Annotated in this window: 86 protein-coding genes and 1 pseudogene (2 of these 87 cut by a window edge); 38 read left to right on the top strand and 49 right to left on the bottom strand. The window is 47.0% G+C overall.

Going from position 1 to position 115,343, the window contains the following annotated elements:
* A protein-coding gene (locus KWJ01_RS14770; protein WP_224997355.1) for an LVIVD repeat-containing protein crosses the window boundary here: on the bottom strand, nucleotides 1-570 show its 5' portion. The gene continues 186 nt to the left of window position 1, outside the view; 570 of the gene's 756 nt are visible here — the first part of the coding sequence; the start codon lies at nucleotides 568-570; its stop codon lies off the left edge, out of view.
* Nucleotides 571-595: 25 nt separating this feature from the next.
* Nucleotides 596-1,138, bottom strand: coding sequence for a hypothetical protein (locus KWJ01_RS14765; RefSeq protein WP_224997354.1), 543 nt, complete (start codon nucleotides 1,136-1,138; stop codon nucleotides 596-598).
* 79 nt (nucleotides 1,139-1,217) lie between these two features.
* Between KWJ01_RS14765 and KWJ01_RS14760 the strand changes: the two genes are divergently transcribed.
* Nucleotides 1,218-2,090 (top strand): phosphatase, encoded by an 873-nt coding sequence (locus KWJ01_RS14760; protein ID WP_224997353.1) that lies wholly within the window; start codon nucleotides 1,218-1,220, stop codon nucleotides 2,088-2,090.
* A gap of 66 nt (nucleotides 2,091-2,156) precedes the next feature.
* Here the strand turns inward: KWJ01_RS14760 and ppk1 are convergent, their stop codons facing one another.
* From ppk1 to KWJ01_RS14730, 6 genes are all read right to left on the bottom strand, one after another.
* Complete coding sequence (gene ppk1, locus KWJ01_RS14755) at nucleotides 2,157-4,349, bottom strand: polyphosphate kinase 1 (RefSeq protein WP_224997352.1); 2,193 nt, start codon at nucleotides 4,347-4,349, stop codon at nucleotides 2,157-2,159.
* A gap of 105 nt (nucleotides 4,350-4,454) precedes the next feature.
* Nucleotides 4,455-6,413 carry a DNA topoisomerase (ATP-hydrolyzing) subunit B gene (gyrB, locus tag KWJ01_RS14750; RefSeq protein WP_224997351.1) on the bottom strand — a complete coding sequence of 653 codons (1,959 nt, stop codon included), beginning with the start codon at nucleotides 6,411-6,413 and terminating at the stop codon, nucleotides 4,455-4,457.
* A 261-nt stretch (nucleotides 6,414-6,674) separates the two neighbouring features.
* Complete coding sequence (locus KWJ01_RS14745; RefSeq protein ID WP_224997349.1) at nucleotides 6,675-7,043, bottom strand: CoA-binding protein; 369 nt, start codon at nucleotides 7,041-7,043, stop codon at nucleotides 6,675-6,677.
* Nucleotides 7,044-7,077: 34 nt separating this feature from the next.
* Nucleotides 7,078-8,667, bottom strand: coding sequence for an NAD(P)/FAD-dependent oxidoreductase (locus KWJ01_RS14740; RefSeq protein WP_224997348.1), 1,590 nt, complete (start codon nucleotides 8,665-8,667; stop codon nucleotides 7,078-7,080).
* Between the two features lie 31 nt (nucleotides 8,668-8,698).
* The gene (locus tag KWJ01_RS14735; RefSeq protein ID WP_224997346.1) at nucleotides 8,699-10,606 is read right to left on the bottom strand and encodes a toxin-antitoxin system YwqK family antitoxin; all 1,908 of its coding nucleotides are present in this window, start codon (nucleotides 10,604-10,606) and stop codon (nucleotides 8,699-8,701) included.
* A 55-nt stretch (nucleotides 10,607-10,661) separates the two neighbouring features.
* Entirely contained in the window at nucleotides 10,662-11,633 is a 972-nt protein-coding gene (locus KWJ01_RS14730; protein ID WP_224997344.1) for a tryptophan 2,3-dioxygenase family protein, read from the bottom strand.
* A 66-nt stretch (nucleotides 11,634-11,699) separates the two neighbouring features.
* Here KWJ01_RS14730 and KWJ01_RS14725 point away from each other — a divergent pair, with 66 nt between their 5' ends.
* Together KWJ01_RS14725 and KWJ01_RS14720 are read left to right on the top strand one after the other, a co-directional pair.
* Entirely contained in the window at nucleotides 11,700-12,920 is a 1,221-nt protein-coding gene (locus KWJ01_RS14725) for an acyl-CoA dehydrogenase family protein (protein ID WP_224997342.1), read from the top strand.
* A gap of 163 nt (nucleotides 12,921-13,083) precedes the next feature.
* Nucleotides 13,084-15,231 carry a hypothetical protein gene (locus KWJ01_RS14720; protein WP_224997340.1) on the top strand — a complete coding sequence of 716 codons (2,148 nt, stop codon included), beginning with the start codon at nucleotides 13,084-13,086 and terminating at the stop codon, nucleotides 15,229-15,231.
* Between the two features lie 128 nt (nucleotides 15,232-15,359).
* On the opposite strand, the gene KWJ01_RS14715 is transcribed toward KWJ01_RS14720, so the two are convergent.
* Complete coding sequence (locus KWJ01_RS14715) at nucleotides 15,360-16,124, bottom strand: oxygenase MpaB family protein (protein ID WP_224997338.1); 765 nt, start codon at nucleotides 16,122-16,124, stop codon at nucleotides 15,360-15,362.
* A gap of 111 nt (nucleotides 16,125-16,235) precedes the next feature.
* Between KWJ01_RS14715 and KWJ01_RS14710 the strand changes: the two genes are divergently transcribed.
* The 5 genes from KWJ01_RS14710 (at nucleotide 16,236) to KWJ01_RS14690 (ending at nucleotide 24,838) form a co-directional block, all read left to right on the top strand.
* Nucleotides 16,236-16,985 (top strand): DUF6624 domain-containing protein, encoded by a 750-nt coding sequence (locus KWJ01_RS14710; protein WP_224997336.1) that lies wholly within the window; start codon nucleotides 16,236-16,238, stop codon nucleotides 16,983-16,985.
* Nucleotides 16,986-17,466: 481 nt separating this feature from the next.
* Nucleotides 17,467-19,917, top strand: a complete 2,451-nt coding sequence (gene thrA, locus KWJ01_RS14705; RefSeq protein WP_224997334.1) for a bifunctional aspartate kinase/homoserine dehydrogenase I — start codon at nucleotides 17,467-17,469, stop codon at nucleotides 19,915-19,917.
* A gap of 170 nt (nucleotides 19,918-20,087) precedes the next feature.
* On the top strand, nucleotides 20,088-21,035 hold the full coding sequence (locus KWJ01_RS14700) for a homoserine kinase (RefSeq protein ID WP_224997332.1): 948 nt from the start codon (nucleotides 20,088-20,090) through the stop codon (nucleotides 21,033-21,035).
* Between the two features lie 14 nt (nucleotides 21,036-21,049).
* A complete protein-coding gene (gene thrC / locus KWJ01_RS14695) occupies nucleotides 21,050-22,345 on the top strand; it encodes a threonine synthase (RefSeq protein ID WP_224997330.1) in 1,296 nt (431 codons plus the stop codon).
* Nucleotides 22,346-23,275: 930 nt separating this feature from the next.
* The gene (locus KWJ01_RS14690; protein WP_224997329.1) at nucleotides 23,276-24,838 is read left to right on the top strand and encodes a phosphoethanolamine transferase; all 1,563 of its coding nucleotides are present in this window, start codon (nucleotides 23,276-23,278) and stop codon (nucleotides 24,836-24,838) included.
* 231 nt (nucleotides 24,839-25,069) lie between these two features.
* On the opposite strand, the gene leuB is transcribed toward KWJ01_RS14690, so the two are convergent.
* From leuB to KWJ01_RS14670, 4 genes are read right to left on the bottom strand one after another with little or no spacing between them, the layout of a single operon-like run.
* Entirely contained in the window at nucleotides 25,070-26,146 is a 1,077-nt protein-coding gene (gene leuB / locus KWJ01_RS14685) for a 3-isopropylmalate dehydrogenase (RefSeq protein ID WP_224997328.1), read from the bottom strand.
* Nucleotides 26,134-26,733, bottom strand: a complete 600-nt coding sequence (leuD, locus tag KWJ01_RS14680; protein WP_224997327.1) for a 3-isopropylmalate dehydratase small subunit — start codon at nucleotides 26,731-26,733, stop codon at nucleotides 26,134-26,136. The genes leuB and leuD overlap by 13 nt, the downstream gene beginning before the upstream one ends.
* A complete protein-coding gene (leuC, locus tag KWJ01_RS14675; protein ID WP_224997326.1) occupies nucleotides 26,733-28,124 on the bottom strand; it encodes a 3-isopropylmalate dehydratase large subunit in 1,392 nt (463 codons plus the stop codon). The genes leuD and leuC overlap by 1 nt, the downstream gene beginning before the upstream one ends.
* A gap of 7 nt (nucleotides 28,125-28,131) precedes the next feature.
* The gene (locus tag KWJ01_RS14670) at nucleotides 28,132-29,295 is read right to left on the bottom strand and encodes a 2-isopropylmalate synthase (protein WP_224997325.1); all 1,164 of its coding nucleotides are present in this window, start codon (nucleotides 29,293-29,295) and stop codon (nucleotides 28,132-28,134) included.
* 162 nt (nucleotides 29,296-29,457) lie between these two features.
* Here KWJ01_RS14670 and KWJ01_RS14665 point away from each other — a divergent pair, with 162 nt between their 5' ends.
* Nucleotides 29,458-31,002: a hypothetical protein gene (locus KWJ01_RS14665; RefSeq protein WP_224997324.1), complete on the top strand. Its 1,545-nt coding sequence runs from the start codon at nucleotides 29,458-29,460 to the stop codon at nucleotides 31,000-31,002.
* Between the two features lie 18 nt (nucleotides 31,003-31,020).
* On the opposite strand, the gene KWJ01_RS14660 is transcribed toward KWJ01_RS14665, so the two are convergent.
* Entirely contained in the window at nucleotides 31,021-31,416 is a 396-nt protein-coding gene (locus tag KWJ01_RS14660; RefSeq protein WP_224997323.1) for a hypothetical protein, read from the bottom strand.
* A gap of 963 nt (nucleotides 31,417-32,379) precedes the next feature.
* Between KWJ01_RS14660 and KWJ01_RS14655 the strand changes: the two genes are divergently transcribed.
* From KWJ01_RS14655 to KWJ01_RS14625, 7 genes and pseudogenes are all read left to right on the top strand, one after another.
* Nucleotides 32,380-35,145 (top strand): T9SS type A sorting domain-containing protein, encoded by a 2,766-nt coding sequence (locus tag KWJ01_RS14655; RefSeq protein WP_224997322.1) that lies wholly within the window; start codon nucleotides 32,380-32,382, stop codon nucleotides 35,143-35,145.
* Between the two features lie 517 nt (nucleotides 35,146-35,662).
* Nucleotides 35,663-36,439, top strand: a complete 777-nt coding sequence (locus tag KWJ01_RS14650) for a universal stress protein (protein WP_224997321.1) — start codon at nucleotides 35,663-35,665, stop codon at nucleotides 36,437-36,439.
* 55 nt (nucleotides 36,440-36,494) lie between these two features.
* Complete coding sequence (locus tag KWJ01_RS14645; protein ID WP_224997320.1) at nucleotides 36,495-37,982, top strand: DASS family sodium-coupled anion symporter; 1,488 nt, start codon at nucleotides 36,495-36,497, stop codon at nucleotides 37,980-37,982.
* An 18-nt stretch (nucleotides 37,983-38,000) separates the two neighbouring features.
* The gene (locus tag KWJ01_RS14640; RefSeq protein ID WP_224997319.1) at nucleotides 38,001-39,326 is read left to right on the top strand and encodes a porin; all 1,326 of its coding nucleotides are present in this window, start codon (nucleotides 38,001-38,003) and stop codon (nucleotides 39,324-39,326) included.
* 145 nt (nucleotides 39,327-39,471) lie between these two features.
* Nucleotides 39,472-41,097, top strand: a pseudogene (gene pckA / locus KWJ01_RS14635) (phosphoenolpyruvate carboxykinase (ATP)).
* 128 nt (nucleotides 41,098-41,225) lie between these two features.
* Nucleotides 41,226-41,723 (top strand): flavodoxin domain-containing protein, encoded by a 498-nt coding sequence (locus KWJ01_RS14630; protein ID WP_224997318.1) that lies wholly within the window; start codon nucleotides 41,226-41,228, stop codon nucleotides 41,721-41,723.
* A 53-nt stretch (nucleotides 41,724-41,776) separates the two neighbouring features.
* A complete protein-coding gene (locus KWJ01_RS14625) occupies nucleotides 41,777-42,721 on the top strand; it encodes a hypothetical protein (protein ID WP_224997317.1) in 945 nt (314 codons plus the stop codon).
* Between the two features lie 111 nt (nucleotides 42,722-42,832).
* Here the strand turns inward: KWJ01_RS14625 and KWJ01_RS14620 are convergent, their stop codons facing one another.
* Entirely contained in the window at nucleotides 42,833-43,369 is a 537-nt protein-coding gene (locus KWJ01_RS14620) for a dihydrofolate reductase family protein (protein ID WP_224997316.1), read from the bottom strand.
* A gap of 192 nt (nucleotides 43,370-43,561) precedes the next feature.
* The gene (locus KWJ01_RS14615; protein WP_370634725.1) at nucleotides 43,562-45,250 is read right to left on the bottom strand and encodes an alpha-amylase family protein; all 1,689 of its coding nucleotides are present in this window, start codon (nucleotides 45,248-45,250) and stop codon (nucleotides 43,562-43,564) included.
* A 362-nt stretch (nucleotides 45,251-45,612) separates the two neighbouring features.
* Between KWJ01_RS14615 and KWJ01_RS14610 the strand changes: the two genes are divergently transcribed.
* A complete protein-coding gene (locus KWJ01_RS14610; RefSeq protein WP_224997314.1) occupies nucleotides 45,613-46,848 on the top strand; it encodes a glycoside hydrolase family 88 protein in 1,236 nt (411 codons plus the stop codon).
* A 134-nt stretch (nucleotides 46,849-46,982) separates the two neighbouring features.
* Here KWJ01_RS14610 and KWJ01_RS14605 read toward each other — a convergent pair whose 3' ends face one another.
* The 8 genes from KWJ01_RS14605 to KWJ01_RS14570 form a co-directional block, all read right to left on the bottom strand.
* Nucleotides 46,983-48,596 carry a GAF domain-containing protein gene (locus tag KWJ01_RS14605; protein WP_224997312.1) on the bottom strand — a complete coding sequence of 538 codons (1,614 nt, stop codon included), beginning with the start codon at nucleotides 48,594-48,596 and terminating at the stop codon, nucleotides 46,983-46,985.
* A 292-nt stretch (nucleotides 48,597-48,888) separates the two neighbouring features.
* Nucleotides 48,889-50,349, bottom strand: a complete 1,461-nt coding sequence (locus KWJ01_RS14600; RefSeq protein ID WP_224997311.1) for a glycosyl hydrolase family 8 — start codon at nucleotides 50,347-50,349, stop codon at nucleotides 48,889-48,891.
* A 245-nt stretch (nucleotides 50,350-50,594) separates the two neighbouring features.
* On the bottom strand, nucleotides 50,595-51,854 hold the full coding sequence (gene ilvA, locus KWJ01_RS14595) for a threonine ammonia-lyase IlvA (RefSeq protein ID WP_224997310.1): 1,260 nt from the start codon (nucleotides 51,852-51,854) through the stop codon (nucleotides 50,595-50,597).
* A gap of 54 nt (nucleotides 51,855-51,908) precedes the next feature.
* Nucleotides 51,909-52,949 carry a ketol-acid reductoisomerase gene (ilvC, locus tag KWJ01_RS14590; RefSeq protein WP_224997309.1) on the bottom strand — a complete coding sequence of 347 codons (1,041 nt, stop codon included), beginning with the start codon at nucleotides 52,947-52,949 and terminating at the stop codon, nucleotides 51,909-51,911.
* Nucleotides 52,950-53,089: 140 nt separating this feature from the next.
* Nucleotides 53,090-53,698, bottom strand: a complete 609-nt coding sequence (gene ilvN / locus KWJ01_RS14585) for an acetolactate synthase small subunit (RefSeq protein ID WP_224997308.1) — start codon at nucleotides 53,696-53,698, stop codon at nucleotides 53,090-53,092.
* Between the two features lie 201 nt (nucleotides 53,699-53,899).
* Nucleotides 53,900-55,645 (bottom strand): biosynthetic-type acetolactate synthase large subunit, encoded by a 1,746-nt coding sequence (gene ilvB, locus KWJ01_RS14580; protein ID WP_224997307.1) that lies wholly within the window; start codon nucleotides 55,643-55,645, stop codon nucleotides 53,900-53,902.
* Nucleotides 55,629-57,317 carry a dihydroxy-acid dehydratase gene (ilvD, locus tag KWJ01_RS14575; RefSeq protein WP_224997306.1) on the bottom strand — a complete coding sequence of 563 codons (1,689 nt, stop codon included), beginning with the start codon at nucleotides 57,315-57,317 and terminating at the stop codon, nucleotides 55,629-55,631. Before ilvD ends, ilvB begins: the two co-directional genes overlap by 17 nt.
* Nucleotides 57,318-57,690: 373 nt before the next feature.
* The gene (locus KWJ01_RS14570) at nucleotides 57,691-58,590 is read right to left on the bottom strand and encodes a branched-chain amino acid transaminase (protein ID WP_224997305.1); all 900 of its coding nucleotides are present in this window, start codon (nucleotides 58,588-58,590) and stop codon (nucleotides 57,691-57,693) included.
* A 510-nt stretch (nucleotides 58,591-59,100) separates the two neighbouring features.
* Here KWJ01_RS14570 and KWJ01_RS14565 point away from each other — a divergent pair.
* On the top strand, nucleotides 59,101-60,405 hold the full coding sequence (locus KWJ01_RS14565) for a pyridoxal phosphate-dependent aminotransferase (protein ID WP_224997304.1): 1,305 nt from the start codon (nucleotides 59,101-59,103) through the stop codon (nucleotides 60,403-60,405).
* A 307-nt stretch (nucleotides 60,406-60,712) separates the two neighbouring features.
* Here KWJ01_RS14565 and KWJ01_RS14560 read toward each other — a convergent pair whose 3' ends face one another.
* Nucleotides 60,713-61,114 (bottom strand): hypothetical protein, encoded by a 402-nt coding sequence (locus KWJ01_RS14560; RefSeq protein ID WP_224997302.1) that lies wholly within the window; start codon nucleotides 61,112-61,114, stop codon nucleotides 60,713-60,715.
* 538 nt (nucleotides 61,115-61,652) lie between these two features.
* Here KWJ01_RS14560 and KWJ01_RS14555 point away from each other — a divergent pair.
* Nucleotides 61,653-63,089, top strand: coding sequence for an MBOAT family protein (locus KWJ01_RS14555; RefSeq protein ID WP_224997301.1), 1,437 nt, complete (start codon nucleotides 61,653-61,655; stop codon nucleotides 63,087-63,089).
* A gap of 2 nt (nucleotides 63,090-63,091) precedes the next feature.
* Nucleotides 63,092-64,075 (top strand): hypothetical protein, encoded by a 984-nt coding sequence (locus KWJ01_RS14550; RefSeq protein ID WP_224997300.1) that lies wholly within the window; start codon nucleotides 63,092-63,094, stop codon nucleotides 64,073-64,075.
* A 54-nt stretch (nucleotides 64,076-64,129) separates the two neighbouring features.
* Here the strand turns inward: KWJ01_RS14550 and KWJ01_RS14545 are convergent, their stop codons facing one another.
* The 4 genes from KWJ01_RS14545 to KWJ01_RS14530 all read right to left on the bottom strand — a co-directional run bounded on the left by KWJ01_RS14545 (nucleotide 64,130) and on the right by KWJ01_RS14530 (nucleotide 67,038).
* Nucleotides 64,130-64,879 (bottom strand): class I SAM-dependent methyltransferase, encoded by a 750-nt coding sequence (locus KWJ01_RS14545; protein WP_224997299.1) that lies wholly within the window; start codon nucleotides 64,877-64,879, stop codon nucleotides 64,130-64,132.
* A 22-nt stretch (nucleotides 64,880-64,901) separates the two neighbouring features.
* On the bottom strand, nucleotides 64,902-65,360 hold the full coding sequence (locus KWJ01_RS14540; RefSeq protein WP_224997298.1) for an RES family NAD+ phosphorylase: 459 nt from the start codon (nucleotides 65,358-65,360) through the stop codon (nucleotides 64,902-64,904).
* Nucleotides 65,360-65,782 carry a hypothetical protein gene (locus KWJ01_RS14535; RefSeq protein ID WP_224997297.1) on the bottom strand — a complete coding sequence of 141 codons (423 nt, stop codon included), beginning with the start codon at nucleotides 65,780-65,782 and terminating at the stop codon, nucleotides 65,360-65,362. Before KWJ01_RS14535 ends, KWJ01_RS14540 begins: the two co-directional genes overlap by 1 nt.
* A 137-nt stretch (nucleotides 65,783-65,919) precedes the next feature.
* On the bottom strand, nucleotides 65,920-67,038 hold the full coding sequence (locus tag KWJ01_RS14530; RefSeq protein ID WP_224997296.1) for a DUF1573 domain-containing protein: 1,119 nt from the start codon (nucleotides 67,036-67,038) through the stop codon (nucleotides 65,920-65,922).
* Between the two features lie 162 nt (nucleotides 67,039-67,200).
* On the opposite strand from KWJ01_RS14530, the gene trpS reads away from it, so the two are divergent.
* On the top strand, nucleotides 67,201-68,172 hold the full coding sequence (trpS, locus tag KWJ01_RS14525) for a tryptophan--tRNA ligase (protein WP_224997295.1): 972 nt from the start codon (nucleotides 67,201-67,203) through the stop codon (nucleotides 68,170-68,172).
* A gap of 38 nt (nucleotides 68,173-68,210) precedes the next feature.
* On the opposite strand, the gene KWJ01_RS14520 is transcribed toward trpS, so the two are convergent.
* Together KWJ01_RS14520 and KWJ01_RS14515 are read right to left on the bottom strand one after the other, a co-directional pair.
* Nucleotides 68,211-68,939 (bottom strand): DUF2490 domain-containing protein, encoded by a 729-nt coding sequence (locus KWJ01_RS14520; RefSeq protein WP_224997479.1) that lies wholly within the window; start codon nucleotides 68,937-68,939, stop codon nucleotides 68,211-68,213.
* 326 nt (nucleotides 68,940-69,265) lie between these two features.
* On the bottom strand, nucleotides 69,266-69,673 hold the full coding sequence (locus tag KWJ01_RS14515; RefSeq protein ID WP_224997294.1) for a hypothetical protein: 408 nt from the start codon (nucleotides 69,671-69,673) through the stop codon (nucleotides 69,266-69,268).
* Between the two features lie 225 nt (nucleotides 69,674-69,898).
* Between KWJ01_RS14515 and hppD the strand changes: the two genes are divergently transcribed.
* Together hppD and KWJ01_RS14505 are read left to right on the top strand one after the other, a co-directional pair.
* A complete protein-coding gene (hppD, locus tag KWJ01_RS14510; RefSeq protein WP_224997293.1) occupies nucleotides 69,899-70,993 on the top strand; it encodes a 4-hydroxyphenylpyruvate dioxygenase in 1,095 nt (364 codons plus the stop codon).
* Between the two features lie 99 nt (nucleotides 70,994-71,092).
* Entirely contained in the window at nucleotides 71,093-72,820 is a 1,728-nt protein-coding gene (locus KWJ01_RS14505) for a phospho-sugar mutase (protein WP_224997291.1), read from the top strand.
* A 75-nt stretch (nucleotides 72,821-72,895) separates the two neighbouring features.
* On the opposite strand, the gene KWJ01_RS14500 is transcribed toward KWJ01_RS14505, so the two are convergent.
* The 3 genes from KWJ01_RS14500 to KWJ01_RS14490 form a co-directional block, all read right to left on the bottom strand.
* On the bottom strand, nucleotides 72,896-73,438 hold the full coding sequence (locus KWJ01_RS14500) for a DUF421 domain-containing protein (RefSeq protein ID WP_224997289.1): 543 nt from the start codon (nucleotides 73,436-73,438) through the stop codon (nucleotides 72,896-72,898).
* A complete protein-coding gene (locus tag KWJ01_RS14495) occupies nucleotides 73,431-74,438 on the bottom strand; it encodes a potassium channel family protein (RefSeq protein ID WP_224997287.1) in 1,008 nt (335 codons plus the stop codon). Before KWJ01_RS14495 ends, KWJ01_RS14500 begins: the two co-directional genes overlap by 8 nt.
* A 140-nt stretch (nucleotides 74,439-74,578) precedes the next feature.
* Nucleotides 74,579-75,016: a DoxX family protein gene (locus KWJ01_RS14490; RefSeq protein WP_224997285.1), complete on the bottom strand. Its 438-nt coding sequence runs from the start codon at nucleotides 75,014-75,016 to the stop codon at nucleotides 74,579-74,581.
* A gap of 163 nt (nucleotides 75,017-75,179) precedes the next feature.
* On the opposite strand from KWJ01_RS14490, the gene KWJ01_RS14485 reads away from it, so the two are divergent.
* The 3 genes from KWJ01_RS14485 to KWJ01_RS14475 all read left to right on the top strand — a co-directional run bounded on the left by KWJ01_RS14485 (nucleotide 75,180) and on the right by KWJ01_RS14475 (nucleotide 77,831).
* Nucleotides 75,180-75,779, top strand: coding sequence for a DsbA family protein (locus tag KWJ01_RS14485; RefSeq protein WP_224997283.1), 600 nt, complete (start codon nucleotides 75,180-75,182; stop codon nucleotides 75,777-75,779).
* Between the two features lie 320 nt (nucleotides 75,780-76,099).
* Nucleotides 76,100-76,735, top strand: coding sequence for a hypothetical protein (locus KWJ01_RS14480; protein ID WP_224997282.1), 636 nt, complete (start codon nucleotides 76,100-76,102; stop codon nucleotides 76,733-76,735).
* A gap of 67 nt (nucleotides 76,736-76,802) precedes the next feature.
* A complete protein-coding gene (locus KWJ01_RS14475; protein ID WP_224997281.1) occupies nucleotides 76,803-77,831 on the top strand; it encodes a hypothetical protein in 1,029 nt (342 codons plus the stop codon).
* Nucleotides 77,832-77,879: 48 nt separating this feature from the next.
* Here the strand turns inward: KWJ01_RS14475 and KWJ01_RS14470 are convergent, their stop codons facing one another.
* Nucleotides 77,880-79,967, bottom strand: coding sequence for a S41 family peptidase (locus tag KWJ01_RS14470; protein ID WP_224997280.1), 2,088 nt, complete (start codon nucleotides 79,965-79,967; stop codon nucleotides 77,880-77,882).
* 416 nt (nucleotides 79,968-80,383) lie between these two features.
* Here KWJ01_RS14470 and KWJ01_RS14465 point away from each other — a divergent pair, with 416 nt between their 5' ends.
* The 3 genes from KWJ01_RS14465 (at nucleotide 80,384) to KWJ01_RS14455 (ending at nucleotide 83,969) form a co-directional block, all read left to right on the top strand.
* Complete coding sequence (locus KWJ01_RS14465) at nucleotides 80,384-82,189, top strand: sodium:solute symporter family protein (protein ID WP_224997279.1); 1,806 nt, start codon at nucleotides 80,384-80,386, stop codon at nucleotides 82,187-82,189.
* 23 nt (nucleotides 82,190-82,212) lie between these two features.
* Nucleotides 82,213-83,235, top strand: a complete 1,023-nt coding sequence (murB, locus tag KWJ01_RS14460; protein ID WP_224997278.1) for a UDP-N-acetylmuramate dehydrogenase — start codon at nucleotides 82,213-82,215, stop codon at nucleotides 83,233-83,235.
* Between the two features lie 275 nt (nucleotides 83,236-83,510).
* The gene (locus KWJ01_RS14455; RefSeq protein WP_224997277.1) at nucleotides 83,511-83,969 is read left to right on the top strand and encodes a hypothetical protein; all 459 of its coding nucleotides are present in this window, start codon (nucleotides 83,511-83,513) and stop codon (nucleotides 83,967-83,969) included.
* A 99-nt stretch (nucleotides 83,970-84,068) separates the two neighbouring features.
* On the opposite strand, the gene KWJ01_RS14450 is transcribed toward KWJ01_RS14455, so the two are convergent.
* A complete protein-coding gene (locus KWJ01_RS14450) occupies nucleotides 84,069-84,551 on the bottom strand; it encodes a dCMP deaminase family protein (protein WP_224997276.1) in 483 nt (160 codons plus the stop codon).
* Between the two features lie 75 nt (nucleotides 84,552-84,626).
* Here KWJ01_RS14450 and KWJ01_RS14445 point away from each other — a divergent pair, with 75 nt between their 5' ends.
* On the top strand, nucleotides 84,627-85,169 hold the full coding sequence (locus tag KWJ01_RS14445; protein WP_224997275.1) for a DUF2911 domain-containing protein: 543 nt from the start codon (nucleotides 84,627-84,629) through the stop codon (nucleotides 85,167-85,169).
* 101 nt (nucleotides 85,170-85,270) lie between these two features.
* A complete protein-coding gene (locus KWJ01_RS14440; protein WP_224997274.1) occupies nucleotides 85,271-85,600 on the top strand; it encodes a DUF962 domain-containing protein in 330 nt (109 codons plus the stop codon).
* Between the two features lie 82 nt (nucleotides 85,601-85,682).
* Here KWJ01_RS14440 and KWJ01_RS14435 read toward each other — a convergent pair whose 3' ends face one another.
* The gene (locus KWJ01_RS14435; RefSeq protein WP_224997272.1) at nucleotides 85,683-86,075 is read right to left on the bottom strand and encodes a hypothetical protein; all 393 of its coding nucleotides are present in this window, start codon (nucleotides 86,073-86,075) and stop codon (nucleotides 85,683-85,685) included.
* Between the two features lie 222 nt (nucleotides 86,076-86,297).
* Here KWJ01_RS14435 and KWJ01_RS14430 point away from each other — a divergent pair, with 222 nt between their 5' ends.
* Entirely contained in the window at nucleotides 86,298-86,855 is a 558-nt protein-coding gene (locus KWJ01_RS14430; RefSeq protein ID WP_224997270.1) for a YfiT family bacillithiol transferase, read from the top strand.
* 74 nt (nucleotides 86,856-86,929) lie between these two features.
* On the opposite strand, the gene KWJ01_RS14425 is transcribed toward KWJ01_RS14430, so the two are convergent.
* Nucleotides 86,930-88,150 carry a sorbosone dehydrogenase family protein gene (locus tag KWJ01_RS14425; protein ID WP_224997268.1) on the bottom strand — a complete coding sequence of 407 codons (1,221 nt, stop codon included), beginning with the start codon at nucleotides 88,148-88,150 and terminating at the stop codon, nucleotides 86,930-86,932.
* A gap of 220 nt (nucleotides 88,151-88,370) precedes the next feature.
* Here KWJ01_RS14425 and KWJ01_RS14420 point away from each other — a divergent pair, with 220 nt between their 5' ends.
* Entirely contained in the window at nucleotides 88,371-90,299 is a 1,929-nt protein-coding gene (locus KWJ01_RS14420; RefSeq protein WP_224997267.1) for an ABC-F family ATP-binding cassette domain-containing protein, read from the top strand.
* Between the two features lie 6 nt (nucleotides 90,300-90,305).
* Nucleotides 90,306-91,637 (top strand): DUF5103 domain-containing protein, encoded by a 1,332-nt coding sequence (locus KWJ01_RS14415; RefSeq protein ID WP_224997265.1) that lies wholly within the window; start codon nucleotides 90,306-90,308, stop codon nucleotides 91,635-91,637.
* Nucleotides 91,638-91,667: 30 nt separating this feature from the next.
* Here the strand turns inward: KWJ01_RS14415 and KWJ01_RS14410 are convergent, their stop codons facing one another.
* The 4 genes from KWJ01_RS14410 to KWJ01_RS14395 all read right to left on the bottom strand — a co-directional run bounded on the left by KWJ01_RS14410 (nucleotide 91,668) and on the right by KWJ01_RS14395 (nucleotide 95,637).
* Nucleotides 91,668-92,513, bottom strand: coding sequence for a CRISPR-associated endoribonuclease Cas6 (locus tag KWJ01_RS14410; protein WP_224997262.1), 846 nt, complete (start codon nucleotides 92,511-92,513; stop codon nucleotides 91,668-91,670).
* Between the two features lie 167 nt (nucleotides 92,514-92,680).
* On the bottom strand, nucleotides 92,681-93,775 hold the full coding sequence (gene ychF, locus KWJ01_RS14405) for a redox-regulated ATPase YchF (protein WP_224997260.1): 1,095 nt from the start codon (nucleotides 93,773-93,775) through the stop codon (nucleotides 92,681-92,683).
* 77 nt (nucleotides 93,776-93,852) lie between these two features.
* Entirely contained in the window at nucleotides 93,853-95,007 is a 1,155-nt protein-coding gene (locus KWJ01_RS14400) for an AI-2E family transporter (RefSeq protein WP_224997259.1), read from the bottom strand.
* Nucleotides 95,008-95,304: 297 nt separating this feature from the next.
* A complete protein-coding gene (locus tag KWJ01_RS14395) occupies nucleotides 95,305-95,637 on the bottom strand; it encodes a DUF3276 family protein (protein ID WP_224997258.1) in 333 nt (110 codons plus the stop codon).
* A 147-nt stretch (nucleotides 95,638-95,784) separates the two neighbouring features.
* On the opposite strand from KWJ01_RS14395, the gene KWJ01_RS14390 reads away from it, so the two are divergent.
* Both KWJ01_RS14390 and KWJ01_RS14385 read left to right on the top strand, forming a co-directional pair.
* The gene (locus tag KWJ01_RS14390; protein WP_224997257.1) at nucleotides 95,785-96,279 is read left to right on the top strand and encodes a septal ring lytic transglycosylase RlpA family protein; all 495 of its coding nucleotides are present in this window, start codon (nucleotides 95,785-95,787) and stop codon (nucleotides 96,277-96,279) included.
* A 158-nt stretch (nucleotides 96,280-96,437) separates the two neighbouring features.
* Nucleotides 96,438-97,343, top strand: a complete 906-nt coding sequence (locus KWJ01_RS14385; protein ID WP_224997256.1) for a DUF58 domain-containing protein — start codon at nucleotides 96,438-96,440, stop codon at nucleotides 97,341-97,343.
* A gap of 12 nt (nucleotides 97,344-97,355) precedes the next feature.
* Here the strand turns inward: KWJ01_RS14385 and KWJ01_RS14380 are convergent, their stop codons facing one another.
* The 5 genes from KWJ01_RS14380 to KWJ01_RS14360 form a co-directional block, all read right to left on the bottom strand.
* Complete coding sequence (locus KWJ01_RS14380; RefSeq protein ID WP_224997255.1) at nucleotides 97,356-98,438, bottom strand: acyloxyacyl hydrolase; 1,083 nt, start codon at nucleotides 98,436-98,438, stop codon at nucleotides 97,356-97,358.
* Between the two features lie 272 nt (nucleotides 98,439-98,710).
* Nucleotides 98,711-99,523, bottom strand: coding sequence for a DUF1080 domain-containing protein (locus tag KWJ01_RS14375; protein ID WP_370634724.1), 813 nt, complete (start codon nucleotides 99,521-99,523; stop codon nucleotides 98,711-98,713).
* A gap of 39 nt (nucleotides 99,524-99,562) precedes the next feature.
* Complete coding sequence (locus tag KWJ01_RS14370; RefSeq protein ID WP_224997254.1) at nucleotides 99,563-101,575, bottom strand: c-type cytochrome; 2,013 nt, start codon at nucleotides 101,573-101,575, stop codon at nucleotides 99,563-99,565.
* An 18-nt stretch (nucleotides 101,576-101,593) separates the two neighbouring features.
* Complete coding sequence (locus KWJ01_RS14365; protein WP_224997253.1) at nucleotides 101,594-103,456, bottom strand: DUF1080 domain-containing protein; 1,863 nt, start codon at nucleotides 103,454-103,456, stop codon at nucleotides 101,594-101,596.
* Nucleotides 103,457-103,899: 443 nt separating this feature from the next.
* A complete protein-coding gene (locus tag KWJ01_RS14360) occupies nucleotides 103,900-104,247 on the bottom strand; it encodes a 4Fe-4S dicluster domain-containing protein (protein ID WP_224997252.1) in 348 nt (115 codons plus the stop codon).
* A gap of 96 nt (nucleotides 104,248-104,343) precedes the next feature.
* Here KWJ01_RS14360 and KWJ01_RS14355 point away from each other — a divergent pair, with 96 nt between their 5' ends.
* Together KWJ01_RS14355 and KWJ01_RS14350 are read left to right on the top strand one after the other, a co-directional pair.
* Nucleotides 104,344-105,354 (top strand): acyl-CoA reductase, encoded by a 1,011-nt coding sequence (locus tag KWJ01_RS14355; RefSeq protein WP_224997251.1) that lies wholly within the window; start codon nucleotides 104,344-104,346, stop codon nucleotides 105,352-105,354.
* 8 nt (nucleotides 105,355-105,362) lie between these two features.
* Nucleotides 105,363-106,703, top strand: a complete 1,341-nt coding sequence (locus tag KWJ01_RS14350; RefSeq protein ID WP_224997250.1) for a short-chain fatty acid transporter — start codon at nucleotides 105,363-105,365, stop codon at nucleotides 106,701-106,703.
* A gap of 131 nt (nucleotides 106,704-106,834) precedes the next feature.
* Here the strand turns inward: KWJ01_RS14350 and KWJ01_RS14345 are convergent, their stop codons facing one another.
* Both KWJ01_RS14345 and KWJ01_RS14340 read right to left on the bottom strand, forming a co-directional pair.
* The gene (locus KWJ01_RS14345; RefSeq protein ID WP_224997249.1) at nucleotides 106,835-107,152 is read right to left on the bottom strand and encodes a hypothetical protein; all 318 of its coding nucleotides are present in this window, start codon (nucleotides 107,150-107,152) and stop codon (nucleotides 106,835-106,837) included.
* Between the two features lie 563 nt (nucleotides 107,153-107,715).
* Nucleotides 107,716-115,343, bottom strand: the 3' portion of a protein-coding gene (locus KWJ01_RS14340) for a gliding motility-associated C-terminal domain-containing protein (RefSeq protein ID WP_224997248.1). The gene runs 4,810 nt beyond the window's last position; the window shows 7,628 of its 12,438 coding nt (coding positions 4,811-12,438); the start codon falls outside the window, past its right edge — the gene reads right to left on this strand; its stop codon occupies nucleotides 107,716-107,718.

The raw sequence follows: 115,343 nt of genomic DNA, 5'->3' as shown, positions 1-115,343 counted from the left end.
GGCAACCATACCATACTCTGCATTGCACACATACAGAATGCCATTATTTACTGCCAGCCCCTGCGGACTGTTCATTACCATGCTGCTGATTAACTGCGGCATGGTTTTATCGCTGATGTTCAGCACATTCAGCTCATTAACTCCAAAGCGGCAGGGAGAGCCGGAACGTAGGGTAACATAAGCAAAATTGCCCTCTACCACCACCGGGTCGCAGCTGGTGATGTGCTGAAAAGTAGAAAGATGTTGTGGCTGCTGCGGATTATCCAGCGAGTAAATATGCATTCCACCCTGTGAACCCACGTACAGGTTACCACTGTAAGGAAAAAGTGTTTCGGCATCGATGCCCACCTGCTGGGTATTGGCAAGTTGCGGAGCAGCAGGATTTTCGAGGCTGTAAGTGCGCAGCTCACTTGACTGCAGGAGGTATAGCTGCCCGTTATATACTGTAAACTGGGCCATGGAGCCTCCCAGACCTGCTCCGGGCATTACCTCCGAAGAACTATCTTCGCTACAGCCGGGTGCTACCAGAAAAGGCAGCATGATTATGAAGAGGAGATGTATTTTTTTCATGGTGTGAGATCTTTAGATATAAAAATTAACGCCAGCATTCCACTTCACCGGATGGCATATCTGCCAGCTCCCAGCCTACTACAATGCCTTTTTTCTTATCTACACATTCAAAGCCCACATCACGCAGCAAAGGGTAAGGCTTAAATCCTTCAAATACATCTTTCTGGCGGTTTACCTCTTTGATCTGCTGCAGATCACTTAAGTCTATCGTGATCAGGTCTGTTACATTATCTGCATATAAGTACTGCCCCTGCATGGCCATGTTAACAGCTCCCGGCACCTCCAGGAACATCAGGGGTTTAGGGTTGGCCGGATCGGCATTATCAATCAGATGAAACCCTTTGAAACGTTCGTTAATAATGAGCAGGGTACCTTTGGTGTAGATGCGGCCGGGGTCATGTAGCGATCGGACCGGCTGAACCTGAATTTTAAACAACTCCTGTTCTGAGGCATAAACAGGCTTATAGTACGCTAAGAGAGTAGGTTGAAAGTTTTCCTCTGATTCGATGCAGCCACCCAGAGCAAGCATCAGAAGCGTAGCAGCGAAAAAAAAATTAGAGAGTTTCACGGCTTTTGTGTTTACTTTTGTCAAAGGTAACAAAGTCTACCTTTTATGCAACAAAGTTACATTAAATTAATATATTGATTTGAAACTAGCCGCAATAGACATAGGCTCAAATGCCGTACGCCTGCAAATAAGCGCTGTATTGGACGGAAATTCCGGGCCTGTCTTTAAGAAAGTAGAGTATGTACGTTTTCCATTAAGGCTTGGACAAGACGTCTTTAGCCAGGGCAGCATCAGTGAGGTAGCAGAAGAGAAATTCATCAAGCTTATGCAGGCTTACAAATTGTTACTGGAGCTGTTTGAGGTTGATCATTACTATGCCTGTGCCACCTCTGCCATGCGTACGGCAACGAACGGTCAGGCCCTTGTACAAAAGGTACTGGACCATACGGGCATCAGTATAAATATTATAGACGGGGAGCAGGAAGCTTCTTTCATAGATCTTGCCCTAAGCGACACACTTCAGCCAGGCCACTACCTGCATATTGATGTAGGCGGAGGCAGCACCGAACTCAACCTGTATCAGAACGGTAAAAAAACAGCTTCGGAATCATTTTCGCTGGGTTCTGTGCGTAACCTGCAGGGTAAAGACCTGGATACGGACTGGAAAGCCCTGGAGCAGTGGGTACACAAACACCTCCCTAAGGGTACCGACAAAGTAATTGCCCTGGGAACCGGGGGCAACATCAACAAACTATACAACATGGCCGAAAAGAAGCCAGGCCAGAGCTTAGGTTATAAAAGGCTCCAGGAGCTGCGAAACTATATTGCAGGTTTTAGTGTGCTGCAGCGTATACACAAACTGCAGCTTAACCCCGACAGGGCCGATGTAATAGTGCCCGCTGCCGATATTTACCTTAAAATAATGAAGTGGGCAGGCTGCACTGCTATAAAAGTACCTTCTGTTGGCCTGAAAGACGGCCTGCTGAAGCATGTCTATATGCAGCAAAATTAAAAGAGCACAGGCCAGCTGCAGCTTAACGCCTGCAGCTGGCCTGCTCTGTTTATATTGTCTGCTATACTATTTTGTTTTTGAGGATACTTCCTGTGCTTCCTCCTCTACTGCTGCTTCGTCTTCTTCCTCCATCAGCTGTTCTTCAAACAGATGGATGTTCTCCAGGTCATCATTGGTAATTCTGAAAAATTCCTGGTGAACATTAAAAGGCTCCTCACCTTCGGCGGGCTGTACTTTTATGTAGTTACCATCTTCCTGCAGTATGTAGCTGTTTGTATTATCCCGCAGGTTGTAGTCCAGGATCAGCAGGCACTCTTTCAAAACCATGGGGTCCAGCACCTGGAAGAGCGATTCAAGCCTTCTGTCGAAACTGCGAACCATAATATCTGCACTACCCGCATAAAGTAATGGCTCTCCTCCATTGTGGAAATAATATAAACGGGCATGCTCCAGGTAATCGCCCACAATAGATTTTACGGTGATGTTTTCACTTAAACCGGCTCTTCCAGGCCGCAGGCAACAGATGCCCCTGACTACCAGCTTAACAGGCACACCTGCTTCAGAGGCAGCGTAGAGTTCCTGTATGGTTTCCCGATCTTCCAGGGAATTGATCTTGATGCTTATCGCCGAAGGCAGTCCCTGCCGGGCATTTTCAGCTTCCTGGCGAATGAGCTCTATCAGTTGCTGCCGCATATCACGCGGAGCCGTAATAAGGTAGCGGTAGGTTTCGGGATTGCTGTGGCCCGTTATAACATTGAAGAATTCCGACACATCATTGGCATACTTATCGTGGCTGGTCAGCAGGCTCACATCGGTGTACAGGCGCGCTGTTTTTTCGTTGTAGTTACCACTGCTCATGTGCACATAACGCCGCACTTTGCTTCCCTCCTTGCGCACAATCAGCATCAGCTTGGTATGTGTTTTAAAACTGCTGATACCATAGATAACAAAGCAGCCTGCCTGCTGCAGGCGCTTGGCTTCGCGCATGTTATTCTCTTCATCAAAACGAGCCTTCAGCTCAAAAAGCACCGATACGTGTTTTCCGTTTTCTGCAGCTTTGAGCAGTGCCGTTATGATTCTAGAATCATCTGCCAGGCGATAAATAGTGATCTTTATCGCGAGCACATCCGGATCTTCGGCCGACTGTTCCAATAGAGTAAGCAAGGGGTCGATGCTGTTGTACGGGTGGTGCAGCAGAATATCCTTTTGCTTCAGCACTTCAAATATATTCTCTGCCCTGTCTGCCTGGGTATAAGTAAGTGGCGGCACCGGCGGATGACCAGTAGGCACAGCATCTGCAAACTCTTTGTGCTTAATGATTTGCCATAAGCCGGTAAAATCCATCAGGCTCTGCTTCGACACCTCGAAGACATTATCATTGTCAATTGTCCAGCGTTTCTTGAGCAGGCGCATCATCCAGCTGTCATAACCTTCCTCAACTTCAATACGTACCACCCTGCCCGTTTTTCGGGTTTTTAGCTTTTGCTTGATCTCCTCCAGGAAATTATTATCAATATCCTCACTTTCCTCCAGGGTAAAATCGCCATTCCGGATAATGCGGAACAGGTTAACTGCCAGGATTTCTACATTACGGAAAAACTTGGCAATAAACCGGCATATGATGTTTTCTATTGGAACAAACAGCAGCTCATTTTCGCGCTCAATCTCATAAAAGCGTGGCAGGTTTTGCGGAATCTGGATAAACGAAAGCTTGCGTTGTTCTTTTTTATCTGAAGGATTGTGCGTAATCACCCCATAGATGAGCAGTTTGTTCATCAGGATGGGAAAGGTATGATAGCTATCATAGACCATTGGGGTGATCATCGGGAAAATGGTCTTTTTAAAGTACCGCTTTACCTGTTTGAGCTCGTAATCCTCCAGTTCATCAAGCTTTACAATACGGAAGCCATTTTCCTTAAACTCAGGCATGAGGTTTTTCAGAAAATGCTCGTGCTGTTCGGCATGGAATGCCTGTGAATCGGCAAACAATTTACGCTTGAATGGAATTTCACGTAAGCCGGAATAATCAACGCGCTCCCGGCCATAGTCGATGTAATTGTACAGGCTGCCTACCCTGATCATAAAGAACTCATCCTGGTTAGAGGAGGTGATGGCCAGGAACTTAAGCTTTTCAAAAATATTGCGGCCGGGATGCCGCGCCTGATCAAAAACCCTTTCGTTAAATTTAATCCAGCTGAGGTCCCTGCTAATGAAGGGACTATTGAAAATATAAGAAGATATGCGAGTTTGTCGGAGCATAGGAAAAAAATTCTCTGGTAGCTTATATACGAAAAAATAAGCACTGATGCTAAAATACCAGCCTAAAAGTAAAAAGCCTATTCCGAAGAATAGGCTTGTTTTTATTTAAACGTCCAGCTTGGCGTATTTTGCATTTTTCTCGATGAAATCCCGTCGGGGAGCTACCTCATCTCCCATCAGCATGGAGAACAGGTGATCGGCCTCGGCGGCAGACTCAATGCTTACCTGTTTAAGGCTTCGCATTTCAGGGTCCATGGTAGTGGTCCAGAGCTGTTCAGGGTTCATCTCACCCAAACCTTTATAGCGCTGCACGCCTACACTGTCTTCTTTACCTTCAGGAGCAATTTCCCTCACAAGGCGCATACGGTCCTCTTCGCTCCAGGCATAACGCTCTTCCTTGCCACGCTTTACCAGGTAAAGAGGAGGCAGTGCTATGTAGAGGTAGCCTTTCTCGATCAGCTCCCGCATGTAGCGGAAGAAGAAGGTAAGAATTAGTGTACGGATGTGGCTACCATCAATATCGGCGTCGGTCATGATGATGATCTTGTGGTAGCGAAGCTTTTCCAGGTTCAGGGCTTTATCGTCTTCGGCAGTACCAAAGCTTACGCCCATTGCCGTGATCATGTTCTTGATCTCTTCGTTGTCGTAGATCTTATGCTCCTGGGCCTTTTCTACGTTCAGGATTTTACCACGCAGCGGCAGAATAGCCTGGAACCTACGGTCGCGTCCCTGCTTGGCAGATCCACCGGCAGAGTCACCCTCCACCAGGTACAGTTCGCATTCTGCAGGGTCGCTGTCGGAGCAGTCGGCCAGCTTACCAGGCATTGAATTGCTGCCCAGTACGTTTTTACGCTGCACCATTTCACGTGCTTTGCGGGCAGCATGGCGTGCCTGTGCAGCCAAAATTACTTTCTGCACAATCTGCTTGGCCTCACGGGGGTGTTCTTCCAGCCAGTAACCCAGCGCTTCGGCCACTGCGGTATCTACTGCACCCATGGCATCGGAGTTACCGAGTTTGGTTTTGGTCTGGCCTTCGAACTGTGGCTCGGCCACTTTCACAGAAATAACTGTGGTAAGGCCTTCGCGGAAGTCATCGCCGCTGATATCTATTTTAACCTTATCGAGCATGCCGGATTTATCGGCATAGGCTTTTAAGGTACGGGTAAGCGCGCGGCGGAAACCAGCCACGTGCGTACCTCCTTCAATGGTGTTGATGTTGTTCACATAGCTCACTACATTTTCGGAGAAAGAGGTATTGTAGCTCATGGCTACTTCTACAGGAATCTCTCCTTTGTCGTGGGTGATGTGAATAGGTTCAGGAATCAGCTTTTCACGGGTACTGTCGAGGTACTCCACAAATTCCTTTAAGCCACCTTCTGAGTGAAAGCGCTGGTACAGCGATTTCCCATCATCGTCTTTTTCGCGGTGATCGAAAAGCTCCAGGGTGATACCTGCATTCAGGAATGCCAGCTCGCGCAAACGGGTGGCTATGGTTTCGTAATTATAGACAGTGGTTGTGAAAATTTCAGCATCGGGCTTGAAATGGATGATGGTACCCGTTTTATCTGTTGTGCCAATTTCACGAACGCTATACTGAGGAATACCCTTGCTGTACTCCTGCTCATAAATTTTACCTTTACGATGTACTTCCGCCCGTAAAGGAATGGATAGTGCATTTACGCAGGATACACCAACACCGTGCAAACCGCCGGACACTTTATATGTGTCTTTATCAAACTTACCACCGGCGTGCAGCACCGTCATTACTACCTCCAGGGCAGAGCGGTTTTCCTTAACGTGCAGGTCGGTGGGGATACCACGGCCATTATCGGTAACTTTAATAGAGTTGTCTTCAAAAACCTCTACGGTAATGTGATCACAGTAGCCTGCCAGGGCTTCGTCAATAGAGTTATCTACCACTTCCCATACCAGGTGATGCAGACCTTTTACGCCAACATCACCAATATACATGGCCGGGCGCTTACGCACTGCTTCCAGACCTTCCAGTACCTGAATATTACTGGCACCGTAATCACTTGAATTAGCTTTATCTTGAGGACTCATACCTACATTTTCGTAACATACAAAGATAGTAAACTTTACCAATATATCCCAGAAACAGCAAGGGAAGCCGTGCATTTTAGTACTATAAAAAGTACAAAACATAAACACAACTCCTCCTGCACCGGAAATTGGTAAGCAGTTATGATAAAAGAACAAAAAAACGGCCAAAATCATTCTGATATGGCCGTTATTCTACCTACTCTTAATAAGCTTCCTATATTAGAAAAAGACAATCATGCAAGAAAATTTGATCTTTCTGCCTCAATACGTTCCCGCTCTTAGCATTACCAGGGTGCAGCCGTAAACGGTCTGTATACCTTTTTCCCTCGCCTTTTCTACCAGCTCTGTATTTTCGGTACCGGGGTTAAAGATAATTCGTTTTGGGCTGAGCCCCAGGATGTAATCGTACCACTCGGGCTGATTTTGGGTACCAATGTACAGGGTAACGGTATCAACATCGGTAAAACCGGGCTTTTCCCTGAGATCGTAAATTTGCTCACCGGCCACCTCACCTGTTTTGATGCCCACTGGCACAATTTCATGGCTGTACTCCTTAAGCATGTTAGATGCTATATAAGCATAGCGCGATGGATTCGGGGTGGCTCCTATTACTACAGTTTTCTTACTCATATCGTTAATATGTACTGCTGTTGAGGGGGATAGGTTACATTTTAACCCATTTTGATGCCCATTTCTCTGCCAGCTTCTCGGCACAGCGCTCTCCATCCATGGCAGCCGAAACGATGCCTCCCGCAAAACCGGCTCCTTCACCGCAGGGGTACAAGCGCCCTACCTGCACATGCTCGAGTGTTTCCGGATCGCGTGGAATTTTTACCGGGGATGATGTTCGGCTCTCCACGCCCACCACCTGTGCTTCATTGGTAAGGTAGCCCTTCATCTTTTGTCCAAACACCTTAAACCCTTGTTTCAGCCGCTGTCCTATGGCCGCCGGTAATACCTCTTCCATCATTACCGACTGCAGGCCCGGCTGGTAGCTGGTATCCGGCAGGGTACTGCTGGCGCGACGGGAAACAAAATCCTGCAGCCGTTGTGCCGGGGCCACCTGTGTACCACCAGCAGCTGCACAGGCTTTTTGCTCTACCGACTGCTGGTACATCAGGCCAGCAAGTGGGCCCCATTTTGCAAAGGGCTTTACATCATCGGCCTCTACCGCTACCACAATGCCAGAATTAGCAAAACGAGAATTACGCCTGCTGGGACTCATACCATTTACCACTACCTCGCCGGGAGCCGTAGCTGCGGGCACAATAAAACCGCCAGGGCACATACAAAAAGAGAACACCCCACGCTCTACCCCCTGGTAAGGCACCTGTGCCACCAGCGAATAGGCAGCCGCCGGCAACCATGCCGAGCGGGAGGTGCAATGGTACTGAATACTATCTATAAGCGCTTGCGGATGTTCTACCCGCACCCCCAGCGCAAAAGGCTTCGACTCAATTAAGATCTTTTTGTTGTAGAGCAGGTGAAATATATCGCGGGCACTGTGCCCTGTAGCCAGGATCACACCCAGGCCTTTGATCAAATCTCCGGCTGCTGTTACTACCCCGGTCACCTCTCCCCTTTCCAGCACAAGATCGTCCACACGGGTATCGAAATGTACCTCACCGCCCCATTTCAGCACTGTGTCCCGAAGTGCCTGTACTACCTGCGGAAGTTTGTTGGTGCCGATATGAGGGTGTGCATCTACCAGGATATCTGTAGTGGCACCATGGGCCACCAGTACCTCCAAAACCCTGCGTACATCTCCCCGCTTTTTGCTTCGGGTATAGAGCTTGCCATCGGAATAAGTGCCAGCGCCCCCCTCTCCAAAGCAGTAGTTGCTCTCAGGGTTTACCGTCTGCTCTTTGTTGATGGCAGCCAGATCTCTTCTGCGCTCCCGCACATCCTTACCGCGCTCCAGCACAATGGGCTTAAGGCCCAGCTCAATCAGCCTGATGGCTGCAAACAAACCGGCAGGCCCGGCACCAATAACGATCACTGGGGGTTGCTCCGCTACCTGCTGAAGGTTTTCATGCTGCCAGTTTATGAGGGGTGGAACAGCCTCTGATTTGAATACCTCCAGCTCAACATTAACCCAGGTCTGGCGGCTGCGGGCATCTATGGAGCGGCGCAGCGGCCTTATTTCCACATCCTCTGCACCTGCCATACCAGCTTCCCGAAGTGCAATTTCCTCTAAAAGTGTTTTATCAAACGCCTGCTGGGGCGTTAAACGAAGCGATAGTTTTTTACTCATAAGCAGCGTAAGGTGGTTATCCTTAAAGCATTTAACGTTTCAGACGGTTTAACGCATAGCCAAAATTCACACCCAGGCGAACCGGTATGGTTAAGTTTTTTCCCCGTAAGTCTTTAAAATAATGATCATAAGAAGCATCACTTGCCGGGAAGCGTTCATTTACAAAACGCCTGCCAACACCAAGGCCTACAAAAATGTCCATGGTCCAGCCCCTGCTGGCTGCATCATTGGTAAGGCGGTTACCAAACAGTATGCTGTACTCTGCCTTTACCTCATCCAGCTGCACCGGGTTGGGGCTGATGGCATTTCCCTCCAGTATGTTTGTGTAATGGCTTTGTGATGTTACCCTGGCCTCATGCCCGTAGTAGAACATGCCCAGGTTATCTTCCTTCTGATAGAACTTCTGCCGAAGTGCAAATGAGAATCCCCTGGAATATTCCTCACCGGGCTCAATCATATGATGCCTTTCAAAAAAAGGATTCCTGATAAAGGTAAAATGCACATCGTAACCCAGGCGCTCCTGGATATAATACTCTACCGACACCGGCACGCTGCCCAAGGATACAGCCAGCGGGTTGGCAGCAAGGATCAGCGCCTTAAACTCATTGATCTGTGGTTTAAAGTTGCGGAAATAGCGCACCCTGTACCTGTAGCCAGGCAAACCGGTCTGCTCTCTGCTGGTTTCCTCCGGTTCATCTTCAATTATTTTGTAAACAGGCTTTTCGTTCTCGTAGTAAACTTTATAGAAACCAGAGAGCTCGCCGCTGGGCTTATACATCTTCCAGATGCCAACACGCTGTCCGTTCAGAACTTCTCCTTCCATATTGAGGGTACCATCGGGATAATAGCCCGTGTACATGCCCCTGCCATCTGTGAAGTTGGCCCGGCCCTCCAGACGGCCGTTTTCATAGTAATATAGCCATTCGCCCTGGTTAAGATCGTTACTGATGGTGCCGATTGTTTTGATACGGCCGCTTTCGTAAAACTCTTTGTACTCGCCCTGGCCTTTAACAAAATTTCCCTCTCCCCTGAATTCGCCCCACTGGTTGTAGAGCTTCCAGTAACCTTCTTTCTTACCCTCTTGCATCTCTCCTTCTGAGCTTAGGGTACCGTTGGTGTTATAAAACTCCCATCGGCCCTGGCGCAGGCCATCGGCATAATTACCTGCAGCGGCTTTTTTACCATCTTCGTGATAATACTCCCACTTGCCTGTCCGGAGCCCGTCTGTATATACACCCTTAGCCTGTGGCTGGCCATTAGGATGATAATAGGTCCAGGTGCCTTCACTTTTGCCATCTACATAAATACCCTCGGCCTTAAGGCCGCTGTTGGGGTAAAATTCTTTATAGGCACCTACGCCATTTTCATAGAAGGCCTGAGCTTTTAAAGGGCCATACTGTCCATCCTGGCTTTCGTAAAAGTAATTCCAGATACCAACTTTTTTATTATCCAGGTATTTACCCCTGCGCTTTACGCTGCCATTTTCGAAGTAGTAGATCCATTCGCCCTGCCGCCTGCCATCAAAAATCGCACCTTCCATGCTTAGGTTGCCGCTCTCAAAATAGTATTTCCAATGCCCCCAGTTAGAGCCATCTTTAAGCTCACCCTTCATTTTAGGGGTGCCGCTTTCATAATAGTACTCCCAGAAACCAGTGGCAGTACTGCCGGAGTACTGTCCCTTTTCTTTAATGCTGCCGCTCGCATAATAGGCCGTATAAGGGCCATCCAGTGTCATTTTTAGGGTGTCAGACACAAAGAAGGCCTCTTTCAGCAATTTTTGATCGCTGTCGTAGTAAACGTGGATTTTTTTGTGAGTGGAAAGACCTGCCTCCTCTTTCTCCTCTTTCTCCATAGCCGTAGTGTCCTGTGTCTGCCCGAATACAGGCACACTACCAAACAGGCACAACATGAGTAATCCGGTACGGAAAATAGGTCTCACCTAATAAGAATGCTAGAATTGCTATCTCAGCAAAATAACAGAAAAAGGCCGGATATCATTGCTTCTGCCCCGACATTTGTTTAAGCACCCAGGGCTTACCCCACTCCTTTTTCTCCTCGTCGCTCCATAGTTCCGGAAAGAAGATCACACGCTGAAAACGCGGGGGCAGGTACTTTTGCCAGTTGGTACCGCCAGTGGCCTCGATATCTGTCATATCAGACTGCAGGTAGCGCACGGCAGCCTTGTAATGGGCCAGTGGCCAGAAAACATTAGCCAGCGAATCGAACCGACGTAAGGCATCCACTATTTGCAGCCGGTTTGGCGCCTGCTGATAGTGCCACTGGTATTGTTTCAGCAGGTTTGTTTCTTTTTTATTTCGGATGGTTTCCAGCAACTGCTCAGTATATTTCTGCTCAAACTGCCGAAGGGTGAGTGTTTTTTTACCGCTCACCAGTTCGGTGGCTCCCTTTTGCCAGTAAATGCTCTGGATCAGCTCATCATCGGTATATTTCTCCGGCAGGTTGCTGCGGGTCTCCTCGGGCAACAGGTTCTCCAGGTTGGTTGCATAAATCTCTATGAGGCGATATTGGGCACTCTGAAAGCCACTGGCAGGCAAAAGAGCCATCCTGAATTTGAGGAACTGATCCCGGTCCATGCCACTCACCATTACATCGAAGCTATGTTCCAGGTTATCGAAATAGCGAATGCAGCGGTTTATTTTTTCCAGGAAAACATTTGCCTCAACGGGCTGCGCACCAGTAATCTGCTCCAGCTCCCATAAAATCAGCTTAAAGAACAGCTCAGTATGCTGATGGTAGCAGATAAAGATCATCTCATCGGGGTAGGAAGTGCGCGGCTGTTGCAGTGTTAGCAGCGTATCCAGGTTGATGTAATTCCAGTAGTTCAGGTAATCGGCCTGCAGCAGGCCCTCCAGGTAAGAGGCAAGATCCTGGCCCATGGCAGCATACTTGGCTTCCAGTTTCTTGATTTTTTCTACTATATTGGCATCGAGATTTTTGTCATCCATGGCGGCAATCACACGTTTGCAATAGGATTCAACGATTGAAAAATATACAGCAATAAAAAGTTTTTTATGTCAGTAAATACGCCAGAAGCCAGTACTGCACAAAAGCGAATCTCTACAGATGCATTTGAGGCTCCCGATTTTTACAACATCGACGACCTGCTTAATGAAGAGCACAAGCTGGTGCGCGGCGCCATACGTGACTTCGTAAAGCGCGAAATTACACCATATATCGAAGAATGGGCACAAAATGCTCACTTTCCTTATGAAATCGTACGCAAATTTGGCGAAGTTGGTGCTTTTGGTCCTACCATTCCGCAGGAATATGGCGGTGGTGGTATGGATTACATCAGCTATGGCCTTATTATGCAGGAGATAGAGCGTGGCGACAGCGGCATGCGCTCTACGGCCTCGGTGCAGGGTTCGCTGGTGATGTACCCCATCTATAAGTTTGGCAATGAGGAGCAGCGCAAAAAATACCTGCCCAAACTGGCCAGCGGCGAGTGGCTGGGCTGCTTTGGCCTGACAGAGCCAAACCACGGCTCCAACCCCGGCGGCATGCTCACCAACTTTAAGGATATGGGCGACCACTACCTGCTCAACGGCAGCAAAATGTGGATCTCCAACTCTCCACATGCCCAGGTAGCTGTGGTGTGGGCAAAAGATGAAAGCGGACGTATCCATGGTCTTATCGTGGAACGTGGCATGGAAGGTTTCAGCACCCCTACCACGCATAACAAATGGAGTCTGCGTGCCTCTGCCACCGGCGAGCTGGTGTTCCAGGATGTAAAGGTGCCAAAAGAGAACCTGCTGCCAAACAAAAGCGGCCTGGGTGCCCCGCTCATGTGCCTGGATAGTGCCCGTTATGGCATTAGCTGGGGAGCACTGGGTGCCGCCATGGACTGCTACGACACAGCCCGCCGCTATGCTCTAGAGCGCATACAGTTTGACAAACCCATTGGCGCCTTTCAGCTACAGCAGAAAAAGCTGGCCGAAATGCTCACCGAAATAACCAAAGCACAGCTGGTATGCTGGCGCCTGGGCAGCCTTATGGACCAGGGCAAAGCCACCACAGCCCAGATATCGCTGGCCAAGCGCAATAATGTAGAAATTGCCCTGCAAATTGCACGCGAAGCCCGGCAGATGCTCGGTGGGATGGGCATTACAGGCGATTACCCAATTATGCGCCATATGGCTAACCTGGAAAGCGTGGTCACCTACGAAGGCACCCATGACATACACCTGCTGATTCTGGGGCATGAGATTACGGGAATCCCGGCATTTAAGTAAGTAACAGAACAGCTTGAAAATAAAAAGAGAAGGCATTCGCAACTGCGCTAATGCCTTCTCTTTTTTTATGGAATACAAAAACCACTAAAACATAACAACAGATTGTTTTGATGCTCCATCTTTATTTACTTTCCGGCTGTACACAGTAACCACTTCCCTCTTTATGATTCGCTTTATCAAAATTTTTGTTACCCTGACATCAGTGGCTCTTTGCAGCAATGCTGTGTTTGCACAAAGCGATTCTATCCATCTTGATATGGGCAGAGTAAAGATGAGAAAAGAATTTGTGCAGACTGTTACCATCCGGGGTAAAGACCTTCAGCAGATACCTTTCGCTAATCTTGCAGAGGCAGTAAATGTTTGGTTTCACGGCGCTTTCACTAACAAATCAACTGTTACCTATGTAGTAGATGGGGTGATTGCCCTTGATCCGAATGCAATAAGTATAGAAGATATTGAAGAAGTAACACTGGTGCAAAATGCACTGGCCCTGGTAAACGGTGCTGTAGGACAAAATCAGCTGATCCTGATCAAAACCAGGCATGGTGGAGCAGACACTTCTGGCTTATCAGTAAATGGCTATAGTGCAATTGCCAGTACAAATTATCAATACGAATCTGCAGCAGGAAATGTACCATCTGCCTTCAACACTTTCCACAACTACAAAGTATCTGCTTATAAGACATTCAGTAACTTTAAGATTGGTGGGTCTGCAGGTTGGCTGCATGATGTGTATCCGGCAAAAAGAGATAGTTTGGTAAAACTTAGATACGAAGATGCTGGGGAAAGTGCAGTAACGATGAATACATTAACACCCCAAAATATTAATAGATTTCGTCTAAGAACTTACATAGTAGCTCCACTGCATAAAAATCATATTGCCTTGCTCAATGCCAATTATGTATTGCAGTTTGCTGCCCATGAAAAGGAATTTAGGCATTTTTTTACTGATTTTCGACCATTAACGACATGGCACTACTATAGCGATAAAAGACTTGGTAACACTTCACTGGTTCATCTCAATTTTAACCTGAACTCAGCCTTGGCACAAGGGCTGCATAATACTTTTAGCGTTACGCATAGCAGCCTCAATGAAAATGTTTACAGAGAATTTATCAGCGGGGAAAGATTAGGAAGAGACATTAAATTAGACACTACTGAAAATAAGGGAGGTAACTTTGTTCTACAGAATCATCTGGTGTATACCCAGGCTGTTGGAAGCTGGGCAATAGAACCGGCTATAAATCTAACGGCTAAGTACATCAATAAAGAGTATAAATTCAGAAGCATCAAAAAAAGCCTGATTTCGTCAATATATCCTGAAAGATACCTTGAAAGATCGGACTATAATTCCAGTATAGAAGGCAAAATATACCTAGTCACACCAAACCTAAGTTTTATTTATAAAAACTCATTTAGTATTCAGGGAGGATTGGTCTTTGATGCATCCCCTGATTTATCAGATGATTTAAAAAAAGCAACTCCATTCATTACCCTTACAGCAGATGTAGTTGAGCTCGTTAGCAATGATTCTAATGTAAACTGGAAGCTGTACGGATCATATGCAAAAGCTGTTAACTATAATGAAAACAGTTTACTACTCTCCGACCTAACCCCTACTCCACCTTCGCAATATCCCTTTGACACCAGGTTTATGTGGGCTTACCATCAGGAGAATTTTGAAAAGCCTTACAACCTGCAATTGGGTTCTTCCCTAGCTTTATCAGGAAACAATTATACTATCAGTTATCATTTCGAGGAGCGCAACTGGATAGGATTGTTCAGTACTCCACCATCTGCCTGGGTATCGACTTATCCATTTTTCTACGACAACATCGAATCAAGCACCCATCGAGTTAGCATGGGTCTGAAAGATCTATTTACTGCTTCAGTAGTCAAATGGAATACTCATCTACAAGCTTCCTTCATCAAGCTTAATTACAAAGAGTGGCTGGAACCCATGAGAATTGCCAATGAGGCCATGGGAAGGCAAGATAATGAATCAAGACCCTGGTCGCTCACCATGGCTAATCGCTTCTCCTTCGGAGAATTTACGTTTGGCTTAGATATGCTGACATCATTTGATCAGAAACTCCTGCAAAAAAAAGAATATCGAAGATTAGTAGTAGTTGATAGTCACTATAACACAATATCCCTGCAGAACCTCTTCCTGGGATACAAATTGAATGTAAAAGGATTGCCGAATGGTGCCGAGATTTTCGCCAGCAGCCGGAATATTACCCTGAACGGCAAATCAAATCTGCAGGACACCCGCAGCTATAACGGCATTGGTTTTCGCATTGCGCTCTAAGCCGGAAAATAGCTGTACTAAAAAAGGTTATGCAGATAAATTGTTGATGCCTAAGCCAACTTGATTATGCAAGACTGCAGCGTAAAGAAAATATATGACTTTTGCTGATGATTGCCGGCATCAAAGACCTATGAAGGCCTTTGGTCCAGGCTACTGATTTCTTCCTTATAGTCAGACGGCAGCAGCAGGCTTTTGATAAGCCAATCGAGTTTAACCAGCCTGCTTACTTTATAAACAGGTACCACAGGTGCGAGCACAGACACCCTGCCCATGCCCAGCAAACGGCTAACTATTGCCGGTACCACCAGCAGCTGCGCCTCCCGTAGAATTCTATAACGGAAAGTGCCCAGGTGTTTCTGATACTGCTTGTACAAATCGTCGGTATAGTGGCTGTGGGCAAGGTCTGCCTCCAGGTGCTCCTGTCGCATCACCAGCCACTGCTGATAGGTCTGTGGCAGCCCCTGGATGCCCATGCGATCGCCAACCCGGTAAAACACATCAAATACATCTTCTCTTTCTGTAATTGTGAGTTTTCTTTCCACCAGCTCAAATGCGCGAATGGAATAGTCAATGAGCATAAAGAGCACATCGCGGTAAGCCCAATCGGGAATTTTGGCACCACGCTTGCTTTCAACAGCACCATGAATGGCTGCGATCTTGTCTATTGCACTCACAGCCACCTCTTTGGGCGCAAACACAATCTGTCGTGCATAGGCCACGGTAGAAAACAGCCTGCCCAATGGATCTTCTGGAAGGCGGCCGGTAAAATAAAGCCAGTCAACTGCCTTGTTCAGTGCAAATTCGGCAGCGGCACCGGCAAAGATGAACAGGATGGTATCACTTTTCCCCCAGATTTCACGAACAATTGACCCTTTACGCACAAAAAATTCCATACTCACTAAATACAGATCATAGAAAAATTGTGTAGCTTGTTTTTAAAATGTATATTTTTGAGGAAAAATTTAAATATCTACAGAAACATCCTCTTCTATTTTTCTCAGTCTATGACTCAGGCTACTAACCGCTACACGTACACTACTACCATGAGGCCCCGCAAAAAGCTGGCCTACAAAATTATACTCCTTCTGGTGCTTATGGGTTGGGGCCTTACCAGCCCGGCACAACAAAAGCTCAATTTGGAGCTGAAAAAAGAACTGGAAGAGATTTACGCCCTGGACCAGAAATTCAGGGTTTATATAGGACAGGAATTTCTACCCCAAAAAAAGCTTGATTCACTGGCAAAAGCTTTCAGTGTATCTAAAGAGGCGGTGCCTAAGTTTCTGTGGGAAAAACAGAACCAGCTGGATGCTGCCAACATAAAACGGGTAAAAGAAATCATACAGCAATGGGGTTACCCCGGCAGGAGCCTGGTAGGCTCCCCTACCAATGAAGTAGCCTACAAGGTGCTGCAGCATACCAAGGAAGCTGATAGCTACCTTCCAGCTATCAGAGAAGCTGCAGAGAAAAAAGAGTTGCCCTTCACCCTTTACGCTACAATGCTGGACAAGTCAATGATGCAGAAAAACAAGGAGCAGCTGTATGGCACCCAGGCTCATGGCTTTTCCGTTTATGATGCTGATGCTGATGAGTACGACGCTAAAATAATCATCTGGCCTATTAAGGATCCGGACACGGTAAATGAAAGGCGCAAGGCAGCAGGCTTTGAGCTTACTGTGGAAGAAAACGCACAAAGGCTGGGCGTAGAATATGTGGTACTGACGATGGAAGAGGTTAAAGAAATGAAGAGCAGATAAAAATTAAGACTGCAGAAACCATGTATAATCTTTCATATCAGTGATTTCTATTCCATCCAATACCACACAGCAATCCGTAGCCTGCAAACGTTATAAGCTGTAATAAATACTGATTCTTCTAAAAAATCTACAGGAAAAGAGCTGCGCAAATCTATTTTACCAACGCAATTATCAAGGCTTGTTTAACTAAAAATCTTCTTAAAAGAATTGCCTTCCAGTATTTTAGAAAAATAAAATACGGCCAAAACTGCAGATAATAATAATATATTTTTTAATATAGCGTCCGCAATCGCACTACTTATGCGTTCAAACCTGTTCAATACCATTATTATTATCGCTACCGGTATCATTACGATTACCGGCATAACAGGCTGTGCATGGGGAAAGGCAAGTACTAAGAATTAATTAAAAATCTTAACATACTTTAGAAAGCCTTCCTCGAAAAACAGGGAAGGCTTTTCTGTTTTAATACTTTACCATTATGAAAATCCTGAAGTTTGGGGGTACTTCTGTAGGCTCCGTTGAAGCAATAAGCAAGCTTCTGCGCATTGTGCAAGATCAACAGCAGCAGGGCCAGTCTGTGGCCATTGTATGCTCTGCCATTAGCGGGGTTACGGATACCTACCTGCGGCTGTTAACAGAGGCGGCTTCGGGCAACGATTACCTGCGGGTATTACGCGAGGTGGAGCAGCGGCATTACGATATTGTTCGTGCGTTTCTGGAAGTAAAGCGCCAGAACAATGCACTGCTGGCCCTGAAGATGCTGTTTAACGAGCTGGACGACCTGCTGGCTGGCGTAAGGGCCCTGGGAGAAGTATCTGCCCGTATCAAAGATAAGGTAGCCGCTTACGGAGAGCTTTGCTCCAACCTCATGATCAGCCATTTTGTAGATCAGCATTGCGGCAGGGCAGTATTTGCCGATGCTCGCCAGTTCATTAAAACCGACAGCAATTATGGCAACGCCCGGGTAAATGATGGGCTTACCTACCAGCTGATCCGCAATTACTTTAAACAGCAAGCCAATACCATTCCGGTAATCACCGGTTTTATTGCCTCTAACGACAAGGGAGAAACCACCACCCTGGGCCGGGGCGGCTCTGACTATACCGCTGCCATTATAGGCGCCGCCATGGAGGCAGAAGAGATACAGATCTGGACAGACGTGGATGGCTTTATGACCTCCGATCCTCGGCTGGTGAGAAAGGCCTTCTCACTCCACAACCTTTCCTATAACGAAGCCATAGAGCTCTCCTACTTTGGGGCCAAGGTAATTTACCCGCCAACCATGCGGCCGGCAATTGCCCGCAATATTCCCATTGTAATCAAAAACACCTTTAACCCCGGCTTTCCGGGCACACTTATAGGCCCTCAAAGCTCATCAAACGGCTCACTGATCAAAGGCATTTCGTCTATACCTGCCATTAGCCTGGTGAACATACAGGGTAGCGGCATGGTTGGCCTGACTGGCTTCAGTGGCCGCCTGTTCAGTTCACTGGCCCAGTTTGGTGTTAATGTTATCCTGATCACACAGGCCAGCTCCGAGCACAGCATTACCCTGGCCATAAGCCCGCAGGATGTTCCCCTGGCATACCAGGCCATAGAGACAGAATTTGAATATGAACTGGTAAAAGGTCAGCTGAACAAGCCCGAGGTGGAAAATGAGCTTAGCATTATTGCCGCCGTTGGTGAGAACATGCGCAATGCAAAAGGGCTGGCTGGCAAATTTTTCAGTGCCCTTGGCCGCAGCGGGGTTAACATTTCTGCCATTGCCCAGGGTTCTTCTGAGCTTAACATATCTGCCGTGATTGAAAAGCAGGACCTGCGGAAAGCATTGAACTCTGTGCATGATGCGCTCTTTCTCTCGCCTGTTAAAACACTGCATGTATTTTCCTGTGGCACCGGTAAAATTGGCGGCACCCTGCTTAAGCAAATAAGGGAGCACCACGAGCACCTGGAGGGCCACCGGCATGTGCGTATTAACCTGGCAGGTGTAAGCAACACCAAAAAAATGCTAATTGAGCGCGAAGGTATTAACCTCACCCACTGGCAGCAGGAGCTACAGGAGCAGGGCCAAGCCAGCAACCTGGATACTTTTATTGAGCATGCCATTGCCCTAAACCTGCCCAACTCTGTGTTTATAGACAATACCGCCAGTGCCGTGGTGGCACAATGCTATGATAAGCTGTTCAAGCATAATATATCGGTGGTAACCTGCAACAAAATTGGCAATTGCGGTTCCTTTAGCAGTTACAACCGCTATAAGCAACTGGCACGCAAATATGGGGTGGATTACTGGTACGAAACCACTGCCGGGGCAGGGTTACCTATCATAAAAACCCTGCACGACCTGCTGATCAGCGGCGATGAAGTATTACGGATAGAAGCTATCCTATCCGGCACCATCTCCTTTATTTTCAATGAGTTTAAAGGCGATCGCAGCTTTGCCGATGTGGTGCGGGAGGCCCAGGAAAAAGGGTTTACTGAACCAGACCCGCGCGATGATCTTAGCGGTCTTGATTTTGCCCGCAAAATGCTGATCCTGGCCCGCGAAACGGGACTGCCTACCGAACTGCAGGAGGTACAGATTCAGCCCATACTGCCCAAAAACTGCCAGGAAGCACCTACTGTAGATGCCTTTTACGAGGAGCTGGAAAAGTCTGAAGACTACTTCAGAGAAATGAAGCAGAAAGCCGAAGCAGAAAATAAAGTCCTTCGCTACATAGGAAACCTGGAGAATGGGGTGGTAAAAGTAGAGCTAATGATGGTAGATGCCAGCCATCCGTTTTACGGCCTCTCTGGCAGCGACAACATTGTTTCTTTCACCACCAACCGCTACCGCTTTAACCCAATGGTAATCAAAGGTCCTGGTGCGGGTGCCGAAGTAACTGCCGCAGGCGTACTGGCTGACCTTGTAAGAGTAGCTCCGCAGTAGTTTTTTATGAGAAGTCAGATGCTGGAAGATAGATGAAAGATAAAACACCTTTAGTAGCACAAAGATCATGGGTGCCCTATCATGTGCATCAAGATATCTACAACTATCTGCTAACTGCTATAAAGCCAGTCTAACTTCTTATTACTAACCTCTAACTTCTTTTTTTAAAAATGAAATCTATAAAAGTATTCGCCCCTGCCACTGTAGCAAATGTAAGCTGCGGGTACGATGTACTTGGCTTTGCCGTACATACACCGGGCGACGAGGTGGTGATGCACCTGAACGACAGCAAACAGGTTAGCCTTGATGTGATAGAGGGCGATGAAGGCCGCCTTCCCCGCAACCCGCTGCAGAATACTGTAAGTGCTGTGGTAATCAACTACCTGAAACACCTGGGTGTTGAGCAGGGCGTAAGCATAGAGCTATACAAAAAAATGCCTTTTGGCAGCGGGCTGGGCTCCAGCTCTGCCAGTGCCGTTGCAGGCTTGGTGGGCATCAACGAACTAATGGGTGGCAGGCTAAGTCGTGAAGAACTGTTGCCCTTTGCCATGGAGGGTGAGCGCCTGGCCTGTGGCAATGCCCATGCCGATAATGTAGCTCCTGCCCTGCTCGGTGGCCTGGTGCTCATACGTAGCTACCACCCGCTGGATGTGGTAAAGCTACCGGTACCTGAAGGCTTGAGCTGCGCCCTGCTGTATCCTCATGTAGAAATACCCACCAAAGAAGCCAGGAGAATCCTTAAAGATCGTATTCACATCAGCGATGCAGTAACCCAGTGGGGCAATGTTGCAGGCCTGGTAGCTGGTTTTTGCACCGGTAACCTCGATCTGATCGGGCGTAGCATGGAGGATGTAATCATTGAACCGGTTCGGGCCATGCTCATTCCCTACTTTTATGATATGCGTGAAATTGCAATAGCACATGGTGCCCTTGGTTTTAGCATTTCAGGCTCCGGGCCATCTGTTTTTGCGCTTTGCAAAGGAGAAGAAACCGCCAGGAGAGTTGCCAAAGCCCTGGAAAATAAGCTAAGCAGCAATGGCATTGGTGTAAACACCTATGTATCGTCCATCAATACCGATGGTCCTAAAGTTACCGCTTTAACAGCAGCCTCTCACTAACCCGAAACTAAACCATGCAATACTACAGCACCAATAAATCAGCAGCTACTGTACGTTTACCCTATGCCGTTCTGAAGGGCCTGGCCGACGATGGCGGCCTTTATATGCCGGAAAGCATTCCACAACTACCGGCGTCTTTTTTCGAGACCATCCACACGAAAACACTACCCGAGATTGGTTATGCCGTTGCTTCTGCCCTGATAGGTGATGAGGTACCTGCCGATGTGCTGAAGAAAATTGTGGAAGAAACGCTTAACTTCCCCATTCCCGCAGTTAGGGTGGAAAATGACATTTACAGCCTGGAGCTGTTCCATGGCCCAACCATGGCATTCAAAGATGTAGGTGCTCGCTTTATGTCGCGGCTTATGGCTTATTTCAACCAAAATGAAAGCCGTGAGCTGAAGGTGATTGTTGCTACTTCCGGCGATACAGGCAGTGCTGTTGCTGCCGGCTTCTACAATGTTCCAGGCATCAAGGTTTATATCCTCTTCCCAAAGGGCAAGGTTAGTCCATTGCAGCAAAAGCAGCTTACTACCTGGGGAGGCAACATCACCGCCATAGAAATTGATGGCACCTTCGACGATTGCCAGAAAATGGCTAAGCAGGCACTGGGAGATGCGGAGCTGAATAAAAACAACCTGCTCACCTCGGCCAACAGCATCAATATTGCAAGGCTCATTCCACAGTCGTTTTACTACTTCTGGGCTTTTGCACAGCTAAGGGAAAAGGGCAAGCCCCTGGTATTTTGTGTGCCAAGTGGCAATTTCGGGAATATTACCGGTGGCTTGCTGGCTGCTGCCATGGGGCTGCCTGTGCATCATTTTATTGCCACCACCAACGCCAATGATGTGGTGCCGGAATACCTGCGCACCTCTGTATACAAAACACGTCCATCGGTACAAACCATCAGCAATGCCATGGATGTAGGCAACCCCAGTAACTATGCGCGTATGTGCGAGCTCTTCGACCATAACCACCAGCGCTTCTGCGAAAAAATTTCCGGCTATGCTTTTAGCGATGAGGAAACCCGTAAGGCCATGGTATCAGTTAAGGCACAGGGTTACCTGCTGGACCCACACGGAGCAGTTGCCTACCTGGGCTTAAAAGAATATCTAAGAGAAAGTAAGGCAGAAGCAACAGGTGTTTTCCTGGAAACAGCCCATCCGGCTAAATTCAGGGAGGTAGTAGAAGAAACTTTAGGCGAAGCTGTAGAGATTCCACAGCAGCTGCAGGCTTTTATTGCAAAGCAGGAACAGATTATTCACCTGCCGAATGATTATGAGCAGCTCAAAAACATGATCGATAGGTAAAATTTGCTGCTTTCACCCTTATGCTGAAATAAAAGTTGTCGCAAAGATCATTGTGAATTTATCCTTCCTTATATGGCGCTGTAGCCATACATAATTGTAAGTTGGCCATAGCGTAAAACAATAGCCTCCTGTAGTGAGGGTGGAACAAAGATTACCACTCACCACAGGAGGCTAATTCTATCATTATTCTAATATACTTCTATTCCAACTGTCGCTACACCCACGCACCATGCGGTATTATTTGTGATGATATACAGGTAGAGATTCCGGATTGAATATGTTGCGCCATCATACAGCAGGCATTAGCTCTGGATGCTCTTATCGCTGAATCCCTTACTAGAGCAGCTATATGGCCACTTTCCGATTTATGAATAGTATAAGGGTCAGCTTAAGCCTTCCCTGGCTGCTTTGCATCTGAATCACTGTTTCAGTTTTATACATTAAAAGACTGGCAACAAGCCTGTAGATTTCAGGTCAAGCAATATATGATAAAACAAAGTCGCATTGTATGTTGCAACATCTAATACCAGCAAAATTCCGCATGCTTATCCAAATCCCGACTTACTACACTAATAATTAAAAATTTTCATTGAAAGTCGGCATTTATGTATTATTATTGACACATGGCCTTGTTTATCAGTCTTTTCTGACACCATCAAAAAACTACCATATAATTTTTCATTATACATTATTACCTAATTTTTTAATTCAGATATGCCTGAATTGCTGGACTCACTCGCAACAAACTTTAAGAAGAACAAAGCAAGAGCATTAGACAATAAAACATTAATAAATAGTAGATACAGTCTATATTTAATCAGATGTATACCGTTTTTAGGCATACTGCTACTCCTACTTTTGCCTGCAGCTTTTAGTGCACTTTTCGTACGGGGAAACGTAGTTCCACTGTTCGCTTTCAAAGAAATACTGTTGGCAGGGTTATTCTTTCTGATACCAGTATTTCTTTTCTTCAGAAACATAAAAGCCTATTTATACCTCTTGCTGCCCATTGTGCTGCTATCACCCCTCTTTATATTTTCGATCGTACTGTTTGAGCTTAGGCCCCGTTTTGAGCTGATTGCACTAATCATGCAGACAAACCTGCAGGAAATATCCGAAGTTGTTTCCGGTCACTTAAGCCTTTTCATACCAGTTTCGCTGGCATATACCCTGCTGTACCTGTACTGCGTGAAAAGATTAGCTGTTAGGAAATTGCCGTTTCGCACTGCCCTTTATATTTCGCTCATGGCTGCTGTATTTTGTATTGGCAGGATAGGCTATGAAAAGAAACTATATAAGGCTGCAAGAGGAAGTATAGGTATACAAAACCTGCTGGCTGTTAAATATTACCCGGCTTCTGTCTTTGGAGGAGCTCTGGAAGCTTATACCACCCTGGTAAACAATAAAATGAGAATAGCCGAGGATTTTTCTTTCCAGGCATTTGAAAAAGATAGTCTTTCTCATCGAAAAGTATATGTGCTGATCATTGGTGAGTCATCGCGCTACGACAAATGGCAGATCAATGGGTACAGGCGTGCTACCTCTCCCCGGCTGGCCACACAGGAAAACCTCATTTCCTATTCAAATGTAATTTCCGGCAGCAGCCAAACCCGCATGTCTGTTCCTATGATGATCACGCGGGCAACACCAGACAGTATTGAAATACAGTACAGGGAAAAAAGCATTCTCGCTGCCTTCAGCGAAGCTGGATATAAAACACTGTGGCTAAGCAATCAGACAGACCAGGAGATCTTCTGGTCTGGTTCTATTAACCAGCATGCTAATGCAGCGGATATCAGCATTTTTTCGCCTTCATTTTCACCAAATTTTGAAATTGACCATTATTATGATGAACGCCTGCTGCCTGCTTTAGATACCCTGATACAAAAAACTGATGATAACCTTTTCATAGTACTGCACACCATCGGCAATCATTGGGATTACTCTAAAAGGTATCCTGCCTCTTTCGATTATTTCACACCATCAGGAAAAACTGTAAATATTGGAAAGCCCTGTTTGAAAAACCGGCAGGCAGTGATCAACTCCTACGACAACAGCATTCTCTATGCTGATTTCTTTATTGACAGTGTGATCAACACCATCAAAAAACATGATGTTGTTTCAGCAGTAAAATTTCTGTCAGATCATGGAGAAGATTTATTTGATACCCATGCTTCCAGAATTGACTTTCACCTGAGCGAATCCCCGCAAACCCTGCACGTTCCTTTATTCATCTGGACCTCACATAAGTTTACACAGCATTACCCGCAAAAGCACAAAGCGCTTATTGAAAACAAGGATAAAAAGGTAGGTGCTGAAAATACCTTTTACACACTGCTGGATCTTGCCAATATTGGCATTAAACAGGATGATTCTACCAGGAGCCTTGCCAGCTGCAGCTTTATTGAGCGTGAGCAAAAGTATTTAAGTAATACCGACAGGATGCCCTTACTCTACAGCAGGCTCTCTGAAAACAGCAAATGCAGGCAATAATGAATGATACTTGCAGAGGCCTGACAACCACACCAATACTGGCTGCACTACTGCATCCATGTCGAGTCTATGTTGATATTAGTAGAGACCACTACTATTGATGGGCTATCTGTACAACACAAAAAAAGCGCACCCCAATCCGGGTGCGCCTTTCATGCTCTAACCAAAAAAATTTAACGTAATCTTCAACTAACATATCTCTAAAGTAGTGAAGCCTGCTGTTTTAGCAGCTTATAAGGCTTCTACACCTTCTTTTACAAATCGGCTAATAAAGCTGCCCACCTGCTCAGTTGTTGAGGGGTTTTTAGCATTCAGTTCAGGTGTTAGTACTCCCTGCTCCAATGCTTTCTGTACAGCCTCTTTTACCACATTTGCTTCCTCATTCAATCCAAAGTGTTCCAGCAGCATGGCTGCCGAAAGAATTGTTGCGATAGGATTGGCAATGCCTTTGCCTGCTGCCTGGGGAAACGATCCGTGAATGGGCTCAAACACAGCGGTTTTCTCTCCTACCGAAGCTGAAGGCAGTAAGCCCAGAGAACCTGCAATCACAGAAGCCTCGTCCGAGAGAATATCACCAAACATATTTTCTGTCAGGATCACATCAAATTGTTTGGGGTTCAGGATCAGTTGCATTGCAGCATTGTCAACAAAGAGGTAATCAACTGTTACACTGCTGTACTGTGGAGCGATTTCCTTTACTACTTCGCGCCACAGGCGTGAGGTTTCCAGCACATTGGCCTTGTCTACAAGCATTAGCTTATTGCGCCTGGTGGTAGCCGACTGGAAAGCAAGGTGCGTGATGCGCTCTATTTCAGCACGGGTATAGGTGCAGTGGTCGTAGGCGCCATCGGCAGTACGGCCTTTTTCACCAAAGTATATACCGCCTGTAAGCTCGCGGTAAAAGAGCATATCTGCACCGGAGATACGCTCATTCTTGAGTGGCGAATGCTCCAGCAGCAGCGGATAAGCTGTTACGGGACGGATGTTGGCAAACAGCCCCAGTGACTTTCTAAGTTTCAGCAGACCCTGCTCAGGGCGTACCTTTGCAGAAGGATCGTTGTCATATTTAGGATCGCCAATTGCACCCAGGAGAATTGCATCAGCATTTATGCAGGCAGTGAGGGTTTCATCTGGTAGCGGGTTGCCGGTGGCATCAATGGCGCAGGCACCCATGAGCTGATTATCAAAGGTGAAAGTGTGGCCCCATCTTTCGGCTACTGCTTTCAACACTTTTATGGCTTCATTACAAACTTCGGGACCGATACCGTCACCTGCCAGTACCGTAATTTTCTTATCTAATACACCCATGCTTTCTTCTTTTCGTAGGCTTCAATGGCCTCTTTCTGATTCACTAAAAAGTCAATATCGTCGTAACCGTTAATAAGACATTCTTTCTTATAAGAATCGATCTCAAAGCTCACGCTTTCGTTCCAGGCCGGCACATAAAACTCCTGTTTGGGCAGGTCTACCACAAACTCGGTATTCGGGCCTTTTTCCATGATCTGCACAAACAGCCTTTGCAGCATCTCATCAGTTACCTGCAGGGGCAGCAGTCCATTGTTAAGGGCATTGCCACGGAAAATATCAGCAAAGTAGCTGGAAATCACCACCTTGAACCCCGCATCGTAAATAGCCCAGGCAGCGTGCTCGCGGCTGGAACCGCAGCCAAAGTTTTTGCCGGCTACCAGTATGCTGCCTCCATAGCGGGGGTTATTCATTACAAAATCCTGCTTGGGGGTACCATCGCCATTGTAGCGCCAGTCGCGGAAGAGGTTTTCACCAAAGCCCTCACGGGAAGTAGCCTTCAGAAAACGGGCCGGAATAATCTGGTCCGTATCAATATTTTCAATAGGCAGGGGTACTGCCGTGGTCCTTAAAACTTCAAATTTTTCCATCAGTTGAAATACTGAGTGATGTCTACAATTTTTCCTTCTACTGCCGTTACAGCAGCAACCAGCGGGCTGGCCAGCAGCGTACGGGAGCCAGGGCCCTGGCGGCCTTCGAAGTTACGGTTAGAGGTAGAAACGCAGTAAGCGCCGGCAGGAATTTTATCTTCGTTCATGGCCAGACAGGCACTGCAGCCAGGTTCGCGCAGTTCAAAGCCTGCTTCGGCCAGTATTCTGTCGATGCCTTCTTCCCTGGCCTGCTTTTCTACCTGCTTGGAGCCGGGTACAATAATGGCCTCCACATGTGGTGCTTTTTGCTTACCCTTTACAAACTCTGCTACGGTACGCAGGTCTTCAATGCGGGAGTTGGTACAGCTACCGATAAATACATAATTTATGGGTTTGCCCACCAGGGTTTCGCCCGGGTTAAAGCCCATGTATTTGAGTGATTTATCAAAGCTTACAGCTTCACTGGCTGATACCTGCGATGGAATTGGCTGGTTGATAGCGATGCCCATGCCCGGGTTAGTACCATAGGTGATCATGGGGTTGATATCCCTGGCATCGTAATGCAGCTCCTGCTCAAAGGGTGCTCCCTCTTCAGAATAGAGGGTTTTCCAGTAGGCCACTGCCTGCTCCCAGCGCTCACCTTTCGGTGCAAAAGGACGGCCTTTTATATATTCGAAGGTTGTTTCGTCTGGCGCAATCATACCACCACGTGCACCCATTTCAATGCTCATGTTGCATACCGTCATGCGGCCTTCCATGCTTAGGGAACGAACGGCACTGCCGGCATACTCCACAAAATAGCCGGTTGCTCCGCCGGTGCCTAGTTTGGAAATGATATACAGGATCAGGTCTTTGGCGCCTACACCTTTCTTCAGCTCGCCATCTACCGTAATGCGCATGCGCTTTGGCCGGCTTAACAGCAGGCACTGCGAGGCCATTACCTGGGTTACCTGGCTTGTACCAATACCAAAAGCAATAGCGCCAAAGGCGCCATGCGTAGAGGTGTGGCTATCGCCGCAAACGATGGTCATGCCGGGCTGGGTAATGCCAAGTTCAGGACCTATTACGTGCACAATGCCCTGATTCTCGTGGCCCAGTCCGAACAGCTCGATGTTCCATTTTCGACAGTTGTCTGTCAGCTTATCTACCTGCATGCGTGAGAGTGGTTCCTCTATGGGCAGGTGCTGATTTTTGGTGGGCACGTTGTGGTCGGCTGTGGCCACAATCTGCTCTTTGCGGAATAGGGAAAGATTGCGTGCTTCCAGTTCATCAAAAGCCTGGGGACTGGTTACTTCATGGATCAGATGTTTATCAATATAAAACACATCCAAACCACCCATTGAACGCACTACGTGTGCATCCCAAATTTTATCAAATAATGACTTTGCCATATTAGTGTTAAGCAGAAACTAAATTTGCTTGCTCTACCAACTGATGTAAATCTTCGTCCACTACTTCTTTTTTGCGGTCTGCCAGCTGCAGAAAAGAAGCGTATGCTTTATCCAGCGCAAATTTATCAAAATCGTAACCAATTTTCTGTAAACGGTAAGCTAAAGCTGCCCGGCCCGAACGTGCTGTGAGTACAATAGAAGAATCGCTCACACCTACATCACGAGGGTCTATAATCTCATAGGTCTCACGGTGCTTGATCACGCCATCCTGGTGAATACCGCTGGAGTGAGAAAAAGCATTGGATCCTACAATTGCCTTGTTTGGCTGTACCGGCATGCGCATCATATCAGAAACCAACGCAGAGGTAGCAGATAAAAGTTTCGTGTTGATGCCAGTATCGATGCCCAGGTGCGGGTGCTGACGCATGATCATGACTACTTCTTCCAGGGCGGTATTTCCTGCACGCTCCCCTACACCATTGATGGTACATTCGATTTGCAGGGCACCATTGATGGCACCAGCAATTGAGTTAGCGGTGGCAAGGCCCAGATCGTTGTGGCAGTGGGTGGAAAGGCGCACCTTCTCAACCCCTTTTACATTTTCGTATAGGTATTTGATCTTGGCTCCGTAGTCGGATGGCAGGCAGTAACCGGTGGTGTCAGGTATATTCAGTACCGTAGCACCTGCTTTAATGGCTGCTTCGCATACCCTGGCCAGAAATTCATTATCGGTACGGCCGGCATCTTCGGCATAAAATTCAACATCTTCCACAAAGCTTTTAGCCAGCTTTACAGCAGCAATGGCACGCTCAATTACCTTCTCCTGTGTTGTGCGCAGCTTGTATTGTATGTGTGAGTCTGAGGTACCAATGCCGGTATGTATGCGGGGCCTCCTGGCACCAACAAGGGCATCGGCCGCAGTACGGATGTCCTGCTCTACCGCCCTGGAAAGACCACAAACTGTAGCCTCTTTGGTTTGAGCCGCAATAGCTTTTACTGCTTCAAAATCACCCGGACTTGAAATGGGAAAGCCTGCTTCGATCACATCTACTCCCAATAGCTCAAGTTGTTTTGCAATGATAAGTTTTTCCTCTTTATTTAACTTACAGCCAGGCACTTGCTCACCATCGCGCAACGTTGTATCAAAGATTTGAATTTTTTTGACCGACATTTTTATGATCTTTAGGGCAGAAAAAAACTTAATTTAGTACCACAATTACCGGAAAAAAGGGCGGCAGAAAAAACCTTTTTTACAAACATCTACTATTTCAAAACTAGAGCGTTTAAAAGATAACGTACTAATATTCAGTGATATACACAGTAGCTTACTACAATGCCTAACGAGAGTCAAGACCCGGTATTTCAATTGGTTAAGTCGTTAACACGCTCCGAAAAAAGGCATTTCCGCTTGTTCAGCAACCGCCAGGGCTCCAATGAGGGGCTTAAATTCATACAGCTGTTCGATGCACTGGACGGCCTGGAGCATTACGACGAGGAGAAAATTCTGCAGCAGGCACCTGCTATAAAAAAAGTGCAACTGGCCAATCTTAAAGCCAATCTCTACCGCCAGCTGCTCTCCAGCCTGCGCCTGTACCATAACAACCAGAACCTGGATATACAGCTGCACGAGCAGCTCGATTTTGCCCGGGTGCTGTACAACAAAGGCTTTTACCAGCAAAGCCTTAAAATGCTGGAGAAGGTAAAGGCAACTGCACAGCAGGCAGATCTGCCACATATTGTGCTGGAGGCCCTGGATTTTGAAAAACTGATTGAATCGCAGTACATCACGCGCAGTTTGCGGGGCAAGGCAGAAGCACTTTCTAACGAGGCCATTGCAGTAGCACAGCACGTAACGCATATCCACGAGCTATCGAATGTAGCCCTGCGCCTTTACGGCCTGTATATCAAAGTGGGGCATGCACGTAATTTAAATGATTATGAACGGGTAAAAGCCTACTTCAAGGCAAACCTGCCCAGGATAGAGCTGCAAAGTGCCGGTTTTTTTGAAAAGCTCAACTACTACCAGGCCCATGTCTGGTACTATTACTTGGTGCACGATTTCCGGGCCTGTTACCGCTATGCTCAAAAATGGGTGGATCTATTTGAAGAAAATCCGGCTATGAAGGAAAAGCAAAGCACCCTCTACATCAAGGGCATTCATAACCTGCTCTCGGCTCTCTACAACCTGTTGTACTACAGCAGGTTTATGGAAGTGCTGAAAAAGCTGGAGGATTTTGCACAGCAGGAAGGCCGCCGCACCACACCTAATACCGAAGCCCTGCTCTTCCTCTACACCTGGACCAACAAGCTTAATGCTTATTTCATGGAGGGTCGCTTTACAGATGGTATCGAACTGATCCCTGAATTACTGGAAAAGCTGCGGCAATTTCAGTCGCAGCTTGATCCGCACTGGCAGCTGATTTTCTACTACAAGATTGCAAGCCTTTATTTTGGCAGTGGTGATTACCAGAAGGCAATCCAGTACCTGAACAAGATTATCCAGTTTAAAGAAGCCAACCTGCGCGAAGACCTGCAGTGTTTTGCCCGTATCCTGAACCTGATTGCTCACTTTGAGGCAGGCGAAGATCGTGCGCTGGAATACCAGATTAAGTCTACCTACCATTTTTTGGGTAAAATGAACGACCAGCAGCAAATGCAGGTGGAGATTTTCCGCTTCTTGCGGAACCTGGGCAATGTAGAACCCCATCAACTCAAAGATGCATTTATTGCCCTTAAGGAAAAGCTTACCCTAATAGCAGCAGATCCTTTTGAGCGGCGCCCTTTCCTGTACCTTGATATTCTTTCCTGGCTGGAGAGTAAAATCGAGAATATCCCCGTTCAGGCTATCATGCAGCGAAAGTTTAAGCTAATGAAGTAAGCGCTGCCCCTCGTAAAATCACATGGGGCGCAGGTACCGAAGCAAGCGCCCTATGCCCTTTTTAGGGAAATTATGGTGGCGGTAGTAGGCCTGTTTGTGGGTGATGCGTTTTAGGTTGTTGTTTCGCATAAAGCTGTCTACTCTTTTCTCAAACAATTCGCCACCATACGAGGGGTAACGTTCCGAATCTTCATGCCGGGTATTGTATATTCCCTTTTTGAATAAATCAGTTTGCACCAGGTAGCACTGGTCAGAAAAACCATAGCCAATGTAGAAGTTACTGGTCTCATCGTGGCTTTCTTCCTTTGCCTGCTCAAATTTACTATTCCAGGTAGGGTTTGCCACCACCACATCTTCGTGCTTCTCCAGTTTTTCAAGTGCCTGTTGTATCCAGTTAGCGCTATTTTTACCCATATAGGCATCGCTGGAGAAGTGCAGCAGGTAAGGGCTCCTGCAAAGGTATATGCCCGTTAGTTCGGCTATAGAGTAATAATAGCCCCCCTTGAAGGATTCTTTATTGATTCCGAAGTGCTCCAGTACTTTTTGTGCATAGTCTTCAGCAAAGGCATATTCATCAATGATGTTATCTGCAACAGCTTTATCGGCATACCTCCTTACCTTTTGCCTGTCGGCTACATTATTGATAATAAGTCTTTTATTGTTGAATTTATACTAACAACGTTCAATATTCCGCTCCAGATAAGATGTTTTCAGAAGATACATCCAGTCATTTTCATAGCACTTTGTTTCAAAATCAACCATAAAATTCTTTTAATCCTGTTAACCTTTGCCTGGGGGTAGAAGCCAGAAGCACATACGATCTTCTGATAAAGACCCCTTACTTATTTTCCGTAACCAGAAAGAAAAAGCATTATATGAAATTTTTAACTAAGCACCGCCAGCAATACTGTAGTGGTACATAATTAAACTAGCTTCCTTATTTTAAATACGGAGCTTCATCAGCTTTAGTTAAAGATAAAGCCATGGCTGCCAGATCTAAACATTGGTTAAAAGCTATTTAAAACCTCTTACCCATTAGCTTTATACAGATATGTTACTGATAAATAGATTCACCCCAACCTTTAGCCGCATTTACCAAACACAGCAAGACCTCCTGCATAAACACAAGTTAAGGCAGGTAACTTTTTCTTTGCGACAGGAGAAATAATGCTCATAATGCTTAGCAGTGTAGAAAATGCACCTCCGGTTATCAATTAACACCCCCTTTATTAACATTAAATACCTATTACCTGATTACTATTAGATAACTTTGTTAGTGTACAACTCCAGGATTGGTGAAGAAGTGATTGCAGCAGTAATTTCCTGATCTGACCGCAATCGATTTCTAAACCCAGCCATCATCTCTTTATAATGATCATGACTCCATTTACTCCAGAGGCCATTCAGCCAAGACAGTTCCTGAAACTATCAACCAGATACAGGTCACATGCCTGCCTTTACTTGTGTTTCCTGTTCATTTGGCTGTTACTGCCTGGAGCAAAAGCACAGCATGCTGAAGACTATCAATGGAAAAATGTAGCCATTGGGGGCGGGGGCTTTGTTTCGGCAATCGTACCAAGCAAAACAGAGGAGGGCCTGATGTACGCCCGCACCGATGTGGGTGGGGCCTATCGATGGGATGCCGATAACAGAAGGTGGATTCCGCTACTGGACTGGGTATCTGCAGATGAAACTGGTTACCTGGGTGTAGAATCACTGGCAATAGACGAGAAAAATCCCGGCAGGGTATATATGCTGGTGGGGATCTCCTATTTCAACGGGGGCAAAACTGCAATTTTACGCTCAGATGATTATGGAAATACCTTTTCCATAATCAATGTAACCGGCCAGTTTAAAGCTCATGGCAATGGCATGGGCCGCCAGACTGGCGAAAAACTGGTGGTAGACCCCAACAACAGCAACATACTCTTTAGCGGTACACGCTGGAATGGGCTCTTTAAAAGTACTGATGAAGGCCTTAGCTGGAGCAAATTAAACAGCCTGGAGGTTAGCACCACACCAAACGAGAATGGGATCAGCTTCGTTGTAATGGATCCTGCAACAGGTACAGCGGGTACTGCAACACAAACCATGTTTGTTGGTGTGTCGCGCAGCGGATCAGCCAACCTTTACAGGAGTGATGATGGCGGTGCTACCTTTAGCCCTGTTGCCGGAGCCCCCACTACCTACATGCCTCACAGGGCAAAGCTGGCCCAGGATGGCAACCTTTATATTACCTATGGCAATGGTGCAGGCCCGCATGGTCACTGGGCTGTGCCAGAACCAATGGACAGGGGCCAGATCTGGAAATATAACACCCAGACTGAAGCCTGGACAAATATTACTCCTTCCGGCATTAGTCGTGCGTTTGGGGGAATCAGTATAGATCCTGGCAACCCGAACAGGCTGGTTGCCTCTACCATCAACACCTATATGCAGCAGGAAAATTCGTGGGGCGACAGGATTTTCCTTAGCACCGATGGCGGCCGCAACTGGACAGACATAATCGGCAGAGGTTTTAGAATGGACCCCAATGGTATTACCTGGGTACAGGGCCATGCCATACACTGGGCAGGTTCTATCGAGTTTGATCCTTTCGATACACAAAAAGTGTGGGTAACCTCCGGCAATGGTATTTTTATGACCGAAGATATAGAGGCCAACCCAAGTGTATGGAATTTTACGGTACGAGGGCTGGAAGAAACCGTGCCCCTGAACCTGATTAGTATTCCGGATGGACCTGTTGTTTCAGTAATTGGCGATTATGACGGATTCTGGCATACAGATGTAAGCCAGTATGCGCCAATTCATAACCCGCAAATGGGCACTACCACCGGCCTGGCTTACGCTGCCCAAAACCCTGATGTACTGCTGCGTGCCGGAGACAAAATATATTACTCTACCGATATGGGCATAAGCTGGAAAGAGGCCACCAGCGAAGGCAAAAAAGGCCAGGTTGCCGTTTCTGCCGATGGCAATATTTTCCTGCACAGCCCCGAAGGTTCAAGTACCACCTACCGCTCTTCCGACAGGGGCAGCAGCTGGACTGCTGTAACAGGTCTCAATGTAAAAGAGGCTGTACCAGTAGCAGACCCGGTAGATCCTGCGAAATTTTATGTTTACAATCCTGGCACCGGCAGAATGATGGTTAGTAAAAATGGAGGCGCTTCTTTTTCCGCAGCCGGTATGGTAGGAAGCAACGGTTCTAAAATCATACGCACCACCCCGGGGCTGGAGGGGCACCTTTGGGTTGCGCTGGGTGGCGGTGGTTTGAGCCGCTCTACCAATGCTGGTGTGTCCTTCACCAAAGTAAATGGTGTTAGCGCAAGCTCAGCAGTTGGTTTGGGTAAAGCAGCAGAAGGGAGCAACTACCCTACCCTGTTTATCTGGGGAACTGTTAATGGCACCACCGGCCTGTTTAAATCAACTGACCAGGGAACCAGCTGGCTAAGAGTGAATGATGATGAGCATGAGTATGGTGGCCCTGGGAATGGTCAGTTTGTGGTAGGAGATATGAATGTTGCCGGAAGGGTGTATATGAGCACTGCCGGCAGAGGAATTGTATATGGTGAACCGGCTGATGCAGCCAGTTGCCCCGCTGCAGTCCTGGATCCCCACATCCAGATCAACAGTGGCACATGGGAACAGCGCCTGGATGCAGAGCTGCAGACAGGTGACATGGTTGTCCTGGATCCGCGCACAGTAAACAGCGAAGAAGGAAGCTGGCGCTGGCGTGGCCCACAGAATTTTACAGCAAACACTGCCACGATCACGATAGATCTCCAGAGCAGAGAACAGGAAGGCAACTATGTTGTTACCTACACCAATGAATGTGGTACTCAGAGTGTTCGCACCTTCAGCATTCTTTTCAAGGAGGTTACCGCAGTTTCAGATCCGGAAATAGACCGCCAGGTGCTCGTTTATCCTAATCCAAGTACGGAAGGCAGGTTTACTGTAGTGGTGCCGGCTTCTATGAAGGATGCAGGAATTGAGGTGTACGACCTTGCGGGGAAATTAATACACAAACAGGCTGCTAAACCTGCTGGCACTACAACAGTTCACAAACAACTGGCAGCAGGCATGTACCTGATTAAAATTGTTAACTCACAGTACTATGTAAATAAGCGGGTAGTGGTTCAGTAGTATGAGCTGAAAGATCCTGCATCAACAGACAGGAATAATGTAAAAGGGCATATATCTGTCAGATAGCCTGCTACTTTACTATAAATCAACAAGAGGGCATCCAGCCGGGAATCTATTTTCCTGCCGGAATGCCCTCATTTTATGAGATGGTGTATGGAAAGGGCAGCCTGTTATCCATGATCTATACATGATCCACTTAGGCAAAGCTGCTATCAGATCCAAAGCTGACAAATCTCAACAAACTGACTGCCAACAGAAATACTGCAAACATTAGCCGCATATTACACCAGTCTTACCTGCACTTTACCTTTCGCAAACGACTGAACCCTGCTCCTAGGGTTGATTGAAGATTAGACAATAAAAGGATGTAAATGCCTTGAAAAGCCATAGTTGCAACATTCTTTTGACTTTTTTCAACTTGACAACAATCATCAAAATAGGTGTCGCGCATCATGTTTTCTTACACGGCCTGCTGATAGTTTTGATACATAAAGAACAACCACTAAAATTTAAAGCCATGAAAAATCTACGCAAAATTCTGATACCGATAGATTTTTCTCCAGTGGCTGTGAATGCTGTTCGCTATGCCAATAGTATTCTGGAGAAACATCTGGCAGAGGTCGTTTTAGTGTATGTAAACACTCCACATTCAAAAATGGAGGAAGCCGTGATCAAAAAGTTATTTAAGGCTTTTGAAGCCAGCAGCCTTAAAGATGTCTCCTTTTACTATGATTTTGTGATGATGAACGGAGAGCTTTTATCTGAGCTGGTGCATGCTGCCGAGCTGTTCGAGGCAGAGCTCATTATCATGGGCACAAAAGAAAACCGTAAGTCTGATCTGTCGCTGGCATCTGCGCTTACCCGCTCAGTATACTGCCCGGTTATTGTTGTTCCTGAACATTTTAACAACAGGCGTATCAGGAAAATTGCCTACGCAAATGATTACAAACCTATTCGCGAATCATTTGTGTTCAAGCCTCTCTGGGAGTTTGCACTCGAGTTCAGGGCAAAAGTATATGTGCTGCATGTAAACCAGAAAAAGGTAGAAAAGCTGGTACCCGTTGATGAATCTGAAAGCAGCCTGGAGTATTTCCTGGAGAGCATAGAGCACGAATGGGTGTACCTGACCAGCGATGATATGGAGTTTGCCATCAACAACTACCTGAAGGATAATAAAATTGACCTGCTGGTGATCCTCTCCCGCGATCACGGCAGCAATCAGCTGGAGTCAGAAGGCCGCTTGGTTGCCAGGCTTACCGCCCATGCCCAGATCCCTGTACTTATCCTCTGCTGACTATTGCTTTACATTTTCTGTATCTATTCAACCAAGCTGTTAAGTACCTTTAGCCATGTTTATTCCAGTAAGATTCAACTATTTACACAGAACTTTCAACTACATCAGCAAAAGCTTTACCAGCCATGCTGATGTAGGCAGAGTTCTGGGATGTCTTATTATTCCTCTGATCATTATTTCAATACCAAGGGAGTGGATTCCACTGGAGGGGCTCACAACGGTTCAGCACAGGTCTATTGCTATTTTTAGCATGGCAGCCCTGTTCTGGATCTTTGAGCCCATTCCTATTTTTGCCACCTCCATGCTGGTGATATTCCTGGAGCTGGTAATGCTGTCAGACAGCGCTGTATCTTTTGCCCTCAGCGGACAGGATGCAACCTCCTTTGGGACTTTGATGAGCTATCAGGAGATTATGGGCACCCTGGCCTCCCCTATCGTCATCCTGTTCCTGGGTGGCTTTTTCCTGGCTATTGCTGCCACAAAATATGGGCTCGATCATCAAATGGCCGGTGCGTTCATCAAACCCTTTGGTACCAATCCCCGCTGGGTAATGCTGGGCATTATGAGCATTACAGCTACTTTCTCCATGTTCATGAGCAACACTGCCACCACGGCCATGATGCTCTCCATCCTTATTCCTGTGCTGGCTTCTATGGATGCGGATGACAAAGGTAAAATAGGTTTTGTACTTAGTGTTCCTATAGCAGCTAACCTGGGTGGCATTGGCACTCCCATCGGCACACCCCCCAATGCCATTGCCCTGAAATACCTTAGTGGAGATCATGCCATTACCTTCAGCAAATGGATGCTCATAGGCGTACCCTATGTAATTGTGATGATCCTGATCTCCTGGTTCATTCTTAGCCGGATGTTCCCCACCTCTACCAAAAGCCTGAAGCTAAGTGTAAAAGAAACAGGTGCAAAGCAGAATTTCAAAATCATCACTATTTATGCAACCTTCGGTATTACAGTGCTTTTGTGGCTTACCGACTTTATTCATGGCATGAACTCTTATGTTGTGGCCATGTTGCCCATCATTGTGTTCCTCTGCCTGAATATAATCAGCAAAGATGACTTGAAGTATATTAGCTGGGATGTGCTGTGGCTCGTTGCCGGTGGTATAGCACTTGGCCAGGCTTTAACAAAAACCGGTCTGGCAAATGTGCTGATAGGTAACATTCCATTCGATTCCCTGCCGTTACTTGTTATATTCCTGATTGCTGCAGGCATTGGTGTACTCATCGCGAACTTTATGTCTCACACAGCAACAGCCAACCTGCTGATTCCGATGATTGCAGTGATTGGTACCTCTGTACCGGTATTCATAAGTAATGATGCCGGGGGCTTGCTGATCCTGAGTGCTACACTGGCTATTTCGCTGGGTATGTGTCTGCCTATTAGTTCTCCACCCAATGCACTTGCTTACGGCACCGGCCTGATTGCCACTAAACAACTTGCCAGAATTGGATTGTGCGTAGGCATCATAGGCTTAGCCCTCCTGTTTGTGATGCTGGTGATCTACCGTAACCTGGGCGTGATTTAGCAACTGCATCCTATAAAGATGAAAACTCTCCTTACACATATTGCAATAACAGTTTACACGATCATAGCAGGGGCAGTTGCCCTGGTAGCAGTGCTGTGGGCGCCTGCAGCCTTTGGACAGGAGGCTGTAATGCTTACGAAAGACAGTGCAAAGGAAAAGCTGGTGAATGTGAGCGGCAGCATGCAGTTCTGGCTTCGATATACAGAACTTAATCCCGGATCACTGGTACATCAGGAAGCAAGATCAGAAATCTGGGATATGTCTATCAGGAGGTACCGCTTAAAGTTCAGTGGTAAAGTCACCGAGCAGATCAGGTATACCATAGAATTTGGCAATAACGATGTTAACTACTATGCATCTAACAACAGCATGCCTCACCTGCTGGATGCCTATATCGATTACCATATCAATGAGCATTTGGCCGTGGGGGCCGGTAAGCAAGCCTGGGCGGGACTGGCCAGGTATGCAGCTCCAAGCACCACCCAGGCACTGGCCTACGACATTGATTTTGTAGCCGCTCCCTTTGTAAACATTTATGATGATGTTTTGCGCAGAATGGGAGTTTATGCCAGGGGTACCTGGGGCGGGCTCGACTACAGGCTTTCACTGGCAAAGCCCTCCTACTACAGCAATACCGGGCAACAGACCATTGGAGAAAATGCCAGTTTATCGGACAGGCAGCCCGGTTACCAGTTTTCCAGCTATGTAAAATACCAGTTCCTGGAGCACGAAGCGCAACTGATTCCCTATGCACCCGGCACTTACCTGGGTAAGAAGCATATCCTTAACCTCGGTGTGGGCACCCTGCAGCAGCCCAATACCAGCTGGTCGCTAAACAATGGAGACACTACCTATTATGGGGCCAGATCGGTAGCGGCAGACTTGTTTTATGAAAAGCCACTGGCAAATAACCGGGGAGTCAACGCCTACCTGGCATACATCAACCACCAGTTCGGGCCACGCTTTGTGCGCTATATGGGAGCAAACAATCCGGCGAACGGAGGCATGGCCACAGATTGGGTAAATGGCAGAGGCAACAATACCCCTGTTGTGGGAACAGGCCATATCTGGTACCTGCAGCTGGGTTATATACGGCCGGTAGACCAGGAGAACAAGCACCAGATCCAGGCCTATTCATCCTTTGAATATGCCAGGTTTGAAGCCCTGAGCGATCCGGTTCTGCTGTGCAACGCAGGCCTCAGCTACTTCTTAAACGGCCAGCGCTCCAAGATTACCCTCGGGTACCAGAGCAGGCCACTGTTTAAGAAGTCAGAACACCTGGTAACCGAAGAAGAAAGGAAAAACATGCTGGTAATGCAGTACCAGATCCTGTTTGGCAGCTAAAGCAGTGGCAGCCTTAAAACCATAGAAGCTTAAAAACTGCAGGCAACTTTGGCTGCACAGGGCAAAAAAGAAACTCTTGTTCTAAAAGATTTAAAAAGGCCTCTCAAAAAGCCTTCCTCTATAATTCTTCTAACATTTTTCAGTCATGAGAAAGTCAAATTTACAATCGATCTTCCAGGGGCTTGCTGCGCTTGGATTATCCAACGCCAAAGGAGTAATGTGGAACCTTACACCTGCAGAACTGGTGGCCGAGGCTATCCGGAATGGCGATGGACAGCTTACCGATACCGGTGCACTCATGTGCGATACCGGCAAGTTTACAGGACGTTCTCCAAAAGATCGTTACATCATCAAAGATGAGCTTACAAAAGATAAGGTATGGTGGGGTGATATTAATATTGCCTACGACCAGGAGCATTTCGATGCACTCTATAAAAGGGTAATAGACAGCCTCACCTATAAAAAGCTCTACATACGCGATGCCTTTGCCGGTGCCGATGAGGATTACCGCCTGAAAGTACGCATCATCGACTCACAGGCCTGGCACAACCTGTTCTGCTATAACATGTTTATCCGCCCATCGCAGGAGGAGCTGAAACTATTTACACCTGATTTTACTGTAATTGCCGTACCGGAATTTGAGGCAGATCCGGCAATAGACGGCCTCCGATCCAAAAATTTCGCCATCATCAACTTCAGCAAACGCATTATACTGGTAGGTGGCACCGGCTACACCGGCGAAACCAAAAAAGGTATCTTCAGCGTGCTAAACTTCCTGCTGCCCGATCAGCGGCATGTACTTCCCATGCACTGCAGCGCCAACATGGGCAATGAGGGCGACACTGCTATTTTCTTCGGTCTTTCCGGTACCGGTAAAACCACCCTTTCTGCCGACCCGCAAAGAAGACTTATTGGTGACGACGAGCACGGCTGGACCGACAAAGGCATCTTTAACTTTGAAGGTGGCTGCTACGCCAAGGTAATCAACCTTGATGAGCAGAATGAACCACAAATCTACAGTGCCATTAAATTCGGTGCAATTCTGGAAAACACCCGTTTCTTCCCCGGCACTACCACTGTAGATTTTACAAACAAACAGGTAACAGAAAACACCCGGGTATCTTACCCGCTGCACTATATTCCCGGTGCTGTGATTCCTTCAGTGGGTTAGCATCCTAAAAATATTTTCTTCCTTACCTGCGATGCCTATGGCGTACTGCCTCCTATCTCCAGGCTTAACAGCAACCAGGCCATGTACCACTTTATCAGTGGCTACACTGCAAGGGTTGCCGGTACAGAGGTAGGTATTACAGAACCGGTAAGTGTATTCTCTGCCTGCTTTGGTGCACCGTTTATGCCATTGCACCCTACTAAATATGCAGAGCTGCTGGGCGAAAAAATAAGGGTGCATAAAGTAAATATCTGGCTGGTAAACACCGGCTGGACTGGTGGCCCCTACGGAGTCGGTAAACGCATTTCGTTAAGGTATACCCGTAACCTCATAAGCGCAGCACTCCGCGGCGAGCTGGATGAGGTAGTGTATGCTAGCCTGCCTGTATTTAACCTGGAGTATCCCCTGAGCTGCCCCGGCGTGCCAGAAGAAATTCTGAACCCACGGCATACCTGGAAGGATGTAGAACTCTACGACCTCACACTCGACAAACTTGCCGGCCTGTTTATTAAAAACTTCGGCAAGTACGAAGATTATGCCAACCAAGAAATTATGGCTGGCTCACCCCAGCTTGCCTCCGATAGTTTTGTGGGTGTTTAGTGATTGTATGTTGAGAGAACCTGGCGGGACTTCCTGCCAGGTTCTTTACTCCACACCCCTGCTTCTCCTAAGGGTTTAGCAGGTCTGATACATAAAGGCAGTAGGCTTGTATTACTAACAGAGCATAAATGAAAGTAGCCATCGTATACTGCACCCATCATGGCACCACAGAAAAGGTGGCCAGGCTGCTTGCACAAAAGCTGGAGCAGCACCAGGTAAGTGTATTTGATCTTGGAGAAACGCCCAAACCTGATATTGCACCCTACGATCTGGTCATCATAGGCGGCTCAATCCATGTTGGAATGATCCAGAACAAAATAAAACGCTTCTGCGAGAAGAACCTGGAGGTACTACTGGAAAAAGAGGTGGGGCTGTTTATCTGTTGCATGCTGGCAGAGAACCAGAAGATACAATTTGAAAGAGCATATCCAGCAGCACTAAGAACCCATAGCAAGGCACACGGCTATATGGGTGGTGAGTTTAAATTCGAAAAAATGAACTTCCTGGAAAAGCTGATGGTGAACGTAGTAGCCAAAACTCATGAAAGTATTTCCAGAATCCACTATGCCTCCATCGACAGGTTCCTGCAGGAACTGGAGTTAGTTGAAGAAGGCATAACACAATGATTTTACAGCAAAAATACTGATGTACTAATATCAAACCAAAGCTTGTCAGGGTCATGAAAAATATCAAAACAATCACTCCACTTGCAATAAGTATTGCAGTATTGTCGCTTGGGGCAGCAACCATGGGCATATTCTCCAGCGGGGGGTTTGGTTCGTATGAGTTTACTACCATTCACGGACAGTCTGTTACCCTATGGGGAAAGGGCATTTATCAGCATATGTCCGCAGAGCTGGCTCCCCAGGGTATTGCGCAGGATGTGGTAACACTCCTGCTGGGCATTCCTTTGCTGCTCGCCTCTCTGCGGATGGCCAGAAGTGGCTCTAAAAAAGGCAGAATTTTACTTAGCGGCACCCTTGCTTATTTTATGGTTACCTATGTATTCTATCTGCTGATGAGTACTTATAACCAACTGTTCCTGCTCTATGTAGCGCTTGCTTCCTTAAGCTTTTTTGCGTTTACGCTTAGCATGCTGTCTTTCAATGTTAAGAAGCTGCATTATCATTTTACCAAACAGCTGCCCTTTAAACCAGCAGGTGGCTTTCTGCTGATCAGTGCATTTGCAATTGCTGCTTTGTGGCTAAGCAGAATAGTGGCGCCACTGCTGGATGGAAGTATATACCCGCCAGAGCTGCAGCATTACACCACCCTGGTGGTACAGGCCCTGGATTTAGCCATACTGCTACCAGCTGCCATTATTTCGGGGCTGTTGCTAATACGCAAAAAAGCGTTCGGTTACCTGCTGGCTCCGGTGTACCTGGTATTTCTTTCCCTGATGATGACGGCCCTTACAGCTAAAGTTGTTGCCATGGTAATGGTGGGAACTGCTGTAAGCCTGCCGGTAATGCTTATCATTCCGCTCTTTAATATTGCGGCTGTTGCATGCACACTGCTGGTATTGCGCAGCTGTATAGAAAAGAGCCCTGTGCCGGTTTGCACCACCAATCCCTGGGTAGTACTTGAAGAAAGGAAAAGCAGCATCTATATATTCACCGACTAGTATCTCTGCAGTTCATAAAACTCAGTCAAGGCTCGCTCATGACTGAAAATGTAGCCCCGGCATACCAGCCGGGGCTTTCTGCACAATCACCCATACTAACGGGCAACAACTTTACTGCTCCGGCTGATTATCGTACCAAAGCTGAACGAGACCGGTGGGAAAAGTGGTGCTGCTGCGAAATTTTAAATGCTGTTCGGGCCTCCCGTCTTTGAACAAACGAATGCCACTGCCCAGCAGGTGCGGAATTACAGAAATGATCATTCTATCGATAAGACCATACTTTAGCAGCTCATACACTACCCCTGCTCCACCATCGCAATAGATATGCTTTCCTTCCTGGCTGCGAATCTGGGCAATCAGTTCCCTTACATCCCCGCCAAAAAACTCTACATTTTCATCACTGCCGGTTTTGCTGCCTGATAGTACATAACACTTTTTATCCTTATGCGGAAAATCAATACCAAAAGACAGCACCTTATCATAGGTTCTTCTACCCCATATCAGGGTATCTACTTCCTGCTGAAAAGCAGTATAGCCATAGTCTTCTCCTTCCTTTTCCACTACTGAAAGGAAATCAAGATTATCATCTTCTTTTGCAATATAGCCGTCGAGGCTCATGGCTATGTACAATATTACCTGCCTATTCATGACCTTATTTTTTTTGAAAAAATTAATAATAGTCAGTGATAATTAATATTGTCCCCCATAAAAATATTATGCAGGTGCCTGCTTTGTAGGACGCAGCACAAAAACAGCAGCCCGGAATATTATATCCACCAGCCTCACATATCAAATAAGCAACTGAAAATAAGTCACTTACCTTCAATGGCTTTTCTTTTATTATTCGTCATTTTGTATTCTGTACCACTGGTAACCAAAGCCATTGATTGTTATCTGGCGTTTGCCCTTCTTAAATTTGTTGGCTTCATCGTCAGTCAGGAGGTTGATCATCTCATCTGTATCAAAATTTCCCTTCAGCTGAATTTGCTTCGGCGCGGGGCTAAAGTTGTGCAGCACTATAAGCGATCTGCCCTCCCCTTGATACTGGATGGCAAGAACATCAGGAGAACCAACATCCAGTATTTCCCAATCTCCTAATCCAATTTCAGGATTCTCCTTCCGCAACCTGATGATGCGGGCTGTCCAGTTCAGCAGGGAGTTGGGGTCGCGCTTCTGTGCTGCTACATTCACCTGCTGATAGGCGTATGGTCCGCTATCTATCACTGGCCGTATGGTACTGTCTGCCCTGGAAAAACCTGCATTCTTCTCGTCAGACCACTGCATAGGGGTTCGCACTGCTTCTCTTTGCTCAAGGCTTAGGTCATCACCCATCCCGATTTCATCTCCATAGCGAATCACAGGTGTACCCGGCAATGAAAAAAGCAGGCTGTAAGCCATCTCTAACTGTTTACGGTTGCCCAGCATTGGGGCAAGACGCCTGCGTATGCCCCTGTTGTAAAGCTGCATATTTTCATTGGGTCCAAAGGCTTCGTACACTTTGTTTCGCTGTTCTTCTGTAAGCCTGCCCAGGTCCAGTTCGTCATGATTTCTTAGAAAATGCGCCCACTGTGCAACTTTTGGAATGTCTCTTGTTTCTTCCAGAGATGATTTCAAAGGCTGCAGTTCTGTAGTTGCAAGCGCATAAAAAAGGTGCTGGTTCGCAAAAAAGTTAAACATCAGGTGCATACCATTGGCCTCATCACCAAAATACTTCTGATTTTCTTCCGGTAATACATTGGCCTCGCCAAGTATAATGGCATCGCCCTTGCGCCACTGTACCAGGCTGCGAATGTCGGTTAACAATCCAAAATCATGTTCCGGATCTTCAAGGTCTGAAAAAGGATCTTCAAGGATAAAGGGCACTGCATCCAACCGAAAACCATCTACCCCCATACGAAGCCAATAGCCAATGATTCTACTGATTTCTGCCCGTACCTCCGGATTCCTCATATTCAGGTCTGGCTGAAACTTGTAAAACCGGTGGAAATAGTATGCTCCTGCTTTTTCATCATAGGTCCAGGTCTCTTCCTGTACTCCCGGAAAAACCATGCCTTTGTTCCAGTCAGCTGGCCTCTCCTCCGACCACACGTACCAGTCGCGGTATTCAGAACTTTTATCCCTTCTTGCCTGCTGAAACCAGGGATGTTCTTTGGAAGTGTGGTTGATTACCAAATCCGTAATTACCCTGATGCCACGCTTTTCAGCCTCATACATAAATTCTGAAAAATCGCCGCCATCGCCAAAAAGCGGGTTAATGCCATAATAATCGCTAACATCATAACCGTTATCCTGCATGGGTGAGGGCTGAAACGGCGCCAGCCAGATAGCATCAATACCCAGCCATTCCAGGTAGTCCAGCTTTTTTATGATGCCCTGAAAATCTCCAACGCCGTCACCATCAGAATCCTTGAAGGCATCTATGTCTACATTGTAAATGATGGAGCCTTTGTACCATAAATATTCAGGCTGCACAAAATAAACCGTTCTCTGTACTGGCTGCGCATATGCCTGGTAAAGACCGGTATTCAAGCATAATAATAAAAGGATAAGTAATGGAAAAGAGGGATTGATCATTGGTTAAGTATTCATATGCCTGCAGTCAAAATCTTGCTCCTGCATAAAACCTTTTTACCTAACACAACTCATGTATATTTTTTTAGTTTCTAAATTCCTTTTGCCACACCTGTAAAACTGCTGCTGTGTAATTCAGACGCATGCGTTACATCTACTGCTCAGGGTGTGGGCCCCGGAACGGCTCTTTAATAGTTGTACTTCCACAACGCACAGGCCCAAATATTAAACCCTCCACTTCTTCAGCTAAATAGTTTTTATTAGATTGATGATCATAATCATCCAGTAAATTCCGGGCGTTGCCCCTTACTCAACTTACAATGATCAGGAAATACTTATCTTCATCTGCCCTGATGCTGGCAGCTTTATGCCTGCAGATGGGTTGCAGCAACTCCACTCAACAGGCTGAAACAAGTACTGCAGCAGCAGAAGATACAGCTGGTTTTGTAGATCAGAATATTCAGCAGGCTGCCGCACAGTATAAGGTACTCATGGAAAAATTGCCCGACGGCGAATTACCACGCACCTATTACGCCAGCACCAACACATTCCAGACCAGTGGATCGGAGTGGTGGACCAGCGGTTTTTACCCGGGCACCCTCCTGTACCTCTATGAAGAAACCGGTGATGAGGCCCTGCTTAATGAAGCAAAACGCGTACTGAAACTGCTCGAGAAAGAACAGTATAACACCAGCACACACGACCTGGGCTTTATGATGTTCGGCAGTTTTGGACATGCCAACAGGATTGAACCCAGCCAGGAATACAAAGACATCCTGCTAAACAGCGCCAAATCCCTGGCCTCCCGCTACGATCCTGATGTAAAGGCAATCAAGTCCTGGGATTCTGATAATCCTAAAGACTACCTGGTGATCATCGACAACATGATGAACCTGGACCTGCTCTTCTGGGCTACACGCGAAACCGGTGATTCTACCTATCATAATATTGCTGTTAACCATGCCAACACCACCATGCAGCACCACTTCCGGCCCGACTACAGCTCTTACCATGTGGTGAACTACAATGCTGACAATGGTGAAGTACAGCTAAAAAGAACGGAGCAGGGAAATGCCGATGATTCTGCCTGGGCCAGGGGGCAAGCCTGGGGCCTCTATGGTTACACCATGACCTACCGCGAAACCAAAGATCCCAAATACCTGGAACAGGCAAGGAAAATCGCTGAATTCACCCTTAATCACCCTAACCTCCCGGAGGATAAAATCCCCTACTGGGACTACAATGCACCCAACATACCCAATGCACTCCGCGATGCCTCCGCAGGAGCCATCAACGCCTCTGCCCTGCTGGAGCTAAGTACATTTGTTAGCGGGCAGGAAAGCGAAAAGTATTTTAGAGCTGCAGAAACTATGCTGAAGAGCCTGTCGGAGGAGCCTTACAAAGCTAAGGTTGGTGAAAACGGAGGCTTTATTCTGCAACACGGTGTTGGCCACCTGCCGCAGAATTCGGAGGTAGATGTGCCCCTTACTTACGGAGATCATTACTATGTTGAAGCATTGGTAAGGTACAAAGACCTGCAAAATCAGAACAACTGAATGGGCTTGCTAAGCCTTTAAAAACTGCTTAGCAACACTGCAGGTAAAAAAAGGAGCCCTCTGAATGGATCTGAGGGTTCCTCTTTTTTGGTTTCCTGCTCAATCTTATCCAACTGCTATTGCGCTCCTGATAATTATTTCCTGCTGTCCAGCATTCGTTGCATTTCTGCCTGCCTGCGCTCAAGTTCCTGCTCTTTACGACGCATTTCTTCCTGCGTAGCCTCCAGTTCTTCCATATTCTGGCGAAGCTCCTCTTCCTGGGAGGTGAGCTGCTCTGTCTGCTCTTTAAACTGTTCCAGCAGTTCCCGTGTAGTTTCCGTGGTTTTGATAGAAATAAGAGTAGAAGCCATGATCTCACCTACTTTTTCCAGCCATTCCAGCTGATAAGGTTCAAATACTTTAAAGCCGGCTACTTCTATCACTGCCTCTACCTTTTTGTTGTACATCATAGGCACTACCAAAAGGCAGTGAGGAGTAGCATCGCCCAGGCCAGAGGTGATATGGGTGTAGGCCTGTGGTATTTCTTTGATCATAACTGCTTCCTGCTCCAGGTAAATCTGGCCCACCAGCCCCTGGCCTACCGCTACTCGCTTTTCTACCCACTTCTTACGGTCAAATGCATAACAGGCTGTCAGCTCCAGGTACTTTTCGGCCCCCTCCTCTTCTCTAAGCACAAACACACCGCCCTGCTGTGCGCCTAAATATTTCACAATAAAGGCAAGCGACTGATAACACAGGCTTTGAAGATCGTGCTGATAGGTTCTAATGATCTCCGAGAACCTGGCCTGCCCCTCGGTGGCCCACATGCGCCTGCTGTCTTCTTCTTTCAGTTTTTTCATTTTTTCGCGCATGTTAATCAGCTCACCGGTAAGGTTCTGCTGATTCAGCGCCTTATTCTGATCGCTTAGCTCCTCCCAATCCACCTCCAGATTACCCGCAGATATCTCACTGATAAACTTTGCGGCTTTTTTAAAATTTAGGATAGAACTGTTAATCACCTCCCTTTCGTCGTTTACCGCTAGCGCTGTGCCGGGATTGAAGATGTACTCGCGGTTATTTCTTTCCAGTTCTACAAACAGGGCTTTTCTTGCGCGGCTGTCGTGCGAAATACGAAAGATCATAAAAATAAGGGTTGGCACCCCTATCAGCAGCAACAGTAGCTGAATGTAAGTGGTAAGGGCATTTATAGTCTGGTACTCTTCTGTAGCTTCGTTGTACAGCTTATCCTGGTAAGTATTTACTTCTTTAGAAAATTTTTCATAAACTTTCCAGAGAGCCAGCCCCCTGTCCTGCTTTAGCTCCTGCCTGAACTCATCCATATTCCCTGCTTTGGCCAGCTCAAGCATGTGTGCCACTATTTTCAGATAGTCGTCATAGCCCTGTTTTACAGCTAAAAATCCCTGTGTGCCCGGATATCCCTGCTCCTGTAATTTACTATAGAGTTTCTTATGATAATCCTGGTATAACCGCAAGCCGTTCTCGTATGGGTTCAGCAGACCTTCGTCCTGCAATATTGCATACCCCCTCACCCCCACATCAATATTCCTGACTACATCATTCCAAAGCAGCAACTGCAATTCTTTTATTTCCTGTGTTTGTGCCTGAACAGCGGTGGTTCGCTCAAGCACCCTGTTGTTGTAAACCAGAAAGCCACCATTGGTTAGCACCAGTACCAGCATGAGTACGGCCGAGAAGATAATCGATTTACTGCGGATACGATCTAGCAGCCTTGCAAAAAGTGATTTCATTCGTTTGAAACTGTTTTATTTTACACTTCCGAATGAATCTACTCATCTTTCTATTGCAGAACTTATGCAATTATCAAACAATAGTTACATCAGTGATAAAGCAAAACTTTTTAATATTTTTTAAACTTGATACAGAATTATTATACATCTATATCCTGCATACACAGGTAATTCTTCTGCATAAAGAAACGGCAACAGCAGTCATACCCCACTTAAATGAAAAAAGCCCTCGTGCGAACGGGGCTTTCTTCAAAAAGGCAAAATAGCAAATAGCACTACCGCTACACTGATATTATCGGTCTAAGGGATTCCAGAAGTTTCCGGTTAAGGTAAACAGGTACAGGCAACGGGTGTTCAGGTTAAACCAGTAGTTATCATTCAGCTTGCTTAACTCAGTGCTGAAACGATTAACCATTGCCTGATCGTTACTCATGGTAGCAACAGCAAAGCCACCAAGGAAGGCACTGTTCAAACCATTGGTGCCAATGGGCCTGCCATTCAGTTCATAACCATCTACAATATTGGCCGGCCCAACCTCATTTGCCCAGTTCGATACTTTTGCTGACCAGGCTTTGGCCTGCTGGTTGCCATTCCAGAGATAGTCGAGCGTAAGCCTCCAGGGAGCCCTGCAGGCATCGTAGCCAAAGTGGCCTGCTCTTCCGCCAGGACCAGGATTGCCGCTAGCCGTTTGCCAGTCGGGCACCAGACCGGTAGTTGCATTTGCACCGGCATTCAATAATGTATAGGTATCTTCTGCCAGTGTTGCCCATGCATCGTCTCCGGTTACTTCTGCAAATACTCTGAAAAAAGCAGGAGTATGATACATAATGTCCATCATACCACAGCCACCCCAGGCAACACCTGAATAGCCCGGACCCAGTACCAGCACATTACGCCCATTGACAGTGCACTGGAAAAATACATTGTCCTTTACAATCTGCAGGATTTCCTTTGCATCTTCCAGGTAGGCCTGATCATTCCATTGCTTGCTGGCAACAATCAATGCAAAAGCAACATCCACATCACCGTCGGTTGCACTTCCCGGATCAACAATACCATCGCAGGTTACTTTCCAGCCCATCATGCCTTTCGATTCAGGCGTGCGCTTGCTCTTATAAAATCTTAGTAAACCATCGAAGGTTTCCCTGTCGTTGGCATAGGCTGCCAGCAGGGTCCCAAAACCCATGGCTTCCACAAAAGTTTCCCTTGAAGGATCGGCAATAACCCGTAAACCATTACCACAGGCAACTACCTGGGTTCTTTTCCAGCGGTTGTACTCGCTAAGGGCAAGCTCAGAAGTAATGGTGGTAGGAATATAACCATAATCATAACTTAAGCTTGGTGATGCGATCACCAGTTCTTCTTCTATGGTATCAACATCGCCACTTACAACATCTACAGTTCCAAGTACATTATATTCATTACTAAACAGCTGTTCCAGAACGGTTATATAAAAAGTGCCTCCCGCCTGAAAAGCAGTAAGGCTGCGAACATCCAGAGTAGCAACTCCATTAGTGTTTGTTACAGCACTTTTCAGCGCATTGCCAGGATCTTTACCGCTTGCTGCTGTCGTTGGCTGATCAAACAGGTACACAGTAACACCTGGCACCAGCTCTCCTGTAGAACTCTTAACCGTAATTTTTACTGAGGTAGTCTGGATTTCTTCTACCTGTGCAGGATCTTCCTCCTTTTCGCAACTTATGATGCTCAGCAAAATCAGCAGGTACAAAGCATAATGCAAAATCTGATTCATTTTTTAATATTGTTTACCTGTAAATTTATACTAAAGCGGTCAGAATGCAGCCATAAAACTGTTTCAAGATCAATATTAATATTACATGATGTTACTGACTGCCGCTGATTTTTTTACTATCCAATAGATCCTGTACAGAAAAAACTGCTTACTGTTTTCTTATGATGGGCATATAATAAAAAAAGCTCTGGAGATGCTCCAGAGCTTACAATAAAACTTTTTATCATCAACCTGACATTCAGCAGCTAAACAAGAAGATTCAGGATGTCCTGCCGGCCGTTGAGGTATTCGTATTCAAAGCCTTCTTCCAGCATTCTTAATTTGATGCCTTCTATTTCGTGCGGTTGTTTTACCTCCACGCCTATGAATACAGGGCCTTTTTCCTTGTTGTTTTTCTTAATGTACTGGAAGTGAATAATATCGTGTTCGGGATCCAGCACATGATTTACAAAAGTGCGCAAGGCTCCTGGCTTCTGGTTAAAGATCACCATAAAGTAGTGCTTAAGCCCTTTATGCTGCATGGCGCGCTCCTTGATATCTTCCATGCGGGTGATATCATTATTGCTGCCGCTGATCACGCACACCACGTTTTTGCCCTTAATTTCTTCAGCATAAGATTTAAGGGCCGATATGGTAAGGGTGCCTGCCGGCTCCAGCACTATGCCTTCTTCGTTATACATCTTCAGCAGGTCTTCGCAGACCTGCCCTTCCGGCACCAGTATGATATCATCCAGCACTTCGCTGCAGATCTCAAAGGTAATGGTACCTGGAGCCTTTACAGCTGCACCATCTACAAAGCTATCGATCTTATCCAGTACCTGACGGCGCTGATTTTTAATAGAATTGTACATGGAGGGTGCCCCCTGTGGCTGCACACCTACAATTTTTGTGTTGGGGCTAAGTTGTTTGAATACGCTCCCCACACCAGAGGCAAGCCCGCCCCCGCCTATCGGCACAAAGAGGTAATCGATGGGAGCATTGGCAATTTTCAGAATCTCCAGGCCAACGGTAGCCTGGCCCTCGATTACAGCCATATCATCAAAAGGAGGCACAAAAGTACTACCACGGCTGTCGCTGAACTCTCGGGCAGCTTTATAGGTATCGTCGTAGGTATTGCCTGTAAGCACCACCTCAACCCACTCTTTACCAAAAAGGCGTACTTTGTTTACCTTCTGGGCCGGGGTGTTAGATGGCATGAAAACATACCCCTTCAGGCCCAGCAGCTGGCAGGCATAGGCAAAACCCTGGGCATGGTTTCCGGCACTGGAGCAAACCACTTCTGGCCCGCTTTCGGTACGTGGCAAACCCGACATCTTGTTATAAGCACCCCTGATCTTGTATGAACGTACCACCTGCAGGTCTTCGCGCTTGAAATAAACATTAGCGCCATAGGCTTGCGAAAGGCTGTGGTTCTGTAGAAGAGGCGTCTTGTAAATGATGCCTTTCAGATTTTTGGCTGCCTGCTCTACTCCCGCTATGTCTAAAAAGGCTGTACTGTTTTCCATTGTAATAGAATCGTGCCACAACTGTTGGGTTGTGGCACGAATGTTAGGTTGTAATTATTTAGAACGAAGCTTTCTTACAACAGCTCCGGTTTGCCATAGTTCCGATTCACGCAGTTCTTTCAGCTCTTCTTCCAGCTCCTGGCGGTAACCTGGTGTTGAACCTCTCTGGATGGTACGGGCTGCTTCTTTGCCTGATGCAACACTGTCGTACAGCTCGTTCATCACGGGCAGGGTAGCCTCCTTGAACTTGCCTTTCCAGTCAAGTGCACCACGCTGTGCTGTTACAGAACAGTTGGCATACATCCAGTCCATTCCGTTCTCGCCTACTAAAGGCACCAGGCTCTGGGTAAGCTCTTCTACAGTTTCGTTAAATGCTTCTGATGGAGAGTGGCCACGCTGGCGCAGCACCTGGTACTGTGCTTCGATGATACCTGCCAGGGCACCCATCAGCACACCACGCTCGCCGGTAAGGTCGCTGTATACTTCTTTTTTGAAATCTGTTTCGAACAGGTAGCCGGAGCCTACGCCAATACCCATGGCAATGGCTTTTTCCCAGGCTTTGCCGGTTGCATCCTGGAATACAGCGAAAGATGAGTTAAGTCCGCCGCCAGCCAGGAACAGCCTGCGCAATGAAGTACCGCTGCCTTTAGGGGCTACCAGGATTACGTCTACATCTTTAGGCGGCACAATGTTGGTTTGCTCTTTGAAGGTAATGCCAAAGCCGTGCGAGAAGTAAAGGGTTTTGCCTGGCTTCAGTCTTTCTTTGATGGTAGGCCATACGGCAATCTGACCTGCATCTGACAACAGGTTACAGATAATTGTACCGCGATCCAGTGCTTCTTCAATAGAGAAAAGGGTTTTACCCTCAACAAAACCATCTTTAACGGCTCTTTCCCAGGAAGGAGAATCTTTCCGCTGGCCAACAATTACGTTGAAGCCGTTATCGCGCATATTAAGTGCCTGGCCCGGACCCTGCACACCATAACCAATAACTGCGATAACTTCGTTTTTAAGCACTTCCTGTGCCTTGGAAAGTGGGAATTCTTCGCGGGTGATAACGGTTTCTTCTACACCGCCAAAATTGATTGTTGCCATTTTTGAAATTAACTAAATATAGAGTTGTTGTTTCTTTTTGAGTCATGAATCAGGATACAGGAATCAGGAACAGGTCCGGAATTTCTACTATAGCAGCAGATTGATCCTGACTCCTGATTCTTGAATCCTGATTCAGTTTATCACATAGTAAATACCTTGTCCCTGCTGTTGAGGTATTCATTTTCGACCACCTCCTGGTGCGGTTCGCGTTTTTCGAACTCACGGAGCTTGCGGTTAAAACCATCGCTTGCCTTGATGATGGCAATACGGGCACTGCGTACAAACTCAATCAGTCCGAAGGGCTGCAGTACTTTAATGAGATTGTCGGTCTCCTCGCGGTGGCCGGTGGTTTCAAACACGGTATAATCTTTCCGGATCACCACCACGCGGGCACCATTTTCACGCAGCAGGCGCTCTACCAGTGCTTTTTCGGCTATTACCTCTGTGGGCACTTTGTACAGCGCCATCTCCTGCCAGATCACATCTTCGTTGGTGTTATAGTAGGCTTTTAATACCTCTACCTGTTTTTCGATCTGTCCGCAGATTTTGCGCACTACCTCTTCGGTTTCATGGATTACAATGTTGAAGCGGTGAATGCCTTCTATCTCTGATGGAGAGGTGTTCAGACTTTCAATATTGATCTTTCTCCTGGAAAAAATGATCGCAATACGATTCAGCAGGCCTATCTGGTTCTCGGTATAAACCGTGATGTTGTACTCCTGCCTTTCGATATGGTTTTGACTGCTCATAATTCTATTCTTCTACGTCAACCTGATCCCTTTGCGAACGCAGGCATCCGCTTGCGCTCATTAGAGTTATTATAGTATACCATCCTTGTGGAGCACAAGCAGATGCCTGCGCCGGAAAGGATGTAGATGTATTGACCCTTATTACCTTACCGCCAGCAGATCCCCTTTGTGTGGGGATAACGTTGCTTAGTGAAGGTTAAATTATTGCAACCTGATCTCGCTTACGCTGCATCCCTGTGGCACCATCGGGAACACATTATTCTCCCTGGTGACCATTACCTCCAGCAGGTAAGAACCTTTGTGCGAAAGCATTTCCTGCAGACCTGCCTTAAGCCCTTCGCGTTCGCTTACTTTCTGCCCGCTGATACCATAGCCCTTGGCTACCTGCACATAATCAGGACTCTGAATATTTACAAAAGAATAGCGGCGGTCGTGGAAGAGCTCCTGCCACTGGCGCACCATGCCTAAAAACTGGTTGTTCAGGATCAGGATCTTTACATCGATGTTGCTCTGCATAATGGTACCCATTTCCTGCAGTGTCATCTGAAAACCGCCATCGCCAATTACGGCCACCACGGTTCTGGCAGGAGCACCAACTTTGGCACCAATGGCAGCAGGCAGGGCAAAGCCCATGGTACCCAAACCACCGCTGGTGATGTTGCTGCGGGTGTGGTTAAGCTTGGCATAACGGCAGGCTACCATCTGGTGCTGCCCAACATCTGTTACCACAATTGCTTCGCCACCTGTTATTTCATTCAGCTGTTGAATTACCTCACCCATGGTCATGCCATCGCTGGTAGGGAATAGCTCCTCCCGGATAACAGCATCTACCTCCTGCTGGTAATAATCCTTAAATTTCTGCAGCCAGGCCTCATGTCTTTTCTGCTCCACCAGCTGTGTAAGCATGGGAAGCGTTTCTTTACAATCGCCCCATACCGGCACGGTGGTTTTAACATTTTTATCGATCTCAGAAGGATCGATGTCGAGGTGAATTACCTTAGCCTGCTTGGCGTATTTATCGAGGCGACCGGTTACGCGGTCGTCGAAGCGCATGCCAATGGCGATCAGCACATCGCACTCATTGGTAAGCACATTGGGGCCATAGTTACCATGCATGCCCAACATGCCTACATTCTGGTTATGGTCGCTTGGCAGGGCACCTGCGCCCATAATAGTCCAGGCAGCAGGAATACCAGCTTTTTCAATAAAGGCTTTGAACTCCTGCTCGGCAGAGCCAAGGATAACACCCTGACCCCAGATCACAAATGGCTTTTCTGCCTTATTGATCAGCTCGGCAGCCTGCTCGATATATTCTTTCCGCACCAGGGGTTTTGGCCGGTAACTGCGGATATGATCGCAGCGCTTGCAGCCGGCAAAATCGAATTTCTGCAGCTGTGCGTTTTTGGTAATGTCTATCAGCACCGGGCCCGGGCGGCCGCTTTTGGCTATGTAAAAAGCTTTTGCAAGCACCTCCGGAATTTCATCGGCATTGGTTACCTGGTAATTCCACTTGGTAACCGGAGCCGTTATAGAGATCACATCAGCTTCCTGAAAGGCATCGGTACCCAGCAGATGAGCGTATACCTGTCCGGTAATGCAAACCAATGGTGTACTGTCAATCAGCGCATCGGCCAGGCCAGTGATTAGGTTTGTAGCACCCGGACCGCTGGTGGCAAACACAACCCCTACCCTGCCCGATGAGCGGGCGTAGCCCTGTGCCGCATGAATGCCGCCCTGCTCGTGGCGCACCAGGATGTGCTCTACCCGGTCGTTATAATCATAAAGTGCATCGTACACTGGCATAATGGCACCACCGGGATAGCCAAAAATATGTTCCACCTCCTCTTCCAGCAAAGAAAGAATAAGTGCTTCGGCCCCGGAAAGGCTCTTCACTTCCTTTTTAGGTTCCGCTACCGGTGTTGTTGTATTGCTAGTTACTTGTTTCATCTAAATCTGTTATACATCCGCTACTGGCTTCACTTACTGTTTTAGCATACTTAAGTAAAACGCCTCTCTGTGCGTTAAAGGCAGGTCTTGTCCAGCGCTGGCGGCGCTCCTGCAATAAGGTTTCATCAACATGAAGGTGAATGCTGTTGGTGGCAATATCCAGGGTAATCCAGTCACCATCTTCTACAAGTGCCAAAGGTCCTCCATCATAAGCTTCGGGACACACATGACCAATTACAAAACCATGCGTACCACCGGAGAAACGTCCATCTGTGATCAGCGCTACCTTACTGCCCAAACCGGCCCCCATAATGGCAGAGGTTGGTTTTAGCATTTCAGGCATACCCGGGCCACCTTTTGGGCCTACATAGCGGATCACCACTACCTGTCCCTCTTTTACTTCACCTGTGGAAATGCCTTCATTCAGGGCTTCCTCAGAGTTAAACACTTTGGCAGGACCTTCGAACTTAAGGCCTTCCTTGCCTGTAATTTTCGCAACCGAGCCTTTTGGAGCCAGGTTTCCATACAGGATCTGGATATGGCCATCGGCTTTGATGGGGTTAGAAAGCGGTCGCAGCAGGTCCTGCTCCTGGCCCAGTGGTTTTACATTCTGCAGGTTTTCAGCAATGGTTTTGCCTGTTACGGTTGGCAGGTCACCAACGATCAGGCCTTCCTGCAACAGGGTTTTCATTACGGCAGGCACACCGCCCATGCTGCAAAGATCTTCCATCAGGTACTTACCACTAGGCTTCAGATCGGCCAGTACGGGGGTTTTGCGGCTTACAGCCTGAAAATCATCAATGGTTAGTTTTACTCCAGCCGCACTGGCAATGGCCAGCAGGTGTATTACAGCATTGGTAGAGCCACCAAGCACTGTGATCAGCACCATGGCATTCTCAAATGCTTCGCGCACCATGATATCACGTGGCTTGAGGTCCTGCTCCAGCAAAATGCGCAGGTAATTTCCTGCCTGCAGGCACTCGTCCTTTTTTTCCTGGCTAACAGCAGGTACAGATGAGGTATAGGGTACTGACATACCCAGTGCCTCTGCTGCCGAAGCCATGGTGTTGGCTGTGTACATACCACCACAGGCACCTGGTCCGGGGCAGGCATTTTTAATAACGCCTTTATAATCTTCTTCCGAGATCTCGCCCTTCAGTTTCTTGCCGTAAGCCTCAAAGCAGGAAACAATGTTAAGCTTCTGGCCTTTCCAGTTTCCTCCTTTTATGGTACCACCGTACACCATCATGCCCGGGCGGTTTAAGCGTGCCATGGCTATTAGCGAGCCCGGCATATTTTTATCGCAACCAACCACACAGGCAAGGGCATCGTAATTGTGAGCACCGGCCATGGCCTCAATAGAGTCTGCAATAATTTCACGCGATACCAGTGAATAGCGCATGCCCTGGTTGCCATTGGTAATTCCATCGCTAACGCCAATGGTGTTAAAGCGCAAACCAACCAATCCCAGGCCCTGCATTCCCTGCTTTACCAGGTTAGCCAGCTCATCAAGGTGCATATTACAGGTATTGCCTTCAAAGCCGGTAGAGCAAACGCCCACAAATGGTTTCCGCAGATCTTCTTCTGATAAACCTGAACCAATCAACATGGCCTGAGAGGCTGGCAGACTATCGTCTTGCGTATAAATGCGGCTGTATTTCTTTAATGACATTCTTATTTATCTCTTATGAACCTGTGTTACTAATTCACTCCAGGCATCGGTTAAGAGCCATCTGACTGATTATCAGGCTCCCTTGTTTATCTTTATCTGTTTTAAAAAGCGGTAATACCGCTGGCGCAATTATATTTTACACCTTCTGAATACAAAGTACAGTCTTTGCATGCTGCCCCTGAAACCTTTTTTTACAGTTTCCTACTATTTCTAAACCTGCTCTTTCAATTTGTAACTAACTAACTATCAGTACTATATGTATATAAATATACAATCTCTAAAAAGATCTGCCACCCATTTTACAGCGAAATTTACAGGATATAACAGCAGGTTTTACGGGTCTGGAGCAGCTTTTTATTCTGCAAAAACCCTTTTAAGCCACAACTTCATTGGTTGCGCCTGCCACACAAGCCGTCACCAGTGCCTGGTAACGCGCGGCCAGCATTCCTCCTAATGTTTCTGCAAAGGGCCTGTTAAAGCTGTAACTATTTACAGAAGCAACACCCGCTACCTCGGCTGCAGTACCTGTCATAAAGGCTCCTTCTGCATCTTTAAGCGCATCTGGTGTAAAGTACTGCTCGTGTACGGTTATACCTGCTTCCTGTGCCAGTTCTATAATAGTATTGCGGGTGATGCCACGCAAAATGCTTCCGCATGGTGCCGTAAACAGTTCTCCTCTCTTTTCATAAAAGAAATTGGCGCCTGGTCCTTCAGCCACATAGCCATTCATATCCAGCAGCAGCGCTTCGTCGTAGCCCTGAGCTTTTGCATGGGAGCTGGCCATAATAGAATTAACATAATGGCCGGATACCTTTGCTTCCAGCGGCACGGCTTTGGGATTTGGCCGCTGGTAAGGAGATACCATCAGACGCAGCATCTTATTCCCCAGTAGCTTAGGCCAGTCCCAGGCTGCCATAAACACGTTGCTGGCTGCAGGTGCTGTAAGGCTCATATGCGCATCTGCAGCATACACCAGGGGTCTTATGTATGCATCCTGCAATCCGTTCAGCTCCAGCAGCTGGTAAGTAATGGCTGTGAGCTCCTCTACGGAATACTGCAGCGGCAGCCCAATGGCTTTTGCTGAATAATGCAAACGCTCGTAATGCTCTTTTGCTTTGAAAACCTGCGTACCGGCAGGGGTTTTGTAGGCCCTGATTCCTTCAAATACTGAAAATCCATAATGGAGCGACTGGCTGTGCAGGTTACAGCCAGCATCCTGTGCCTTGATAAATGCGCCGTCGGAAAAAGCGAGGGTATTGCTATTGAAGTACATATATTCTTTTGTTTCAGGTTGTAAATCTTGTTCAGCTTCGGCAATAAAAAATGCCTTTCAGTGCTGTGGGCTCCGAAAGGCATGTGATGTTGGTGTCAACAGGTCCTGCTCCTTTCAGCCCGGCGGGTGAGGAATAATAATGACAGAAATAATGACCTGTTGCGCTATTTTCATGATTTGTTCTTTTCCAGTCCTTGAAAACAAAAAAACCACCTCTAAGAGATGGTTGCTGCTGTTTATCTTGAAATCTTCTTCCGTATTAGCAAACCATCCCTGTTCCTCGTGGTACGACCACGACGGTAATAATAATGGCTGTAATTTGCTGTAGTTTGTTCATCACTAAGGCAAAAATAAAAGGCATTTTCGTATTTCAAAATATTATTCTGAAATATTTTTATAAAAAGATATAAAATAGCGATCAAACATATTTTAGCGATCACTTATAGCAGTTATTTGTTTTTCAATCTATTAAAGCCCTAATTTTACGCCCGTTTAGTGCATCCTCTACCTATGAGACATAAAATATTAAGTGCCGGAGCCAAAGAGCTAACCTACGAGATTAGGGAAATTGTGAAGAAAGCAGAACTGGTTCAGCAGGCAGGGCAGGCTGTGTACTGGGAGAATATTGGTGATCCCATTCAGAAAAATGCAATTGTGCCTCAGTGGATGAAGGAAATTATCTCCGGCCTAACCCTGGATAACCGCAGCTACAGCTACTGCCCCTCGAAAGGTGTGCTGGAAACCCGTAAATTTCTGGCCAGCCTGAACAATGAACGCGGTGGGGCACAGATCAAAGCAGATGATATTCTGTTCTTCAACGGGCTGGGCGATGCTATTGGCAAGGTTTATCAGTACATAAACCCGGGCCTGCGCGTAATTGGCCCCTCACCTGCCTACTCTACTCACTCCTCTGCCGAAGCAGCGCATGCCGGACAGGAGCCTATTACCTATAAGCTAGATCCGGACAACCACTGGTATCCCGATCTGGACGACCTTTACCTTAAGGTTAAGTACAACCCCAACATCATTGGCATCCTCATCATCAATCCGGATAACCCAACGGGCATGGTATACCCCCTGGAGACGCTAAAACGGATTGTAGAGATTGCAAGGGAGTTTAAGCTCATGCTCATCAGCGATGAAATTTACCTCAACATCACCTACAATGGTGCCCGTGCTTACTCCCTTGCAGAGGTAATCGGCAATGTACCCGGTATTGCCATGAAGGGCATCTCCAAAGAACTACCCTGGCCGGGTTCCCGCTGTGGCTGGATGGAGTACTACAATCGCGAAACAGATGCAGAATTCAATAAATTCTGCGCCGTGCTCGACAATGCCAAAATGATTGAGGTATGCTCCACTACCCTTCCACAACTTGCCATACCACGCATCATGGGCGATAGCCGTTATGCCGTATACCGGCAGGAGCAAAATAAGAACATAGGCAACAGAAGCCGCATTATATCAGATATACTGGGTACTGTGCCACAGCTTCGCTTTAATGAAACCTATGGCGCTTTTTACAATACTATCATTTTTAAGGAAGGGGTACTGCACCCGGAGCAGAAATTAAAAATTGCCGATCCTGTAATAAGGGAAATGGTTGAAAAATGGGTAGCTGCTCCCGATGTAGCCCTGGATAAGCGTTTTGTGTACTACCTGCTGGGCGCTACAGGCATTTGCGTGGTCCCCATCTCCTCTTTCTGCTCCGACCTGAATGGCTTTAGGGTAACACTGCTGGAGGAAAATGAAAGCCTGCTAAAACAAACCTTTACCCGATTAAGGGATGCCCTGCTCGAATATGTAAACTCATAAAAAATAATGTTTACAAAGCTAAAAAGGCAACAATCCGGTAATGGGTTGTTGCCTTTTTACTTTGATAGCTTAATACAAAATAATCAGCTTAAATCAGCCGCTGTAAATATTATATCTTATAACACAGCAGGCAGAATACTGCCAACTATGTGTACAAAAAGCATTATAACAGAAACAACTGGAACTTAAGCTTTTATACAGCATATAATCTGAATGCTTTATGATACTTACTCTATTTCCTGCTAAAGAAGCAGAGCATAAAGCATTGACTTATTACACTTTTTATAGGTTATACTTGAGTATTTTACTATGCTTTTATATCAGATAACTTGATCATATTTGCATCAATACTATGTTCCTGCACCAGTTCTGCAGCAAATTTATAGCTACCCCGTGGCACAAAAAGATTGAGGCTGCCACCCTTCATTTTTGCAAATACCTCAAGAGCTTTCCACTTACTGATCAGGGTACTCTGCTGGTCTTCATCGGGGTTCTTTACTACCAGCTCAAAATAATGCTTACTACTTCCACGCCTGGCTGTAAAATCCGGTGTTAATGTAATGCCCTCCTTTAACATCTTAAGTGATGCCGGGCTGTTGTAACCTTCAAAATCAGCTTTTATATCTTCATAACCTGATCGTTGAGCATAATTTATTACCTGTTCTGCAAGTGCATTATAATCTTCTGTTCTCTTCCTTGTGTGTAGCATGTGTATTGACGAATTATTAACAAATAAATTATTTTAAATTTCAGCAACAGATTATGGTCTCCCTGCGTAGAACACCTCGACAAGCTAATAAAAGGTATTTTAACTTATGTGATGGTTCTTATTCTCTACAAGAACATCAGGCTGGAAACAAACCTGTATAAGGTTGTCTGTACCTACTGAGATGATGGCTAAAAATTCTTTTTGCTGCTATGCAAGCTTGGTTTCAATACCATTTAATTTTAGCACTATATATCTTTAAGCAATCTGCTGCTTATTATATTATACGAAAAAATATTAAAAAAGCAAATAATTAGATGATTTTCTTCTATAATAATGGCTTATTTTATACAACAGGCTGAATTTTATGTAAGATAGAAGTATTAGCTGCCAATTAAAAATTTGTTATCTAATTAACATTCATATCAAAGATCCGGGGTTAAAGCTTGTTTTTTGCTGACATCTTTGTTTATTTTGAAAGTCCAATTTTTTTCCTTGTTCATCCAGTTTAACTAACTCAATTTTTGGAGGATTCCTTAAGATGATCTTCAATTCTATTGACTTTGCAATTTTTCTGCCAATAGTCTTTGTCCTCTACTGGTTCGTAACCAACAAAAACCTTCGGCTACAGAATTTCCTGATCGTGATTGCCAGCTACCTGTTCTATGGCTGGTGGGACTGGCGGTTTCTGTCGCTTGTAATTTTCAGTACGGCAGTAGACTACAGCCTTGGGTTGTTTATAGAAAAGCAGGAAGATAACACCAAAAGAAAAGCCCTGCTCTGGACCAGCATTATTGTTAACCTGGGCTTTTTAGGAGTTTTCAAGTACTACAACTTCTTTATAGACAACTTTACTACCGCATTTACCTTTTTCGGCGGAGAGATACAGGCCAACTCCCTCAACCTTATTTTGCCGGTGGGCATTAGCTTTTACACCTTCCAGACCCTTAGCTACACCATAGATGTATACAGAAGAAAACTGGAACCTACCAGGGACTTTATATCTTTTGCCGCCTATGTGAGTTTCTTTCCACAACTTGTGGCAGGCCCCATTGAAAGAGCCACCAACCTGCTGCCGCAGTTTAACTCCCCCAGGAGCTTCGATTACTCCAGGGCCGTAGATGGCTTAAGACAGATCTTGTGGGGCCTTTTTAAAAAGGTGGTTATCGCAGATAACTGTGCCGAATATGCCAACCAGATCTTTAACAATTCAGCTGACTATTCCGGCAGTACGCTGGTACTTGGAGCACTGTTATTTACTTTCCAGATCTACGGCGATTTCTCCGGCTATTCTGATATTGCCATTGGCACCTCCCGCCTGTTTGGCTTTGACCTGATGCGCAACTTTGCCTACCCCTACTTCTCAAGAGATATTGCAGAGTTCTGGAGACGCTGGCATATCTCTCTTTCTACCTGGTTCAGGGATTACCTGTACATTCCCCTGGGTGGCAGTAAAGGAGGCATGTGGATGAGCATTCGCAATACTTTTATCATCTTTATAGTTAGCGGCTTCTGGCACGGCGCCAACTGGACTTTTATTGCCTGGGGCGCCCTTAACGCAATTTACTTTTTACCCCTGCTCCTGACTAAAAGAAACAGAACTAACATGGGCATTGTAGCGGAAGGCAGGCTACTCCCCTCAGGCAGGGAGTTTGCTGGTATGATCACCACTTTTGCACTTACAGTTTTAGCTTGGATCTTCTTCAGGGCAGAGAATATTGGCCATGCCATGAGCTACATATCCGAAATCTTCTCTACTTCCCTGCTTGCTGCACCCGAAGTACTGCCTTACCGGGAGCTGGGGCTTATTGCCCTGTTTCTGCTCATTGAATGGATTGGCAGAGAAGATGAATATGCCATTGCCCGCATTGGCGTAAAATGGCCCCGCCTTTCGAAATGGGCGTTTTATTACTTTTTAGTTGGCGCAATCATTGTGCTGGGTGATAAAAAACAGGCATTCATATATTTCCAATTCTGATCATGAACAAATTTTTACGTCTGGTTCTGCTTTTTTTGTTACCAATCATTGTATTGGGCATAGGCCTTGAAATAGGACTGCGTAACATTCCTAATGATTACGTTTATAAAAGGGAATACCTGAAAAATAATGCCGACAGCATCGAGGTACTCTTCCTGGGCAGCTCCCATGCCTACTTTGGCATAAACCCTCAGTTCATCAACAAGAAGAGCTTTAATGCCGGCCAGGTTGCACAGTCTATCGGCTATGACTACAAGATCCTGGAGCGTTATTTCAGCAACAGCAAAAAGCTGGAAGCCATTGTAGTACCAGTTTCTTACTTTAGCTTTCATTACAAAATTGAAACCGGCACCGAATCCTGGCGTGTAAAGAACTACTCGATCTACCACGATCTCTACACCACCAACAGGTTAAACGACTACAGTGAAATATTAAGCAATTCTGTAAAGTCAGGCATGCTGCGGGTATATAACTACTACCTGAAAGACAAGGCTGAAATAGCCTGCTCGAAACTGGGCTACGGCCTCAATAATACCTACGCAAAGAGAAGAGACCTGGCAGAAACCGGCGCTCATACTGCTAAAATGCATACGTATCCCGATCTGGCAGATTTTGAAGAGAATTACCAGGCTATGCTCTCTATCATAAAATTTGCAGAACAGCGAAATATAAAGGTATTGCTTTACACCCCCCCTGCTTTTGAGACCTATGTTAAAAACCTCTACCCCGTTCAGCTAAACAAAGCAATTACCACCGCACAGGCACTTGATAAAGCATTTGAGAATACTTATTACATCAACCTGCTGCAGGATCGGGCCTTTGTTGAACGCGATTTTTACGACGCCGACCACATGAACGAATTTGGTGCTGAAAAGCTCACAAAAAAGATCGACAGCGTATTATCAGATTTTACCAGATATCAGCAGCTGCAACAGCAGGAACCAGCACCCAAAGTGCTAACCAGCAGCATGGAATTTCAGCAATAGTCCTGGGCTAATATCCATAGCGGATCATACACATAGTTCGCTATGGATATCAGACTACACCACCCGCCCCAGGCGCATAAATACAGGGAAGCTCACTTCCTTGATTTCTCCGGGCATCCATACAGATTGCACCTGCTCTATTAACGCTTTCACCGGATTCTCGCCCTTTTCTTTCATATAGTGCTGCACGGCAGACCAGGTCTTTAGAAAGCCCTCCAGCTCTGCCAGTGTCCACTGCCTGCTAATGGTAAAGCTTTTTCGTTCCCCTTCCTCCTGGAATGGGAAAGGGATTGTCCGGTACTCTTCATCAATATAGCGGCGCTCATTATCCCAGTAAGGTCCTGTAGTCTGCTTATAGAAATAATCAATGATCCTGTCTACCTCCGGATCTACTCGGAAGAGGCCATACCCCCATACAGCCAGCACGGCTCCCTTTTTAGAAACTCTCCGTACCTCGTTGTAAAAGGCATCGAAATTAAACCAGTGAATGGCCTGTGCTACAGTAATCAGGTCGAATGTATTTTTATCGAAAGGTGTTTGCTCTGCCCTGACTACCTGGTAATAGACATTGTCTTTATCGATTGCATTTTTCAGCTGGTTCTCACTGATATCTGTTGCATCTACCTCCTGGAAATAATCGGCCAGCACTGCAGCTACCTGGCCATTGCCTGTTCCGCAATCCCATGCCGATTCCCTGCCTTTTACATGGCGAAGAATAAAATCATATAACTCCAGGGGGTATTCGGGCCGGTACTGACGATAGGCCGCTGCCTGTTTGGAAAATAGATCTTTTGGCTGCTTCAAGGCAATATTTGGTTGATGTTCCTTATTCTTTTCGTAAGCGCTCGTCAAAAAGTAGCGGCTCATTTTCAAGCAGTACTACCTCCGGCATAAGCGGATGCAGGGGGTTTATTAATATGTTGTGCTCACCGGGTACCAGTACACTAGGCACCCTCAGGGCCAGGCTCTTTTTCTCCAGCAACCACTGAGTACCCAGATCTTTTAGCTCTTCCGGCCCGCGGCGGCTGTTCCATTGTGGTGGTAGCTGTGCTGCAGGAAAATCCTGCAGGGCCTCATCGGGAAACTGCAGAGTTAAACAGCGGTGCTCCATGGAAAAATCGCGGCGGCTAAGGTGTACCAGCTTTTCGAGTATGGCCAGTGCTTTGCTCTGGGCGGTATAGAGAATGCGATGCCCCTGCCGGTGCCAGCGCCCATCGGTATAAAGGCCGCCGGTACCATTTAAATCGCTGGCATAGCGGGCTATTACCACACGGTATACCTTCATCAGGGCAGAATGCTATGCTCCAGCTTGTGTAAATCGGCCAGTACCAGGCTGCGGCCGGTGCCGTTGCGCAGGGTAGCCATTGGCGTCATGTCGTAGTAATAGTAATTAGGGGTATTAAGCCACTTCAGAAAATCGCCCCTGTCTTCAAATACTTCAAGTCCTTTGCTGTAGATCTTCACCAGCTCAATAAGGGCGTCGGTAAGGTGAGGGCCCAGGTTTTTGCCATCCTGCAGGCGTCGCTCCAGGGTACTGCGCGAGGCATTCAGCAATAGGGTAAGCTCTCCTACCCCCAGCTCATACAAGGCCATCAGGTCGCGCAGGGCACTGCCGGGCAAGCCTTTATCGTGCAGGTAAAATAAATCCAGCTCGTTATCGATACCGGGAATTCGCACCCTGTTATTGGATATTTCAAAAACTTCCATAGCCTTTCGTCAATTGATACTTAAATATACGTCAATTGACGAAGAAAGTAAATAGAAAAGCCGGAAGCTTTTAGAATCTTCCGGCTATTGCCCCATAGGGCGGTGGGTTTACCAATGTGCGTTGGTTATCGAAATCTTTAGTCGTTTATGTTCGCTTTTAAAGTGAGCGTTTGTGTTGGCGCTGTAGGGTCGTTTGAGAAGATGGTAACAGTTTTGTACTGTGTACCCCTGCGGCCTTCTGTATTGAAGCTAACTTTTAGCTGTGCCGATTCGCCCGGCTGCAGCGTAGATTTATCAGGGGTAGATACTGTACAACCACAGTTGGCCTTGGTATCGCGTATGATCAGCTCTGAACGTCCGTTATTGGTAAGGGTAAATTCTGTTTCTACCGTATTACCCTGCCTTACATTACCCCATTCGTGCGTTGAGCGGTCTATCTGCAGGCGAGGTGCTTTGGCAAGCTCAGACTCAGTCATGGGCGGAAAATACTCCTCAATGGTAGTAGAAAGGGTAAATACCTTGCGGTTTTCTCCTTCGGCCTCATTGGTTGTAAAGGCTATATTGTCTGTTACCCAACCCAGATCACCTTTGGCAGCGGCATCGTAGGTGATGATGATATTGCCACGGCCTTTGGCAGGCAGCGTCTGGGGCTCGAAAGCAATATTTACATACTCGGGTACTTCAATGTTCTTTTTACTGAAAACCAGCGGCTTTTCGCCCTGGTTGTATACTTCAAATTTTTTAACAGTTGGCTTTTCAGTTGTAACCTTACCCATATTAAAGTTGCGGTACTTCAGGCGAAGGTTTCCCATCTCGTTCGGGAAGTCATCTTCAGCTGTGCGAGGCTTGGGCTTTACAACTCCCTTGATGTTCAGGATAGAAACGTTAGGCTCGGCATTGGTATTAACTGTAAGTGTTTTATGAAACTGGCCGGGGCGGTTCTGCGGGTTATATTCTGCCACCACAAAGCCTTTCTGTCCTGGCATAATTTCATCTCTGCTCCAATCAGGAGTAGTGCAGCCACAGGAAGCTTTTACCTCCAGTACCTTAATGGGCACCTCACCTGTGTTGGTGAACTCAAACTTATAGCGAATGGGACCACCCTCTTCAGGTACTTCACCAAAATCATAGGTATTGGATTCGAAGCTGAAGCTCGCCATCTTTTTTTCAAAGCCCTGCCGCTCTACCAGCTGCTGTGCCTGCAAGGCAGGAGCACTTGCTAAACCTAATGCTACAATAAAAATCCACTTTTTCATATGTGCCTGAAACTGTTGCCTGAATTTACCAACTTCTTATGAAAGTACAAATATCCAAAAATGGTGCCGGGGTATTCGATTTTGTAAGGAATTAGCGAAAAATTCAAAAAAACCTGCTTTTACTCCGCTCCTTTTTTACTTTTGGGTTTAAAACAGGCTTTCATGGCACGCATACTCACAGGCATACAAAGCAGCGGGCGTCCGCACTTAGGTAATATTCTAGGTGCTATTCTGCCCGCAATTCAGTTAAGTAATCAGTCTGGCAACGAATCACTCTTTTTCATAGCTGATTTACACTCTCTTACTACTATTAAAGAACGCGGGCAGCGCATCGAAAACGTAAATGCAGTAGCCGCAGCATGGCTGGCTTTTGGCTTCGATACCGAAAAAAACATCCTATACCGCCAGAGCCGTATTCCGGAGGTTTGTGAGCTTACCTGGTACCTGAACTGCTATACGCCATTCCCCATGCTGGCAAATGCCCATAGCTTTAAAGATAAGCAAGACCGGCTTTCCGATGTAAACGCAGGCCTGTTCACCTACCCGGTGCTGATGACGGCAGACATCATCATGTACGATGCCAACCTGGTGCCAGTGGGCAAAGATCAGAAGCAACACCTGGAAATGGCCCGAGATATTGCTTCCGCCTTCAACACCCGCTACGGCGACACCTTTGTACTGCCGGATGCACGCATAGACGAGCAGGTGATGACGGTTCCCGGCATTGATGGACAGAAGATGAGCAAGAGCTACGGTAACATCATCGATCCTTTTCTGCCAGACAAGCAGCTGCGCAAGCAGGTAATGAGCATTGTAACCGACAGTACACCGCTGGAAGATCCGAAAGACCCCGACACTGATAATGTGTATGCCATTTATAAACTGCTGGCTTCACCAGACCAGGCAGAAGAAATGCGCCAGAACTACCTGAAGGGCGGCTATGGCTACGGACATGCCAAGCAGGCACTCTTTGAGCTGATCATCACCCGCTTTGCGGAAGAACGCAAAACTTTCTGGTACTATATGGAGAACCAGCATGAGCTGGAGCGCAAACTGCAGGAAGGCGAAGCAAAGGCCCGCCAGATAGGCCATAAGGTGTTGCAGCGCGTAAGAGAAAAACTCGGTTATGCCTGAAAAATTAAAAGTCCCGGTTAGCCTATACACCGGGACTTTTAATTTTGATTTATGGTGTGATAAAGAATAAACTGCCCAACGTGCTGGTGAACGATTTCTTCTCCCAAACCTTCGGGATTATAGCGATATTTATAGACGGCAGCTATTTCGAAAGCATCTGAAAGTTTAAAGGCAACACCCGCTCCCGCCTCGTTCCTGTCAAAGGGGTTAGGGCCTACTTCCGGACCAGAATGTAAAACTATTTCCTCGAAGGCGGTTACCTCCATCCAGTTATTTAGCCTGTAGGCTATCTCCAGCTCGTAGCGGTAGCGCATCCGCTCAAAGGCTATTCCGGCATTGTTGTACTCACCCGTACTATTCTGCTGCTCAAAAAAGCGCTCCTCTAGCCTGTAGCTGTGCTCAAAGCTTAGCCGATCACCTACCCCATGCTGGTAAGTTAGTTGTTGGTGCGGCCTGATTTCCATGCGCAGGCTAACATCATCACGATAAGGTTCTATGGGTTCCAATTCCCAAACAAACATAAATCCAGCATCTGCCTCCCAGCCTTTACCAAGCTTGCGGATGAGGTGGCTGCGCAGCCTGAACTCTCCCTGCCGCCAGGGGTAGATAAATGCCCTTTCTTCCAATTCCTGCTCTATCTGCCATTTATCCTGAAGGGGCAGTATTAGATTGTAGCGAAACCAAAGCAGCTGATCGGTACGCACAGGAGGATCATCATCTGAACCCTGCGCAGCCACAGGCAGGCACAGGAAAGTACAAAACACCACCAAACACAAACAGCAAAATTTGCATGCCACGGCTTTAACAGCCTTACACGTGCCTGCAGGTGGTTTATATTGTCGTTGCCGGTAAGCCATACACCAAAAATTATAAATCCTACAGGGTACACACACTGCACTTCTTGTAGTGTAAGACTGGTAGAATTACCTGAATTTTAGGAGAAAACCTGCCCGAAGCGCTATTTGTTGAGCGCTGTTAACATAAAATTACCATTGCACTACAGCCGCAACAAATGAAAAAGAAGAAGGCCACCCTGAAAATCAGCATGGCCTTTTCTGCATATAGATCTGCTTATAATTTTTTCTGGAAAAGCTTATTTCGCCATCCAAACATCCTGCTGTTTTTTTGGAGAGATGATAAGCACAATACGTACAGGCGATGGTGCAATAGCAAGCTTGGTGCCTTTGCTGGGAATTTCATCTACCTCAACGGGCACACCACCCTCTGCAGGCAGCCAGCTGCCATCTTCTGCCACAACATACTTATTTGCTACGTAGGCTATAGGCATTAGTACATCGTTGTCGGGGCAAAGATCATCGTGAACCGTATGCAGGGCATCTTCCAGATAATCGCCGTAGGTATCCTGAAAATCATCTTCCAGGTCGTGTAATTCTTCCTCTACATCGTCGTAGCGGGGATCGTCGTAGCCAAGGGCGGCCAGCTCGTTTTTCTTTTTTGCAAGCGAAAGCAAGTCGCGTTCCAGGTCTGTGAGGTTTACCATGTGTGCTTGTTCTATATTACAAAACTTGCCCTTTTTAAAACATTATCCAACCAACTGGCTAAAAAATGAAAAGCCTGCTGAACATTCCTGTACTTCTTCCACTTCTTCTTTAAACAGCCTTCTGCTATCTTTGAGCAGGCAACTAGCACAAACCTTTAGCTGCTGGGTTTGCATAAGCCCGCCTATTTTTATTAATTGGTAGCAGGAAATAAATTTTTAACCGCAATGGAACAGGATTTTTTGCCCATCAACGGCACCGATCATATTGAATTTTGGGTTGGGAATGCCAAGCAAAGTGCTATGTTTTACATGGCAGCCCTTGGTTTTGAATTGATTGCCTATGCCGGCCCCGAAACCGGCCAGCGGGACCGCGCTTCCTATGTACTACAGCAAAACAAACTCCGCTTTATACTTACCTCTTCACTGCAGCCCGATACCGAAATAGCAAATCATGTGTACAAGCATGGCGATGGCGTAAAAGTATTGGCACTCTGGGTTGACGATGCAGAAAAAAGCTTTAAAGAAACCACCAGCCGTGGCGCCGAAGCCGCCATGCCCCCGGAACGACTGAAGGATGAGCATGGCGAGGTAGTAGTATCTGCCATAAAAACCTATGGTGAAACCATTCACAAATTTGTAGAGCGCAAAAATTATAAAGGCGCTTTTATGCCGGGCTATGTCGCTAAAAAAAGTAGCTACCCCGTTAAACCAATCGGCTTAAAGTACGTAGATCACTGCGTGGGAAATGTAGAGCTGGGCCAGATGAACAAATGGGTGCAGTTTTACGAAGATGTAATGGGCTTTAAACTGCTTATCACTTTTGATGATAAAGACATCAGCACCAAGTATACCGCGCTCATGAGCAAGGTAGTGAGCAACGGCAACGGCTATGTTAAATTCCCGATAAACGAACCCGCTGCGGGTGTAAAGAAATCGCAGATCGAAGAATACCTTGATTTTTACAAAGGTGCAGGTGTGCAGCATATTGCTATCGCTACAGATGATATTGTACAGACCGTTAGCGAAATGCGCGACCGTGGCATTGAATTCCTGTATGTACCGGAAACCTACTACGAAGATTTGTTTGAGCGCGTGGGTGAAATAGAAGAAGATCTGCAGCCACTAAAAAACATGAACATACTGGTAGACAGGGATGAGGAAGGTTACCTGCTGCAGATTTTCACTAAACCGGTACAGGACCGCCCCACCCTTTTCTTTGAGATCATTCAGCGAAAAGGAGCCAAAAGCTTCGGCAAAGGCAATTTCAAAGCCCTGTTCGAAGCCATAGAACGGGAACAGGAATTAAGAGGAAATTTATGATTACATGCTTGGCGTTGTGATGCAAAAGGCATGGGATGAAGACTGTATTCTCATACCTCATGGCTCACACCCCAAGCCTAAAATATTACTTTTTAATACATGGAAGTTAAAGACAAAGCACAGGCATGGCTCAGCAGCCCGGCGGTAGATGAGCAAAGCAAGCTGCAGATAAGGCAGTGGCTCGACAGCAACAATGAAAATGAACTAACCGAAGCATTTTACAAAGACCTTGAATTTGGCACCGGTGGTTTAAGGGGTATTATGGGTGTAGGCTCCAACCGTATGAACAAATATACGGTAGGACTGGCAACCCAGGGACTGGCCAACTACCTGAAAAAATGCTTTCCGGATCAGCAGGTTAAAGTAGCCATAGCCCACGACAGCCGCAATAACAGCCGCTTTTTTGCCGAAACCACTGCAGATGTTTTTTCTGCAAACGGCATACAGGTTTACCTGTTTGAGTCTTTGCGCCCAACGCCGGAACTAAGCTTTGCCATTCGTCACCTGGGCTGCCAGAGTGGTGTGGTGCTTACAGCTTCGCACAACCCTAAAGAATACAACGGCTACAAAGCCTACTGGAACGATGGTGCCCAGCTGGTGCCTCCGCACGATAAAAACGTAATTACAGAGGTAGGCAAGCTTAAAGATATAAGCGAGGTTAATTTCAATAAAAACCAGCAGCTTATCAGCCTTATTGGCAAAGAGGTTGACGAAGCCTACATCAGCAAAGTAGTGGGCCTAAGCGTGTCTCCTGAGGCAATAAAGGCACAGTCAGATCTGAAAATTGTGTTCACCCCTATTCATGGCACTGGTATTACCCTTGTACCGCAGGTACTGCAGCGCATGGGCTTTCAGAATGTGCATGTAGTGCAGGAGCAGGCCGAACCAAACGGCAACTTCCCTACCGTAGAATATCCTAACCCAGAAGAGGCAGAAGCTTTAAGCCTGGCCCTTAAGAAAGCAAAAGAGCTTGATGCGGATATACTGATGGGCACCGACCCCGATGCTGACCGTGTGGGTATTGCCATCAAGAACAATGCTGGTGAGTGGCAGCTCCTGAATGGTAACCAGACCGGTGCCCTGCTGATCTACTACATGCTGGAAGCCTGGAAAGAAAAAGGCAAATTGAACGGCAGGCAGTACATCGTAAAAACCATTGTTACCACCGACCTGATCGATACCATGGCAGAGGAGTACGGCGTAGACTGCTACAACACCCTTACCGGCTTTAAGTACATTGCAGGCGTAATCCGTGAGCTGGAAGGCAAGAAGGAATTTATTGCCGGGGGCGAAGAAAGCTACGGCTACCTGATCTCCGACTTTGTACGCGATAAAGATGCAGTAGCCTCCTGTGCCATGATTGCTGAAATGGCTGCCTGGGCAAAAAACAGCGGGAAAGGCCTCTATGAGCTGCTGCAGGAGATGTATAAACGCTTTGGCTATTACCAGGAGTCGCTTGTATCTGTAACCAAGCCTGGCAAGAGCGGTGCCGAGGAAATTCAGAAAATGATGAGCGAGCTTCGCGAAAATCCACCGCAGGAAGTAGGTGGAAGCCCCCTGGCTAAAATCATGGATTATGAGCAGGGCATCTGCTGGAAACCAAATGAGGGCGAAGAAGAGCGACTGGACTTTCCACGCTCAAACGTACTGCAGTTCCTGACCGAAGACGGCAGCAAAATAAGCGCCCGCCCCAGCGGTACAGAGCCTAAGATCAAATTTTACGTTAGCGTTAACACCAAAGCTAAAGCCGGAGAAGATGCCCAGGATGTAAAAAGCCGCCTGGATAATAAAGTACGACAGATCGTGGAAGATATGAAACTTAAGTAATCCAGAAGAAAGAAGTGAGAACATAGAAGTAAGTCAAAGCCGCGGGTACCCTCACCTGCGGCTTTTTTAATGGCACTACTTCTTTTGCAGCTCCTGCCGTTCAATTATGCTCCGATAACTGGACTGGTTAGTTTCTGATGATTTTTTGATCACAGAAATAGATCCGTCTGTTTCCAGCACAATAGCCTCCACCTCATTGAGGCTGCTGAATTTCTTCTTGCGCACGGCTCCCAGTAAAGAATCCTCACGTACCCGCTGTTTACGCATCGCTTTTTCAATAAACTGCCCCCTGTAATACAGCAAGGTTGGCTGCGAGGTTACCAGCTGGTAAAACCAGCGGGATTTATTTTCCAGCTTTGAAACAATGAATTGCAGTACTGCCAGTAGCAGGAATGTAGTAACAGCTTCTGCAACAGACACCTGTTTTGCAGTAAGAATACGGCCATAGGCTGACCCAAGTGCCACTGTGATAACAAAATCAAAGGCATTCATGCTGGCAAGGGTACGCTTGCCCGACATTCTAAGAATAAAAATAATAGAAAAGTAGGTTAAGGTACCCACTACGATGGTACGCAACAGGGGCTCCCATCCATTCCAGAAAAATACTATATTATCCATTAGATTCTAACTTTGAGGGCCACCGCCAGGCAGCATTTTGTGTTAAGCCCAGGAGCAGCTTTCTTCTGTCGCCATTTTCCCTGAACTTCTGTTCAAACTTATTCTTATCGCAAACAGGTACCCCCGCCCTTTTTAACTCTTCCCAGTCTGGTAGGGGTGGCACCTCCTTGCTGGCATGTATATGGGCAGCTTTAAGGGTGCTCATATAACTGCTGATAGAGGCTCTGATCGATTTTAAAACAGTTGCTGAAGGTCGTTTGCTCTCCTCTACACATTCCATGATGATGGTGAGGGCGTCGTCCAGCACAGGTAAAGCAATTGAACTTGATTTATCAGCATTCTTTGCATGGTAGTAATGCAAAATAGGATAGGCCAGATGCTGCTCATTTAACATTGCCAGCTGCCCCGATAAAGCATTCAGCTGAATTTCAATAGACCCAAAACTTTCCCCTGTCCATTGTGCTGCCACAAAGCTGTCTGCTGTTTTAGCAATACTGGTTACCTTGCTTGAAAAAGAGCGTTTGGTTACAACTGCAGAAACTATCTGCATTACATAAGTGATAGAGAGGGTTACCAGCCCCATGCCACTGAATGCAACAAAGGAGCTTAATAACTGCCACAGATCTCCCTGGGGTAGAAAATCGCCATTTCCTACCGTAAACATAACATAGGCTACATACCACATGGTGCCTATAAAGTTTGGGTATTCCCCATCTGAGGTTTCCAGTGAACCGGGCTGTGCGTAAAACATCATAGACCAGCCCAGCCATAAAAAAAATATCCAGGAAGCAACGGTAAAAAACAGCACCAGCGGCCCGGCAAGACTAAGGGCTTTATGCCTTTTTTGTTTGAATATTGCCCGCCACCCAAGCCAGAGGAGGGTAGTTGCACGTGTAGTTATGGGAGAGGAGTTACCATCAATCCAGATGGTGGTCCACAGAGCTTCAATAATAAACCATAGTACAATTATGCCACCGGCAATCAGGAGCAACCAATTCATGCAGTATTTTTTGTAGGTAGAGTATTTCCTACTATTCAACCGGTCCTGCCATTATTTGTTCTCCTGCTTAGCAATGCACAAAAGAATAGCCTGCATTTCTGCAGGCTACTCCTGGTGTCTACAAACATATACATGCATTATTACCGATCCTTGTGAGTACGCAGGTAACTGTCTGCAGACAAAGGTCCTGATCCCCAGAAGAAGAAGAAAACCAGTAAAAGCAATACGGCAATCGAAAGCATAAGCTCTCCGTTGCCTGTAAGCATGCCCTGGTGAATGTTAACGAAAAAGATAGCACCGATCAGAATAGGGATCTGAAAGAGAATGGCTACCCTGGTTTTCAATCCCAGGATAATAAGTATGCCTCCTACCAGGTGCGCGAACACCACATAATGCGCTAGCGCAATGGAGGTAAAGGGAACCCCGCTTTGCATAATCAGTTGTTGCAGTGCTGCATTATCCATAATAAAGACTACTCCTTTCACCAGAATAATCAGCCCCAGCAGCACCCGCAGGCTGTCGAGCCAGGCCGGATGGTGAGTCTCACCATAAGCCTCCCATTTTTGAATTGCATTCATAGGCTAAAAATTTAGTTTTCAATAAGTTAAGCATTAAACCAAAAGATATCAAGCGCCCGGTTCTATATTACTGAACAATACCAGCCGGTTTACCATTGAATATGAATGAGTAGCGTAAATACTCCTGCTAATTTTCATCAAAAACCCCACAGCTGAATACCCCATGGCTACCATTAAAATATATTCTGATTATGTATGCCCCTACTGTTACCTTGGGGAGCAGATTCTCGAAGAGGTGAAACGGGAAAACCCCGATCTGTCCATAGAAGTAGAATGGATGCCTTTTGAGCTGCGCCCCTACCCTACTCCCACCCTTAAACCAGAAGATGAGTATTTGCCCAGGGTATGGCGGCAATCGGTTTATCCAATGGCAGAGCGTCTGGGGGTAGATATTAAATTACCTACCGTATCGCCACAGCCCTACACCCATCTGGCCTTTGAGGGTTTTCAGTATGCAAGCGAAAAAGGCAAAGGAGCAGCTTACACAAACCGCATGTTTGAGGCTTTCTTTAAAGAAAATAAAGACATAAGCGATGTAGAAGTGCTTACTAGACTGGCAGAGGAAATTGGGCTTGACCCCGTAGATTACAGAAATATATTGGAAACCAGGCAGTACAAACAAACCCACAGAAAAGCACTGGAACAATCGTATCAGCAGGGAATAACAGCAGTCCCTACTTTTAAAATAGGCGGACAGTTTTATCCGGGAGTAATACCTAAAGAGCAGTTAAAAAAGATTATTGTGGCCAGCAATACTGCATAGCTACCCCCAACCGGCGGCCGCCCTCTTCCGGAGAGTAACCTTTGGGTTTTGGCATTTATGAGGCTGGTTCTATTCATCATCCATCAGTGTATACTAACTCTAAGAAACTTACACATGCAGAGTGCCTGGTTAGCAGGCTGTTCCACAGATTACTTCAGAGAGCAACAGCTAGTTTAAACGGTTAAACATCAGCGGAATAGCACAATCTACAGCATTAGGCAGGCACAGTCAATCATATAAAATAATATAGAAATAATTGAAATATATACACCAATTTATATATTTGAGTATTCTTTCTACACATATATACAGATAAACTCATGAAACATCCTCTATATTACTTTTTGCTACTGCTATGCCTAGTACCTCAATTTGTAAAAGCACAGCAATCGGTTTCGCCAGGCCAGGAAAAAGCAGCGTTTAAAAATGGCCTCTATTTAACCTATGCCGATTTTGTCACTAACAAACCCTCTGTAGCCCTGGAGGCCATAGAAAACCTGGAGTCTTTTGTAGACCTGCATAAAGGCAGCGAGCGCATAGAAGCACCAAAACTTATCTATTTCATGGTAAACGATGAAATGAAAAGTGTTGCCAGTAACGAAATCTGGGGGTTGTGCGCGTTCAATACCCCTTATGTGTTCGACGAAAAGAATTTCTATAAACTGGAGATCCTGGGCGCCATCATGAAATTCAATAACACAGATCATAAGCTGTGGAACGAAAAGCCAGGTTTACCCGGACAAAAAGTAACTACCATCACGGTTCCTAAATATATTGTTTTCCGGAGCGGTGAAATCATATCAGAAAAGCAGCAGGTAGAACAAGCATTTTCTGCTGATCCTGAATTTTTCAATGAGTACAAAAACAGCCTGAACAGCGACAGCAGTCCAACACTGGAGTCTCATATCGTGAGCTTCAACAAAAGAAATCCTGTTCAGATACCTGCCGAACTTTAACTGGTGCTCTTTGTGTATCTTTAGGAGATCAGGCTGTATTAACTGTTGCCTGCCGATCTGTTAAGATATGCTGCATACTTTGCTGAAAATATCCGGTATTGTCCTGCTCCTGATGCTGGCTGCAGGCAGTGCTTTTTATCTGATACCCCTGCCTCCACGAAAGCTCGCCCAACTGGCAGCCGAACAGGAGGCATATTTTTTTCAGGCCGAAGCCCAATGGTTAAATGAGCACAACCTTGCGGAAGTTGTTTGGGCAAAAGCCCTTGAATTTAAGCTTCGCCACGACCTGAAAGACTACCTCTCTGAGCAGCTTAGCTTAAACAGCAGTAAGCCGGCAGCAAGCATCAGTGCTTCTGCCAACCATGTGCGAAATCTCTTTATTAACCAGACACAGGGAGAAGTTCCTGTTATCTCCAATTCTGCCCTGGCCTCTTTTGTGCGGGGCTATGGCTATTGCGATCAGGTGAACGGTTACCTGGCCCTCCTTCTTTCGTCTTACCTGGATAAGGTTCAGCTCTTTGGTGTACGAAACGAAAAAGGAATAAGCCCCCATACCCTTATCCGCTCAAGGTCTGCGCTGGGGGTTGTGTGGATCGATGCCTTTAGCTGCGTAAATGCATTTGGTTTTGAGGAAGAGTTAAGCAGTAGTGGTAGAGCGCAGATCCCGTTATACAAGCAGAGAGCTGCCGGTTTGTACCCTTCTTCTTATTATAAAAATGGAAACTCGTTTAATGAGTTTGGGCTATCATATACTGCCGGTAAGGCCTATGCCAGGCTTGGCGAATTGTTAACGATCAAAAGCGCAAACATAAAAGCCTCCCTAAAACCAGCTACCGCCACAGTTGCTGCCAAAAGAAACACGGCCAATAGCGATAGACCATCCAAACAAACACTGCTCCTTGATAAACTAAAGACAGAATCATTGCTTAGTAAGCAGCTTTATATAAAAGCAAGGGTGTTCCATATTGCAGGCGAGCTGCAGGAGGCAGCTTTGCTTTATGAAAAACTAATCGGGCATAGTCCTGAGGGACCCCTGGCTGCATATGCAGCAATATTCCTGGATCGTATGAAAGGGAAAAACATACCCTGCCATTGATCTGGGCAAAGAACCCAGTAAACATTTATGCTGCAAGAAATGGAGATGCTAAGGCTTATTGCTCCTGCCGGGCTGTAACTGTAGCAAATCCAGCATTACGTGGTAGGTCTCTGTTAGCCAGACATCATTTTTCAGTTCTTCTTTGATGCGGGTATTCATGGTTTTAAGCTCCTCATCCCGCTCAAGCAGCTTTTCTGTTTCCGGCAGGTTCTGGAGTTCAAAAGGAGGTTTTACAGCACCGCCTGTTGTAAAGCTTTCATCGTACAGCTTAATCAGCTGCTCGTAATCAGCCTTAAAATATCGGGGCGATAATCTTAATGGAAAGCCATGTGCCACTATGCCGGCAAGCTTGTTTGTACGTTCCAGCTGCCTGTTATAAGCAGTATCTGCCAGCAATCGCTGCTCGCTCAGAAAGCTCAGCGCTTCTGTTGGCAGGGCAGGATCAGGATGAAAGCTAAATTTATTGGTGATTACATCTGCCCGAAGCGCAGTAGGATAGGCAGCCTCACGCATGCCCAGCACAGATATGCCATCGGAAAGCTCAATATCTGGAATAATGCCGTTGGATTGATAACTACTGCCCAGGGGCCCGTAATATTTGGCAATGGTCATTTTTACAAATGGTTCTTTTGGCTTTGACTTCTCCTGTCCGGATATGGGCATGATTACCTGTACGGTGGCTTTTCCATAGGTGGGAGAACCTATCACCAGTGCCCTGTTGTAGGTTTGCAGAGCCTGTGCCAAAATTTCCGATGCAGAGGCCGAAAAGCTGTTTACCAGTAAAACCACTGGTCCATCGTAAATAGTACCCTTGATCATATCCCGCAGCGGCTGGTTCTTGTGGAATTTATCACTTTCCACACCAAGTGTACCCTCATCTATAAACATTCCGGCCAGTTTAAGGGCTTCCATTACAGAACCGCCTCCATTAAACCGAAGGTCAAGCACGATTCCCTCTATGTCGGCATTCAGCAAATTGATAATTTCCCGGGCTACATCAGTGGCTACGCCCCTGCCATAGGGCCCGTCGAGCTGCGAGTAAAAAGCAGGTAAAGCCAGGTAACCAAAGGTGTGCTCGCCCTTTAAAACAAAACTGCTAACTACATTTTCTTCTACCTGCAGCCTTTCCTTTACCAGGTTTACTTTTTTGCTCTGTCCACTTTTTTTGCGAACTACTAGCTGCACCTGCTTAAGTGTAACATCGGCCAGCAAAGCCTCTGCCTCCTCGGCACTGGTACAGGAAAAGCTTTTTGCCTGCCCTTTTTTAGGGTGCAGGCTCAGGAGTACATCACCTTCGTGCAGTTCATTGCTTTTCCAGGCGGGTCCACCTGGTATCAGCCGCGATATTTCAATATCGCCCTGAGCATTCTCATGTAGCTGAATACCAAAAGACTCTGTTTCGGTAGAGAGAGAAGCCATGAACTGCTGCTTTGTGGTAGGCGGGAAGTAATTAGTATGTGGATCGAAAGCAGTAGAAAGTGCGCTAAGAAAATGCTCACCTACCTGTGCTGCCAGGCCTCCGGAACCATCCAGCAGCCTGCTGCGCCTGCATATAAGCCGTTCCTGAACTTTCTTACGAAGTGCAGCTTCGTTCTCCAGCTTTATCACACCTTCACCTGCTTCCATATAGGCTTCGTACAGCAGCAGGTAGCGTAGTTGTTTGTGCCATCGCTCTACCAGTGCCGCACTATCTGCAACATAATGGTGGTTAGGTGTGAGTGACAGCCGCAGCACATCTGTATCGCTAAGTACCAGCGGTTCCTGCAGCAGGCGGTTGCGCAAAGAATCAACAAAGAGATACTGGCGGTTAAAGATCCGGATACCTGTTTCCAGCGCAGTACACTTTCCTTTCTGAATGTTCTTTTCCAGGTTTTGAAAATCTTTGCGAAGCGCCTGGATTGACTGCTGGGTGAGGTAAAAACCTCCTGGATCGAGATTCTGAACAAACTCCTGGAGTACTCTTTCAGAAAAAAGGCTGTCGGTTAAAGGCGGATCGACATGAAACGTGCGCAGGGTTTGCAACAATTGCCTGGCAACTTTGCAGGGTTTTTGTTTTGCAGTTACAGGCAATAGCGCTGCACATCCCATCAGCAGGCTGAAAAGCAAAAAAATATGTAACCCCTTCCTCTTTATCATAAAAATGGTGGCAAATACCCGCTAAACCACTGTTTACCACACCTGAAATTAACAAAGTGCCGCCAATAAATTAAATGAATGTCAGATAAAATATAGATTTACTTATATCAGGCCTGTAAAGCAGTTTGGTACTGCTCCTTTTTGTTATGCTGTTCATATGAACTTCCTGCCTGGCTTTCCATTCTTACACCTGACCTTTCTTCCTGTTTTCTTTCGGGGAATTATAAAATATCACATGTCAAGCACCTAACAATCAGGCCTTTTCTTATCAGGAATAGAGCCGGCAGAGCAAAGCCAGAAGCTTTTAGAGCCGCCCTGCACGTAAACCAGTTAAAAAGCTGTTTTATTCTACTTCGGATGGTACTTTGGCGGTAGCTTATCAGTCTTTTTTTGTAGATTCGGCAAAAACTATTTTTATGATTTTAAGCACTGCCGACTGGCTTGTGATCGGTCTGTTCATTATTGTTACCCTTGTTATAGGATTGTACTTTAGCAAGCAGGCCGGTAAAAGTATTGATAGCTTCTTTTTGGGTGGGCGCAACCTGCCCTGGTGGATTGCAGGTACCTCTATGGTAGCAACTACCTTTGCTGCCGATACTCCCCTGGCAGTTACCGAACTGGTAGCACAAAATGGTATTGCCGGGAACTGGGTGTGGTGGAATATGCTCATTGGCGGCATGCTCACCACCTTCTTCTTTGCCAAATACTGGCGCCGAGCTGAAATCCTGACCGATGTTGAATTTATAGAAATGCGCTACAGCGGCACGGCTGCTTCTTTCCTGCGCGGCTTTAAGGCCCTCTACCTGGGGGTTTTTATGAATGCCCTGGTGATTGCCTGGGTAAATGTAGCCCTTATGAAACTGCTGCAGATTTTCTTTGGCATACCCCCTGAACAAATGCTCTGGTATGTAGCAGCAGCCATGGTACTGGTTGTGGTTTACTCCTCTGTTTCGGGGCTACTTGGTGTAGCATTTACGGATGTGATACAGTTTATTATAGCCATGACAGGCTGTATTGTGCTGGCCTGGCTTGTACTGGATGCTGAGCAGGTTGGTGGAGCAAAAGGGCTGGTAGAAAAACTGCCTCCCGGCACACTTAGCTTTTTCCCTACCATTGGCGAAGGAGGCAGCGGTATTGGAACTACACTTGCCCTTGGTGTAAGCAGCTTTCTGGCTATTATTGGTTTTCAGTGGTGGGCCAGCTGGTATCCTGGCAACGAGCCCGGCGGTGGTGGTTACATTGCCCAAAGAATGATGTCGGCCAAGGACGAAAAAAATGCTGTGTATGCCACACTTTTCTTCCAGATTGCCCACTATGCCCTGCGCCCGTGGCCCTGGATCCTGGTAGGCCTGGCGGCCCTGGTGCTGTATCCAGACCTTGCCCCTGCCGATAAAAGCCTGGGCTATGTCATGGCCATGAAAGATTTTCTGCCCGATGGTCTGCGGGGCCTGCTGCTGGTGGCTTTTTTTGCGGCTTATATGAGTACCATATCTACCCAGCTGAACTGGGGCACCTCCTACCTTATTAATGATGTATTCAAAAGGTTTGTGAAGCCACAAGCCAGCAATAACGAACTGGTACTGGCCAGCAGGCTGGGCACCTTACTACTCATGCTGTTAGCCCTGTGGGTTACCAGCCAGATCAATTCCATTGCAGCTGTATGGCAGTTCCTGATTGAAGCAGGTGCCGGTATAGGGCTGGTGCTGATCTTGCGCTGGTGGTGGTGGCGCCTTAATGCCTGGAGCGAGATTACGGCTACCGTTGCCCCGCTGTTTGCCTACTGGCTCACCAAGGAGGTTTTTGCCGAAAGTGATCCGGCATGGGGCCTGCCCGTACTGCAGGATCCACGCAGCTTTTTGTTTATCATTGCCTTTACCACTGTTAGCTGGCTGCTGGTTACCTTTCTTACACGCCCAACCAGCAACGAGAAGCTGCAGGCATTTTATGATAAGGTTAAGCCTATCGGCAACTGGGGCCCCTACCGCAGAAGCGGAGAACGTAATCCAAACATAGCCCTGATAGTGCTGGCCTGGCTAAGTGCCGTTGTAATGGCCTATGCTGTGCTGTTCTTTATTGGTTACCTGATTTTCCAGAACTGGACTGCCGCCATGCTTTCCGGAGGCACCATCATCATTTCTTTTATACTACTGAAGTGGTCTTCCTCTAAAGTGGAAATTTTTGGCGATGAAAGCCACGCCGCAAAACATAAACAAATAGCCTGATACTTGTTAGCTAAACTGAATTCATGTCTGTGCTTATAGAAAAGAATAAAAGCCTGCAAGCCTACAATACCTTTGGTATTGATGCCATCGCACCCTTTTTCTGTAGAGTTGAAACTGTAGAAGAACTACAGGAGGTACTGCAAATGGAGCAGTTCCGCCAGCTGCCCATCCTGATCCTGGGAGGTGGCAGCAACATTCTTTTTACCCGGGATCCGGAGGGACTGGTATTGCTCAACCGCATAGCCGGCGAAAGTGTAGAAAAGGAGGATGAGGACCATGTGTGGGTAAAGGTGGGCGGCGGCCAGAACTGGCACGACTTTGTGCTTTACACCATTGCACAGGGCTGGGGTGGTCTGGAGAATCTGTCTCTTATTCCGGGTACCGTAGGCGCCGCTCCCATGCAAAACATAGGCGCCTATGGCGTAGAGATAAAAGACACCTTCAGCCACCTGGAAGCCGTTGAGCGCGAAAGCGGCCAGCTTCGGGTATTTACCAACAGCGAGTGTGAATTTGGCTACCGAAGCAGCATTTTTAAAACCCAGGCCAGAGACAAATATATAATCGCATCCGTAACATTCAGGTTGCATAAAAAGCATACCTACAACACCAGCTATGGCGATATACAAAAGACACTGCTAGAGTTGGGCATTGAAGAATTAAGCCTGAAGGCGGTTAGTGATGCGGTAATTCGCATACGCCAGAGCAAATTACCAGACCCTAAAAAGATTGGCAATGCCGGCAGTTTTTTCAAGAACCCGGTAATAAACACACAGCTGTTTAAAAAGCTGCAGGAGCAATACCCTAATATGCCTAATTATCCGCAAAACGATGATTGGGTTAAAGTGCCCGCCGGATGGCTCATAGAACAGTCGGGCTGGAAAGGCCATAAAAGAGCGCAGATTGGTGTGCACGAAAAGCAGGCGCTCGTACTGGTAAACTACGGAGGTGCCAGGGGTGCCGATCTTAAGCAGCTTGCTGCTGACATACAGGCATCCGTTGAAGAAAAATTCGGGATTCAGCTGGAAACAGAAGTGAATTTTATTTGATCTGCATAGCCGGCATCTGGCACTTTTAGCCAGCTAGCTGTAAGATCACATACCACTGCTATACCCTTGATAGCCAGTTACAAACTTCTCAAAACCCCGGCTTTTACGAGCTGGGGTTTTCTTTATAATGTGCTTGTGCTGCTGGTTTTTACATCACAACTGCAAAAAGAGCAGCTGCAACTTTGTAGAGCTTAAGCTTTGTTTGGCACGATGGTTGGTAAATCTCTTTCATCGGCTCAATTGCCGCAGGCTATTAACCACTAAATTTCATTGCTATGCGCTACGTTAATTTATTTTTCACCTTCTGCCTTGTTCTTTTTGTAGCAGTCAGCTGTACTAACCCGGAAGATAACGACGAAACCTCACCTGATTTCAGCTCCATGATTACGGGCACCTACTCCTACACCACCTATAAGGGAGGAGCTGCCACTGGCAGCGGCACTGCTATTATTAGCAAAACCAGTAACAGCCGCATACGCATTGGCCTGCAGGATGGAATTTCATTTTACGCTGATAAGCTGCAAAGGGTTGATAATGACATGATAATGGAGGTACCCGGCCAGGATGTTGATTATTATGGCATGAAGGCCCGCTTCAGCGGCAACCGCAGCATTAGCCGTGGCGGTAGTATGTACGAAGGCGTTTATTCCGGTAGCAATGGCGAGCTTAGAATTGCCCTGCAAGTTGCTGTAGGCAACCAGACAGACCAGATCACTGTGGTGCTTGATCGCTAAGGTTTTATCAATACCTATTAAACAGAGAAGGGGCGGATGCTGATCAATAAACCAGCATCCGCCCCTTTCCATTTACTGGTATTCCTCTTCAGCACGATGCTAAATCATATGTGTTACATTGCTAAGATTGCCCCTGTAGCGTTCAACCTGCACGCCAAACCGCTGCAGAAAGTCCACGCCTTCCTCTAATTCTATTCCTTTATACTCGGCATAGGAATGCAGGTATACCACCTTGCTGATGCCGGTGCTGTAAATGATACGGGCGCAGGCCAGGCAGGGTGCCAGGGTTACATATAAAGTTGCATCTTCAACGTTCGCATTATTTTTTACTGCATAAATAATCGCATTCTGCTCTGCATGCAGGGCAAGGGTGCAACTCCCCTTCCTGTCGCGGGCGCATCCGGTTTCCGGCCATTCTTCATCGCAATTATGAGTACCCGCAGGGGGGCCGTTATAACCAATAGATATAATGCGGGTATCTTTTGCCAGCACTGCCCCCACATGCCGCTTTACACAGTGAGAACGCTTGGCAAGATTAACAGCCAGCTCCATGAAAATATCGTCGAAAGCAGGTCGGCTCATAGCAGGTTTTTGCGGATGAAAATTTTTAGTTACTTTGCTCAGAAGCTGTAAAGTAACATAAAACTATAAAGAGAGATGATAAAGAAAACGTTTTTTTACACCCTGCTCCTTCTGCTCCTTTGTTTGCTTGGTCAGGAAGTAATGGCTCAGGAAGCCCTGAAGCTTAGGCCAAGTCCGCTCGAGATGATCACCTTTAAATCTCCGGAGGATACCTATGTAAAAATTACATACGGACGCCCCCAGAAACGCGGGCGCAATATATTTGGCGAATTGGTACCCTTTGGCAAAGTATGGCGTACTGGTGCCAACGAAGCAACAGAGCTTACCACCACCGGCGACATTATGCTGGCAGGAAACCGTGTTCCTGCAGGTACCTACACAATTTTCAGCATCCCCGAAAAAGATAAGTGGACCATAATTCTGAACAAGGAGCCCGGCCAGTGGGGTGCTTACCGCTACGACGACAGCAAAGACCTGCTGCGCTTTACAGTACCCACCAAGCAACTGCAGACTGTTTATGAGCCCTTTACCATGGAATTCGAACAGACTGCCAGTGATGTAGTACTGAAAATGATGTGGGATCGCACCGGCGTAGACATACCAGTAACTTTTCAATAAATAGCATTCCTGAAACAGCACAAATTTAAAAAAAGCTGTATACCTGAACCCCCTTTTAAAACAGGGGGTTCTTTTTTATATTAAGGAAAACGAAGCATTTAATGGCAAAGAAAAGTGTGCCACAGTTCAACAGCTTAGGCGAGTTTTACCCCTACTACCTGCAGGAGCATCTTAACCCGGTGAGTCGCCGGCTGCACTTTATAGGCACAGGGCTGGTGATTATGGTACTTGTACTAGCGCTAATCACACAAACATGGTGGTTACTCTGGCTTATGCCCCTGCTTGGTTATGGCTTTGCATGGGTGGGTCATACGTTTTTTGAACGAAACAAACCAGCAACCTTTACCTACCCTTTCTATTCACTGGCCTCATATTTTCTGCTTTTCCGTGATTTGCTCATAGGTAAAGAAAAGTTTAATCCACAGCAGTGAATTACCAACAGGCCATTCACCAGCACCAGGCAACAATAAACCCGACCAATGGCCGGGCTCACTATGAACAAACACTGTTAAGTTATGCCAGGTGCAGGTTATTCAGCCACTGCTCTGCCTCCTGCTGATCGGTGAAATTTCTCTTAGGCATATTTGTTTCGCCTGATACACCATCCAGCTGCATTTCTGCAATCATGTCTTTTTGTATTTCTGCCACTTTGAGCACCCCGGCTTTGATGATTATTTGCTGTGCATCCTCATGAATTTTACGTACTGATGCCGGATGTATTTTCATTTCCCTGGCATCGGTAAGAAGCGTAAATCCTGGCTTAAGTGCAGAAATGGCGCTTTCCCAATGCTTTAAGTAGTCAGCTACCTGTTCTGGATTTCTCCAGAAGCCGATGATGCGCAGGTAAGCCCTGTTTTTTTCTTTGGATACTGAAAGCTCGTACTGAGGAGTTTTAGCAATGGTCATACTAATAGAGATAGAATTTGATGTTTAACCACTCTATATACGTTTACCTTTGGTCGCAGGCTTAAGAATGTAATATATTCAATATAAATAAGTCGTTTATTTATAACAATATACCTAAAGTACGGCCTGTAGCGTTCTTAACATCCACATGAAAAAACGGTATAGCATTTTGAGTTATGCTTTTTTTAGTAACTTTTGCTGAAAATTTAAATATCCTCCCCCATGATAAACGACCAACTTGAACAACTGCGCTACCCGATCGGGCATTACCAGGCTCCTTCTGCAATTACACGCACACAGCTAACGGGGTGGATAAAAGAAATTAAGGAATATCCGGCCAAACTCGAAACCCTGGTTAAGAACTTAAGCAAGGAACAGCTGGACACCCAGTACCGGCCTGGTGGCTGGAGCGTACGGCAGGTTATACATCACCTGGCCGATAGTCATACCAATGCCTACATCCGTTATAAATGGACACTGACAGAAAATACGCCAACCATTAAGGCTTATCATGAAGACCGCTGGGCAGAATTGTTCGATAGCCGCCGGGCGCCCATTGGCCTCTCGCTTACCTACCTGCATGCCCTGCATGCAAAATGGACCTACCTGCTGGAAGGCCTTACCCAGGAGCAATTAAGCAGGGAATATTTTCATCCGGAATCGCAGAAAACCTTCCGGCTTGATACTGTTATGGGTTTATACGACTGGCACTGCCGCCATCATTATGCACACATACAAGGGCTGATACAAAGAAAAGGCTGGATAACTACCGGCAGTTAAATTACCAATAGCTATAAACCAGAAAGGTGCCTGTGCAGGCACCTTTCTGGTTTATTCCGGACTAATCCGAATAATTAGCCCTCGTAGCTAACACGGTAAATAGCTCCAGCAAAATCATCAGAGATAAGCATTGAGCCATCAGGCAGCACAAGAAGATCTACCGGACGCCCCCAGGCCTCCTGCGATTCCTCATCGAGCCAGCCGGTAATAAAAGGCTCATAGCTGGTAGCCTCTCCCTGCTCATTCAGTTTTACTGTGGTTAACCTGTAGCCATTTTTCTTTGTGCGGTTCCAGCTGCCATGTTCCGGAATAATAATCTGGTTCTGGTATTCCTGGGGAAACTGGCTGCCCGTATAAAATTTCATGCCCAGCGGAGCTACGTGGTGGCCTAACTTTTGTGCAGGTGAAGTATATTTTGCACAGTCGCCTTCGCTGCCAAACTCAGGATCCACAATCTCGCCAGCATGGCAAAAGGGGTAACCAAAGTGCAGGCCCTGCTGTGGTGCACGGTTAAGCTCACCTGCAGGGTTATTATCTGTATATTCTTTTTCCTGATCTTCCGGAATTTTACCAGCCTTCGCCATGGCAGTTCCCAGGTTATCGCCACCATTATCAGTAAACCAAAGGGCCCCTGTTTGTGGATGCCAGTCAAAGCCTACAGTATTTCGTACTCCCCTGGCATAGATCTCTGGTTGCCCGCCATCGGGATTAAGGCGTGTAATGGTTGCATAGATCTCTTTTTCTGAATTACAGATGTTGCAGGGTGCACCTACCGGTACGTATAGCATGCCATCGGGCCCAAATGCAATATATTTCCAGCCATGGTGCCTCTCGCTGGGGTACTGGTCATACACCACCTCAGGTTGCGGCGGGTTATCGAGCTGCGATTCAATATCGCGGTAGCGCAACACCCGGTTTACCTCTGCCACATATAAATCACCATCGCGAAAGGCTACTCCGTTTGGCATCAGCAGACCATCGGCAATTTCCCATTTCTTATCAGCTCTACCGTCGCCATCTTCGTCGCGCACGGCCCAAACTTTTTCTTTATCACGGTTGCCAATAAAAATGGTGCCCTGGTCTCCCCTGGCCATGGAACGGGCATCTTCAATACCGCTGGCAAACAATTCAATCTTAAAACCCTGTGGCAGGCTTAGGCGCTGCAAACGCAGGTTTACATCATCAGGATTTTCCGTAGTGGCATCAGGTGAAAGCTCTTCCTCCCGGCCAGACTCATTGTTACTTCCGCAGGCAACAGCCAGTGCCATAAAAGCACACAAATAAATTTTCTTCATTATCAAAGATGTTTGAGGAAACTCAAAGTTAAAACAACATTTCGGAATACAACTAGCAGATGCTGTTTTAGGTTATAGCTATGGCAGTTCTAAAGGTATCACTTCAAAAAAATTTTAGTTCTCACATCCACAATAGCTGTGCCTGTACCTCTTTAGCCTTAATCAAAGCTTCTTTGTCTTCTGTACCCCTACATAGTATTAAAATTTCGTAAATTGCAGTATGATCTCTATCAATAATCTGTCGTATTACATTGGCGACCGCCCCCTGTATGAAGATGCCAACCTGCACATTACGCCTAAAGCTAAAATTGGCTTGGTTGGTTTAAATGGCACTGGTAAATCAACCCTGTTGCGGCTCATCGATGGCGAATACCAGCCCGACGAAGGCACCATCAGCAAGAGTAATGATACCACCATTGGCTTCCTGAACCAGGACCTGCTCTCTTACCAGACAGCAGACAGCATTTTAACAGTAGCCATGGAGGCTTTTGGAAATGCCGTACAGCTACAGCGACAGATAGAGAAAACCCTGCATCAGCTGGAAACCGACTACAGCGATTCACTGGTGGAGAAACTAAGCCGCCAGCAGGAAGAGTTTGAGCGCCTGGGTGGCTACAGCATGCAGTCGCAGGCCGAAGCCGTTCTGGAAGGCATTGGCTTCCGTACCGAAGACCTGCACCGTCCGCTAAAAGAATTCAGCGGTGGCTGGCGTATGCGCGTAATGCTTTCAAAGCTACTGCTGCAAAAGCCTAACCTGCTGATGCTCGATGAGCCTACCAACCACCTGGACCTCCCCTCTATCCAATGGCTGGAGAATTACCTCAAGACCTACGAAGGTGCTTTCATTATCGTATCTCACGACCAGGATTTCCTGAACAATACAGTAGAGATGGTGGTGGAGGTAACCAGCCAGCAGCTGATCACCTACACCGGTAATTACGACAAATACCTGGAGGAAAAAGAGTTGCGCAGTGAACTGCAGCGCAATGCTTATGAAAATCAGCAGCAGCAGATCAAACAAACGGAGCGTTTCATTGAACGTTTCCGTGCCAAAGCTTCCAAATCGCGCCAGGTACAAAGCCGGGTAAAGGCACTGGATCGTATGGATAAGATCGATGCCGTGGTGGAGGAAAACCGCAGAGTAAATTTCCGCTTTACCATGAGCCGCCCCAGTGGAAAGTCTGTGATCATGCTGGAAGACATCAGCAAAGCCTATGGCGATCTGCAGATCCTGAAAAACACAACCGCCGAAATTCGCCGGGGCGATAAAATAGCCCTGATCGGAGCCAACGGAAAAGGTAAATCTACGGTGCTGCGGATTATTGCCGGCACCGAGCAGGTTCAGGAAGGTGAGCGTACCGAAGGCCACAATGTAAACATGGCTTTTTATGCCCAGCACCAGCTGGAAAGCCTGGGTGCCGATCATGAAATTCTGGAAGAGCTGAAAGGGGCTGGCAGCCAGAAATCAGAAACAGAACTGCGCAACCTGCTGGGCTGCTTTCTGTTTTCTGATGAGGATGTTTTCAAGAAGATCAAAGTACTTTCAGGTGGTGAAAAATCAAGGGTAGCCTTGGCTAAAACATTGTTATCAGAAGCCAACTTCCTGCTGCTCGATGAACCTACCAACCACCTGGACCTGCAGTCGGTAAACATCCTGATACAGGCACTTGAGCAATACGAAGGCAGCTATATTGTGGTATCGCACAACAGGCACTTTATTCAGTACATCGCCAATAAAATCTGGTGGATTGAGGATGGGGAGATCCGCGAGTACCCCGGCACTTACGGCGAATTTGTTCACTGGCAGGCTAAGCAGCTGGAGCAGAAAAAGGCGGAAGAACCAACCACCAAACAGGCTGGTGCCCCGGTACAGGAGAAAGCAGCGCCTGCTGCTAAAAAAGAAGTTAATCCCTCTAATGATAAAGAGCGCAGAAAGCTGCAGCAACAGCTCGAGGAAGTAGAGAAGCAGGTAACTGAGCTGGAAAAGCAGGAGGCTTCCCTGGAAAACGAGCTTGCAAAACCAGAAGTTTTCGGCAACCCCGATCGCCTGCTGGAAGTAAACGGGAAATACACTGCTGTAAAAGAAAAGCTCGAAAAAACACAGTCGCAATGGGAAGACCTGATGCTGCGGCTTGAAGAACTAGCTTAAAACCGGATGAAAAAGACTGCACTGCCACTACTGCCACTTTGCCTGCTGGTAATTATTTCTGTGTTTACGGCCTGTACTCCCCTTCCGGGGGGCAGTGGCAGCGCTACTTCTGCCTCCGGACCGCTGCCTGCGCTACAGACCCTGAACCGGGAGTATGTATCCAACATTCGCAGTGTACAGCTTTTTCCCGACGATGGTACTGCTACCAGCCAGCTGAGGCCGGCAGTAACTACCTTAAACAGCCAAAATCAGCTGGTACTTCATTTTGATGATCTGCAGCAGGATCGAACGGATTATGCCGTACGCATACTGCACTGCGACTTTAACTGGCAGGTATCGCGCTTAAGTACTATGGAGTACCTGAACGAATACAATGAATACCCCATTACCGACTTTTCGTACTCTTACAACACCAGGCAGCCCTATGTGCACTACCAGTTTGAGGTGCCGGCCGTAAAGCTTAGCGGTAATTATGTGCTGGCAGTGTACCGCAACCGCAATCCTAATGATATTGTGCTTACCCGCCGCTTTATGGTCTATGAAAATCTGGCACCGGTACAAACGCATCTGGTGGCAGCCCCTGGCGGCACACGCCTGCAGCGCCAGCAAATTGACCTGGAGGTTATTTACAGAAACCTGCCGGGAATTGTAGACCCCACCACCCAGATCAGGGTAGTAATCAGGCAAAACCAACGCTGGGACAATGCTGTAATGAACCTTCGCCCCACCGGCGACCGCACAGGCAGCTATCAGCTGGAGTACCAGCTCTTTGACCTCTCTAATGCTTTTTACGGCGGCAATGAGTACCGCTTTTTTGATCTCCGCACTGTGCGGGCGAATGGCCAGAATGTTGGCTCCGTCAGGCTCGATTCTGTGCGAAACCGCCTGGATGCCTTTCTGCTCCCGGACAGACCCAGGGGCACACTGGCTTATGCCCAGCGGCAGGATATTAACGGTAGCTTTATCATCGAAAATCAGGATTTCACCGATCCCTACATCAGTGGAGAATATGCAGATGTGCACTTTTTCCTGAAAGCAGAGACCCCTCTGCCCTGGCCAGTTTATGTTGCCGGCGATTTCAGCAATTACCTGAACATACCTCCCTACACCATGCAGTACGATGCAGAGTTAGGTGGCTACCGGGCCGATATACCCCTGAAGCAGGGCTGGTACAACTACCTGTACCTGACGGGCAACAAAGAAAATGCCCTCTCACTGGAGGGCACCTTTTCCGAAACGGAAAACTTTTATGAAGTCTTTGTTTATTACCGCATGAACACCAAACCTGCGGATCTGCTTGTAGGTTACAGCACCCTAAGTACCGGCCGCGGAAGATAAGTTTTCCGCTGACAGCAGCCGCACAATGTATTAGTTATCGCTGTGCTGTTGCTGCTGTTGTGACTGTGAGCGGGTTTTAACACCCTCCACTTCATAAGGGGTTGCCCGCTGAGTGGGATCACTGTTAGCAATATCCAGCATACCAAAACCTTTGTGGGTGCAGGAGCCTAGTCCGTTCGAGAAGATAAATTCCTGTACCTCCCTGGCGGCATAAAGCGTGAAGGGGAAGGTATAACCTCTTACTTCATACTTTACATCCTGATCAAAGAGTGGATATATACGGGCAAATTTCTTCTGCCCCTCACGGATCTTGTTCAGGTAGTTACGGTCAGGTACCACCTGGAACTTATAGAAAGATGCCAGCTGCTCCTGGGTAAACCCTCCTACACTCTCCATACGCTGTATGGTAGATTCATAGAGCATATCAGAAAACTGATCGCTTGTAGGGTTTATGAAGGATTTGGCAGTGGAGTCGTTAAACTCAGGCTTCAGTAACACCAGCGGCGAAATACAGATAAACTTTGTAGCCTCTGATATTTCAGGCATATGCTCCTGCTCTACATACTCAGGCACAATCATCAGGTTCCCCACCTCTACCTGTTCAAAGGTAAAGAGCACCTTCAGCAGGTAATCGATAAAATCCTTATCGCTGCTGGATAGTACCAGGGTAATGCGGCTTGAATAGTAGTGCAGGCCGTTGCGGCTAATCTTCGTTTGCCCCTTTAAGCCTGAAAAATTATAGTTAACATAGTCACGGTATTTGCGATCCCCACCCTGCAGAATCAGTCCCTTGATCAACTGAGCCAGCAAATACTGGTGGTGAAACGGCACATAACCGCCTTTGTTCTTCAACAGAAAAATTATACGTACCCTCAAGGTTGTAAAAATTTATACCTCTTAATGTCCTAGTTTCTATGGCAAAAAATGTACACCAATTCTAATTGATAACGTGCGCTTACCTACATTGTTTGATAAACCCAACCTTAATCAATTGCTGGTTGAACACGATAATGCTTAAAACTATAAGTTAAAATTGTATTTACCTACACATTAAAGCGAAAATGCATGATATCTCCATCCTGCACCACATATTCTTTTCCTTCAACGCCCATCTTTCCGGCCTCTTTTATAGCAGCTTCAGTCTTAAACTTCTGGTAATCATCCAGTTTTATAACTTCCGCCCGGATAAAGCCTCTTTCGAAATCTGTGTGGATTACTCCGGCGGCCTGAGGGGCTTTCCAACCCCTGCGAATTGTCCATGCACGCACTTCTTTTTTGCCGGCTGTAAAGTAGGTGATCAGGTTCAACAGTTCATAAGATGCACGAATTAACCGGTGCAGGCCCGGCTCTTTCAGCCCGTACTCCTCCAGGAACATTTCGCGCTCCTCGGGGTCTAGCTCTGCAATCTGTGCTTCCAGCGCAGCACAAACCCTTACCACCTGTGCGCCTTCAGGAGCAACATTTTCTTTCAGGGCTTTTACGTACTGGTTATCTTCGTGCAGGTGGTCTTCCTCAACGTTTGCCACGTATATCACCGGCTTAATGGTAAGCAGGTTAAGGTCTGCCACAGCAGCAAGCTCATCTTCATTGGCATCAATTGCCCTGGCATTCTGTCCGCTCTCCAGGAACTGCTTGAACTTTTCCAGCGCAGCCAGCTCCTTTTTTGCAGCGGCATCGCCCACTTTGGCAATCTTTTGCACACGTTGTATTTTCTTCTCCACCGATTCCAGGTCTTTCAGCTGCAGCTCGGTATCGATTACTTCTTTGTCAGACACAGGGTTTACCTTGCCCTCCACGTGCACAACATTTTCGTTTTCGAAGCAGCGCACTACGTGTACGATGGCATCTACCTCACGAATGTTGGCCAAAAATTTGTTACCCAGGCCCTCGCCCTTGCTCGCCCCTTTTACCAGGCCGGCAATATCCACAAACTCTATAACCGTTGGCACTACCCGCTCTGGTGTTACCAGGTCTTCCAGAACCTTTAGCCGCTCGTCGGGCACACTAATAACCCCTACGTTGGGTTCTATGGTACAAAATGGAAAGTTTGCTGCCTCTGCTTTAGCACTCGACAACGCATTGAATAATGTAGATTTGCCTACGTTTGGTAAACCAACTATACCTACCTGAAGCCCCATGGCTGTTCTTCTTTATGCTCCGAAAATATTTTTTTAGCTCTTTAGGTATCCGGGAAGTTATAAACGGTAATTACTGCTTACTGCCGCTGCTTTTGATCATGCGGATTCCTGAACACCTGGTACTTGCTATACCCCATATAGAATTCCAGGAATGAAACTCTAATGATAGTATACACCGGCACAGCCAGAATCATTCCAATGATAGTGCTGCCCAGCTGATCGCCCAGCGATGCGCCCGCAAATATAACAAGAAATATTTCTAACGGGTGCGCCTTTACACTTTTGGAGAAGATTAAGGGCTGAATTATAATATTATCGATGAGCTGAACTGTACCAAATACAGCAGCAATCTTAGCAATCAGGAACAAATATTCGTTTATGCCCGGCAGGATCTGTGTGGTACTGATGGCTACCACAATACCAAAAGCAGCGCCCAGGATTGGCCCGGCATAAGGAATCAGATTGGCCACTGCAGCAAAAACACCAATGGTAAGGGCATATTTAATACCCAGCAGGCTTAGGCCCAGCGAAGCAATACTGAATACAGCAAACATCTGGAAAAAGAGCGCCAGCAGGTAGTTAGAGAGCAGCTTTTCTATTTTATATACTGCTGCAATGGAAACCTCGAAATAAGGATTAGGAATCAGGGAAATAAGGTTGCGGCGTAAAAGTCCTTTTTCCTGCAGCAAAAAGTAGGTAATGAACAATACCGCCATTACACCGATAAAAAGGCTTCCGGTAAAACCGATTACACTGTTGATCAGCTGCTGTACATCGAGGTGCGAAAAAATATTATTGATGTAGCGCCGCAGGGAATTTACCATAAAGCCCGGCTCACGCTGGGTAAGATCGTACCTGCGCAGAAACTCCTCGAAACGCAGCAGTGGTTCTGTTGCCTGGGTATATAACTTATCAAAATCCATAGACCCCAGCACTTCCACCTGGTCTGAAATTAGCGGGATAAACTGCCCCACAAACAGTACCAGCACCAGCACCACTACCAGGTAGGAAGACAGAATAGCCATTCCGCGGGGCAACCGGATTCCCCAGAGCTGTACGCGGCTAATGCTAACCACCAGCGGCCGCAAAAGTGTAGCCAGCACCAGCGAGATAATGAGGTAAACAAGAATATTGGAGAAGAGCCAGGTAGCCAGCCCCAGCAATGCTATTACAATCAGCAGCACTACCAGTGAACTTTTAATGAGCTCCAGCTTTGGATTGAAATACCTCATAGGAGAAAAAAAATGCCCCCGCGAATATAGTGAGCGCAAGAAGCATAAGCTATCACTAACACATCAAAAGACACAATCTGCAGGAATTCGGTTGGAAGCAGTGCAGGTATGCCGCAGCAACTATTTTCAGGCACCCATTTTTCCGGCAGTATGGCCTGGCATCAGGATGCCCTTTTTTGTATGCCTGCAGCATGATTTGCACCTGCACCCCTTGTATCTGGTGTTTTAGGTACAGCATAAAAAAAGCCCTTACTGGTGAGCAAGAGCTTATTCATAGTTTCATTTTGGTTGACTTTGTTAGTCCCACTTCAGCTCAGAATCAATTTCATCTTCTGAACTGCTTTCCTTAGAAAATTGTGAGAAATCATATTCAGGCATGAGTTCTGTTTTCACATACTCTACAGATTCTTTCAGGGCCTCTAAAAACTTTTCAAAGTCTTCTTTGTAAAGAAAGATCTTGTGCTTTTCATACGTAAATCCATCATCCTTGAACCTGCGTTTACTCTCAGTGATCGTCAGGTAATAGTCATTGGAACGTGTAGACTTAACGTCGAAAAAGTAAGTACGCTTACCGGCACGCACACGCTGGCTATAAATTTCAGCTTTTTCTGTTTCCTTTTGCTCTTCCACGGTACTTTTAATTTATGTTCGCAAAACAATGTAGCCTAACTGAACACTTTAATAGTAGAGGTATACCAACTCAGGTAAAAACTCTACGGATAAATATAGAGAGAATCTCTACAGCACAAAACAAAACTAAAAAATTTATAAAACAAAATGACAAAGCTCCTGTTGTCCATCATTTGCTCAATTTTGCTGATTCAGGCTTGCGGGCAGGATTCCAATAAGCTTGAAACTACTACCCTTAGTCCGGCAGACTCCGCCAAACGCGCCCTGGATTCTGTTCTGGCTGATATTCGGGATACAAGTTATACAAATTCTACATATTTTACTAAGACAGGCCTGGCTTCCTACTACGGCACCAGGTTTCATGGCCGAAAAACAGCAAGTGGAGAGACCTTTGATACGGCTGCTTATACTGCCGCACACCGCACCCTTCCTTTTGGCACCACAGTGGCTGTTACCAATCCTGCCAACAACCGTACCATCCTGGTGAAGATTAATGACCGGGGGCCACATAACCGAAACCGTATTATTGATTTATCAAAATCTGCTGCCCGGGCGTTAGGTATACAGAAAAAGGGTGTAGGCCGTGTAAAAATAGAAGCCAGGATAGAAAAAAATCCTCCCTCATCAAATGGAAAACAGTAAGCTGCATGCAGCATTCTGTACAAAGTATATGGTATATTGAACATTGATAAGGGTACTTCATGCAAAATCGGCACAGCTAAGTTTTAGTAATTGCTGGGTAAGTAACCCGGCACCCCTAAATACATAATGTACCCTCTACCCTCTTACAAGCTAAGCCAATGGAATTGAACCTTCAAAATATAAGACAGACCGGTAATTTAGACCTCCTGGCCCGCCAGCTGGTTGAGGGTTTTATTACAGGCCTGCACAAATCGCCTTACCATGGGTTTTCGGTAGAGTTTGCCGAGCACCGGCTCTACAATGCCGGAGAAAGCACCCGGCACATAGACTGGAAGGTATATGCCCGTAATGACAGACTCTATACCAAGCGTTACGAAGAAGAAACCAACCTCCGCTGCCGCCTGGTCATAGATAACTCTTCCTCGATGCACTACCCCACCGAAAGCAGGGGCAAAATAACGTTCTCACTACTGGCTGCAGCCTCACTGGCTTACCTGCTGCAACGGCAGCGCGATGCTGTTGGCCTTACCGTGTTCTCTGATTCTATTGAGCACCAGGGAGAGGTGAAAAGTACGCCAACACACCTGCAGAAAATGCTGGTGCACATGCAGGGACTGCTTGAGCAAACAGCCGAAAACCGCACCACCCGCTTGCCGGGCGTACTGCACCTCATTGCCGAAAGCATACATAAGCGCTCGCTTGTAATTTTGTTTTCCGATATGTTTGCCGATGTAGAGGCAGGAGACGAGCTTTTTGCCGCCCTTCAGCATTTACGCCACAATGGCCACGAGGCTGTTGTTTTTCATGTTACCGACGAGGCAACTGAGCTTGAGCTGGACTTTGAAGACCGGCCCCATGAGTTTATTGACCTGGAAACAGGTGCCCGACTAAAGCTCAACCCTGCCCAGATCCGCAAAGAATATCGTAAGCGCATGGAGCAGTATTACGAAGAGCTGAAACTCCGCTGCCTGCAGCTGAAAATAGACTTTGTAGAGGCCGATATCAGAAAAGATCTGCAAAAAGTACTGATGACCTACCTGGTGAAAAGAAGTAAAATGCGATAACAGTTGCAAAGGTTACCTGAACCGCACCCCCACCCGCACATCCAGAAATTCGGCCACATGCCGGTGGGCCTTTAGGTTGATGCCAAAAAACAGCAGCTTAGGGGTATGGTACTCCAGCCCCCAGCGCTGGTATACCGGGTCTCTGCCTTTGTGGGGAGCATATACATATACCCCCAGTTGCTGATTAAAACGGATTCGTCCAATCTGCAGCTCGTGGCCTGCAAGCAGTGCTCCACGCTGAAAATCCTTGTCCTCCCCCCTGCTCTCAAGCTCTTTTTTGATGGTGTAGTCTGCTATCCATTCTGCCCCCGCCGTAACAGCACTGATCCTGCCGATTCGCTGACTTACATAAGCAGCTACTCCAATTAGGTTTGCCTGCTCTTCCGGCTGGTCAGTTCTGTCGTGGCGGGAGCCTATCAGCGCCAGCAGGTAATTCTGCTTGTCGCCCTGCTCCTCCTCGCTCTGTGGCTGCCGTTCAATAAAAGTTGCAGGCCTGATGGCATAGTTGATGCCCAGGGTAGCGGTAGGATAGTTAATCCCCTTATTTGGCTGGTTAATGCCCCCGTTTGATATATGCTGATAGGTACCTCCTGCCCTGATCAGCAAAAGCTCATTTAACCTGTAGTTGGCCATCAAGTTGGCTACTAATGGAAAGCTAAAACGGGTGCTGTAGAAAAGGTTCTGCGGGTTTGTTTCCTCATCATAGGGGTTTGTGAGATAAGCTACCCCTCCTCCCAGCCTGAAGGATACACTAAAATTTTTATGCGCCGATAAAAAAGGCTCTGCATAAAACACCAGCGAATAGGCATTTCCCAACACATCGGGATTGTTGAAATTATAGTAAGCCAGGGAGGCCCCCAGCCTGGGGTATCCCTGCAGGTACTGCCATGCTTTGGCACTGGTAAAATGAAAGCTAAGATCAGCTTCTATTCCCCAGGGGTTGGAGTCGGCAACCTCACGGATGGTACTGGAGTGTGGAATTATGAAACCATAATGCCCCTGCAGACCTACATTAATGGCTGTGCTTTTGCTGTTATTTTCCGTTACAGTTGCCTGCTGCGCGTAGAGTGTGCTGGTAGTTAGCAGCAACAGCATAAGAATACAAAGAGACTTGCTTTTCAGAAGTGAGCAAAGGTTTATGTTTTTTTCTTCTCTTATCATTATCAGCGGCAGACAGGCATCTTCATATAAATACTATACCCACTGGTGACTTATAATGTTATTGGAAGATTTCCGATTCGGGAGCATATTCCCTGTTGCGGCCAACTGCCAGTAAACGGACGGTAAAATAAGAAAGCCCCGGCCCTGGTACAGTACACTATAGACCGTGCTGTATTTAGGGCCGGGGCTAAATCAATCTTAAAGAACTACAACTCCCTGATCCAGATATTGCGGAAGCTTAGCGGCTCACTCGGATCGCCATGATCCTGCAATTTAATAGGTGATTTACCATGAGCCGTATAGCCGGGCAAACCTATGTACTGGGTGGTACCCCTGATTTCAGTATCGTTCTGAATAACAACACCATTGTGGAGCACTGTTACCCGGGCAGGAGAAAACAAAGAACCATCTTCCTTAAAGCGCGGGGCTGTAAAAATTACATCATAGCTGTTCCACTCCCCAGGCTTTCGCATGGCATTCAGGAGCGGCGGATGCTGCTTATAGATGCTGCCTGCCTGCCCATTGGAGTAAGTACGGTTATTATAGGAGTCCAGGATCTGCAGTTCGTAACCGGCATCTCCACCACCTGTAGAAGCAAGGAACAAGCCGCTGTTACCACGTGATTGTCCCTGCCCTGTAATATTTGCCGGCACCTGCCACTCCAGGTGCAGCTGGTAGTCCTGGAAAGCCTGCTTTGTCTGGATGTTGCCTGTGCCTTTTTTTACTGTGAAGGTACCGTTTGCCACCGTCCACTGGGCCGGCTTGTTAGGATCGTTTGAAGATGCCCATTTATCCAGGCTTTTGCCATCGAACAAAACAATTGCATCGGCCGGTGGCGCCATATTGTTGATACCTCCCGGTGTTACAACTTTAGGCTCTGGCTCCCACACTTCGGTCATTTCCGGAGTCATTTTAGGTGGTTTTGGTGCATCCTGTGCCATAGCATTATGATAAGTAAGGGTACCCAGGGCTAAAAAAGCCAGTGCAGTGTGCTGCGAAAAAAAGTTTTGTATGTTCATGCATTAATCTTGTTTGGTTGCTGATATTTCAGTTCAGACTTATTTATTGAGAGAGTTGATCCAGGCTGCAATCTTAAGCGCCTCCCCTTTAGGCACCTGCGGCATGGGCGGCATTTCGGTAGCATACTCCGGCCAGTTTTGCGGCTGAGGGTTATGGATCAGCTCCACGATCTTATCGTTGCTGTACTTGCGCTTAGCTATCTCCGCAAATGCCGGACCAACCTGCCGTTTGGTTTCGTTGTGGCAGGCATTACAGGTGTTTTTTGCCAGGAGTGGCTTTACCTCATCGAAGCTCGGCACCTTAGGGGCAGCCGCTGCTTTGGTGCTACCTGCACCTGCACCACGGGCATCAGGGCTTACAAGCGTAGTATTGCCGGACTGCAGCTTTTTGGCAGCTGTATTTGGTTTACTGGCTGTTTTTTTGGCTTGTTCCGTAGCAGAATTGCGGGTGCTCACCTCGTTCAACGACAGCTTTTGGCCATCAGGAATGTTATTAAGGGTATAGTAGGCCGATGGGTGCACTAAAGAGTAGGAATTCTCCTTAGCACGTACTCCATCCAGCGAAATGTGGTGGATGTGGTACTGGCGAAGGTTATCTACAACCAGGCGTGCCTTCAAGCCATCTTCAGAAACCTTAACCCCCTTTACCGCTGCCGTTTCAATATTTACAGGAGGGCTGCCATAAACAGGGTGATACTTGTAAATAAAGCTTTCAACTGAATAAGAAGCCAGATCTTCGGCCGACTTACGGTCTACCGGCATGGTAAATTCTATTTCGAAACCATCGGGCATAGCGCGTACGGTTCTCATTTCAAATGGCAGCTTATTATTCCACATCAGGCGCTCCAGGCCTTCGTTGGCATCGCCGGCAGATCCCCAGCCACGGTTCGTTTCTCCTACAAAAAGTGAACCGTCTTTGGCCCAGGCCATACGCAGCACTCCTGATCGGAAACCACTCCTGAAATCTATTACCGCACCCTGGTATTCTCCCTTTATTTTTTCCATCATTACGCGCATAATCTTGCTCTGCCCCTGGTCGCCCACCAGTAACTGGCCTTCAAACGGACCAAAACTCCCTTTCGGAATTTTGATTAGCTCTGAGTTGGAAATGCCCATGATGCCATGCGGCAACCATACAGCAGGTAATTGCATTTCAGGAAACTGCTCTTTCATTTCGAAGGCAGTCTTGAAATCTTCGTTCAGCCTGTTTTCAGGTTTTATAAAATCTCCCTTATCATCCTTTTCCACCCGCGGATCTACCACCGAATGTATCTGCTCGGTGCTAAGCTTTAGGGGAGATTCAGATCTGTCAGCCCAGCGCAGTCCACTGGGATGACCAGCAAAAGCACCTTTAGGAAGATGCCAGATAGCGCCGGAACCTACCCAGTCGCCCTGGTTATCTGTATAGAAGAATTCTCCATCTATCATGCCCTGGCCTGCAGGAGAACGCATACCTGTTGCCCAGGGCTCCATCTTGCCATCCTCAGTTATTTTTAAGGTCCAGCCCCGCCAGGGCACCAGGCTCTGGGCATGCCACCAGGGGTTGGTAAAGCCAAGGTTGGTGGTTACAAAAAAAGAACCATCTGGTGCTATCTTAGGACCAAAGCTGTACTCATGGTAGTTACCGGTAATGGGCCAGGCATAAACAGTTTCAAATACATCGGCCTTACCATCCATATTGGTGTCGGTAAGCTTAGTGAGCTCTCCACGCTGTGCCAGGTACAGCGATCCGTCTTTATAGGCCAGCCCCAGCACCTCGTGCAGGCCCGATGCAAACCTCCTGAAATGCGGACGGGCACTGGTAGGATTCTCCACAATAAAAATATCGCCACGGCGGGTGGAAACGCCCAGGTCACCATTGGGCAGCACGGTTAATCCGCCAACCTCCAGCAGGGTGCCTTCGGGTGCGCTGATTTTAACAATTCTGTAAAAGTCTTCTTCTTTGGGCGACTCCTGCGCCAGTACCCGGCCACTTGTGCCCAGTAACATGGCCGCCCCCAGCAAGCAGTTTCTGGCTGCCGAAGGAGTTATTTTATTATATAGCTTCTTCATGAATTTCTTAAGTGTTGATCAGAATATTATGGAGTAAACCAGCTTGTTTCGCACTGGCACCAGCAATTCCTGGCGGCCTGCACTGCTGCGTAGCTGAGGTTTGGCCCCTGCTGCATCTTCCAGTTGCAGGTAATAGGTCTGGCCGTCTATCAGGTATTTACCTTTTTCCTGCTGCTCAATGGATGTGCCTTCGGCAATTTTCACCCATAAACCATCTGCTGCATTTTGCAGCTGCAGTTCACGGCGCAGCCCCTGCCCCTTCTCCAGCGGGCGAATGGCATCCTGCACCGTTGTACCCCAGGCCTGGTAATGGAAGGTGGGCAGTCCGCTGTCATTAAGCACATAACCTCTGGAGCGGAAACCGCTACCGGTGGTATCGCTCACCCAGGCTGCCTGTGGGGAAGAAAGCCTTGCCAGTGAAAGCACAGGTGCTGCCAACTGCTGAACAGACCCGGTTGGGCGGGAAGAGCCATCACCCCTGTCGTGCCACATAGGCGTGGCATCCAGGAAGCCTCCGCGCCATACCTGCACCAGGCTGCCATGATCAAGATCGTAGGTATAATGTACCTGTTCCTCGCTGCCTACATTAACGGCATGCGTAATGCGGTAGCCGCCCTCTTTACCATTCATGGGTATATCCATAAAGCTACGCAAAACAGGTATGTCGGAAGCAGCAACCAGTATTGGATCTACGGGTGTACCCCTGCTGGTTACTTCATCGCTGATGATGTACTCACGAATGCCGGGACCTGCAACAGACAACCCCAACGCCGGGGCATCCCAGTCAACATACTTGCTATATACTAATTCAAAAGGCATTTCGCCAGCAGGCAGGTTGATAGATCCGCCGGGATTCCAGCGGGAGAGGCGTATGGCATACTGATCGCCAACTTTTACATACCCTGCACCACCGGGCACCTGCATGCGAAATCTGTATTCACCAGGCTCCTGTATTTTCAGAGTACCCCTGTACCTGATCAGGAACTTTTTGGGCAGATCGGAAAGATTAGAGGTCAGCACCACAGAGCTGCCTTCTGCCTCAGGAGGCAGGCTGTCGTACTGTGGCTCAGTTTCGTAGGCACCCTCATAAACTGTGTACCTAAGGTCTGTAAGTTCAGGGCGGGGTTTATCGTAGTTACTAATTTTAATATTACGGAAAGCCACAGGTCCGTGATCTCCCTGGAAACGCAGGGGTCCGGTTGCACGCTCCTCGATGCTGATGGCACCGCGGGTGGCACCCAGCAGCTCTACATTTTCATGAATCAGCACCCCATTCAGCACCACCTGCAGCAGTCTTGCGTTTTCAGTTTTGCGACCGTTTGCATCAAAGCGTGGCGCCTGAAAAGAAATCTTAAGATGCTGCCAGAGACCGGGCGCTTTGCTTACATTCTGACGGGGCGCATATCCCTGGTACCCCTGCTGCCCTTTTGGGCGGGAATCGTCCCAACGCTCATATATACCACCGTTATTGGCGGGGGTAGGCACTTTTACGCCCCAGCTATCTGCCAGCTGCACCTCATACAAACCCTGCAGGTAAATACCGGAGTTAGATCCAGGAGCCATCATAAAATCCAGCTCCAGGTCAAGGTCTGAATGTTCGAACTGGGTAAAGAGGTCTTTGCCTTTATTCCTCTTATCGGGCTGATTTACCAGAATACCTGTTCCTGGAGAGAGGCTCAGTTTATTTGGTTTGCTTAGATCGGCCTCTACCCCGCCTGCTATCTGCCAGCTCTTTGCCGGATCGCGGAAAGCAGAGAGGTCGTTGAGCGGCATAGCGGTTTGTGCAGCAGCACCCTGTGAGAGAAAAATACAGAACAGCAGGAGAAGGCCACATTCTCTTTTCAGAGAATCAATAAGCCTGCTACTAATTTTTTGTACCATAGCACGAGATGAAAACAGAAAGTTTGGTTATAGCAGCAATTCAACCGATTACTGCATTCCTAAAAGTAATCTTTTTTAACAAAAGGGGAAATGCTAAAAGGCCCAATCAGCACTTTTGAAAAGGATCATTTTTATATTTTTAGGGTATTTTTCGTTAACACCATGGCGTTACAATTGCCTGAAAAGCCATTCCGCGCAGGTTTTCCGCCGGAGCCAACATCAGTCACTAAAAACTGAAATTTCCAGGCGGGCACATCGAATCCGGAATGGATTTTCAGGTAGCACACCTTCTTCAGCAAAATATAAGTTTAGAGTTGTATAGCGATCTTAGCCAGTACGCTTCACCGATCCTGGAGTGTAACAAGAGCAGGAGCCACTCTTCGGGCTAAATAAAAAGGCCCGCACCTGTTACTGGAGCGGGCCTGCTTTTAAAAATATGTTGTCTATTCGTTGTGCATCCAGGCTTTCTTGGCCAGCAGCTCTTCTTCAGCTTCCACATAGTCAGGATCAGGCACACAGCAGTCTACCGGGCAAACGGCAGCACACTGCGGCTCCTCGTGAAAGCCCATACACTCAGTGCACTTTCCGCTTACAATATAATAGAATTCATCTGAGAGTGGCGGTTGTGGTGCCTGGGCATCCACACTTGAGCCATCCTCCAGCTCTACCTGCTCTAAACTTGTACCACCTGCCCATGTCCATTCAATACCACCTTCGTAAATCGCAGTGTTTGGGCACTCTGGTTCGCATGCACCACAGTTGATGCATTCGTCCGTTATCATTATAGCCATTTCAAATCAATCTTTATGCGTTCTCGTTCTGAATAACAAACATAATTGGTTTATGTTTGTAGTCAAAAAATCACACTAATAAAGATCGATTTAAGCATGAAACTGGCAGATAGAATACAGGCATTTGTTTCATTAGGCACCTATTTGCAGGAGTTAACGGCAGAGGAGGCCGACCGGCTAAGCAGGCTGGCCCAGGGACGCAATGGTTGGTTTACTCCTTCTAATGTGCGTTTTGCCCTTAAGGCCTGGGCCAGTTTGTTACAGCCGCAAAACATAAACAAATGGCTTGAGGCTTATAACATTCCCGATGAGCAGGAAGCACCCAAGCATGTGGGCCTGGTAATGGCGGGCAATATTCCACTGGTTGGCTTTCATGATATGCTCTGTGTTTTAATCAGCGGACACAACCTGCATGCAAAACCAAGTTCATCAGATCCCCTTCCTGAAGTATTAAGTAAAAAACTACTGGAAATAGAACCCCGTTTTGCCAGCCATATTGAGTTTCAGGAGCAGCTTAAGCACATGGATGCCTATATTGCCACAGGCAGCGATAATACCTATCGGTATTTTGAATACTACTTCAGAAATACACCCAGCATTATCCGTAAAAACCGCAGCTCCTGCGCCCTGCTTACCGGCAACGAATCAGCAGATGAGCTAAAGGCCCTGGGGCGCGATATGCTGCAATACTGGGGCCTGGGCTGCCGCAGTGTAAATAAGCTGTTTGTGCCCGAAGAATATGACTTTCCCACGCTCTTCAGATCGCTGGAGGTGTGGTCTGATGTGCAGAACCACCACAAGTGGAGCAATAACTACGATTATTACAAGTCGATATTCCTGGTTAACGGAGAGCAGCACCTGGATACCGGTTTTTTGCTGTTTAAAGAAGCAGAGGCCTTCGCCTCGCCGGTTTCTGTTGTATACTACCAGTACTATAGGGATCTGCAGGAAGCAGAAAAGCTGGTAGAGGAACATAGGGAAAAGTTGCAGTGCATTGTTGGGCAGGAAAGCACCCCCGCCAGCACTGCTTTTGGTCAGGCACAAAGACCTCAGCTGTGGGATTATGCCGATGGTATTGATACCTTAGCCTTCCTGCTAAAGCTATAAACGGAAGCATGAAAAGCAGCACCTTTGGCGAATACCTGCGGAAAGCCCTTCCCACTCCTTTTACCATAGCCCTGTTGCTAACACTGGCAGCCTTTGTGCTGCCGCTTGTTTTTATACCCGAGCAGCCCTCTGTGATGGAGGTGCTTGGCTATTGGTACCAGGGCTTTTGGGAGCTGCTGGGCTTCTCTATGCAAATGGTGCTGATCCTGGTGCTGGGCCACACCCTTGCGCTAACACCCCTGGCCGAAAAATTTACAGATAAGCTTACGGGAAAGTTTGCCACCTCACCCGCCCGGGCAGCTGCTCTTACAGGCTTTGCAGCAATGCTGGCAGGCTTTATCAACTGGGGCTTGTGCCTTGTATTTGGTGCCATACTGGCCCGTAAAGTAGCCGAGAGAGCAAAGCTGAACCATACGCCCATCAACTACCCCTTAGTGGCAGCAGCAGGTTACAGTGGCATGATGATATGGCACGGGGGCCTAAGTGGTTCTGCGCCACTGGTCGTGGCCGGTGAGGGTCATTTCCTGGAAAGCCTGATCGGCATAGTACCCGTGAGCCAAACCCTCTTCTCCAGCCTAAACCTTTGGGTAACACTAAGCCTGCTGGTGGTAGTGCCAGGCGGGCTTTACCTGATTGGAAAAAGAGCACCTGCTACCCCTGCCCTGTTGCCCCAACTAAAAGCAGCTGAAAACACAACACCTCATCCTGCTCCTCCCAGGGGTGCCGAAAGGCTGGACCGTTCTCCGTTCTTTGGCCTTATTGCTGGTTTGGTGATTGTGGGCTACAGTATATACTTAGCCTTCACCAGTGAAGGAGGATTATCGTTTCTGGACCTTAACTACATTAACTTTCTGCTGTTTGGGCTGTGCCTGCTGCTACACGGCAGTATTAACCGCTTCCTGGTGGCAGTACAGGAAGCTATAGGTGGTGCATCCGGCATCATTATTCAGTTTCCTTTCTACGCCGGTATCATGGGCATTATGAAGTATAGTGGATTGATTGTAGTATTTGCCAATGCCTTTATCAACAATGCCTCCCCGGCCCTGCTCCCCTTTTTAACCTTCCTCAGTGCAGGGCTCATTAACATTTTTGTACCCAGTGGCGGCGGGCAGTGGGCTGTACAGGGGCCTGTTGTGAGCCAGGCTGCTATTGGGCTCGGTGTTCCTGTAGAATTGGTTATCATGGCCCTGGCCTACGGCGATGGTATTACAAACATGCTTCAGCCATTCTGGGCACTCCCCCTCCTGGGTATCACCGGATTGGAGGCACGGGATATCCTGCCTTATACGCTGCTTATTTTGTTAATGGGCCTGCTGGTGTATGGATTCTTCCTGCTGCTGTGGACCTGAAGATATCAGGCATAAAAAAGAAAAAAGGCATGCATCTGAAATACATGCCTTAAATGAGTTAAGGTTAAGAGATGATCACTAAAACAATAGCTACCAGATGAATACCTGTTCAGAGCGTTCAATAACAGCGATTACTCTGTAATCACTATTGTTTTACTGGTTGTGTTTGAGTTTCCTCCATCACTACTTTCAGTAGCACTAACATCAACCTTATAGCTGCCTGCGGCTGTGTACTCATATGTATATTTTCCATTGGCAAATACTCCCACATTACCATCTCCGGTATAAATCCTTGTCATACCTGAATCTGTACTGCAATCCGTGAAAGTAACTGTTTCTCCCACTCTGGCGCTTTCCTTATCCATAGAAAAACAAGCTTCAGGATGGCTGCAGCTAGTTACGGCTACACCCAGAGCTAAGGCAGAGAACATAAACATCAACTTCTTCATAGGGGTCCAACTTATTACAATTTGTTTATAAATAATTCCCGGCTTTCTAATGGTCTGCTGTGGTAGCTGGGGTACCACACTTTATTGGAGCTTTGAACAGAGTAAAACCTGGCGTTGAGCTTTTATGCGTTATACCATATTTACAATAAAGGCGATGCGGCCTTTCTGATTCTGTTATTCTATCAGATAAAACTACAATTTATTAAAGACAGGCTTGGCTAAAAGTAAGTATATCAGCTTATTGAGAAAATATTATGTGAACAGCATCTGTACACCCACGCCCCATTAATTGCCTACGGTTTACAATGTTAAACAGCAGCTTTTTTAAGAAGTATGATAATTTTAGAAATTACTTCAAATTGCCTGAGTTCCCCCTGACAGGCGTAGCTCGCGGTACAATGAAAATTACTGACTTATTATCTCCCCCTATTTCTCCTGATAAGAAGCCTTACAGGCAGAAGAAGAGCCATGGTCGGGGCCTAATTATTACTGCCTTACCTCAACTCTCACTATAACAAAAAAGGCCCGCAGCTAAACAGCTACGGGCCTTTCTATTCTGAAACTTAATTTGGATTTGCGCCTCTTCTGATTTCAAGCCAGCCCTTGAGCTGCCCTGCTTCGTTGTTCGGCATTTTAATACTGTAGAAGTAAATGCCTTCTACCAGTGAGCCACCATCCCAGTCGTTTTGGTAATCCTTGTTCTCGTACACCACTTTACCCCAGCGGTTGGTGATGATCAGGTGTGAACGAGGTGCTTTATTACGGATGTAGAACACTTCGTTTTTACCGTCACCATTAGGTGTTATGATGTTTGGTACAAAGATATTGGTGTCGTAATCAATGGTCTGTGTAATGGTTACACTACAACCCCTTGAATCTGTAACGGTAAGTTCATATACACCCGGAGGCAGGTTCTCATAAGTGGAGATGTACAGACCATTAGATGCTGGCACCTCATCACCTATCGACTCATACATCCAGTTTTCCTGTCCTTCTATCCTGTCTACCCAAACCAGGCTTGAGGTATAAGGTGCAGTACCACTGCCGGTTGTAACCTGGAAGGTTAGTGTACCGGTAGCCCTTTCAGGGAACGAAACAGTCGTTCCTTTGATAGTGGCTGCCAGCTTCGGCGACGGATCTTCAATCCTGATCACCTCTGACTTCAGCGACTTCTCGTTTCTGGAGCAGATGTTCTGGTTCTGCTCTATCCATACACGATAGCCACCTTTGATCAGGCCGGAAACATCCCAGTACCCGTTGATCTTGTATACCATTTCGTAATCAGTACGGCTGATCACGCCTCCTTCAACAGGCATTAGCTCGCCTTCCAGATTTTCAACATAGACCTGGTACTCGGTATTTGGATAGCCCTGCAGGTTCGTGATACGTACCCCTCCAATTGAGCCATCGCAATAGCTATGAATAGGCTCTGCCTGGAAGGTAATTGGTACCGGCACTTCAGATCCTTCAATTTCAAAGATCCTGTTTTCCGGACAACCCTGTCCGCTACTAGCGCTAACCACCACCTGATAACGGCCACGCTCCAGGTAGAATTTGGTCATTTCATCGATGAAACGCTCCGGCTCACCCATCTGCTGCGGATTACCTGCATCATCAAATTTGTAGAAGGTAGCCATATAAGGGCCTTCCACTTGCGTAATGGCAGCATCCATTTTCAGATAGATACCATTGCGCAGCTCTGCAAAATCGCAGCTGAAAGGACGCACCGCACTGCTTTCATCCAGGGCAATCAAGCCTGGTGACGGTACTACTACCGTTTTGCTCACCTGGCAGCTGCCATTGGCAATAACCAGTGTCTGACGGCCACGGGTCAGACCCGTGAACTGCAGCGGAGTACCAGGTGTAAAGTCCTGCCAGTTATCCTGGTCTGCCAGTTTAACCTTAAAGCCATTCGCCTGGATACCACCTGTGATGGCATTCAGTGTGAATGCACCCACATTATCATTACAGTTAGCTTCCTGGGTAATGCTGGTTTCTATTTCAATTGGCTGGCTTAGGTTTAAGATATCAACTGAAGCAACAGCCGGGCAGGTATCCTGCTCATCATCCCAAACCAGTACGTTAATGCTACCGGCAGGTAGGTTAGTGAAATTAATCACGTTACCATTCAGGGTTTTCACCTCTCCACCGTTGAGCTGGTACAGGTAAGGTGCGTTGCCGCCAGTTATCATGAGCCTAGCCTTACCACTTGTTTCACCGTAGCAGAGTATATCACCATCAGCTGTTTTCTGAAAATCAATTTCCAGCTTAGGTTCCGATTCAAGCACAGTTGTTAAGCTACATTCATTGCCTTTGCTATCGCGCATGTAGATGCTTACCTCACCGGCTGGTATTCTTTCGATGGCCAGCACAAAGCTTGTTTCATCTACTACCTGCTCTACCTGCTCTCCGGCAAAAGAGTAACGGATAAAGTAAGATGGCGCATTGCCTGATATGTTGTAGTACAGGGCACCATTACGCTCACCGCAGCTTGGGCGCACAAAGCTGGTTAGCTCTGCACCAAATACACCGCAGTTAAAGCCACCACCCACGCACTCTTCAGTTGTGCGAACAGTTACACTCCGCTCATCAGAGGTTGCTTCTGTAGCCGACAGGCAGATATCGCCGGCATTTGCTACACTCAGCTTAACCTGTACCTTCTGACCATTTTGTGGCGCGCTAAGTACATAGCTTGCACTTAGGCCCGACTGCACTTCCTGACCATCCAGTAAGAAGGTAAATACTGGGTTGATACCCGCATTTGCAGGCGTAGCAGTGAAAGTTATGCTAGCGCCAGGGCAAACACCACCCGGTGTATTCAGGCTAACAGAAGGAGTAACTTTATCTGCAAATGGTATGCTGTAGCTTGCCTCGGCAGGTGCCAGTACACATGTGGTACCTTCGGGCAGGCTTACAACCAGGCGTACCTGTGCATTGGCAGGTAGGTTACTTGGTACAATCTCCAGCTGATCAGCAGTAGAAGCCTCTCCTTCCAGGAGCTCGTTCTTAACTGAAAGATCATTGATAAACCATTCGTAGCGAGCCGCTTTATTACTAAAGCGCCAGTCGATATATGTACCTTCAGCTTTCAGCACTACCGGTGTATTGCTATCAGCACATACAGGTTCAATTGGCTGTATGGATGCAGTAGCCTGTACCTGGGGTACTATGGTGATGTTTTCAACATCACTCACTTTGTTGTTACCCTCGCAGATATAAGCAGCATCATGGATAGTTACCTCTACTGTAAAGAAGTCACCACTGGTAAATCCTTCTTTGCTATAAGTTGGCGCAGCTTCTGTGCTGAAAGGAGTGGTTTCATTATTGTAGAACCATGCATAAGTGGCATTCTCACCTACCTGTTCTGCCTTTGCCTCCAGTTTCAGTGTTGTAATATCACCGCAGATTTCAGTGCCGGGCAGTATATGAACGGCAACAGCTGGTTCAACCTCACAAGTTGCTGGTTCACATGCTTCACCCTCTTTTAAGGTAAGGGTAAAGGTTACATGCGGGCTTTCACCACATATCTCACTTTTGCGTGTTGCGTAGAAGGTATTATTACCTATAACCAGCGCCAGGTCTGCCTCTGATGGCTGGAACTCGCTGCCGATAAACACTGGCTCACCGCCTACTGCTCCAAAATACCAGTGCAGTTCATTACCATTTATTTCTTTGAAAATTGGCATAGTAGTACCGGTACAGGCGCTTTCTTCTGTAGAAACAAGCTGAGGAGCCTGATCCGGTTCTGGCAGAACCAGGTTGACTGCTGCTTCATCTGTTTTGGCAGGTTCATCGCCATTACACCTTAAGCTGGAGGTTACTACTACACTAAACTCATCTCCACTATCAAAATCATCTTTTGTAAGACTAAGCTTGCTAGCAGTTTCACCAAGCAGGGTCTCCCCATTTCTCATCCACTGGAAGGTTGGTGCTTCACCAGCCAGTCTTGCAACGGCTTCCAGCGTTATCACATCGCTACTGCAAAGATCCTCAGGGCTTACACTGATGGAAACTTCAGGTGCAACATCATTGCTGATTACCACTTCCACCTCATCTGTAGCTGTACAACGGGTTGCCGGGTCAGTTACAATTACCGTATAGATGCCGGATACTTCTGCTATGAAAGTAGCGTTACTTCCAGTAGTTGAATTAACGTTGTTGCTCCAGCTAATTTCATACTGAGTATCGTCATAACCAGCGTCCAGGGTAACCGTTTCGCCTTCACAGGCAGCCTTGTCTATTCCAAGATCAACTACAATAGCTTCCTGGCGCTTCAGCACTACTGCTACTACCTCACTGGCACAGTTGTCTTCTCTGGCTATAGCATAGTATGTAGCTGTTTCACCGGCCTCCAGACTTGCAGTCTGCAGCACTTCGCCCTCATTCACCAGTTGTGTTAATTCGCTGTTGGAGTACCAGCTGATGTTGATGCCGCTTGCGCTGATCTGTGGCAGCTCTTCGTCTGCACATACCACCACTTCAGTATGAGAAAGAACTGGTACTGCCACTGCAGACTTAACTTCTACAGTATATGCTTCGGCAGGGCTTTCCTCACAGCCTGCAGGTGTTTGTGTGGCAGATACTGTATATGTACCTGCGGCATCAGCTGTGTAGCTTAGGCTGGTACCTTCATATGTGTACACTGTTACACCTTCGCGTACTACAGTCCATTTGATGTTCTCACCAGTGGCAGATGCTGTGATTGCCTCACCAAAACAAAGTGGCTCCGCGCTGGCTTCTACCCCCGGCGCTGTAACTGTTACTTTGTTCAGGGTAATGCTGGCTTTATCAGATTTAGTACCTGTTGCACATTCAAGTACAGAGGTTACAGTTACTTCCACTACATCACCTTCCTGGAAGCTATCCAGGCTAAGGCTGCTGCCTTCTGCTCCCTGCACTTCTTCTCCATTAAGCGTCCAGAAGTAGGTGGCTCCCTCGCCTGCATTGCTGCCCGCCACTAAAGTCACAGCTGTTGTGTTGCAGCTAATCTCCTCTGCCAGAGCAAGACTTGCTTCAACGATTAGCTCGTCTGTGATGGTTACTACCACTTCATCTGTAGCTGTACAGCCTGTTGTACGGTTGGTAACAACTACTGAATAGGTTCCAGTTTTATTTACGGTAATGGTAGCATTAGTTTCCCCGGTACTCCACGCAAAGTCATAGCCTTCGGCTGTGTAACCAGAATTCAGCTCCACATTTTCAGCTGTACACAGGGTAACATCCAGACCAAGATCTACTTTAAAGCTTGCACCTACTTCTACAGTCAGTGTAGTGGCAGCACTTGTACATTCTCCTTCAACTCCTGATACAGCATAGTAGCTGTAAGTACCAGCTGCAAGATCAGCAGGAATCACAAGCTCGGCAGTATTGCTGACTACAGCACTAAGTGCTGCATCACTGTACCATACCACGTTCTCGCCTGTAGCAGTTACTGTTGCTCCGGTTCCCTCGCACAGCTGCAGCAGGTTATCTGCCAACACAGGCTGTGTCACTTCTGGCTTAACTGTAGCTGTTACAGTAGCTGCTGGGCTCACCGCACAGCCTTCCAGCTGTTGTGTTACCTCAATTGTATAGGTAACATCTTTATGTTCTGGCGTGTAATTAAGTTCATTACCATCGTGAGTGGCCACTTCGGCACCATCTAGCTTAATGCTCCAGTGAATGTTGCTGCCGGTAGCAGTCAGTGCAATTGTTTCGTTGGCACATACTTCCACTACTGGCTCAGATACTACCGGTGCTTCTGGCTCAACTTTATTCAACTCAATGCTGGCAGTAGCTGATTTAGTGCCTATAGCACATGATAGTGCAGAAGTTACTGTTACACTGATATCCTCTCCATCCTCAAAGCTTTCCAGAGCCAGGGTATTTTCCGGACCAGTTTTGATAACACTTCCTCCACTCACCCAGGTATACACCGCACCCTCGCCTGCATTGCTGCTAGCCTGCAGCTCCACGCTGGTAGTAGCACAGCTTATATCTTCTTTTGTATCAAGAGATACTGCTACAGTAAATTCATCAACAATGTTAACGATAACATCATCATTCGATGCACAACCTGTTGCACGATTAGTTACAACTACTGAGTACGTTCCTGATTTATCTACGGTAATAGTAGGGCCTGTTTCTCCTGTACTCCACAGAATTTCATATTCTGCTGTGTTAAAGCCTGAATTCAATTCAACGCTGGCAGGTTTACAACTGGTAATGTTAGCACCCAGTTCAACTTCATGCTTATCAAGCACCTCTACTTTTAACACCGCAGCCTCACTGCTGCAACCCTCTACAGCCGACACTGCATAGTAGGTGTAGATTGCTGGTTCCAGATCTCCCGGTACTAGCAGGCTGGCAGTATTGCTTGCAATAACGCTAAGTGCTTCATCGCTGTACCACACCACGTTCTCGCCTGTAGCAGTTACGGTAGATCCTATGCCTTTACAGAGCGTCAGTTCACTTTGTGCTAATACCGGACTGGCTATTGCTGGCTTAACAGTAGCTGTTACAGTGGTAGCAGGGCTAACCGGGCAACCACTTGCCTGTTGTGTTACCTCAATGCTGTAGCTACCACTTTCTGCTGGCGTATAGTTTAATTCATTGCCTTCGTGGGCTTCTAACACCACACCTTCCAGCATGATTATCCACTTAATATTGCTGCCTGTTGCGGTTAAGGCTATGGCTTCTCCGAAACATACATCAACTGTGGTTTCAGATACTACTGGCGCTGTAACTGTTACTTTGTTCAGGGTGATGCTGGCTTTATCAGATTTAGTACCTGTTGCACATTCAAGTACAGAGGTTACAGTTACTTCCACTACATCACCTTCCTGGAAGCTATCCAGGCTAAGGCTGCTGCCTTCTGCTCCCTGCACTTCTTCTCCATTAAGCGTCCAGAAGTAGGTGGCTCCCTCGCCTGCATTGCTACCCGCCACTAAAGTCACAGCTGTTGTGTTGCAGCTAATCTCCTCTGCCAGAGCAAGACTTGCTTCAACGATTAGCTCGTCTGTGATGGTCACTACCACTTCATCTGTAGCTGTACAGCCTGTTGTACGGTTGGTAACAACTACTGAATAAGTTCCAGTTTTATTTACGGTAATGGTAGCATTAGTTTCCCCGGTACTCCACGCAAAGTCATAGCCTTCGGCTGTGTAACCAGAATTCAGCTCCACACTTTCAGCTGTACACAGGGTAACATCCAGACCAAGATCTACTTTAAAGCTTGCACCTACTTCTACAGTCAGTGTAGTGGCAGCACTTGTACATTCTCCTTCAACTCCTGATACAGCATAGTAGCTGTAAGTACCAGCTGCAAGATCAGCAGGAATCACAAGCTCGGCAGTGGTGCTTACTACATCGCTAAGTGCTGCATCACTGTACCATACCACGTTCTCGCCTGTAGCAGTTACTGTTGCTCCGGTTCCCTCACACAGCTGCAGCAGGTTATCTGCCAACACAGGCTGTGTCACTTCTGGCTTAACTTCTACAGTATATGATTCGGCAGGGCTTTCCTCACAACCAGCAGGTGTTTGTGTGGCAGATACTGTATATGTACCTGCGGCATCAGCTGTGTAGCTTAGGCTGTTACCTTCTTGTGTATACACTGCTATACCTTCTCGTACTACAGTCCATTTGATGTTCTCACCAGTGGCAGATGCTGTGATCGCCTCACCAAAACAAAGTGGCTCCGCGCTGGCTTCTACCCCTGGGGCTGCAACTGCTGGTTTGATAAGTGTGATTGTTGCCTCTGCCATATTTGCACAGGCAAGGTTGGTATAAGCCTCTACCCTAACAACAGCACCTGTAGTAAAGCTTTTTACCTCCAGTACGTCTGTTTCAGAAATCTGCAGCACCTCATTGATGTACCACTTATAAGTATAGGTAGCACCATCGCCGGCACCTGTTACAGTAGCTTTCAGATTTACATCTATGCTGGCACAAGTCAGTGCCTCAGTAGGATTGATTGCTACTTCTGGGTTAACAATAGGGTTTACAGTGGCAGCAACCTCGTAAACAGAGGTACAACCATCTTTGGTAACTGTAAGCGTATATTTACCAGTATGTCCGGCATTAGCATTGTCAATTGCAACCTCATGGGTATCATTAATGTAACCCATTGGCCCTTCCCAGGCATAAGTGGCACCTTCAACATATTCTGCGTTGAACAACAAGCGCTCACCTTCGCAAACACCAGCAGTGG

Origin of the sequence: Cesiribacter sp. SM1 (assembly GCF_020178975.1) — a bacterium.
Taxonomy (GTDB): domain Bacteria; phylum Bacteroidota; class Bacteroidia; order Cytophagales; family Cyclobacteriaceae; genus Cesiribacter.
Note: the sequence above shows the minus strand (reverse complement) of the source record. Positions and strands in the feature narration are given on the sequence as shown.

Excerpts from the sequence above, each read along its gene's own strand:
- ppk1 (WP_224997352.1), bottom strand. The coding sequence starts at position 4,349 with ATGCTCCGACAAACTCGCATATCTTCTTATATTTTCAATAGTCCCTTC.
- gyrB (WP_224997351.1), bottom strand. The coding sequence starts at position 6,413 with ATGAGTCCTCAAGATAAAGCTAATTCAAGTGATTACGGTGCCAGTAAT.
- KWJ01_RS14745 (WP_224997349.1), bottom strand. The coding sequence starts at position 7,043 with ATGAGTAAGAAAACTGTAGTAATAGGAGCCACCCCGAATCCATCGCGC.
- KWJ01_RS14740 (WP_224997348.1), bottom strand. The coding sequence starts at position 8,667 with ATGAGTAAAAAACTATCGCTTCGTTTAACGCCCCAGCAGGCGTTTGAT.
- KWJ01_RS14730 (WP_224997344.1), bottom strand. The coding sequence starts at position 11,633 with ATGGATGACAAAAATCTCGATGCCAATATAGTAGAAAAAATCAAGAAA.
- KWJ01_RS14725 (WP_224997342.1), top strand. The coding sequence starts at position 11,700 with ATGTCAGTAAATACGCCAGAAGCCAGTACTGCACAAAAGCGAATCTCT.
- KWJ01_RS14720 (WP_224997340.1), top strand. The coding sequence starts at position 13,084 with ATGATTCGCTTTATCAAAATTTTTGTTACCCTGACATCAGTGGCTCTT.
- KWJ01_RS14715 (WP_224997338.1), bottom strand. The coding sequence starts at position 16,124 with ATGGAATTTTTTGTGCGTAAAGGGTCAATTGTTCGTGAAATCTGGGGG.
- KWJ01_RS14710 (WP_224997336.1), top strand. The coding sequence starts at position 16,236 with ATGACTCAGGCTACTAACCGCTACACGTACACTACTACCATGAGGCCC.
- thrA (WP_224997334.1), top strand. The coding sequence starts at position 17,467 with ATGAAAATCCTGAAGTTTGGGGGTACTTCTGTAGGCTCCGTTGAAGCA.
- KWJ01_RS14700 (WP_224997332.1), top strand. The coding sequence starts at position 20,088 with ATGAAATCTATAAAAGTATTCGCCCCTGCCACTGTAGCAAATGTAAGC.
- thrC (WP_224997330.1), top strand. The coding sequence starts at position 21,050 with ATGCAATACTACAGCACCAATAAATCAGCAGCTACTGTACGTTTACCC.
- leuB (WP_224997328.1), bottom strand. The coding sequence starts at position 26,146 with ATGGGTGTATTAGATAAGAAAATTACGGTACTGGCAGGTGACGGTATC.
- leuD (WP_224997327.1), bottom strand. The coding sequence starts at position 26,733 with ATGGAAAAATTTGAAGTTTTAAGGACCACGGCAGTACCCCTGCCTATT.
- leuC (WP_224997326.1), bottom strand. The coding sequence starts at position 28,124 with ATGGCAAAGTCATTATTTGATAAAATTTGGGATGCACACGTAGTGCGT.
- KWJ01_RS14670 (WP_224997325.1), bottom strand. The coding sequence starts at position 29,295 with ATGTCGGTCAAAAAAATTCAAATCTTTGATACAACGTTGCGCGATGGT.
- KWJ01_RS14665 (WP_224997324.1), top strand. The coding sequence starts at position 29,458 with ATGCCTAACGAGAGTCAAGACCCGGTATTTCAATTGGTTAAGTCGTTA.
- KWJ01_RS14660 (WP_224997323.1), bottom strand. The coding sequence starts at position 31,416 with ATGGGTAAAAATAGCGCTAACTGGATACAACAGGCACTTGAAAAACTG.
- KWJ01_RS14655 (WP_224997322.1), top strand. The coding sequence starts at position 32,380 with ATGACTCCATTTACTCCAGAGGCCATTCAGCCAAGACAGTTCCTGAAA.
- KWJ01_RS14650 (WP_224997321.1), top strand. The coding sequence starts at position 35,663 with ATGAAAAATCTACGCAAAATTCTGATACCGATAGATTTTTCTCCAGTG.
- KWJ01_RS14645 (WP_224997320.1), top strand. The coding sequence starts at position 36,495 with ATGTTTATTCCAGTAAGATTCAACTATTTACACAGAACTTTCAACTAC.
- KWJ01_RS14640 (WP_224997319.1), top strand. The coding sequence starts at position 38,001 with ATGAAAACTCTCCTTACACATATTGCAATAACAGTTTACACGATCATA.
- KWJ01_RS14630 (WP_224997318.1), top strand. The coding sequence starts at position 41,226 with ATGAAAGTAGCCATCGTATACTGCACCCATCATGGCACCACAGAAAAG.
- KWJ01_RS14625 (WP_224997317.1), top strand. The coding sequence starts at position 41,777 with ATGAAAAATATCAAAACAATCACTCCACTTGCAATAAGTATTGCAGTA.
- KWJ01_RS14620 (WP_224997316.1), bottom strand. The coding sequence starts at position 43,369 with ATGAATAGGCAGGTAATATTGTACATAGCCATGAGCCTCGACGGCTAT.
- KWJ01_RS14610 (WP_224997314.1), top strand. The coding sequence starts at position 45,613 with ATGATCAGGAAATACTTATCTTCATCTGCCCTGATGCTGGCAGCTTTA.
- KWJ01_RS14605 (WP_224997312.1), bottom strand. The coding sequence starts at position 48,596 with ATGAAATCACTTTTTGCAAGGCTGCTAGATCGTATCCGCAGTAAATCG.
- KWJ01_RS14600 (WP_224997311.1), bottom strand. The coding sequence starts at position 50,349 with ATGAATCAGATTTTGCATTATGCTTTGTACCTGCTGATTTTGCTGAGC.
- ilvA (WP_224997310.1), bottom strand. The coding sequence starts at position 51,854 with ATGGAAAACAGTACAGCCTTTTTAGACATAGCGGGAGTAGAGCAGGCA.
- ilvC (WP_224997309.1), bottom strand. The coding sequence starts at position 52,949 with ATGGCAACAATCAATTTTGGCGGTGTAGAAGAAACCGTTATCACCCGC.
- ilvN (WP_224997308.1), bottom strand. The coding sequence starts at position 53,698 with ATGAGCAGTCAAAACCATATCGAAAGGCAGGAGTACAACATCACGGTT.
- ilvB (WP_224997307.1), bottom strand. The coding sequence starts at position 55,645 with ATGAAACAAGTAACTAGCAATACAACAACACCGGTAGCGGAACCTAAA.
- ilvD (WP_224997306.1), bottom strand. The coding sequence starts at position 57,317 with ATGTCATTAAAGAAATACAGCCGCATTTATACGCAAGACGATAGTCTG.
- KWJ01_RS14570 (WP_224997305.1), bottom strand. The coding sequence starts at position 58,590 with ATGTACTTCAATAGCAATACCCTCGCTTTTTCCGACGGCGCATTTATC.
- KWJ01_RS14565 (WP_224997304.1), top strand. The coding sequence starts at position 59,101 with ATGAGACATAAAATATTAAGTGCCGGAGCCAAAGAGCTAACCTACGAG.
- KWJ01_RS14560 (WP_224997302.1), bottom strand. The coding sequence starts at position 61,114 with ATGCTACACACAAGGAAGAGAACAGAAGATTATAATGCACTTGCAGAA.
- KWJ01_RS14555 (WP_224997301.1), top strand. The coding sequence starts at position 61,653 with ATGATCTTCAATTCTATTGACTTTGCAATTTTTCTGCCAATAGTCTTT.
- KWJ01_RS14550 (WP_224997300.1), top strand. The coding sequence starts at position 63,092 with ATGAACAAATTTTTACGTCTGGTTCTGCTTTTTTTGTTACCAATCATT.
- KWJ01_RS14540 (WP_224997298.1), bottom strand. The coding sequence starts at position 65,360 with ATGAAGGTATACCGTGTGGTAATAGCCCGCTATGCCAGCGATTTAAAT.
- KWJ01_RS14535 (WP_224997297.1), bottom strand. The coding sequence starts at position 65,782 with ATGGAAGTTTTTGAAATATCCAATAACAGGGTGCGAATTCCCGGTATC.
- KWJ01_RS14530 (WP_224997296.1), bottom strand. The coding sequence starts at position 67,038 with ATGAAAAAGTGGATTTTTATTGTAGCATTAGGTTTAGCAAGTGCTCCT.
- trpS (WP_224997295.1), top strand. The coding sequence starts at position 67,201 with ATGGCACGCATACTCACAGGCATACAAAGCAGCGGGCGTCCGCACTTA.
- KWJ01_RS14515 (WP_224997294.1), bottom strand. The coding sequence starts at position 69,673 with ATGGTAAACCTCACAGACCTGGAACGCGACTTGCTTTCGCTTGCAAAA.
- hppD (WP_224997293.1), top strand. The coding sequence starts at position 69,899 with ATGGAACAGGATTTTTTGCCCATCAACGGCACCGATCATATTGAATTT.
- KWJ01_RS14505 (WP_224997291.1), top strand. The coding sequence starts at position 71,093 with ATGGAAGTTAAAGACAAAGCACAGGCATGGCTCAGCAGCCCGGCGGTA.
- KWJ01_RS14500 (WP_224997289.1), bottom strand. The coding sequence starts at position 73,438 with ATGGATAATATAGTATTTTTCTGGAATGGATGGGAGCCCCTGTTGCGT.
- KWJ01_RS14495 (WP_224997287.1), bottom strand. The coding sequence starts at position 74,438 with ATGAATTGGTTGCTCCTGATTGCCGGTGGCATAATTGTACTATGGTTT.
- KWJ01_RS14490 (WP_224997285.1), bottom strand. The coding sequence starts at position 75,016 with ATGAATGCAATTCAAAAATGGGAGGCTTATGGTGAGACTCACCATCCG.
- KWJ01_RS14485 (WP_224997283.1), top strand. The coding sequence starts at position 75,180 with ATGGCTACCATTAAAATATATTCTGATTATGTATGCCCCTACTGTTAC.
- KWJ01_RS14480 (WP_224997282.1), top strand. The coding sequence starts at position 76,100 with ATGAAACATCCTCTATATTACTTTTTGCTACTGCTATGCCTAGTACCT.
- KWJ01_RS14475 (WP_224997281.1), top strand. The coding sequence starts at position 76,803 with ATGCTGCATACTTTGCTGAAAATATCCGGTATTGTCCTGCTCCTGATG.
- KWJ01_RS14470 (WP_224997280.1), bottom strand. The coding sequence starts at position 79,967 with ATGATAAAGAGGAAGGGGTTACATATTTTTTTGCTTTTCAGCCTGCTG.
- KWJ01_RS14465 (WP_224997279.1), top strand. The coding sequence starts at position 80,384 with ATGATTTTAAGCACTGCCGACTGGCTTGTGATCGGTCTGTTCATTATT.
- murB (WP_224997278.1), top strand. The coding sequence starts at position 82,213 with ATGTCTGTGCTTATAGAAAAGAATAAAAGCCTGCAAGCCTACAATACC.
- KWJ01_RS14455 (WP_224997277.1), top strand. The coding sequence starts at position 83,511 with ATGCGCTACGTTAATTTATTTTTCACCTTCTGCCTTGTTCTTTTTGTA.
- KWJ01_RS14450 (WP_224997276.1), bottom strand. The coding sequence starts at position 84,551 with ATGAGCCGACCTGCTTTCGACGATATTTTCATGGAGCTGGCTGTTAAT.
- KWJ01_RS14445 (WP_224997275.1), top strand. The coding sequence starts at position 84,627 with ATGATAAAGAAAACGTTTTTTTACACCCTGCTCCTTCTGCTCCTTTGT.
- KWJ01_RS14440 (WP_224997274.1), top strand. The coding sequence starts at position 85,271 with ATGGCAAAGAAAAGTGTGCCACAGTTCAACAGCTTAGGCGAGTTTTAC.
- KWJ01_RS14435 (WP_224997272.1), bottom strand. The coding sequence starts at position 86,075 with ATGACCATTGCTAAAACTCCTCAGTACGAGCTTTCAGTATCCAAAGAA.
- KWJ01_RS14430 (WP_224997270.1), top strand. The coding sequence starts at position 86,298 with ATGATAAACGACCAACTTGAACAACTGCGCTACCCGATCGGGCATTAC.
- KWJ01_RS14425 (WP_224997268.1), bottom strand. The coding sequence starts at position 88,150 with ATGAAGAAAATTTATTTGTGTGCTTTTATGGCACTGGCTGTTGCCTGC.
- KWJ01_RS14420 (WP_224997267.1), top strand. The coding sequence starts at position 88,371 with ATGATCTCTATCAATAATCTGTCGTATTACATTGGCGACCGCCCCCTG.
- KWJ01_RS14415 (WP_224997265.1), top strand. The coding sequence starts at position 90,306 with ATGAAAAAGACTGCACTGCCACTACTGCCACTTTGCCTGCTGGTAATT.
- ychF (WP_224997260.1), bottom strand. The coding sequence starts at position 93,775 with ATGGGGCTTCAGGTAGGTATAGTTGGTTTACCAAACGTAGGCAAATCT.
- KWJ01_RS14400 (WP_224997259.1), bottom strand. The coding sequence starts at position 95,007 with ATGAGGTATTTCAATCCAAAGCTGGAGCTCATTAAAAGTTCACTGGTA.
- KWJ01_RS14390 (WP_224997257.1), top strand. The coding sequence starts at position 95,785 with ATGACAAAGCTCCTGTTGTCCATCATTTGCTCAATTTTGCTGATTCAG.
- KWJ01_RS14385 (WP_224997256.1), top strand. The coding sequence starts at position 96,438 with ATGGAATTGAACCTTCAAAATATAAGACAGACCGGTAATTTAGACCTC.
- KWJ01_RS14380 (WP_224997255.1), bottom strand. The coding sequence starts at position 98,438 with ATGCTGTTGCTGCTAACTACCAGCACACTCTACGCGCAGCAGGCAACT.
- KWJ01_RS14375 (WP_370634724.1), bottom strand. The coding sequence starts at position 99,523 with ATGAACATACAAAACTTTTTTTCGCAGCACACTGCACTGGCTTTTTTA.
- KWJ01_RS14370 (WP_224997254.1), bottom strand. The coding sequence starts at position 101,575 with ATGAAGAAGCTATATAATAAAATAACTCCTTCGGCAGCCAGAAACTGC.
- KWJ01_RS14365 (WP_224997253.1), bottom strand. The coding sequence starts at position 103,456 with ATGGTACAAAAAATTAGTAGCAGGCTTATTGATTCTCTGAAAAGAGAA.
- KWJ01_RS14360 (WP_224997252.1), bottom strand. The coding sequence starts at position 104,247 with ATGGCTATAATGATAACGGACGAATGCATCAACTGTGGTGCATGCGAA.
- KWJ01_RS14355 (WP_224997251.1), top strand. The coding sequence starts at position 104,344 with ATGAAACTGGCAGATAGAATACAGGCATTTGTTTCATTAGGCACCTAT.
- KWJ01_RS14350 (WP_224997250.1), top strand. The coding sequence starts at position 105,363 with ATGAAAAGCAGCACCTTTGGCGAATACCTGCGGAAAGCCCTTCCCACT.
- KWJ01_RS14345 (WP_224997249.1), bottom strand. The coding sequence starts at position 107,152 with ATGAAGAAGTTGATGTTTATGTTCTCTGCCTTAGCTCTGGGTGTAGCC.